Annotated in this window: 105 protein-coding genes, 1 tRNA gene and 2 pseudogenes (1 of these 108 cut by a window edge); 56 read left to right on the top strand and 52 right to left on the bottom strand. The window is 65.5% G+C overall.

Annotated features, from left to right (window positions below; all coding sequences use genetic code 11):
• Positions 1-480, bottom strand: the 5' portion of a protein-coding gene (locus tag KZO25_RS12555; RefSeq protein ID WP_144439593.1) for a DUF305 domain-containing protein. 66 nt of this gene lie to the left of the window's left edge; the window shows 480 of its 546 coding nt (coding positions 1-480); the start codon lies at positions 478-480; its stop codon lies beyond the left edge, outside the window.
• A gap of 107 nt (positions 481-587) precedes the next feature.
• Here KZO25_RS12555 and KZO25_RS12550 point away from each other — a divergent pair, with 107 nt between their 5' ends.
• The 5 genes from KZO25_RS12550 (at position 588) to ugpC (ending at position 8,126) form a co-directional block, all read left to right on the top strand.
• On the top strand, positions 588-1,049 hold the full coding sequence (locus KZO25_RS12550; RefSeq protein WP_223137216.1) for an NfeD family protein: 462 nt from the start codon (positions 588-590) through the stop codon (positions 1,047-1,049).
• 113 nt (positions 1,050-1,162) lie between these two features.
• A complete protein-coding gene (locus KZO25_RS12545) occupies positions 1,163-2,212 on the top strand; it encodes an SPFH domain-containing protein (RefSeq protein WP_066444090.1) in 1,050 nt (349 codons plus the stop codon).
• A 289-nt stretch (positions 2,213-2,501) separates the two neighbouring features.
• Entirely contained in the window at positions 2,502-5,207 is a 2,706-nt protein-coding gene (gene malT, locus KZO25_RS12540) for an HTH-type transcriptional regulator MalT (protein WP_223137215.1), read from the top strand.
• 154 nt (positions 5,208-5,361) lie between these two features.
• A complete protein-coding gene (locus KZO25_RS12535; protein WP_223137214.1) occupies positions 5,362-7,023 on the top strand; it encodes an alpha-glucosidase in 1,662 nt (553 codons plus the stop codon).
• Entirely contained in the window at positions 7,011-8,126 is a 1,116-nt protein-coding gene (gene ugpC / locus KZO25_RS12530) for a sn-glycerol-3-phosphate ABC transporter ATP-binding protein UgpC (RefSeq protein WP_223137213.1), read from the top strand. Before KZO25_RS12535 ends, ugpC begins: the two co-directional genes overlap by 13 nt.
• A 146-nt stretch (positions 8,127-8,272) precedes the next feature.
• Here the strand turns inward: ugpC and malG are convergent, their stop codons facing one another.
• The 10 genes from malG to KZO25_RS12480 all read right to left on the bottom strand — a co-directional run bounded on the left by malG (position 8,273) and on the right by KZO25_RS12480 (position 19,598).
• Positions 8,273-9,163, bottom strand: a complete 891-nt coding sequence (gene malG, locus KZO25_RS12525) for a maltose ABC transporter permease MalG (protein ID WP_156889365.1) — start codon at positions 9,161-9,163, stop codon at positions 8,273-8,275.
• Between the two features lie 15 nt (positions 9,164-9,178).
• A complete protein-coding gene (gene malF, locus KZO25_RS12520) occupies positions 9,179-10,792 on the bottom strand; it encodes a maltose ABC transporter permease MalF (protein WP_223137212.1) in 1,614 nt (537 codons plus the stop codon).
• Between the two features lie 63 nt (positions 10,793-10,855).
• Entirely contained in the window at positions 10,856-12,046 is a 1,191-nt protein-coding gene (malE, locus tag KZO25_RS12515) for a maltose/maltodextrin ABC transporter substrate-binding protein MalE (protein ID WP_223137211.1), read from the bottom strand.
• A 189-nt stretch (positions 12,047-12,235) separates the two neighbouring features.
• Entirely contained in the window at positions 12,236-12,697 is a 462-nt protein-coding gene (locus KZO25_RS12510) for a DUF305 domain-containing protein (RefSeq protein ID WP_235588915.1), read from the bottom strand.
• Between the two features lie 165 nt (positions 12,698-12,862).
• A complete protein-coding gene (locus tag KZO25_RS12505) occupies positions 12,863-13,336 on the bottom strand; it encodes a GNAT family N-acetyltransferase (protein ID WP_223137210.1) in 474 nt (157 codons plus the stop codon).
• A gap of 53 nt (positions 13,337-13,389) precedes the next feature.
• The gene (astB, locus tag KZO25_RS12500) at positions 13,390-14,754 is read right to left on the bottom strand and encodes an N-succinylarginine dihydrolase (RefSeq protein ID WP_066444083.1); all 1,365 of its coding nucleotides are present in this window, start codon (positions 14,752-14,754) and stop codon (positions 13,390-13,392) included.
• The gene (astD, locus tag KZO25_RS12495; RefSeq protein WP_223137209.1) at positions 14,751-16,220 is read right to left on the bottom strand and encodes a succinylglutamate-semialdehyde dehydrogenase; all 1,470 of its coding nucleotides are present in this window, start codon (positions 16,218-16,220) and stop codon (positions 14,751-14,753) included. Before astD ends, astB begins: the two co-directional genes overlap by 4 nt.
• A complete protein-coding gene (gene astA / locus KZO25_RS12490; RefSeq protein ID WP_223137208.1) occupies positions 16,217-17,263 on the bottom strand; it encodes an arginine N-succinyltransferase in 1,047 nt (348 codons plus the stop codon). The genes astD and astA overlap by 4 nt, the downstream gene beginning before the upstream one ends.
• On the bottom strand, positions 17,263-18,333 hold the full coding sequence (locus KZO25_RS12485) for an arginine N-succinyltransferase (protein WP_223137207.1): 1,071 nt from the start codon (positions 18,331-18,333) through the stop codon (positions 17,263-17,265). The genes astA and KZO25_RS12485 overlap by 1 nt, the downstream gene beginning before the upstream one ends.
• 50 nt (positions 18,334-18,383) lie before the next feature.
• The gene (locus KZO25_RS12480) at positions 18,384-19,598 is read right to left on the bottom strand and encodes an aspartate aminotransferase family protein (protein ID WP_223137206.1); all 1,215 of its coding nucleotides are present in this window, start codon (positions 19,596-19,598) and stop codon (positions 18,384-18,386) included.
• 188 nt (positions 19,599-19,786) lie between these two features.
• On the opposite strand from KZO25_RS12480, the gene KZO25_RS12475 reads away from it, so the two are divergent.
• Positions 19,787-20,443 (top strand): class I SAM-dependent methyltransferase, encoded by a 657-nt coding sequence (locus KZO25_RS12475; RefSeq protein ID WP_066444071.1) that lies wholly within the window; start codon positions 19,787-19,789, stop codon positions 20,441-20,443.
• Between the two features lie 12 nt (positions 20,444-20,455).
• Here the strand turns inward: KZO25_RS12475 and KZO25_RS12470 are convergent, their stop codons facing one another.
• The 3 genes from KZO25_RS12470 to fabV all read right to left on the bottom strand — a co-directional run bounded on the left by KZO25_RS12470 (position 20,456) and on the right by fabV (position 23,120).
• Positions 20,456-21,433, bottom strand: a complete 978-nt coding sequence (locus tag KZO25_RS12470) for a GlxA family transcriptional regulator (RefSeq protein WP_223137205.1) — start codon at positions 21,431-21,433, stop codon at positions 20,456-20,458.
• A 187-nt stretch (positions 21,434-21,620) separates the two neighbouring features.
• Positions 21,621-21,830, bottom strand: coding sequence for a hypothetical protein (locus tag KZO25_RS12465; protein WP_066444069.1), 210 nt, complete (start codon positions 21,828-21,830; stop codon positions 21,621-21,623).
• Positions 21,831-21,908: 78 nt separating this feature from the next.
• Positions 21,909-23,120 carry an enoyl-ACP reductase FabV gene (gene fabV, locus KZO25_RS12460; protein WP_223137204.1) on the bottom strand — a complete coding sequence of 404 codons (1,212 nt, stop codon included), beginning with the start codon at positions 23,118-23,120 and terminating at the stop codon, positions 21,909-21,911.
• A gap of 166 nt (positions 23,121-23,286) precedes the next feature.
• Between fabV and KZO25_RS12455 the strand changes: the two genes are divergently transcribed.
• Complete coding sequence (locus tag KZO25_RS12455; protein ID WP_066444064.1) at positions 23,287-23,676, top strand: hypothetical protein; 390 nt, start codon at positions 23,287-23,289, stop codon at positions 23,674-23,676.
• A 2-nt stretch (positions 23,677-23,678) separates the two neighbouring features.
• Here the strand turns inward: KZO25_RS12455 and KZO25_RS12450 are convergent, their stop codons facing one another.
• The 5 genes from KZO25_RS12450 to KZO25_RS12430 are packed head-to-tail and all read right to left on the bottom strand — an operon-like array spanning position 23,679 to position 28,834.
• Positions 23,679-24,164 carry a glutathione peroxidase gene (locus KZO25_RS12450; protein WP_066444061.1) on the bottom strand — a complete coding sequence of 162 codons (486 nt, stop codon included), beginning with the start codon at positions 24,162-24,164 and terminating at the stop codon, positions 23,679-23,681.
• Between the two features lie 26 nt (positions 24,165-24,190).
• Positions 24,191-26,359, bottom strand: coding sequence for a DUF3488 and DUF4129 domain-containing transglutaminase family protein (locus KZO25_RS12445; RefSeq protein ID WP_223137203.1), 2,169 nt, complete (start codon positions 26,357-26,359; stop codon positions 24,191-24,193).
• Positions 26,356-27,360: a DUF58 domain-containing protein gene (locus KZO25_RS12440; RefSeq protein WP_223137202.1), complete on the bottom strand. Its 1,005-nt coding sequence runs from the start codon at positions 27,358-27,360 to the stop codon at positions 26,356-26,358. Before KZO25_RS12440 ends, KZO25_RS12445 begins: the two co-directional genes overlap by 4 nt.
• Before the next feature lie 2 nt (positions 27,361-27,362).
• On the bottom strand, positions 27,363-28,289 hold the full coding sequence (locus KZO25_RS12435; RefSeq protein ID WP_066444053.1) for an AAA family ATPase: 927 nt from the start codon (positions 28,287-28,289) through the stop codon (positions 27,363-27,365).
• A complete protein-coding gene (locus KZO25_RS12430; protein WP_316935700.1) occupies positions 28,286-28,834 on the bottom strand; it encodes an NUDIX hydrolase in 549 nt (182 codons plus the stop codon). Before KZO25_RS12430 ends, KZO25_RS12435 begins: the two co-directional genes overlap by 4 nt.
• 139 nt (positions 28,835-28,973) lie before the next feature.
• On the opposite strand from KZO25_RS12430, the gene KZO25_RS12425 reads away from it, so the two are divergent.
• Positions 28,974-30,626 (top strand): isovaleryl-CoA dehydrogenase, encoded by a 1,653-nt coding sequence (locus tag KZO25_RS12425; protein ID WP_223137200.1) that lies wholly within the window; start codon positions 28,974-28,976, stop codon positions 30,624-30,626.
• On the opposite strand, the gene KZO25_RS12420 is transcribed toward KZO25_RS12425, so the two are convergent.
• The 6 genes from KZO25_RS12420 to KZO25_RS12395 form a co-directional block, all read right to left on the bottom strand.
• Positions 30,566-31,801, bottom strand: coding sequence for an EAL domain-containing protein (locus tag KZO25_RS12420; protein ID WP_223137199.1), 1,236 nt, complete (start codon positions 31,799-31,801; stop codon positions 30,566-30,568). The two genes, KZO25_RS12425 and KZO25_RS12420, sit on opposite strands and share 61 nt — an antisense overlap.
• A gap of 74 nt (positions 31,802-31,875) precedes the next feature.
• The gene (locus KZO25_RS12415; RefSeq protein WP_144439592.1) at positions 31,876-32,493 is read right to left on the bottom strand and encodes a LysE family translocator; all 618 of its coding nucleotides are present in this window, start codon (positions 32,491-32,493) and stop codon (positions 31,876-31,878) included.
• A gap of 55 nt (positions 32,494-32,548) precedes the next feature.
• Complete coding sequence (rnk, locus tag KZO25_RS12410) at positions 32,549-32,962, bottom strand: nucleoside diphosphate kinase regulator (RefSeq protein WP_066444021.1); 414 nt, start codon at positions 32,960-32,962, stop codon at positions 32,549-32,551.
• A 138-nt stretch (positions 32,963-33,100) separates the two neighbouring features.
• Entirely contained in the window at positions 33,101-33,256 is a 156-nt protein-coding gene (locus KZO25_RS12405; RefSeq protein WP_158509917.1) for a hypothetical protein, read from the bottom strand.
• A 76-nt stretch (positions 33,257-33,332) separates the two neighbouring features.
• Positions 33,333-33,653: a hypothetical protein gene (locus KZO25_RS12400; protein WP_066444017.1), complete on the bottom strand. Its 321-nt coding sequence runs from the start codon at positions 33,651-33,653 to the stop codon at positions 33,333-33,335.
• Positions 33,654-33,793: 140 nt separating this feature from the next.
• Positions 33,794-33,880, bottom strand: a tRNA-Leu gene (locus KZO25_RS12395).
• Positions 33,881-34,019: 139 nt separating this feature from the next.
• Between KZO25_RS12395 and queA the strand changes: the two genes are divergently transcribed.
• The 5 genes from queA (at position 34,020) to secF (ending at position 39,768) form a co-directional block, all read left to right on the top strand.
• The gene (queA, locus tag KZO25_RS12390; RefSeq protein WP_223137198.1) at positions 34,020-35,060 is read left to right on the top strand and encodes a tRNA preQ1(34) S-adenosylmethionine ribosyltransferase-isomerase QueA; all 1,041 of its coding nucleotides are present in this window, start codon (positions 34,020-34,022) and stop codon (positions 35,058-35,060) included.
• Positions 35,061-35,224: 164 nt separating this feature from the next.
• Positions 35,225-36,343 carry a tRNA guanosine(34) transglycosylase Tgt gene (tgt, locus tag KZO25_RS12385; protein WP_201025381.1) on the top strand — a complete coding sequence of 373 codons (1,119 nt, stop codon included), beginning with the start codon at positions 35,225-35,227 and terminating at the stop codon, positions 36,341-36,343.
• Positions 36,344-36,442: 99 nt separating this feature from the next.
• Positions 36,443-36,772, top strand: a complete 330-nt coding sequence (gene yajC, locus KZO25_RS12380; protein WP_066443967.1) for a preprotein translocase subunit YajC — start codon at positions 36,443-36,445, stop codon at positions 36,770-36,772.
• A gap of 206 nt (positions 36,773-36,978) precedes the next feature.
• Positions 36,979-38,829 (top strand): protein translocase subunit SecD, encoded by a 1,851-nt coding sequence (gene secD / locus KZO25_RS12375; RefSeq protein WP_066443964.1) that lies wholly within the window; start codon positions 36,979-36,981, stop codon positions 38,827-38,829.
• Between the two features lie 9 nt (positions 38,830-38,838).
• Entirely contained in the window at positions 38,839-39,768 is a 930-nt protein-coding gene (gene secF, locus KZO25_RS12370; protein ID WP_066443961.1) for a protein translocase subunit SecF, read from the top strand.
• Positions 39,769-39,846: 78 nt separating this feature from the next.
• Here the strand turns inward: secF and KZO25_RS12365 are convergent, their stop codons facing one another.
• Positions 39,847-40,641, bottom strand: a complete 795-nt coding sequence (locus KZO25_RS12365) for an inositol monophosphatase family protein (protein ID WP_066443959.1) — start codon at positions 40,639-40,641, stop codon at positions 39,847-39,849.
• Between the two features lie 174 nt (positions 40,642-40,815).
• Here KZO25_RS12365 and trmJ point away from each other — a divergent pair, with 174 nt between their 5' ends.
• The 15 genes from trmJ to KZO25_RS12290 all read left to right on the top strand — a co-directional run bounded on the left by trmJ (position 40,816) and on the right by KZO25_RS12290 (position 55,024).
• On the top strand, positions 40,816-41,607 hold the full coding sequence (gene trmJ / locus KZO25_RS12360; RefSeq protein ID WP_066443950.1) for a tRNA (cytosine(32)/uridine(32)-2'-O)-methyltransferase TrmJ: 792 nt from the start codon (positions 40,816-40,818) through the stop codon (positions 41,605-41,607).
• 87 nt (positions 41,608-41,694) lie between these two features.
• The gene (gene cysE / locus KZO25_RS12355; RefSeq protein ID WP_223137197.1) at positions 41,695-42,558 is read left to right on the top strand and encodes a serine O-acetyltransferase; all 864 of its coding nucleotides are present in this window, start codon (positions 41,695-41,697) and stop codon (positions 42,556-42,558) included.
• 104 nt (positions 42,559-42,662) lie between these two features.
• Entirely contained in the window at positions 42,663-43,133 is a 471-nt protein-coding gene (gene iscR / locus KZO25_RS12350) for a Fe-S cluster assembly transcriptional regulator IscR (RefSeq protein ID WP_066443939.1), read from the top strand.
• A gap of 49 nt (positions 43,134-43,182) precedes the next feature.
• Entirely contained in the window at positions 43,183-44,331 is a 1,149-nt protein-coding gene (locus tag KZO25_RS12345) for an aminotransferase class V-fold PLP-dependent enzyme (protein ID WP_223137196.1), read from the top strand.
• Positions 44,332-44,367: 36 nt separating this feature from the next.
• The gene (locus tag KZO25_RS12340; protein ID WP_223137195.1) at positions 44,368-44,694 is read left to right on the top strand and encodes a HesB/IscA family protein; all 327 of its coding nucleotides are present in this window, start codon (positions 44,368-44,370) and stop codon (positions 44,692-44,694) included.
• A gap of 249 nt (positions 44,695-44,943) precedes the next feature.
• Positions 44,944-45,369, top strand: a complete 426-nt coding sequence (gene ndk / locus KZO25_RS12335) for a nucleoside-diphosphate kinase (protein WP_223137194.1) — start codon at positions 44,944-44,946, stop codon at positions 45,367-45,369.
• Positions 45,370-45,438: 69 nt separating this feature from the next.
• Positions 45,439-46,563, top strand: a complete 1,125-nt coding sequence (gene rlmN, locus KZO25_RS12330) for a 23S rRNA (adenine(2503)-C(2))-methyltransferase RlmN (RefSeq protein WP_223137193.1) — start codon at positions 45,439-45,441, stop codon at positions 46,561-46,563.
• A gap of 96 nt (positions 46,564-46,659) precedes the next feature.
• On the top strand, positions 46,660-47,394 hold the full coding sequence (gene pilW / locus KZO25_RS12325; RefSeq protein WP_066443928.1) for a type IV pilus biogenesis/stability protein PilW: 735 nt from the start codon (positions 46,660-46,662) through the stop codon (positions 47,392-47,394).
• 30 nt (positions 47,395-47,424) lie between these two features.
• A complete protein-coding gene (locus KZO25_RS12320; protein ID WP_066443926.1) occupies positions 47,425-48,441 on the top strand; it encodes a RodZ domain-containing protein in 1,017 nt (338 codons plus the stop codon).
• A gap of 10 nt (positions 48,442-48,451) precedes the next feature.
• A complete protein-coding gene (gene ispG, locus KZO25_RS12315; RefSeq protein WP_066443924.1) occupies positions 48,452-49,567 on the top strand; it encodes a flavodoxin-dependent (E)-4-hydroxy-3-methylbut-2-enyl-diphosphate synthase in 1,116 nt (371 codons plus the stop codon).
• Between the two features lie 25 nt (positions 49,568-49,592).
• Positions 49,593-50,933, top strand: coding sequence for a histidine--tRNA ligase (gene hisS / locus KZO25_RS12310; protein WP_262488985.1), 1,341 nt, complete (start codon positions 49,593-49,595; stop codon positions 50,931-50,933).
• A 33-nt stretch (positions 50,934-50,966) separates the two neighbouring features.
• Entirely contained in the window at positions 50,967-51,626 is a 660-nt protein-coding gene (locus KZO25_RS12305) for a YfgM family protein (RefSeq protein WP_223137192.1), read from the top strand.
• Positions 51,623-52,789 (top strand): outer membrane protein assembly factor BamB, encoded by a 1,167-nt coding sequence (gene bamB / locus KZO25_RS12300; RefSeq protein WP_066443921.1) that lies wholly within the window; start codon positions 51,623-51,625, stop codon positions 52,787-52,789. The genes KZO25_RS12305 and bamB overlap by 4 nt, the downstream gene beginning before the upstream one ends.
• Positions 52,786-54,189: a ribosome biogenesis GTPase Der gene (gene der / locus KZO25_RS12295; RefSeq protein WP_066443918.1), complete on the top strand. Its 1,404-nt coding sequence runs from the start codon at positions 52,786-52,788 to the stop codon at positions 54,187-54,189. Before bamB ends, der begins: the two co-directional genes overlap by 4 nt.
• Before the next feature lie 193 nt (positions 54,190-54,382).
• A complete protein-coding gene (locus KZO25_RS12290) occupies positions 54,383-55,024 on the top strand; it encodes a hypothetical protein (RefSeq protein WP_262488984.1) in 642 nt (213 codons plus the stop codon).
• A 158-nt stretch (positions 55,025-55,182) separates the two neighbouring features.
• Here the strand turns inward: KZO25_RS12290 and KZO25_RS12285 are convergent, their stop codons facing one another.
• The gene (locus KZO25_RS12285; protein WP_223137191.1) at positions 55,183-56,049 is read right to left on the bottom strand and encodes an ATP-binding protein; all 867 of its coding nucleotides are present in this window, start codon (positions 56,047-56,049) and stop codon (positions 55,183-55,185) included.
• A 127-nt stretch (positions 56,050-56,176) separates the two neighbouring features.
• Between KZO25_RS12285 and KZO25_RS12280 the strand changes: the two genes are divergently transcribed.
• Both KZO25_RS12280 and KZO25_RS12275 read left to right on the top strand, forming a co-directional pair.
• Positions 56,177-56,977, top strand: a complete 801-nt coding sequence (locus KZO25_RS12280) for a M48 family metallopeptidase (protein ID WP_066443907.1) — start codon at positions 56,177-56,179, stop codon at positions 56,975-56,977.
• Between the two features lie 18 nt (positions 56,978-56,995).
• On the top strand, positions 56,996-57,256 hold the full coding sequence (locus KZO25_RS12275; RefSeq protein ID WP_066443904.1) for a hypothetical protein: 261 nt from the start codon (positions 56,996-56,998) through the stop codon (positions 57,254-57,256).
• 53 nt (positions 57,257-57,309) lie between these two features.
• Here the strand turns inward: KZO25_RS12275 and KZO25_RS12270 are convergent, their stop codons facing one another.
• The 10 genes from KZO25_RS12270 to KZO25_RS12225 form a co-directional block, all read right to left on the bottom strand.
• The gene (locus KZO25_RS12270) at positions 57,310-57,642 is read right to left on the bottom strand and encodes a hypothetical protein (protein ID WP_223137190.1); all 333 of its coding nucleotides are present in this window, start codon (positions 57,640-57,642) and stop codon (positions 57,310-57,312) included.
• A 106-nt stretch (positions 57,643-57,748) separates the two neighbouring features.
• Positions 57,749-60,067, bottom strand: coding sequence for an ABC transporter ATP-binding protein (locus KZO25_RS12265; protein WP_223137189.1), 2,319 nt, complete (start codon positions 60,065-60,067; stop codon positions 57,749-57,751).
• Positions 60,064-61,806: an ABC transporter permease subunit gene (locus tag KZO25_RS12260; RefSeq protein ID WP_223137188.1), complete on the bottom strand. Its 1,743-nt coding sequence runs from the start codon at positions 61,804-61,806 to the stop codon at positions 60,064-60,066. The genes KZO25_RS12265 and KZO25_RS12260 overlap by 4 nt, the downstream gene beginning before the upstream one ends.
• Positions 61,803-62,783, bottom strand: coding sequence for an ABC transporter permease (locus KZO25_RS12255; RefSeq protein WP_223137187.1), 981 nt, complete (start codon positions 62,781-62,783; stop codon positions 61,803-61,805). The genes KZO25_RS12260 and KZO25_RS12255 overlap by 4 nt, the downstream gene beginning before the upstream one ends.
• A 91-nt stretch (positions 62,784-62,874) precedes the next feature.
• Positions 62,875-64,494, bottom strand: a complete 1,620-nt coding sequence (locus KZO25_RS12250; protein ID WP_316935699.1) for an ABC transporter substrate-binding protein — start codon at positions 64,492-64,494, stop codon at positions 62,875-62,877.
• A 112-nt stretch (positions 64,495-64,606) separates the two neighbouring features.
• Positions 64,607-65,431: a shikimate dehydrogenase gene (gene aroE / locus KZO25_RS12245; RefSeq protein WP_223137186.1), complete on the bottom strand. Its 825-nt coding sequence runs from the start codon at positions 65,429-65,431 to the stop codon at positions 64,607-64,609.
• A 161-nt stretch (positions 65,432-65,592) separates the two neighbouring features.
• Entirely contained in the window at positions 65,593-66,516 is a 924-nt protein-coding gene (hemF, locus tag KZO25_RS12240) for an oxygen-dependent coproporphyrinogen oxidase (RefSeq protein WP_223137185.1), read from the bottom strand.
• A 42-nt stretch (positions 66,517-66,558) separates the two neighbouring features.
• Positions 66,559-67,116 carry an L-threonylcarbamoyladenylate synthase gene (locus KZO25_RS12235; protein WP_223137184.1) on the bottom strand — a complete coding sequence of 186 codons (558 nt, stop codon included), beginning with the start codon at positions 67,114-67,116 and terminating at the stop codon, positions 66,559-66,561.
• Positions 67,117-67,206: 90 nt separating this feature from the next.
• Entirely contained in the window at positions 67,207-68,295 is a 1,089-nt protein-coding gene (dprA, locus tag KZO25_RS12230; protein ID WP_223137239.1) for a DNA-processing protein DprA, read from the bottom strand.
• 38 nt (positions 68,296-68,333) lie between these two features.
• Positions 68,334-69,359, bottom strand: a complete 1,026-nt coding sequence (locus KZO25_RS12225) for a LysM peptidoglycan-binding domain-containing protein (RefSeq protein WP_066443888.1) — start codon at positions 69,357-69,359, stop codon at positions 68,334-68,336.
• A gap of 265 nt (positions 69,360-69,624) precedes the next feature.
• Here KZO25_RS12225 and def point away from each other — a divergent pair, with 265 nt between their 5' ends.
• The 7 genes and pseudogenes from def (at position 69,625) to KZO25_RS12190 (ending at position 77,252) form a co-directional block, all read left to right on the top strand.
• Positions 69,625-70,137 carry a peptide deformylase gene (def, locus tag KZO25_RS12220; protein WP_066443886.1) on the top strand — a complete coding sequence of 171 codons (513 nt, stop codon included), beginning with the start codon at positions 69,625-69,627 and terminating at the stop codon, positions 70,135-70,137.
• Positions 70,138-70,243: 106 nt separating this feature from the next.
• On the top strand, positions 70,244-71,230 hold the full coding sequence (fmt, locus tag KZO25_RS12215) for a methionyl-tRNA formyltransferase (RefSeq protein ID WP_223137183.1): 987 nt from the start codon (positions 70,244-70,246) through the stop codon (positions 71,228-71,230).
• A complete protein-coding gene (rsmB, locus tag KZO25_RS12210) occupies positions 71,230-72,579 on the top strand; it encodes a 16S rRNA (cytosine(967)-C(5))-methyltransferase RsmB (RefSeq protein WP_066443883.1) in 1,350 nt (449 codons plus the stop codon). The genes fmt and rsmB overlap by 1 nt, the downstream gene beginning before the upstream one ends.
• A gap of 42 nt (positions 72,580-72,621) precedes the next feature.
• Positions 72,622-72,828, top strand: a complete 207-nt coding sequence (locus KZO25_RS12205) for a dodecin (RefSeq protein WP_066443873.1) — start codon at positions 72,622-72,624, stop codon at positions 72,826-72,828.
• 109 nt (positions 72,829-72,937) lie between these two features.
• Positions 72,938-74,314: pseudogene (trkA, locus tag KZO25_RS12200) on the top strand (Trk system potassium transporter TrkA); the annotation flags it as partial.
• 79 nt (positions 74,315-74,393) lie between these two features.
• A complete protein-coding gene (locus KZO25_RS12195; RefSeq protein ID WP_066452025.1) occupies positions 74,394-75,842 on the top strand; it encodes a TrkH family potassium uptake protein in 1,449 nt (482 codons plus the stop codon).
• Positions 75,843-76,013: 171 nt separating this feature from the next.
• Complete coding sequence (locus KZO25_RS12190; protein WP_066452026.1) at positions 76,014-77,252, top strand: TraB/GumN family protein; 1,239 nt, start codon at positions 76,014-76,016, stop codon at positions 77,250-77,252.
• 9 nt (positions 77,253-77,261) lie between these two features.
• On the opposite strand, the gene KZO25_RS12185 is transcribed toward KZO25_RS12190, so the two are convergent.
• Positions 77,262-77,690 carry a DNA-binding protein gene (locus KZO25_RS12185; RefSeq protein WP_066452027.1) on the bottom strand — a complete coding sequence of 143 codons (429 nt, stop codon included), beginning with the start codon at positions 77,688-77,690 and terminating at the stop codon, positions 77,262-77,264.
• A gap of 159 nt (positions 77,691-77,849) precedes the next feature.
• Here KZO25_RS12185 and KZO25_RS12180 point away from each other — a divergent pair, with 159 nt between their 5' ends.
• Entirely contained in the window at positions 77,850-79,829 is a 1,980-nt protein-coding gene (locus KZO25_RS12180) for a sensor domain-containing diguanylate cyclase (protein WP_223137182.1), read from the top strand.
• A 4-nt stretch (positions 79,830-79,833) separates the two neighbouring features.
• Here the strand turns inward: KZO25_RS12180 and KZO25_RS12175 are convergent, their stop codons facing one another.
• The 3 genes from KZO25_RS12175 to aceK form a co-directional block, all read right to left on the bottom strand.
• Positions 79,834-80,583 (bottom strand): tRNA-uridine aminocarboxypropyltransferase, encoded by a 750-nt coding sequence (locus KZO25_RS12175; protein WP_223137238.1) that lies wholly within the window; start codon positions 80,581-80,583, stop codon positions 79,834-79,836.
• A 79-nt stretch (positions 80,584-80,662) separates the two neighbouring features.
• A complete protein-coding gene (locus KZO25_RS12170) occupies positions 80,663-81,412 on the bottom strand; it encodes an SIR2 family NAD-dependent protein deacylase (RefSeq protein ID WP_262488983.1) in 750 nt (249 codons plus the stop codon).
• Positions 81,413-81,463: 51 nt separating this feature from the next.
• On the bottom strand, positions 81,464-83,209 hold the full coding sequence (gene aceK, locus KZO25_RS12165) for a bifunctional isocitrate dehydrogenase kinase/phosphatase (RefSeq protein ID WP_223137181.1): 1,746 nt from the start codon (positions 83,207-83,209) through the stop codon (positions 81,464-81,466).
• A gap of 360 nt (positions 83,210-83,569) precedes the next feature.
• Between aceK and KZO25_RS12160 the strand changes: the two genes are divergently transcribed.
• The 6 genes and pseudogenes from KZO25_RS12160 to phnE (KZO25_RS12135) all read left to right on the top strand — a co-directional run bounded on the left by KZO25_RS12160 (position 83,570) and on the right by phnE (KZO25_RS12135) (position 88,784).
• Entirely contained in the window at positions 83,570-84,736 is a 1,167-nt protein-coding gene (locus KZO25_RS12160; protein ID WP_223137180.1) for a glycosyltransferase family 4 protein, read from the top strand.
• Positions 84,708-84,967: pseudogene (locus tag KZO25_RS12155) on the top strand (phosphatase PAP2 family protein). The gene KZO25_RS12160 and the pseudogene KZO25_RS12155 overlap by 29 nt, the downstream one beginning before the upstream one ends.
• Before the next feature lie 110 nt (positions 84,968-85,077).
• Positions 85,078-86,073 (top strand): phosphate/phosphite/phosphonate ABC transporter substrate-binding protein, encoded by a 996-nt coding sequence (gene phnD, locus KZO25_RS12150; protein ID WP_223137179.1) that lies wholly within the window; start codon positions 85,078-85,080, stop codon positions 86,071-86,073.
• Positions 86,074-86,146: 73 nt separating this feature from the next.
• On the top strand, positions 86,147-87,019 hold the full coding sequence (gene phnC / locus KZO25_RS12145; protein ID WP_223137178.1) for a phosphonate ABC transporter ATP-binding protein: 873 nt from the start codon (positions 86,147-86,149) through the stop codon (positions 87,017-87,019).
• Positions 87,016-87,825 (top strand): phosphonate ABC transporter, permease protein PhnE, encoded by an 810-nt coding sequence (phnE, locus tag KZO25_RS12140; RefSeq protein WP_223137177.1) that lies wholly within the window; start codon positions 87,016-87,018, stop codon positions 87,823-87,825. Before phnC ends, phnE (KZO25_RS12140) begins: the two co-directional genes overlap by 4 nt.
• 143 nt (positions 87,826-87,968) lie before the next feature.
• Positions 87,969-88,784 carry a phosphonate ABC transporter, permease protein PhnE gene (phnE, locus tag KZO25_RS12135; RefSeq protein ID WP_223137176.1) on the top strand — a complete coding sequence of 272 codons (816 nt, stop codon included), beginning with the start codon at positions 87,969-87,971 and terminating at the stop codon, positions 88,782-88,784.
• Positions 88,785-88,849: 65 nt separating this feature from the next.
• Here phnE (KZO25_RS12135) and KZO25_RS12130 read toward each other — a convergent pair whose 3' ends face one another.
• The 3 genes from KZO25_RS12130 to KZO25_RS12120 all read right to left on the bottom strand — a co-directional run bounded on the left by KZO25_RS12130 (position 88,850) and on the right by KZO25_RS12120 (position 91,402).
• A complete protein-coding gene (locus tag KZO25_RS12130) occupies positions 88,850-89,269 on the bottom strand; it encodes an STAS/SEC14 domain-containing protein (protein WP_066452033.1) in 420 nt (139 codons plus the stop codon).
• Positions 89,270-89,405: 136 nt separating this feature from the next.
• On the bottom strand, positions 89,406-90,638 hold the full coding sequence (locus tag KZO25_RS12125; protein WP_223137175.1) for an MFS transporter: 1,233 nt from the start codon (positions 90,636-90,638) through the stop codon (positions 89,406-89,408).
• Between the two features lie 98 nt (positions 90,639-90,736).
• Entirely contained in the window at positions 90,737-91,402 is a 666-nt protein-coding gene (locus tag KZO25_RS12120) for an SDR family oxidoreductase (protein ID WP_223137174.1), read from the bottom strand.
• Positions 91,403-91,670: 268 nt separating this feature from the next.
• On the opposite strand from KZO25_RS12120, the gene KZO25_RS12115 reads away from it, so the two are divergent.
• The 6 genes from KZO25_RS12115 to KZO25_RS12090 all read left to right on the top strand — a co-directional run bounded on the left by KZO25_RS12115 (position 91,671) and on the right by KZO25_RS12090 (position 96,548).
• Positions 91,671-93,101, top strand: a complete 1,431-nt coding sequence (locus KZO25_RS12115) for a hypothetical protein (RefSeq protein ID WP_223137173.1) — start codon at positions 91,671-91,673, stop codon at positions 93,099-93,101.
• A gap of 103 nt (positions 93,102-93,204) precedes the next feature.
• Entirely contained in the window at positions 93,205-94,503 is a 1,299-nt protein-coding gene (locus KZO25_RS12110; protein WP_223137172.1) for a Glu/Leu/Phe/Val family dehydrogenase, read from the top strand.
• Between the two features lie 4 nt (positions 94,504-94,507).
• Positions 94,508-94,663, top strand: a complete 156-nt coding sequence (locus tag KZO25_RS12105; RefSeq protein ID WP_223137171.1) for a hypothetical protein — start codon at positions 94,508-94,510, stop codon at positions 94,661-94,663.
• 1 nt (position 94,664) lies between these two features.
• On the top strand, positions 94,665-95,432 hold the full coding sequence (locus tag KZO25_RS12100; RefSeq protein ID WP_223137236.1) for a pseudouridine synthase: 768 nt from the start codon (positions 94,665-94,667) through the stop codon (positions 95,430-95,432).
• A 22-nt stretch (positions 95,433-95,454) separates the two neighbouring features.
• Positions 95,455-96,288, top strand: a complete 834-nt coding sequence (gene tcdA, locus KZO25_RS12095; protein WP_066450825.1) for a tRNA cyclic N6-threonylcarbamoyladenosine(37) synthase TcdA — start codon at positions 95,455-95,457, stop codon at positions 96,286-96,288.
• Positions 96,289-96,323: 35 nt separating this feature from the next.
• A complete protein-coding gene (locus KZO25_RS12090; RefSeq protein WP_223137170.1) occupies positions 96,324-96,548 on the top strand; it encodes a DUF1653 domain-containing protein in 225 nt (74 codons plus the stop codon).
• Here KZO25_RS12090 and KZO25_RS12085 read toward each other — a convergent pair.
• The 8 genes from KZO25_RS12085 to lptF form a co-directional block, all read right to left on the bottom strand.
• A complete protein-coding gene (locus KZO25_RS12085; protein ID WP_223137169.1) occupies positions 96,545-97,312 on the bottom strand; it encodes an ABC transporter permease in 768 nt (255 codons plus the stop codon). The two genes, KZO25_RS12090 and KZO25_RS12085, sit on opposite strands and share 4 nt — an antisense overlap.
• Before the next feature lie 13 nt (positions 97,313-97,325).
• Complete coding sequence (locus KZO25_RS12080) at positions 97,326-98,135, bottom strand: ABC transporter ATP-binding protein (protein ID WP_066450819.1); 810 nt, start codon at positions 98,133-98,135, stop codon at positions 97,326-97,328.
• A 4-nt stretch (positions 98,136-98,139) separates the two neighbouring features.
• The gene (locus tag KZO25_RS12075) at positions 98,140-99,189 is read right to left on the bottom strand and encodes an ABC transporter substrate-binding protein (RefSeq protein ID WP_223137168.1); all 1,050 of its coding nucleotides are present in this window, start codon (positions 99,187-99,189) and stop codon (positions 98,140-98,142) included.
• 277 nt (positions 99,190-99,466) lie between these two features.
• The gene (bfr, locus tag KZO25_RS12070; protein ID WP_066450816.1) at positions 99,467-99,949 is read right to left on the bottom strand and encodes a bacterioferritin; all 483 of its coding nucleotides are present in this window, start codon (positions 99,947-99,949) and stop codon (positions 99,467-99,469) included.
• 170 nt (positions 99,950-100,119) lie between these two features.
• Positions 100,120-100,326: a (2Fe-2S)-binding protein gene (locus KZO25_RS12065; RefSeq protein WP_066450813.1), complete on the bottom strand. Its 207-nt coding sequence runs from the start codon at positions 100,324-100,326 to the stop codon at positions 100,120-100,122.
• Between the two features lie 118 nt (positions 100,327-100,444).
• Positions 100,445-100,921: an RDD family protein gene (locus KZO25_RS12060; protein WP_066450804.1), complete on the bottom strand. Its 477-nt coding sequence runs from the start codon at positions 100,919-100,921 to the stop codon at positions 100,445-100,447.
• A 6-nt stretch (positions 100,922-100,927) separates the two neighbouring features.
• Positions 100,928-101,992 (bottom strand): LPS export ABC transporter permease LptG, encoded by a 1,065-nt coding sequence (gene lptG / locus KZO25_RS12055; protein WP_223137167.1) that lies wholly within the window; start codon positions 101,990-101,992, stop codon positions 100,928-100,930.
• Positions 101,992-103,071, bottom strand: a complete 1,080-nt coding sequence (gene lptF, locus KZO25_RS12050; RefSeq protein ID WP_223137166.1) for an LPS export ABC transporter permease LptF — start codon at positions 103,069-103,071, stop codon at positions 101,992-101,994. The genes lptG and lptF overlap by 1 nt, the downstream gene beginning before the upstream one ends.
• Positions 103,072-103,188: 117 nt before the next feature.
• On the opposite strand from lptF, the gene KZO25_RS12045 reads away from it, so the two are divergent.
• The 6 genes from KZO25_RS12045 to KZO25_RS12020 all read left to right on the top strand — a co-directional run bounded on the left by KZO25_RS12045 (position 103,189) and on the right by KZO25_RS12020 (position 112,899).
• Positions 103,189-104,709, top strand: a complete 1,521-nt coding sequence (locus KZO25_RS12045) for a leucyl aminopeptidase (RefSeq protein ID WP_223137165.1) — start codon at positions 103,189-103,191, stop codon at positions 104,707-104,709.
• A gap of 179 nt (positions 104,710-104,888) precedes the next feature.
• The gene (locus tag KZO25_RS12040) at positions 104,889-105,989 is read left to right on the top strand and encodes a branched-chain amino acid aminotransferase (protein ID WP_316935698.1); all 1,101 of its coding nucleotides are present in this window, start codon (positions 104,889-104,891) and stop codon (positions 105,987-105,989) included.
• Between the two features lie 223 nt (positions 105,990-106,212).
• Complete coding sequence (locus KZO25_RS12035) at positions 106,213-106,668, top strand: DNA polymerase III subunit chi (RefSeq protein WP_223137163.1); 456 nt, start codon at positions 106,213-106,215, stop codon at positions 106,666-106,668.
• A gap of 356 nt (positions 106,669-107,024) precedes the next feature.
• Positions 107,025-109,886 carry a valine--tRNA ligase gene (locus tag KZO25_RS12030; protein WP_223137162.1) on the top strand — a complete coding sequence of 954 codons (2,862 nt, stop codon included), beginning with the start codon at positions 107,025-107,027 and terminating at the stop codon, positions 109,884-109,886.
• A gap of 141 nt (positions 109,887-110,027) precedes the next feature.
• Entirely contained in the window at positions 110,028-111,485 is a 1,458-nt protein-coding gene (locus KZO25_RS12025; RefSeq protein WP_223137161.1) for a sigma-54 interaction domain-containing protein, read from the top strand.
• Between the two features lie 301 nt (positions 111,486-111,786).
• A complete protein-coding gene (locus KZO25_RS12020) occupies positions 111,787-112,899 on the top strand; it encodes a TRAP transporter substrate-binding protein (RefSeq protein WP_223137160.1) in 1,113 nt (370 codons plus the stop codon).
• Positions 112,900-113,140: the final 241 nt, after the last annotated feature.

Below are 113,140 nucleotides of genomic sequence, written 5' to 3'. Positions count from 1 at the left end.
CTCGATGATCTCACGGGCCAGGTCGCGGATCGCGTCGTCCTCACCATGCACTAACACCACGTTGGCCATATCGATGGCGCCTTGGTGGTGGGGTATCATGCCACGGGCGAAATCGGCATCGGCATCGCCGGTGAAGTCGATCGACATGTCTTCATGCATGCGCCGATTGACCTCGCGATAGGCCTGCACGGCCTCATTGTCGGCATGCTCGTCCTCATCATGCATTGCATGCTCATGATCGTGGCCGTTATCGTTGCCGTGGTGCGCCGGCTGTTCGTCACTCTCGAGCACATCATCGTCGGAGGCCTCGACCTCGCCATCATCCCCTTGCGCTTCGGCCTCCCCGGACTCGACCTGCTGGATCCGCTCCTGAGCCTGAGCCTCCTCTTCCCCGGCCATGACGGGTGCCGCCAGCAAGGCGCTCCCGGCCAGAATGACAACAAGCGCCGAAAGGGGGCGTACTACCAGGGTGTGTGACATGGTGCTCTCCTATAACATGGGCAACACGGATATCGTAAAGCCTTGGGCGGCGCACAGGTCAAATCCCTGTCGCCCCTTGGCCCATCAAACACGACACAGAGACTATCATGGACTGGAATCCTGCCCTGATCTGGATTGCCATCGCCCTGCTGCTGGGCCTGGCTGAGCTCTCTTCCGGGGGCCTTGTGCTATTGGCGCTGGCAGTGGCAGCCGTGTTGACGTCGGCACTGGCCGCCCTGGGGCTATCGCTTCCCTGGCAGTTGCTGGGAATGGGCGTATTCTCGGGGCTGCTCGTACCCCTGGCCGTCATGGTCATTCGCCCCTGGTTCTCGCCTCGCGGCGTTGCCTACGGCACCACCGGTACCGGCGTGGAGAAGGGCCATACCTACACGACGCTCACGCGTGATTTCGATGGCGCCAGCGGGGTCAAGGTCAACGGCGACTTCTACCGCCTGCGCGTCGATGAAACCGGCGAGACCGACCTGCCCGAAGGTACCCTGGTCATCTTCAAGCAGTTCGACGGCACCACGGCCATCGTCAGCCACTGCCAGAGGCACCAGATGGAGTAGGATGCAACGCTTCATTCACACCACGCCCACCAAGAAGCAATCCCCTCGACAACCTTTCAACGCGTCATCACCAACACGCACTCGCCAAAGACAAGGAGCAGTACATCGTGAACATGGATCTTCCCATCAGCCCCGGGCTGTTACTCGCACTGATCATCGTCGTCATCGGCATCCTGATCATCGCCAAGGGGCTGGTCATCGTGCGCCAGTCCGAGGTGATGGTCATCGAGCGACTGGGGTCGTTCAATCGGCTGCTCGAAAGCGGCATCAACATCATCATCCCCTTCATCGAACAGCCCCGCGCCATCACCATGATTCGCTACCGCAAGATGGGCGAGGACTACCACCCGGTGACCAGCAGCGAAGTCCGTATCGATCGCCGTGAGACGGTGATGGATTTCCCGGGCCAGCCGGTGGTGACCACCGACAACGTCACGGTGAACATCAACGGCGCGCTCTACTACCAGATCATCGATCCCAAGCGCGCTGTCTATGAAGTGGAGAACATGAGCCAGGCGGTGGAGGTGCTGGCCAAGACCACGCTGCGCTCGGTGGTCGGCAAGATGGAGCTCGACAAGCTGTTCGAGTCCCGTGCCGAGGTCAACAACGAGATCCAGGCCGCCATGGAAGAAGCCGCCTCCAAGTGGGGGGTGAAGATCTCGCGGGTCGAGGTCCAGGACATCGCCATGCCCGAAGAGGTGGAGTCCGCCATGCGCCTGCAGATGGCCGCCGAGCGCAAGCGCCGTGCCACCGTTACCGAAGCCGAGGGGGAGAAGTCCGCCGCCATCGCCATGGCCCAGGGCCAGCGCGAGTCGGCGATCCTCAACGCCCAGGGCGACAAGGAATCCGCCATCCTGCGCGCCCAGGGCGAACAGGAGTCGATCAAGCTGGTACTCAGCGCCATCGGCGACAGCGACGAGCATAAGCGCACCGTCGTGGGCTACCTGCTCGGCCAGAGCTACATCAAGGGGCTGCCCAACATGGCCAAGAACGGCGAGCGGGTCTTCGTGCCCTACGAGTCCTCCGCCCTGCTCGGCTCCATGGGCATGTTCCGCGAGATGGCCGGTTCACCGGAAGACGCCGTCTCCCGGCATCTTCGGTCCAGCGACAACCAGAGTGGCCTGCGCGGCGGCATCGTCGGCGGAGGTGGCAGCGCCTCCTGATCGAAGCGACACGCAGCACAGGGAGCGAGCCCACTGGCTGACGCCAGTCAGCCAAGCCGGCTCTCGCTGCGCCAGGCGCGATGCAGCACTCGTGCAGGGCATCCGGTGCCAGCCCCTGGCACCGGTTATCCGAGCTTCTCCATCACATCCCTGTGATGTCTCCCGTCTCGCCATGGCGTGCCACCACAGCGGCCACTACGACCTTGGTCTCACTCTCCCCCACCCAGTGGCTCAGCTAGGCATACTGGCAGACCTGAAACGTTAAAGACTCCTCTGCTTCTGAGACGCCATGCCGCTGCTCCAGGAAAAGCTCGCCCCGCCTCCGCCGCCGCCCTGCGTGGTGGCGAGGCCGCGCCTCAACGACCGTTTCACGCTCGACGAGCGGGTGCGCCTGCTGGTGGTGCAGGCGCCGCCGGGGTATGGCAAGAGCACCCTGGTGGCCGAGCGGCTGCCGGCCCTGGAGCAGCACGCCGCCTGGCTGCGCCTGGAGCGGCGCGACGACACCCCGGGGCGCTTTGCCGCCTATTTCCATGCCGCGCTGGAAAGGCTGCTGGACGATGCCGTCTCCCTGCCGGCCCTCGACGCGGCAGCCCCCCTCGCCCAGCAGTGCGAGGCGTGGCTGGCGGCGCTGCCCGAGGCGCTGACACCGCGGCGACTGGTGCTCGACGAGGCCGAGCATCTGCGCGACCCCGAGATCCTCGACGCCCTGCAGCTGTGGCTGCGCCACCAGCCGCGCTGGCTTACCCTGACGCTGATCGCACGCACCCGCCCGGCCCTGGGCCTGGCGGCACTGCGTCTGCGCGGCGAGCTGGAGGAAATCGGCCTCGCCGAGCTGGCCTTCGACGTCGAGGAGGCACAGACCCTGTGCGCCGAGCAACTCAGCTTTCCCCCCACCCGGGTCAGCCTGGAGCGGGCCCTGCGCCGCAGCGGCGGCTGGGTGATGGCGCTCACCTGGCTGGTCGAGCGCACCACCACCCGGGCCGGCTTCGACGCCCTGGTCGACCGCCTGAATGGCGCCCACCCCGACTTCGTGGCCTGGTTCGACGACCTGCTCGATGCCGAGCTCGACGACGAGGACCGCCGCCTGCTGCTGCAGCTCGGCGTGCTCGAGCGCTTCTCGCCGGCGCTGGTGGCGCGGCTGCTGGAAGGCGAGCGCCTGACCCAGCGCCTCGCTGCCCTGGAACAGGCCGGGCTGTTCATCGAGGCGCTCGACCCGCATCAGCAGTGGTACCGCTTTCAGCGGCTGTTCGCCGGCTACCTGCGTCATCGCCGCCATGAGCTGAGCCTCGACAGCCAGCGCCAACTGCACCGCCGCGCCAGCCAGGCGTGGTTGGCGCTCGGCGACCCGGCGGCGGCGCTCGATCAGGCGATCCAGGCCGAGGCCCCGGAGGACCTCGTCGCGCTGCTCGTCGCCCATGGCCCGACGCTGCTGGCCAACGGTCATGTCGCCCGTCTCGCCGAGGCCCTGGCACGGCTCGGCGAGACGCGCATCGTCGCCGCCCCCGAGCTGACCCTGCTCTACGGCTGGGTGACCCACGCCCAGTTTCAGTTCGACCTCACCGCCCGCGCCATCGGCTGGATCGAGGCCCAGCTGGATGCCCCCGAGTGGCAGGCGCTGGGCGCCGAATTCGCCACTCTGCGCGCCCAGCTGGCGATCAATCAGGGCGACGCCGAGCGCGCCGCACCGCTGGCCGAGCAGGCCCTGACCCTGCCCGCCCGCTATCTGGCCTCGACGCCGGTGGCCGCCGCGGCGATCCTCACCGAGGCGCGTTTCGTGCTCGGCCACCTCGACGAGTCGCTGACGCGGATTCGCGAGGTGGAACGCGAGGCGGCTCGCCTCGGCGACGCCCAGCTGCGGCTGTGGTCGCTGTGCCATCAGTCCGAGACCCTGGTCGCCCAGGGCCGCCTGCAGGCCGCCTACGACATCCAGGAGCGCGCCTTCGCCCACCTCGAGCAGAGTGGCCAGACGCAGCTGCCGGTAGCGGAATTTCTCTACCGCATCCGCAGCCAGCTGCTGTGGGAGTGGCACCGCCTCGACGACGCCGAGCAGGCGGCGCTGGCCGGCATCGCGGTGCTCGACGGCCAGGGCGAACGCTGGACCCTGCAGTGCCATATCAGCCTCGCCAAGGTGGCCCAGAGCCGCGGCGACCAGGCCCAGTGCGCCGACCATATCCGCCGCCTGCGCAAGATTCTCGCCGAGGGTGACTACCATATCGACTGGGTGGCCAACGCCCACTCCACCCTGCTCGCCTGGTGGCAAGCGACCCACGACCTCGACGCCGTAGCGCGCTGGCTGCAGGAGGCGCCCCGCGCCGAGCCGGAACGGGCCAGCAATCACTTCGCTCAGTGCAACGTGCGCAACCACGCCCGCGCCCTGACCCTGCTCGGCCGCTGCGACGAGGCCGAGGCGCTGCTCGAGCGGCTCGAGGCCCATACCGCCCGGCTCGGCCTGGTCACCGACGCCAACCGCAACCAGCTGTGTCTGACCGCCTTGGCCTGGCAGCGCGGCGACCGCAGCGCCGCCCTTGCGCACCTCCACCAGGCGCTGACGCTCGCCTCGCGCACCGCCCTGATCGGCAGCTTCCTGCGCCTCGGCCCACCGCTGTCCGAGCTGCTGCAGGCGCTGCTCGATGGCGGCGAACTCGACGAGCTGGTCCGCCAACGCGCCACGCGGCTGATCGAGCTGACCGGGCGCCAGCGTGAGTTCGGCAACGCCGTGAGGCTGATGCTCGACGAGGCGGTCATCGCCGATATCGTCGCCCGCCCCGACGTACCCGAGCTGATTCGCACCTCGCCGCTGACCCGTCGTGAATGGCAGATCCTTGGCCTGATCCACGCCGGGCTCTCCAACGAGCAGATCGCCGAGCAGCTCTCGGTGGCGCCGACCACCGTCAAGACGCATATCCGCAGCCTCTACCAGAAGCAGAACATCCGCCGCCGCGATGAGGCCATCGCCCTGGCTGGCGAGCTGCTGGCACACATCCAGGGCGACTAGCCGCGCCTCCTCCCCCCCTCTACGCCGCCTCCTACGCCGCCGGGAGGATTTCACCCGTGCCGGTGCCGCGCACCATGGCCATTACGCCTAGTCTCGCGGCAGCACTGCTGTGCGCCGCGGGTTATCGATCAACCACAACAAGGAACATGCGCACATGGCACAGGCTTCTCGCTACGTAGGCCCCCAGGGGGCCGACTGGTGGCGCGGCGCGGTGATCTACCAGATCTACCCGCGCAGCTTCATGGACAGCCGCGGCGACGGCATCGGTGACCTGCAGGGGGTGATCGACCAGCTCGACTACATCGCCTCCCTCAACGTCGACGCCATCTGGCTGTCACCCTTCTTCACCTCGCCGATGAAGGACTTCGGCTACGACATCAGCGACTACCGCGACGTGGACCCGATGTTCGGCAGCCTCGACGACTTCGACCGCCTGGTGGAAGCGGCCCACGCCCGCGGTCTCAGGGTCACCATCGACCAGGTGCTGTCGCACAGCTCCGACCAGCACGCCTGGTTCAGCGAGAGCCGAAGCAGCCGCGACAATCCCAAGGCGGACTGGTACGTGTGGGCCGATGCCCGCGCCGACGGCTCGCCGCCCACCAACTGGCAGTCGGTGTTCGGCGGCTCGAGCTGGCAGTGGGACACGCGTCGCTGCCAGTACTACCTGCACAACTTCCTGGCCAGCCAGCCGGATCTCAACTTCCACAACCCGGCGGTGGTCGAGGCGATCCTCGGCGAGGTGCGCTTCTGGCTGGAGCGAGGCGTGGACGGCTTCCGCCTCGACGCGGTCAACTTCTGCACCCACGGCAAGCTCGAGGACAACCCGCCCCGCGAGGACCTGGCAGAGGGCTTTCTCGGCGTGCGCCCCGACAACCCCTACGGCTTCCAGCGCCACCTTCACGACAAGACTCAGCCGGACAACCTGGCCTTCCTCGAGAAGCTGCGCGCACTGCTCGACGAGTACCCCGGCACCACCAGCGTCGGCGAGGTCGGCGACGACGACTCGCTGCGGGTGATGGCCGAGTACACCCAGGGCGGCAAGCGGCTGCACATGGCCTACTCCTTCGACCTGCTCGGCGAGCGCCACGACCCGGCCTTCCTGCAGCACACCCTCACCGAAATGGAGCGGCGCATCGCTGACGGCTGGCCGTGCTGGGCGCTGGGCAACCACGACGTGGTGCGACTCGCCACCCGCTGGCAGGCCGCCGACAATCCTGCCGCGCTGCGCCTCTACATGGCCTTCCTGCTCACCCAGCGCGGCAGCGTCTGCCTCTACCAGGGCGAGGAACTGGGGCTGCCCGAGGCCCAGTTGAGTTTCGAACAGCTGGTCGACCCCGCCGGCATCACCTTCTGGCCGGCCTACAATGGCCGCGACGGCTGCCGCACGCCTCACCCCTGGGTCGCCGATGCCCGGCACGCCGGCTTCAGCAGCGCCACACCCTGGCTGCCGGTGCCCGTCGAGCATGCCAACCTGGCGGTTGACCGGCAGGATGACAACCCGGCCTCGCTGCTCAACGCCTACCGCGCCTTCCTGGCCTTCCGCTGCGGGCTGCCCGCGCTGGTCAAGGGCGACGTGCGCTACCATTCGCTGCAGGGCGAGGTGATGCGCTTCGAACGACGCTATCAGGGCGAACGCCTGCTGGTGGCACTCAACTTCGCCGCCACGCCCTGCGAGGTCGCCGCCCCGGCCAGCGCCGAGCCACTGGCGGATGCTCCGCCGCTGGTCAACGGCCGCTGGCAGAACGGCACCCTGACGCTACCCGCTTACGGCATTGCCATCGCGCGCTGCTCGGAGGACAACCCATGGGACGCCTGACACTGGAAGGGATCGGCAAGGCCTTCGGCGAGGTGGAGATCTCTCGCGATATCGACCTGACCATCAAGGACGGCGAGTTCGTGGTCTTCGTCGGCCCTTCGGGCTGCGGCAAGTCGACCCTGCTGCGCATGATCGCCGGGTTGGAGGACATCACCCAGGGCGAGATGTGCCTGGACGGCGAGCGCATCAACGAGATCCCGCCCCAGGAGCGCGACATCGGCATGGTGTTCCAGTCCTACGCGCTCTATCCGCACATGAGCGTGGCCGAGAACATGGCCTTCGGCCTCAAGCTGGCGCGCACCGACAAGGCCGAGATCCGCCGGCGCGTGCAGCACGCCGCCGAGATGCTGCACCTCAGCGAACTGCTCGAACGCCGCCCCAAGGACCTCTCCGGCGGCCAGCGCCAGCGGGTCGCCATCGGCCGCACCCTGGTCAAGGAGCCGGCGGTGTTCCTGTTCGACGAGCCGCTCTCCAACCTGGATGCGGCGCTGCGGGTCGACATGCGGGTGCAGATCGCCGAGCTGCACAAGCGCCTGCAGGCGACCATGATCTACGTCACCCACGACCAGGTCGAGGCGATGACCCTGGCCGACCGCATTGTGCTGCTCTCCGGCGGCCGCATCGCCCAGGTCGGCGCGCCGCTGTCGCTCTACCACTTCCCCAGGACCCTGGAGGTCGCCGAATTCATCGGCTCACCGCGCATCAACACCCTGAGCGTCGAAGTGCTCGACCCCGGTCGCCTGCATACGGCGGTGCGCCTGCCCGGCGGCGCCACCCTCCAGGTGGCTGTCGACGGTGCCCGGCTCAAGGCCGGCGATCGCGCCACCCTGGGCGTGCGCGCCGAGGACTTCGTCGCCCCGGACCAGGCCGAGGCGACGCTCCAGGCGCGCCTGATGGTCGCCGAGAAGCTCGGCTACGAGACCCTCGCCCACCTGCAGGTGGAAGGTGTCGAGGCGACGCTGACCCAGCGCCTCGACGGCCTCGCCCATCTCGACGACCACCAGGCCGTCACCCTCGGCCTTGACGGCAAGCACTGCCACCTGTTCGGCGCCGACGGCAGCGCCTGTCCTCGCCAGGTGGAGATCCCCGGCGTCACCCACTGAGCGCCGATCGACCGCCACCCTGCGCCCCGGTGCTTATCCAGCCCGGGGCGATTTATTGCCTGCCTCAACGTCTACCCAAAAGAACCCCGATCATATGATCGGGGTCGAGCAAGGCTCTGCTCAGGGCGAGGAAACGAGGCGGAACGCTAGCCCTTGACGCCGCCGGCGGTCAGCCCGCCGATGATCCAGCGCTGACAGATCAGGAAAGCAACGGTGATGGGCAGGCCGGAGAGCACCGCGGCGGCGGCGAAGTTACCCCAGCGCTGGTTGTGGTCGGCCAGGTACTGCTGGGCACCCACAGCGAGCGTCAGCTTGTGCTCGTCGACCAGCAGCACCGAGGCCATGGGGTACTCCATGATGCTCATCACGAAGGCGAGGATGAACACCACCATCAGGATCGGCACCGACAGCGGCAGCAGAATGTAGCGGAACGCCTGCCAGGTGCTGGCGCCGTCGACCATGGCGGCCTCCTCCAGCGAGCCGTCGATGGACTCGAAGTAGCCCTTGATGGTCCAGATATGCAGCGCCACGGCGCCCAGCGAGGCGACGATCAGCGCCCCGTGGGTGTTGATGCCAAGCCACGGCACCAGCTGGCCGAGGCGGTCGAACAGCGCGTAGAGCGCCACCAGCGAGAGCACCGCCGGAAACATCTGGAAGATCAGCATGCCCTTGAGGAGCGGCGCCTTGCCCTTGAAGCGCATGCGCGCGAAGGCGTAGGCGCTGGTGGTGGCGAGCATCAGGATCAGCAGCGACGACACCACCGCCACCTTGATCGAGTTCCACAGCCACAGCAGTACCGGGAACGGCGGCTGGACCACGCTGCCGTCGGCACGCTCCCAGGGGATGCCCAGCGCCAGCGACCAGTGCTCCAGCGAGAAGCGTTCGGGGATCAGGCTGCCGGTGGCGAAGTTGCCCTCGCGAAACGAGATCGAGATCACCAGCAGCAGCGGAAAGACGATCAGCGAGACGAAGCCGATCAGGGCGAGATGCGCGCCCAGACGGCGGGCGCGGATCGAGCGGGGTTGAACCATGGCCATGACGGTATCTCCTTATCAGACCTTGACCTTGGACAGGCGCAGATTGAGCAGCGACATGCCCGCCACCAGCAGGAAGATCAGGGTGGCGATGGCCGCCGCCAGCCCGAAGTCCTGGCCGGCATCCTGGAAGGCGATGCGGTAGGTGTAGCTGACCAGCAGGTCGGTGGTGCCCGCCGGGGTGCTGGCGCCGAGGATATCGGGGTTGCCGCCGGTGAGCAGGGCGATCAACACGAAGTTGTTGAAGTTGAAGGCGAAAGCGGCGATCAACAGCGGCGTCAGCGGCTTGAGGATCAGCGGCAGGGTGATGGTCAGCATGTTGGTGAGCGGACCGCCGCCGTCCACCGCCGAGGCCTCATAGAGATCGCGGGGGATCGACTGGATCAGGCCCATGCACAGCAGCAGCATGTAGGGGTAGCCGAGCCAGGTATTGACGATCAGCAGCATGCTGCGCGCCAGCCACGGGTCGGTGAACCACTCGGGGCGGATGCCGAACACCCCGTCGAGGATCATGTTCACCTCGCCGAAGTGCTGGTTGAACATGCCCTTGAAGATCAGGATCGAGATGAACGCCGGCACCGCGTAGGGCAGGATCAGCAGCGTGCGGTAGATCGCTTTGCCGCGCAGCTGGTCCCACTGCAGCAGCGAGGCGAGGGTGAAGCCGACGACCAGGGTGAACAGCACGGTGAGGCCGGCGAAGGCGAAGGTCCAGACGAAGATCTGCATGAAGGGGCCGCGGATATCCGGGTCGGCGAAGATCCGCGTGTAGTTGTCCAGGCCCACCGCCACCGGCCAGCCCGGGGTGATGCGCTGGCCATCGTCGCCGACGAAGAAGCCGGTGTCGCGGTCCGGCGTCAGCACCCGGTCGTCGCGGCGATCATACAGCGAGCCGTCGTCGCGGGCCTCATAGCGGTCGAGCATGGGCGCAAAGTGGCGCAGCCCCGCCATGCGCAGCTCCAGGCCTTCTGGGGTCACCAGGCGCAGCGCCTGCAGGGCGTCGCGGGCGGCGATCACCTCGCGCATCTCGAGCGGCTCGGCGTCGAGGGCCTGATGCAGCGGCTCGATCTCGATGCGCCGGCTGACGTCGTCACCGAGGTCGAGCGGGGCGCTAATTAAGCGAGAGGCACCTTCCAGCGCGGCCTCCATCTCCGCATCGGCCTCGCCCTCCAGCGCTATCTCGCCGTCGCTTTCCAGTGCCAGGCGCACCTCCTCGCCCTCGCGCAAGACCTGGAAGGTGAAGGAAGCGCCCTCCTCCTGGTAGGTCCGCGCCAAGAGTTGGGCGCGCACTCGGTCTTCGCTGAGCAGGTTGCTGGAGCTGTAGTTGCTGAAGCTGATGCCGATGGTATAGAGCAGCGGGAAGATCACGAACACCCCGAGCCCCGCCACTGCCGGAAAGATGTAGCGGTGGCTCATCAGGGTGCGCTTGGTGAACACCACCGCCAACGAGGCGCCGAGCACCAGGAACAGCAGCGCGAACATCCACTGGCCGTTGAGATGAAAGGCCAGCACCAGCCACATCAGGGTCAGCACCAGGGCCGCTATCAGGCCGCGCATGGCCCAGCGGGTATAGCGCTCGGCGACATGCCGCGAACGGTGTCGCGGCAGGCCTCGGGAAGCGTTGGTCGTGTACATGTCGATATCCTGCGGGAGCGGGCCGGCGGCAGGGCTGCCGCCGGCCATGGGCGTCGGGTAGGCTTACTGGCGCATGCGGCGCGCCGCGGCGTCGAGGGCTTCCCGGGGCGACTGGCGGCCGCTGCCGATGTTCTGCAGCGCCGGCTCCATGGCGGCCCAGAAGGCGCCCATCTCGGGAATATTGGGCATCGGCATGCCGATCTCGGCGTTGGCCAGGGTCGCGGCAATATTGGCGTCGCTTTCCAACTCTTCCTGATAGGCGATATGCGCCACCGCCCCCAGCGAGCCGTCGCTGTTGAAGGTGCGCATGCCGGCCTCGCTGAGCAGGTAGCTTTCGAGGAATTCCACCGCCAGGAAGTCGTTGGGCGAGGCGGCATTGATCATCGCCGTCATCACTCCGTACATGGCCCGGGCGCGCTCGTCGCCGACCTTGGGCAGCAGCGCCACGCCGTAGTCGATGCCGCTGCGCTCCAGGTTTGGCCAGGCCCAGGGGCCGCTGATCATGGTCGCCACCTCGCCACGGTTGAAGCGGGTGTCGGCAATGCTGTAATCGGTGCCGCGGGGCAGCACGCCGCTGTCGATCAGCTCAGCGATGAGTTCGGCGCCCTGCACGGCCCCCTCATTGTTGACGCCGATATCACTGACGTCGAAGCCCTCCTCGGTCTGCTTGAAGGGATAGCCGCCGTTGGCGGCGAGCAGCGGCCAGCCGTAGTAGGGCTCGCTGTAGTCGAACAGGATCGCCTTCTTGCCCTGCTCGGCAAGCTCGGCGTCCAGCGCCGAGAGCTCGGCGAAGCTCTGCGGCGCCTCGTCGACCAGCGCCCTGTTGTAGATCAGCCCCAGCGACTCCACCGAGACCGGGTAGCCGTAGGTGTCGCCGTTCCACAGCGTGGCATCCCAGGTGAAGTCGAAGTAGTCGGCGCGGAAACCGTCACTCGGAGAGATCGGCGCAAGCAGGCCGCTTTGGGCCCATTCGCCGAGACGGTCGTGGGCCCAGATCACGATATCGGGCCCCTGGCCGCTGCCGGCGGCCTGCTGGAAGCGGTCGGTGAGGTTATCGGGAAAAACCACCTCGACCTCGATGCCGGTCTCGTCGGTGAACTGGGCCGCCACCTCGCGAATGCCGTCCTGGCCCTTGTTGTCGCCCATCCAGATGGTCAGGCGGTCGTCGTCGAAGGCCAGTGCCGGCGCGGCAGCGGCGCCCAGCAGGGTGGCGGCGAGCAGCGGCGTGAGGCGGCGATTGAGAACGGTGTGCATAGGTCATGCCCCATTGTTGTTATCGAGAAAGTATCGTTGACCCGACTAGCCTCGCCAATCGACGCGTGGGATGGCTCCTCCTCGGGGGGCGTAGGGGTGGCGTAAGCGTGGGGCGTAGATGGCCCAGCCGCAAACGACGACGCCCGCAGCAGCGGGCGTCCTATCAGTCGGCAAAGCGTGGCGAATGCGTCAGTGGCCGTGCTCCTCGAGCCAGGCTTCGAGGAAGGCGATCTCCTCCTCCTGGGCGTCGATGATCTCACGGGCCAGCTGCTGCAGCGCCTCGTCCTCACCGTATTCAAGAACGATATTGGCCATATCGATGGCGCCCTGGTGGTGGGGGATCATGCCGCGGGCGAAGTCGACGTCGGCATCGCCGGTAAAGCCTCCCATCATTCCCTCGTGCATGCGCTCATTGGCTTCGCGGTAGGCCTGCACTGCGGGATCGTCGGCGTGCTCCTGGTCATCCATCTGATGATCGCCGTGGGCGTGCTCATCGCCATGATCGTGCTCGTGGCTGCCGGCCTCGGCCAGCGGACTCAGCGCCAGCAACGCGGCCACCCCCAGGCTGCCCAGCAGCAGGGCCAACGGCCCGCGGGAGGAATCGGCGTCATATGCAGCGGTACGGGGTTTGGTCTGGGTAGATCGCATCATGAAAACTCCTTGTTACTGAAATGCATCGCGTCAGGCCATCAATGTAAAAGCTATGGGCTGCCCACAGGTCAAGCAGGCCATTGGGGCACCGACAAGGCAGAGCCCTGCCAGAAGCGCCGAAACGGGCCACCGCTTGCCGGTACAAGGCCGGGGGTGAGGCGGTCGTCACGCTTCGAGCCGGCGCAGCATGATGGTGACCTCCTCGCCCCGGTAGTTCAGTATTTCATGGTCGCACCAGCCGAGGCGCCGGTATAGTCCCTGCTGATCGTGGGTGTACAGATAGAACTGATCGATACCACAGGCGGCGGCCTCCTCTTCGACGCGCCGGATCAGCCTGGCGGCAATGCCCTGCCCACGCCATTCCGGCAGCACGAACACCGAGGCCAGCCAGGGCGTGAGGTCGCGCCGGCTGGCCATATCCTCCGCCATCAGCGCCGCCGTTCCCACCGGACGGTCGCCCTGCATGGCCACGAATACTGAGGGCACCCCGCCATCGCCGCACTCCTGGCGAAAGGCTTCTCGCCAGGTTTCAGCCGTGTATGCGGGATTCAGATGCCCCCATTCGGCGTAGGTCCAGCTCGCCACCGTGGCCACATGGTCGGAGTCGGTATTCAGCCGCACGATAGTGATATCTCGCATGATGTCCCTATCCTGTTTGGGTCTCGGTGGAAAGTGACGTCTCGGGGGAAAGCCTAACCCAACTGGAACGGGTAGACCGAGCCGATCTGCAGGATACGGGTCAGCTCGTCCAGCGCCGTCAGGGTCTCGTCGGCCAGCTGCGGGTCGGCCAGGTCGTCGGGCGCCAGGCGATCGCGATAGTGGCGCTCGACCCAGGCGGTCAGTTCCTCATGGAGCCCGTCGTTTAGCAGCACGCGACCGGTCAATGCCGATCGCTCCACCTGCGACAGTGCCACCCGCAAACGCAGGCAGGCCGGGCCGCCACCGTTGCGCATGCTCTGCTTGACGTCCTTGACGATCACTTCCCCGATAGGATTGTTGCCCGCCAGCAGGTGATCCTGGATGGTGCGCCACACCGCCTCGCGCTCCTGGCACTCGCCGGGAACCACCAGGGTCATGCTGCCATCGGCATTGGTCAGCAGCTGGGAGTTGAACAGGTAGGAGGCCACGGCGTCCTCGAGGCTCACCGCCTCCAGCGGCACCCGCACCGGGATCAGGGGCGTCGCCATCTTGCGGCGCAGCTCGTCGAGGGTCGTCCCCTCGTCGAGGAAAGCCATCTCGTGGTAGAGCAGCACCGGGCCGTTGCCCACCGCGATCACGTCGTTGTGGAACACGCCGGCATCGATGGCATCGGGATGCTGCTGGGCGAACACCGCCTGGTCGTCGCTCAAGCCGTGCTGACGGGCCACCGCCTGGCTCGCCTCCAGGGTCTGGCGGGCCGGGAACTTCTGCGGTTCGATGCGCCCGCCGAAGGCCTGGCGGCCATAGACGAAGAGGTGCACACCGGGCTCGCCGTGCTCACCACAGAGCCGGGTATGGTTGGCCGCCCCCTCGTCGGAGAAGGCCGGGGTCGCCGGCAGCACCGAATGGTGGGCGAAGTGGCGCTCATCATGGAAGATCGCCGCCAACACGCGCCCGGTGGTCTCCGGCTCCAGGTAGCGGTGAAAGCTCGACTGCAGGTTGGCCGGGGTGAAATGCACCCGCCCATCCGGCGCATCGCGGCTCGGCGTCACCGTACCGGCGTTGGCTGTCCACATGCTCGACGCCGAACACACCGCCCGCAGCACCTGGGGCGCCTCACTGGCGGCACGGGCCAGCACCTCGGAATTGCTGCCAGTGAAGCCCAGCGCCCGCAGCGCGCCCAGGTCCGGCCGCTGCTGGGGCGGCAGTACGCCCTGGGCATAGCCGGCGTCCATCAGCGCCTTCATCTTGCCAAGCCCCTGCAGCGCAGCTTCACGCGGGTTGGAGACCAGGCCGCCATGGCTCATGGAAGCGACGTTGCCGTGGGCCAGCCCCGAGTAGTTGTGGGTCGGCCCCACCAGGCCGTCGAAATTGACTTCCCGGTAGCTCTCGTCGCGCAGCGTCACAGCGTCGCTCATAGCACCACTCCCGGCGGCAGTTGGTCAGGCAGATGCAGCTCGTCGCTCTCCATGGAGGCCACCGGATAGGCGCAGTAGTCGGCGGCATAGTAGGCACTGGGACGGTGGTTGCCACTGTCGCCGACGCCACCGAAGGGGGCATCGCCCGAGGCACCCGTGGTCTGGCGGTTCCAGTTGACGATGCCGGCACGAATGCGCAGCAGGAAGTCGTCCCAGTCGGCACGCTCGCCGCCGATCAGACCGGCGGAGAGGCCATAGCGGGTGTCATTGGCGATAGTGACCGCTTCACTCCAATCTTTATAACGGTATACTTTCAGCAATGGGCCGAAGTGCTCTTCGTCTGGCACCGTAAGACCGGTGACGTCGATCAGCGCGGGGCTGAGCAGGCTGGTGCCCTCCTTCAGGCACGCCATGCGCGACAACACCACTCCGCCCAGGGCTTCCAGCTCGTCCTGGGCCTTGAGCAGCCCCTGGGCCGCCGCCGGGCTGACCAGGCCACCGTAGAAAGGCGCCGGCTCCTCGAACTGGCCTGCCACGTGCAATCGACCAATGGCATCCACCAGGGCGTCGAGCAGGTGGTCGCCGACCTGGCCCTCGGGCACGATCAGCCGCCGCGAGCAGGTACAGCGCTGGCCGCCGGAGAGAAAGGCCGACTGCAGGATGGTCAGCACCACGGCGTCCTGGTCGTGCACGTCCTTGACCACCAGCGGATTGTTGCCCCCCAGCTCCAGGGCGAGAATCTTGTCGAATCGGTCGGCGAATTGCCGGTTGAGCAGCCCACCCACCTTGGCGCTGCCGGTGAACAGCAGGCCGTCGATACCCGGGTGGGCCGAGAGCGCCTGCCCCACGGGAGCGCCCCCCTGAACCAGGTTGATAACGCCGGCTGGCAGCCCCGCTTCCTGCCAGCACTGCAGGGTGAGGTCGGCGGTCAGCGGTGTCTGCTCGCTGGGTTTGAACACCACCGTGTTGCCGGCCAGCAGCGCAGGCACCATGTGGCCATTGGGAAGGTGACCCGGGAAATTGTAGGGACCGAACACCGCCATCACCCCATGGGGCCGATGACGCAGCACCGCCCGGGTGTCGCCCACATCGCGGCTGCGCTCGCCGGTGCGCTCATGGTAGGCGCGCACCGATATCGCCACCTTGCCGATCATCGCCCCCACTTCGGTGCGGGCCTCCCAGAGCGGCTTGCCGGTTTCCGAGGCGATGGTGCGGGCCAGATACTCGCGATGCGCCTCCAGCACTTCGCGAAAGCGCTCCACCACCGCCAGCCGCTCCTCGAAGGCACGCCGTGCCCATGAGGCAAAGGCGCCGCGGGCGGCGGCCACTGCCGCCGCCACCTGGGAATCGCCGGCACCGTTGCCCTGCCACAGGGTGTCGCCGGAGACCGGGTCCTGCTTGGTGAAGCGGGTAGCGTCTCCCGCCTGCCAGGTGCCATCGATCAACAGCTGCTGCTTGGCTTTCATGGTGTCTCCTCGGTATCCAGTACGCGCAGGGCGTCGCCGGCGACGACGCCGAGCCGCTGCGCTTCCTGCTCGCTCAGGGTGATGGTGTCGTCCTCGTTGGGCCCGCCGGCTACCCAGGCGGCGCGGAACGCCGCCATGTCGGTACTCGCCGCCAGCCAGCGCGGGCGCGCGGCGGGGGGTTCGCTGCCGGTGTGAACTTCCACCCGGCAGCGGCGTGACTTGCGCACGCCGCGTACGTCGTCGATATAGGCTTCCACGGTGGGGCCACCGTCAAAGATGTCGATGAAGCCCTCCCAGCGCAGCCCCTCCTTCTTGAGCATGGCCAGCGCCGGGCGGGTATGGCGGTGCACCTGGCCGATACAGGCACGGGCCTCGTCGGAGAGAAACGGCGTGTAGATGGGGAACTTGGGCATCAGCTCGCCGATGAAGCTCTTCTGTCCCAGCCCCGTCAGGCGGTCCGCCTCGTCGAAGTCCAGCGGGAAGAAGTGGCTTCCCAGGCACTCCCAGAAGGGACTCTTGCCACGCTCGTCGAAGACGCCGCGCATCTCCGCCAGTACCTTGTCGGGGAACTGGTCGCGGAACTCGGCGATGAACAGCCAGCGCATCATCGACAGCAGCGCGCCGTTGCGCTGATGACGATGTCCTTCGCCACGGTACTGGGGTCGCAGGAACAGCGACGCCACTTCGGCATCGCCGGTGTGATCGGAGCTGAGAAAGAGAGTGTCGATGGTGCGGTGCAGGTCGAGCTGCACCGAGGAGTGGGCCAGGGTGCCGAGGCGATAGTGATAGAACGGCACCTCGCGACCCACCTGCCCTTCGATGGCACAGCAGCCGGCCAGCTCGCCGCTGTCCTCGTCCTCCAGCACGAAGAAGTAGTTGCGCCGGTCCGCCGGGGAGCGCTGCTCGAAGGCGGTAACGGCCAGTTCGATCTTCTCGGCGAGAAACTCTCGGTTGTCGGGCAGCGAAGTGAAGCCGACCCCGGTCTCGCGCGCCAGGGCCTGCAGCTCGTCCAGGTCGGATTCGGCAATTGCTCGAATGCGCATCACAGCTCCCCCTCGTCGTAGCCCAGCTCGGCATCTTCCGCCGCCAGGGCCAGCGGTGCCACCAGCACGGCACGCCCCTCCTCCACGCCCAGCAGCTCGGCGTGCTCGGTCGAGAGCATCAGCTGGCCGGTGGGCGACAGCGCGTAGCGGGCCACCACGCAGCGGAAGTCACCCAGCCGCTGGTTGGCGATCATGGCCGGCTCCGCATCCGGCAACAGGTGGGCCGGGCGCACCCGCACCGGATGCCAGGCGGCACGCCGAAAGCTTGCCAGGCGATCGCGCTCTCCCTTGATCACCGGGCCGGCATCAAAGATGTCCACATGGCGCGAGCGCAGGAACCCTTCGGCCAGCATCTCGGCCATGGCGGCTTCATGGTCCGGATGCTCCCGCCCGATCGCCGCGCGCGCCTGTGGCGTCAGCAGCGCCAGGTAGAGCGGGAATTGCGGCATCACTTCGGCGATGAAGCTCTTGGAGCGCACCCCCGCCAGGTAGTTGATGTCGTGGTAGTCACGCACGAAGAAGTGGCGCCCCACGCTGTTCCAGAACGGCGATTCGCCCTGCTCGTCCAGGTAGCCGGGAAAGGCCATGGCCAGCACCTCGGCGAAGCGCTCGGGGTACTGGGCGATGAACATCAGCCTGGCCCGGCGCAGCAGGCTTTCCGCGCTGGTGCCACGGTAGCGCGGCTCGATGGACAGCGCGCAGAGCTGGGTGGTCTCGGAGACCTCATGGGAGAGCGCCAGGGTCTGCACCTCGCGGCGCACGTTGAGCTGCTGCGAGGCGTGGATCAGGGTCTCCTGGCGATAGGTGTAGTAGGCCTCCCGGGACCCGGCCTCGGCGCGAATGGTGGCGGTGCCCACCACCTCGCCGCGCTCCAGGTCCTCGAGGACGAAGGTGTAGAGCTCATCGCCGGGGAAGTCCACTTCGCGGCTGAAGGAGTGCCGCGAGCGGGCGATGCGCTCCTCCAGCCGGTCGCGGTGGGCCGGCAGGTTTGTCAGGCTCGGCGTGGCGGTGCCTGCCAGCCGCTCCAGGGCCGGCAGGTCGGCCGGCCGAACGGGGCGTACGACCATCATGGCAGGGTCTCCGGGTCGGTTGGCGGCATCTTGCATGGGCTGGCCGGCCTTCACTTGGCCGCCACCAGTCGCGCCACGGCCCGATCGAGGCGCGCCATGCCCTCGCTGATATCGGCCTCGGGAATCACCAGCGACGGCGCCATGCGCAGCACGTTGGGCCCGGCGATCAGGGCCATGAGCCCCTCTTCGATGGCCAGCGGCAGGATGTCCTTGGCCCGGCCTTCGTAGTCGGGGGCCATCTCGGCGCCGACCAGCAGCCCCATGCCGCGGATCTCCTTGAACACGCCATGCTTGCGGTTGATTGCCTCAAGGTGCTCGCGGAACAGGTCATGGCGCTGTTTCACGCCATCGAGGACCACTGGCGTGGCGATGTATTCGACCGCGGCCAGGGCCACGGCGGAGGCCAGCGCATTGCCGCCATAGGTGGAGCCATGGGTGCCGATGGCCAGCGCCGGAGCGACGCGGTCGGTGGTCAGCATCGCCCCCACCGGGAAGCCGCCGCCCAGGCCCTTGGCACTGGTGAGGATGTCCGGCAGCACGCCGTACTCCATGTAGGCGTAGAGGGCGCCGGTGCGGCCGACGCCGGTCTGCACCTCGTCGAAGATCAGCAGGGCATCGTGGGCGTCGCACAGATCCCGCAGCCCCTGCAGGAACTCCTGGGTGGCCGGCACGATCCCGCCCTCGCCCTGCATCGGCTCGACCATCACCGCACAGGTATCGTCGTCGATCAGGTCGCGCACGCTATCCAGGTTGTTGAACTCGCCGTGGACGATGCCGCCCGGCACCGGGCCGAAGCCCTGGGAGTACTTGGGCTGGCCCCCGACGCTGACAGTGAAGAAGGTGCGTCCGTGGAAGGACTGCGAGAACGAGACGATGCGTGTCTTGTGCTCGCTGACGTTGTCATGGGCCCAGCGCCGCGCCAGCTTCAGCGCCGCCTCGTTGGCTTCGCCGCCGGAGGAACAGAGATAGACCTTGTCGGCGAAGGTACGCTCCACCAGCGACCGGGCCAGCGCCAGGGCCGGCTCATTGGTGTAGACGTTGGAAAGGTGCCAGAGCTTGTTGGCCTGCTCGGTGAGCGCCTCGACCAGCACCGGATGGCAATGGCCGAGGGAGTTGACCGCGATGCCCCCGGCGAAGTCGATGTACTCGCGCCCGTCCTGATCCCAAAGCCGGCTGCCCTCGCCGCGCACCGGAATGACCTTCTGGGGAGAGTAGTTGGGCACCATGTACTGATCGAAGTCGGCGCGGGTCGGGGTGTGGCTCATGTCGGTCTCCATTCCAGCGTAAAGGGGAAGCGAAGCGCTACTGTCATTCGAGTATACGGAGGCCATCCCATCCAGGCTTTCAGCTATGGGACTCCCTCTTGTGAAAATGGCTGTCGGTATTGCGCAATAACAGGGTCTGGTTGGCCGACGGCCTGCTAAGCTCAATATCCATCCTCCGGAGCATGTCGATGTTCAACACCACGGCCTGGAATCGAATTCGCTATGGGCTCTATGCCCCGGTCTACGATATGGTCGCCGACCGCAGTTTTCGCCGTCCCCGCCAGCTATCGCTGGACGCCGTAGACTGGCAAGCGGGTATGCGGGTTCTACTGGTGGGAGCCGGTACCGGACTGGACCTTCCCTTTCTGCCCCGGGATGTGGAAGTACACGCCACCGACCTCTCACCCGCCATGGTCAAGCGCATGCAGCAGCGCGCAGAGCGGCTGGGCATGGACGTGGAGTGTCGTGTGATGGACGCAGAGGCGCTCGACTACCCTGACGGTCACTTCGATGCGGTCATCATGCATCTGATCCTGGCCGTGATGCCGAACCCCCGACAAGGCTTGGCCGAAGCGCACCGGGTACTCAACCGGGATGGTCAACTCTGCGTGATGGACAAGTTCCAGTCCGATGAGCATGCCGCCGGCCTGGCAAGGCGCGCGCTCAATGCCTTCACCGCCACCGTGGCCACCGACATCACCCGCCAGGCCCGCCCACTGCTGGAGAGTGCCGGCTTCGAAATCGAGCTCGACCGGCCGGTAATGCTGGGGTCGCTGTTTCGGGCACTGGTTGCCCACAAGGCAGCGCAGGCAGGCGGTGCTGTCGGGGTGGGCAGCAAGGCCTAGCCCACCACTCACCTAGTGCAGTCGCTCCTCGCGGGGCGTTACACCGAAATGGTTGCGATAGGCCGTGGAAAAGTGCGCCGGGGAAGAGAAGCCAGTCTTCATGGCGATCTCGCCGGCGGGCAGGTCGCTGTCGCGCAGCAGCCGCCGGGCTTCCTGCAGGCGCAGATCGAGGTAGTATCGGCCAGGCACCGCTTGTAGATACTTCTTGAACAGCCGCTCCAGCTGGCGCCGGGAAATACCCAGGTGTTCCGCCAGTTCATGGGTGGTCAGCGGCTCCTCGATATTGGCTTCCATCAGCATCACTGCATCCACCAGTGGCGCCGGCGCATGGCCCAGGCGGGCACGCAGCGGCACCTGCTGGGGCTCGTCTGCCATGCGGATTCGCTCCAGCACAAAGTGTTCGGAGACGCTTTCGGCCAGCTCACTACCATGGTGCGAGGCAATCAGCGTCATCATCATGTCCATGGCCGCCGTACCGCCGCCGCAGGTGAGGCGGTCACGGTCGATCTCGAACAGCTGCTGGGAGAGCCGCACCCGGGGAAAGTCGCGGGTAAAGGCGGCGAAGCGCTGCCAGGGCAGCGTGGCGCGGTAGCCGTCCAGCACACCGGCACGGGCCAGCAGCTCGGTGCCGCCGCCCACGCCGACCAGCGTAACGCCGTTTCTGCCCAGCACGCGCAGGCGGTGAACGATGGCGTCATCGGCATGCGCCGACAGGGGCGCCGGGGCGCAGACGACAAGCATGTCCAACTCGGCCGCCACGTCAGAGAAAGGCTTGGCCGCGGCCAGGCTGAGTTCGGCCAGACTGGGGGTCTCACCTCCACCTGAGCTATAGGCCTGCACGCGATAGAGACACCGGCCGGCCAGCTGATTGGCCATTATCAGCGGCTCAAGGGCACAGGCCTGGGCCAGCAGGGAAAAGCCCGGCAGCGACAGCACCCCGACCCGGCGGATTGCAGACATAGAGAAGTTGGCGGTGGGGGTGTCGGGCATGGAGCGCTAAGCCGTGAGCCGGTCGGGAGTGTGATCTTACTCGATCGGGAGCGTTGGCGACGAATGCGCTGTGTAAGTCGAAGCGCCCCGCGTTACTGGATAGCGAGGCGTCGTCGAGCGGGCGGCGGGCTAACCGCCGTTTATGCGTGAGAGCCTTACCGCCCGCGCCGTGACGATGGCTGCGCGATTAGACCCAGAGCGCCGACAGCAGGCGGTAGGCCAGGAAGCCGCCTGCCAATACTGCCGTGGCCAGCAGCAACCAGTGCCAGCCTTTGGCGGGCCTCCTGGCCTCCGGCTGAGAGGCGTCAGGTTCTGGATGCTCGAAGTCCTCGGGCATCCTCACCTCTTTGATGTGCTCGTACTCTTCTTGCGCTGTCTTGCTCTCCCGGGTATCCATCGCGTACCTCCATGCTCGGGAACTTTCATGCTGCGAACCTCACGGAATGCCGCAATTCGCAGAATTTTTACGCAGACCCTACAAACTCACGACATCGAAGGTCACGTCCGGGTTCACATCGGCATCGTAGTCCACGTCATCGCGCTCAAACCCGAACAGCTTCAGGAAATCATGCTTGTATCCAGCATAGTCGGTAATTTCGAACAGGTTCTCGGTGGTCACCTTGGGCCATAGCTCCTTGCACGCCTGCTGTACATCGTCGCGCAGCTCCCAGTCGTCGAGGCGCAGGCGACCGGCATCATCAGTATCAAATTGCCCGCCCTGCCCTTGGGCTGAGTAGAGCCGATCACCAAACAGCCGGTTGAGCTGGTCGATGGTGCCCTCATGCAGGCCCTTCTCTTTCATGATCTTGTAGACCATGGCGATATAGAGCGGCATGACCGGTATCGCAGCGCTGGCCTGGGTCACCACTGACTTCAGCACCGCCACGTTCGCGCCTCCTCCCGCAGCCTTGAGCTTGCTGTCGATCTCGCCGGCGGCACGATCCAGGTCTTCCTTGGCCTTGCCCAGGGCGCCGTGCCAGTAGATCGGCCAGGTGATCTCGGTGCCGATATAGCTGAACGCCACGCTGCGTGCGCCAGGTGCCAGCACGCCGGCGCGGTCCAGGGCATCCATCCACAGCTCCCAGTCCTCACCGCCCATCACCGCCTTGGTGTCCTCGATCTCCTGCTCGGTGGCAGGCTCGACCTCGGCCTCGATGATCACATCCTTGTTGGTATCGATGGCGGTGGCACGGTAGGTCTCGCCAATGGGCTTGAGGCTGGAGCGCTTGAGTTCGCCGCTATCGGGCAGCTTGCGCACCGGCGATGCCAGCGAGTAGACCACCAGGTCGACCTGTCCCATGTCCTGCTGGATCAGCTCAATGGCCTTATCGCGAGCCTCATGGGAGAAGGCGTCACCGTTGATCGACTTGCTGTAGAGACCTTCCGCCTTGGCGAACCGGTCGAAGGCGGCGGAGTTGTACCAGCCGGCAGTACCGGGCTTCTTCTCGCTACCCGCCTTCTCGAAGAACACGCCCAGGGTGTCGGCGCCATAGCCGAAGGCGGCGGTAATCCGTGCTGCCAGGCCGTAGCCACTGGAGGCACCGATCACCAGCACCTTTTTCGGACCCACGGACGGGTCCAGTCCTCGAGCACGGGTCGCCTCGATCTGCTCGAGTACGTTCTTCTCGCAGCCGACGGGGTGGGTGGTGGTGCAGATGAAACCGCGAACCTTGGGTTTGATGATCACGTCTAACCTCATTGTCGATTGCCCGCCACCGGCACGGCGATATCGGGCAGATTGAGTGGGCAGTGGTGGCATTCTAGCGGTCGTTATCTCTCCTGTCCGCTCTTGAGCCCGGCCCTCGAGTGGGGCAGGATGCATTTCCCGGGTAACGCGCAGTCAGGAGAGAACAATGGATGCACAGACGCTGGTAGATGAACGCGGCGAGCTGTGGCTGGCACTGGCGCCACTATGGCTGGACCGCGAACCCGGTGAACGCGACTATGCACACATGGTGGAAGTGATACAGCGCCACGACCTGACGCTGCATGAGCTGGAGTGGATATTTCGCCTGGAGCTGGCACCGGTGCTGGCGCGCACTCAGATGTCGGTCGCCAGTGAATGGCGGAAGTTCGATGACCTCCAGCTCATGAAGCGCCTGGTAGCCCACAACATGCGGCTGACGGGCTGGCGACGCAAGAGCTGGGCGCTATTCTCCGGCTTGACCACCATGATGACCCGTCACCGCTGGAATGAGCTGATAATGCGCGTGATGCTCGAGCGCGGTGAGGCACCCCGTTAGGCTCAGGTCTCATCCAGAGCCTCCTCCAGGGCGAGCGCCAGCACATCACGGCCCTCACCTGGGGCGAAGCGTCGTATTACCCGGCCATCCCGGCCCACCAGAAACTTGGTGAAATTCCATTTGATGAGCGTGGTGCCGAGCACCCCCGGCGCATGCTGCTTGAGCTCCTTGAAGAGCGGATGCGCCTGTGAGCCGTTGACCTTGACCTTCTGCATGATGGGAAAGGTGACACCGTATTGGGAAGAACTCATGGCACAGAAGTCCAGCGCTGACTCCGGGGCCTGCCGGGCAAACTGATTGCAGGGAAAGGCCAGCACGGTGAAGCCACGATCGCGGTAGCGGCCATAAAGCCGCTCCAGTTCACGTAGCTGAGGCGTGTAGCCACACCGGCTCGCCACGTTGACGATCAACAGCACCTGCCCCTTGAGGGCCTGCAAGTTGAAGGGTTCGCCGCGATGAGTGCGACAGTCGTGCTCGTGAATGGCCATGGGTCGTCTGCTTTGCTGACACCTGATTACGATGCCACGTCCTCCCTCGCGGCACCACCCCGGCGAATTCGATATCGCGCCTTGGGCAAGCGCCGCCGGACCTTCTGGACCGCCTGTCGTAGTCGTCTCAGGCCGGCACGCCGATCCGCTTCATTCAGCGGTGCATAGGCAAGACGTTCGTACTCCTCGACCACCGCCTCAAGGGCACCACTGGCAGGGCCGCACGTCGAGGCGACACGCCGCAGGTGGCCGGCAGGGGTCTCGCCGGAGACAGGCCCCAGGCCAAGACGAGCCAGCCGCTCCTGAAGATATTCCAGCATGGCGCTTTCATTACGCCAGCGGCGCTGGCGCAAGCCCAATCGCAGCAGCCATGCCATCCCCACCAGCGCAAGCACCGCGCCACTCAGCCAGGCAACGACCACCCAGGGTGCCGAGCGCAGGTGCGCCATGAGCCAGCCGTACCCCACCTCCAGCCGCTCGCCGAGGCGCTGCATGAACGACCTGGCCGCCTCTCGCTGGTAACCGATGACGCCTCGCTGCCACTGGTACTCGAGATTTTCCCAACGCAGCCGCAGGCGATTGGCCCAGTCCAGCTCACGCAGTCGCAGCGAGGAGAAGGGCGAGTCGGCCAGGAAGGTCTCGGCACTTCCCTCGACGGCCTGGGGCCCCAGCTCGATACGCTCGGGGGCAATGGCGGCCGTAGGGTCAAGGCGTTGCCAGCCGCCGTCGAGCCACACCTCGACCCAGGCGTGGGCATCGTAGTCGCGAATGGTGAAATAGCCATCCGGATGGCGTTCACCGCCCAGAAAACCGACTACCAGGCGCGACGGAATCCCCGCCGCACGAATAAGGGTCGCGGCGGCCGAAGCATAGTGGGTGCAGTAGCCGGCACGGCTCTCGAACAGGAATTCGTCGACCCGATGACGGGAGTTCAGGCGCGGCGGCATGAGGGTATAGCGGAAGGGGGACTCGCCGAACTGGGCCATGACTGCCGCCAGGAAGGCATGCTTGTCACCACCGCTCTCCTGCCACAGCCGCTCGCCCAGCGCCCGGGTACGGGGGTTGGCCCGGTTCGGCAGCATGGTGTTCCAGGCGTCGCCGGCGGGGTCGGCATTGGCCGGAGCCGCCCCGCTACTCTCCAGGCGCAGCAGGCTGCGCGAACCCTCCGCAGCAAGCCGCTCCAGTGTGCCATCGGCCAGATAGCGCTGTTCGCTGTCAGTGGCCAGCGGCGTGCCCAGCGAGGGGAGCCAGGGGCGGCTGTCGGGTTCCAGCAGCAGCTCGGCGCGAAAGCGCCCCTCACCGGCCGCCTCGTCCACCCAGGGCGAGCGTCGCCCCTGGCGAGCGAAGCTGGCTTCGGTTAGCCCCAGGGTCGCGGCCAGCTCGTCGGGGGGCGCCCGGAACCAGCGCCGACCGTCGGTGCCGGAGAGCGTATAGACCCGCCAGTAGCGCTCGTGAGTCGCCGGTTCCTCGCCGTCGAACGCCGCGCGGAAGACACGGGCATCGCTGCGCGAGAGCTGAGCGATATCCCCCGGCGATACCTCATCGGAAAGTCCGGTGGAGGCACGATCCATCTGTGGCATGCTCCATAGCGGTCCCAGCCGAGGAAATACAAGAAACAGCACCACCATCAGCGGCGCCGAATAGAGCAGCAGCCATGCGGTTTCGCCCCAGGCGCGGCGAGCGTCCGGCGCGCCGGCCAGCCAGTTCAGCGACTGCAGCAGCCAGCCCAGCGCCACCAGGGCACCCAGTGCCATCGGTATCCCCTGATCGTGCAGGAAGGCCACCCCGGTCGCGATGATGCCGATCACCACCACCACCCGGGCGCCGCGCCGATCATGGGTCTCGAGCAGCTTGAGCAGGTAGACGCCCAGCAGCAGCCCGATCAGCCCTTCCATTTGAGACATGACGCCATAGTGCAGCCAGAGGGCGCCCAACAGCGCGACAACTCCGCCCAGGCGCAATACACGCCCGGCCGGGGGCAACCGTTGACGCAGCTCCAGAAAACGCCAGGCCGCCACGCCGAGTGCCAGCGCCACCAGCCAGATCGGCATCCAGGCAAGGTGCAGCGCCAGCACCAGGCACTGGCCAATGACCAGGCGCCGAAGCATCGCGGCACCAAGCTCGCGACCGTCGGCCAGCACCGCCGCCTCCGGGCGGGGCCGTTGGCGACGTGCCAGCCAGCCTCTTGCGATCACTGGTCCAGCCCTCCTGTCGAACCGGCCTGAAACAGGCCGAGCGCCTCCAGCGCTGCGCGCCGCTGACGCTCGCCCTCCGCCAAGGGCAGCTCCAGCCCCGGCAGCCGCAGGCCGTAATGGTCGCCGGCTCTGTGATGCGCCAGCACTCGGGCACAGAGCAGTGACAGACGCCGCTCGGGGCTGCCCCGACAGTTGGCGTAATCCAGCCACAGCTGCTGGCGAGGCGGCACGCTGAAAACCTTGGTGGTGAGGATGCCGCTGCGGCTCCACTGCTTCCAGGCCACTCGCGTGGCGCTATCGCCGCGCTCGAAGCGCCTCAGCCCGGCAAAATCGGTGGCGTCCAGCCCTGCGCCGAGCTGACGATGCTCCGCCCCCGCCGCCTCGAGCGGTGCGGGGTAGACGAGCAGCCCGTCGGTGGGCTGCACCCAGGCCACTGCCCGCACCAGCCCCAGCGGCCAGCAGGACTCCAGGCGCAGGGTGGGCGGCAGCTGCCAACCACGCTGCCCGGGCCGCCAGGGAAGTCTTGCCGAGGCCTCGTTCTCCAGGCCCGGCAGCGTGGTCTCATGGGCGTCCAGCACAAGGCCGATGGCAGTTCGTGGGCGGGCGGCCCTGAGTATCACCTGCAGACGTGCCTCGTGTCCGGCAAAGGCCTCCCGGGGCAACTGCAGCTCCACGGTGACGCCCAGCAAATTGCGCCAGGCTCGCACCAACACAACCATTGCCAGCCCCGCCAGCCAGAAGGCCAGGGCGTAGGCCAGACTGTTCTGGTAGTTGACGCCGAACAGCAGCAGCACCGCCACCAGGGCGATCCAGCCCAGGCCGAAGCGGGTGGGAATCAGAAACAGCCGACGCTGCGGCAGGGCCTCACCGGGAGCGATTGTCAGGCGTCGACCGAGCCAGTCGCGCAGGCGCTTTTTCTTTCCAGCATTCGGTTTGCCGGCTCCCGGCTTGCCGACGCCCCGTGTGGCTGCCTCCGAGGCTGCGGTGTGGGCCGTGGTCATGTTCAGGCCGCTACCGGCACGCGTCCGAGCAGGTGCGCCGCCAGTGCTTCGCCCTCCTCCCGGTGGCCGCTGCTCAAGCGGTGGCCGGCCACCGGCACCCAGACGGCCTGGACGTCTTCGGGCAGCACATGATCCCGCCCCGCCAGCAGCGCCCAGCCACGTGCTGCCTGTACCAGCGCCAGCAACCCCCGGGTGGAAAGCCCCCAGGCCAGCTCCGGATGCTCGCGACTGGCACGTCCCAGGGACTGCACATAGTCGAGTACCCGGTCGGAGACATGAATCGTCGCAACCTTCGCCTGCCAGTGGCGCAGGCTCTCGCCATCCAACAGCACAGAGAGATCATCGAGCCGGGTGCGCCCCGCCAGGCCGCGCAGGATGTCGCGCTCGGCGCGAAAGTCGGGATAGCCCAGCGATAGCCGCATCAGGAAGCGATCCAACTGCGATTCCGGCAGCGCGAAGGTGCCGGCCTGATCCTGGGGATTCTGGGTGGCGATGACGAAAAAGGGGTCGGGCAGCGCGCGGGTCTCCCCCTCCACGGTGACCTGTCCCTCCTCCATCGCCTCGAGCAGTGCGCTCTGGGTCTTGGGGGTGGCGCGATTGATCTCGTCGGCCAGCACCAGGCCGTGGAAAATCGGCCCCGGGTGGAAGCGAAAGCTCGCCTCCCGCGGGTCGAAGACCGACACCCCCAGCACGTCGGCGGGCAGCAGGTCGCTGGTGAACTGCAGCCGCTGCATGTCGAGCCCCGTGACACGAGCCAGTGCCTGGGCCAGGGTGGTCTTGCCCAGTCCCGGCAGATCCTCGATCAGCAGATGGCCGCGGCAGAGCAGGCAGCAGAGGGCCAGGCGCACCTCACGGGACTTGCCCAGCACCACCCGATCCAGGGTGGCGGCAATGGCCTCCAGGCTCTGCGCCGCCGCCAGCGCGTTCATCGCCCCGCCTCCAGCCAGCCGGACGCAATCAACGCCTCCACGGCCTGGCGGGTGTCCGGCGTGACCCCGTCCAGCGCCAGCGCCTCCTCGAGTGAACACCAGAAGGCGTCGGCAACCTCTTCCACCTGCAGGGTAAGAGGGCCGCTGTACTCGACCAGGTAAAGACTGCCGAAGATATGGTTGCCGCCCCGGTCATGACAAAACTCCCCGGCATGACGCAGGGGCACGCCGCGAATGCCCAACTCCTCGGCCAGCTCACGGCACGCCGCCACATGCACGGCCTCACCGGCACCGACGACGCCGCCCGCAGCCAGGTCGAGTCCGCCGGGGAACACCTCCTTGGCCAGGGTTCGGCGCTGCACGCAGATCTCGCCGTGGCGATTGAGAACGACCACGTAGGTGGCCCGGTGCCAGAACTGGAAGCGACGCATCAGCGCCCGGGGCGCACTGCCACAGGGCCGGTTGCGGGCGTCCACCAACTGGATGGCTTCATCGGCCACACGGGGCGCCGGCAGTGTCGGGTCGAGAGGGGGCTTGGCCGTCACGGTCATCTCCGCAGGATCGAGTCACAAGCCTACCCAGTGGTGCCGCCGTCGTCACGCCCGACGTCACGTTGACCCGGTCCGATGCACTGACCATGCTTCGGAACAGTTCCCCAAAATACCGACCGCAAGGAGCACCGTCATGGACAGTCCGTTCCCCCGAACCCGCATGGCGACCCACGAGGTGCTCAACCAGCCCGCCCCCCGGGGCGACCGGGACCTGCTCGCCGCGGACCTGCCGCTGCGCGAGGCACTGGCCAGGGAAGCCCCGCCGTGGGTCGCCGAGCGCCTCGCCCCCCTGGGCCGCGACACCGGCAGCACCCGAGTCGCCGCCCTGGGCGAGGAAGCCAACCGCCACCCACCGGAGCTGCGACTCTTCGATCGCCACGGCCGACGCCTGGACGAGGTGCGCTATCACCCCGCCTACCACGAGCTGATGACGATGGCGATGGCGGGCGGCTGGCATGCGGTGGCCTGGCAGGAGGAGGGCCGCGGCGGCCACCAGGCCCATGTCGCCGCCCTCTACCTGCTGACCCAGGCCGAACCGGGCTTCTGCTGTCCGGTGACCATGACCCATGCCGCCATGCCGGTGCTGCGCCACAGCTCGACAGTGGCGGCCGCCTGGGCACCCGGGCTGCTGGCCAGTGCCTATGATCCCCGCCCCCTGCCGGCCGCGGAAAAACAGGGCCTGACCTTCGGCATGGCCATGACCGAGAAGCAGGGGGGCAGCGATGTGCGCAGCAACACCACCCGCGCCGAGCGCGACGGCGAGGGCTGGCGGCTCACCGGTCACAAGTGGTTCTGCAGCGCGCCGATGTCCGACGCCTTTTTCACCCTGGCACAGACCGAGGCCGGCCTCTCCTGCTTCCTGGTGCCGCGTTTCACGCCGGACGGTGAGCGCAACGCCATCGAGCTGCAGCGGCTCAAGGAGAAGTGCGGCAACCGCGCCAATGCCTCCGCCGAGATCGAGTATCGCGGCGCCTGGGCGACGCCGGTGGGCGAGCCCGGACGCGGCGTGGCCACCATCATCGGCATGGTGCAGCAGACCCGCCTGGACGCGGCCACCGCGCCGGTGGGCATGATGCGCCAGGCCCTGGCGGAAGCCTGGCACCATACGCGGCAGCGACACGCCTTCGGCAAGGCACTGGCCGAGCAGCCGCTGATGCGCAGCGTCCTCGCCGACCTGGCGCTGGAGGTGGAGGCCGGCGTCGCCCTCGCCATGCGCACCGCTCGCGCCTTCGACGGGGGCGCCCAGGGCGACGAGCATGAAACCGCCCTGGCCAGGCTGCTGCCATCGCTGGCCAAGTACTGGCACAACAAGCGCGGACCCGGGTTCATGGCCGAGGCCATGGAGTGCCTGGGAGGCATCGGTTACGTGGAGGAGTCGCCGCTGGCGCGGCTCTATCGGGAGGCGCCGGTGAATTCGATCTGGGAGGGGTCGGGCAACGTGATGTGCCTCGACGTGCTGCGGGTACTGGCCCGGCATCCGGAGTCGATCGAGGCGCTGCGGGCCGAGCTGGCCGCGGCTCGGGGACAGCAACCGGACTTCGACCTGGCGCTGGCCGGGCTGGAGCGTGAGCTGGCGCTGCCCTCCGATGCCCTGGAGGCCAGGGCACGCTGGCTGACCCAGCGCCTGGCACAGTGCCTGCAGGCCTCACTGCTGCTGCGCCATGCCCCCGACGAGGTGGCCGAGACCTTCTGCCGCTCGCGCCTCGGTGTGGAGGCCAGCCCGGCCTACGGCGTGTTGCCGGCCAACGCCCCGCTGGCCGCGATCCTGGCACGGATCGGCGACTGATCCGAGGCCAGCTCGGGAATCATGTCGGCGGGCACAGGCCGCGACAGGCCGAAGCCCTGCACATGGGTACAGCCGAAGCGGGCCAGGGTCGGCAGGCAGTCGAGCTCCTCGACCCCTTCGGCCACCACCCGGATACCCAGGCGACGCCCCAGCAGGGCGACCGCCTCGACGATTGCCGCATCCTGGGAGTCCTGCTGCAGGTTGCGCACGAAGCTGCGGTCGATCTTGAGCTCGCTGATCGGCAGCATCTGCAGCCGCGACAGCGACGAGAAGCCCACGCCGAAGTCGTCCACCGACACTTCCATCCCGTTGAGATGCAGCCGGGCGGCGATTTCCGAGCCCAGCAGCTCGTCGTCCATGGCCGCGGTTTCGGTGATCTCGAGCACCACCAGCGGCGGCTCGCCCGGCCGGCGGTGGCGCGTCAGCGAAAGCAGCTGCGACTCCATCAGGTCATCGGCGGTAACATTGACCGACAGCGACAGCACCACGCCCATGCCTGCCCACTGCTCGGCATCGGCCAGCGCCTGCTCGAGTACGTGACAGGTGAGCCGCCGGCTCTGGCCAGCGGTGAGCATGGGCAGGAAGCTGGCCGGCCCGATCAGGCCGATCTCGGGATGCGACCAGCGCACCAGCGCCTCGACGCCGCTCAACCGGCCCGTGGCAAGCTCGAACTGCGGCTGGTAGTGAAGGGTGAGTTCGTGCCGTTCCAGGGCTCGGTCGAGCTCCGCGGCGGAGAAGAAGGGGTCGTCCTCGGGCGCGATGGCCGGCTTGCGCCCCAGGTGCAGCCGGTCCAGCCGCTGGCGCAGCTCGGTCATCCGCATCGGCTTGTCCAGCGAGCCGAGCATCTGCAGGCCCAGGGTGTGTCCCACCCGCTCGGCAATTCGCGAGATCTTGCGCTCGACGCCACCCAGCAGCAGCACCCAGCCGGCATAGCGTCGTTCGGCCAGCAGGCGCAACAGGGCAATCCCGTCAGGATCGCCGAATTCCAGCCCCATGATGACCAGTTGAGGCTCGCACTCGTCGATCTCTTCCAGCAGGACATCGGCCCGACGATAGCAGCGGCTCTCCATGCCCAGCACATGTAGCTGGAGCGACAGGACAGCCACCACATCGGGGTCCTCGTCCAGGACCACGGCAAGGGCGCGGTCCTCCTCTTCTATCGACAAAACGTCCATGGGGGCTTCCGCTTTCGAATAGCCTTGAGGCTACCATTATCCCCCGCGCGCGGCCGGGACGGCTGTCAACGCTGTCAGCCAAGCGGGCCGACCACCACCCGCAGGGCAAGGGCCAGCAGCATCACGCCGGTGATGCGATGAATCCAGTGGGCGCGGCTCTGAAGCCAGGGAAGCACCCGGGAGTGGGTCAGCGACACCGCCACCAGCACATACCAGCCGCCGTCGATGATCATGGCGGTGAGCACGATGATCGCCTTGGCCGCCAGGCTCATGTCCGGGGTGACGAACTGGCTGAGCAAGGCAATGAAGAACAGGATCAGCTTCGGATTGCCCAGCGCCACCAGCATGCCTTCCCGCGCCGCCTGGCTCCGGGTCGTGGCCATGCCCGTCGCTTCCAGGGCCCCGGCCCGCCCGGCGCGCAGTGCCTTGATGCCAAGCCAGGCGAGGTAAGCCGCGCCCGCCCAGGTGATCGCCTGGAACAGGGTCGGGTAGCGCACGATCAGCGCACCCAGACCCCACACCGTCAGCAGGGCATAGAAGCCCACTCCCAGCGCATGGAAAAGCGCTGCCACTACCCCCGGCGCGCGACCTCCACCCAGGGTATGGCGCAGCACCAGTGCCAGGCTGGGTCCGGGGGACATGGCCCCCATGGCGCAGACCGCCACCAGCGACATCCATAGCGAAAACGGCATCCTTAACCTCTCCTCGATACACTCGACGCTGCCTTGGCAGCGCCGCTCATCCATCTCAACGGTGGAACTGCCCTTCCCGTTCCGGCTGCCACAGGATGGCATCGATGCGCAGCTTGGTCTCGCCACCGCCGGGCAGCGGCCAGTCGATGACGTCACCGATACGCAGGCCGATCAGCCCTGCGCCGATGGGTGCCATGACCGAGATGCCGTCTTCGGTCTTGGCCAGGGCGTGGGGGTAGACCAGGGTGCGGATGATCTGCCGGTTACGGTTCAGGTCGGTGAACTGCACTTGGCTGTTCATGCTGACCACATCCTCGGGAATCTCTTCCGGGTCGACCACCTGGCCCCGCTCGAGCTCCTCTTCAAGGCAGTCGGCGACAAAGCGGTCCTTGTCGTCTGCCTGGTCGATCAGGCGCTGCAAGCGATCGGCATCCAGACGGTTGATGAGAATGGGTGGACGGGGTGACATGTTGACCTCCTTATTGGTCGATCAGCGCAGATGAACGCGCTGGCAACCCTACAACTAAAACAGCCCTTCGCCCGCATTGGGGAGAAGGACTGTAACGATAGCGACATGATAAGCCCGACGGCGGGCCTTGTCAGGCACTTACGATCGTTTTCGGCGGCTCGTCAGGATCACCACGACGCCCAGCACGGCCAGCGTCAGTCCGACGAACAGCGCCGGATTCTGGGTCTGAAAGCCGAACAGGGTCAAACCTACCCCCAGCACGATCAATGCTGCGGCGAACCACTTCACACCCATGACGCACTCCTCGTAATTCAGTATAGCCGCCAGCATGACGTCGATACTGAGGCACATCAAGGAAATAGCGGAAGGATCACATCACGCCGAGGGTCTCCAGCGCCCTGCGGGTCACCTCGAAGGGCACGTAGAGCGCCTCCGGACTGAGGTTGAGCACCACCATCAGCAGGGCGAAGGTCACCGCGCAGCCGATGAGAAAACTGACCACATGGAAGCCCCGCCGCTCGGCTTTTCCCACCGCGCGGCTCCTCCCTTGATGCGCCCGGGGTGGAAAGCCCGCCTCATCCGCGAACTCCTCGTCGGCGCCTGCGCGGCCACGCCTCAACCACCCCGGCGGCGGCCGGCCCTCACGCCGATCCCCCTCCTTCCAGCTCTCCTCCCGATCTTCCATCCCCATGCTCGCACCCCCGCCGATATCGCCACTGCATCACATTATCATAGCGATGGAGGTGGTTTGGGATTTTGGACCAGCAAAAAAGTCGAGAAAGCAGAGGATCAGAAACGCAAACAGTCGCTCGTAAGCGACTGTTTTTCAAGTGGTACCGGCGGTCGGACTCGAACCGACAAGGGCTTGCACCCGGCGGATTTTGAATCCGCTGCGTCTACCAATTCCGCCACGCCGGCAGCGCGGTGCATTATACGTGGCCTTCACCGCAGGTCAATCGGGATGCCTGACGACGCGGCCATTTTTCGGTATCCTTGCGGGCTTGTCCGGCTGCCCGCCAGCCGCTTCTGCCGACCTTTCCTGCGGAACCGAACCTGCATGCAGCGCGCCGATTTCCATTACGAGCTTCCCGAGGATCTGATCGCTCGCTACCCCTCCGAACAGCGCAGCGACTGCCGCCTGCTGTGCGTGGATGGCGCCAGCGGCGAGCTGGCCCACCGGCGCTTCGTCGACCTGCTCGAGCTACTCGAGCCCGGCGACCTGCTGGTGTTCAACGACACCCGGGTGATTCCCGCGCGACTCCACGGCCACAAGGCCAGCGGCGGCAAGGTGGAGATGCTGCTGGAGCGTCCGCTGGACGCCCACCGCGGCCTGGCCCACCTGCGCAGCAGCAAGTCGCCCAAGCCCGGCACAGAGCTGGTCTTCGAGGGCGACATCCATGCCGTAGTCGAGGGCCGCCGCGATGCGCTGTTCGAGCTGCGCTTCCTCGGCGAGACGCCATTGATCGCGCTGCTGGAGCGTCATGGCCATATGCCGCTGCCGCCCTACATCACCCGCGAGGACGAGCTGGCCGACCGCGAGCGCTACCAGACAGTCTATGCGCGCTGCGACGGCGCCGTGGCAGCCCCCACCGCCGGGCTGCACTTCGACGAACCGCTGCTGCAACGCCTGGCAGAGAAAGGCATCGACAGTGCCTTCGTCACCCTGCACGTGGGCGCCGGCACCTTCCAGCCGGTGCGCGCCGACGACATCCGCGAACACCAGATGCACAGCGAGTGGATCGACGTGGGCGAGGACGCCTGCGAGAAGGTGCGAGCCGCCCGCGCCGCCGGTCGCCGCGTGGTAGCAGTGGGAACCACCAGCGTGCGCTGCCTGGAGAGCGCCTGCGCCAACAGCAGCGACGGCGAGATCGCCCCCTACAGCGGCGAGACCGATATCTTCATCTACCCGGGCTACGAGTGGCGCTGCGTGGATGCCCTGATCACCAACTTTCACCTGCCCGAGTCGACGCTGCTGATGCTTGTGTCTTCCTTTGCCGGGTACGAGTCGACCATGGCGGCCTATCGCGAAGCCGTGGCCGAGCGCTACGCCTTCTTCAGCTATGGCGATGCGATGTTTTTAACCCGAAAGAGCTCCTGAACCGCAAGACACACTGAGGGCGATCATGCTGAATTCAACGCCGACTCGTTCACACCCGGCTTCATGCTCGGCCAGCGCCGTGAGTTCGCCAGCGCTTGCCTTGCCCGGCCCTGCTCGGCACCTCCAGTTTCCCTATCGAGATATCCATGCGTAACGAATCCTTCATGTCCTTCGAGCGGCTGGCCAGCGACGGGCGGGCCCGCCGCGGCAGACTCACGTTCCCCCGCGGCACGGTGGAAACACCCGCCTTCATGCCGGTGGGCACCTACGGCACGGTCAAGGGCATGACCCCCGCCTCGGTGGAGGAGATCGGCGCCGAGATCATCCTCGGCAACACCTTCCACCTGTGGCTGCGCCCGGGCACCGAGGTAATCGAGGGCCATGGCGACCTGCACGACTTCTCGCAATGGCACAAGCCGATCCTCACCGACTCCGGCGGCTTCCAGGTCTTCTCCCTGGGCAAGATGCGCAAGATCACCGAAGAAGGCGTGCAGTTCCGCTCGCCAGTCGATGGCGCCAAGGTGTTCATGGGGCCCGAGGAATCCATTGCGGTGCAGCGTTCGCTGGGCTCCGACGTGGTGATGATCTTCGACGAGTGTACCCCCTACCCGGCCACCGAGCAGGAAGCCGAACTCTCCATGGAGCGCTCGCTGCGCTGGGCGAAACGCTCCCGCGAGGCCCATGGCGACTCGCCTTCGGCGCTGTTCGGCATCATCCAGGGCGGCATGTACCCCGAGCTGCGACGCCGCTCCCTCGACGGCCTGCTCGAAATCGGCTTCGACGGCCTGGCCATCGGCGGCCTCTCCGTGGGCGAGCCCAAGGAGGAGATGATCGGGGTGCTGAACTATCTGCCCGAATGGATGCCAGAGGAATACCCGCGCTACCTGATGGGCGTGGGCAAGCCGGAAGACCTGGTGGAAGGCGTGCGCCGCGGCGTCGACATGTTCGACTGCGTGATGCCCACCCGCAACGCCCGCAACGGCCACCTCTTCACCGCCGAAGGCACCGTCAAGATCCGCAATGCCAAGCACCGCCACGACACGCGACCCCTGGAAGAGGGCTGTGACTGCTATACCTGCCAGAACTTCTCCCGCGGTTACCTGCACCACCTGGACCGCTGCGGCGAAATGCTCGGCTCGATGCTCAATACGATCCATAACCTGCGCCACTATCAGCGCCTAATGGCCGGTTTGCGCGGTGCCATCGAAGCGGGTACATTGGCGGACTTCGTGGAAGGCTACTATGAGCAGCGGGGGCTGCCGGTACCTCCCGCACCGAATTGATTGTCGATCGACTGCCGTGGCCCACCCGCCCCGCAGCTTCGCTCGATGAACGTTTCTCGCACGCAACCTTAACTTACCCTCTCAGGAGACACGCCTCTCATGCTGGACTTCTTCATCTCTCCGGCCATGGCCCAGGACGCCGGCGGCGCCGGTGGCGGCATGGCACAGATCATCATGCTGGTCGGTTTCGTACTGATCTTCTACTTCCTGCTGTGGCGTCCTCAGGCCAAGCGTGCCAAGCAGCACCGCGAGCTGGTCGGCGGCCTCTCCAAGGGCGACGAGGTGGTGATCGGCGGCGGCCTGCTGGGCCGGATCACCAAGGTTGGCGATGATTTCATTACCCTGGAAATCGCAGACAATACCGAGGTCAATGTACAGAAGAGCGCTGTGGCGAACGTGCTGCCCAAGGGCACCATCAAGTCCATCTGACTTCGACGCTCCTCGTCCTTGCCGATCGACCCTCCCCGGTCGGGTAACGGCGAGGGTCGCAATCCGGCCGATGCCCAGGGCACCCTTCGCGCCCCCGGCATGCGGCCGTATTGCCGTCTTGTTGGCCACAGTATCAGCCACTTCTTTTCATTTTCTGCAACCTGTTTTCAGCAACCCGTTTTCAGCAACCAAAGGGCAGGGCTCGCATGCTCAACCGTTACCCCCTGTGGAAGTATCTGCTGATAGGCATTGTGCTGCTCGTAGGCCTGGTCTACTCGCTGCCCAACCTCTATCCGGAAGACCCGTCGGTACAGATCAGTAGCGTCCGCGGCGATGCCACCATCGATGCCGACCAGCTCGACAGCATTCGCCAGTCGCTGCTCGACGCCGGGATCGACATCAAGGGCGTGGAAAGCGAGGACACCCGGGTCCTGATCCGCCTGGACGACCCAGACGACCAACTGCGCTCCCGGGACATGATCGCCGGCATGCTCGGCGACGATTACGTCGTGGCGCTCAACCTGGCCGAAGCGACCCCCCAATGGCTGCAGGCGCTCTCCGCCTCCCCCATGACCCTGGGGCTCGACCTGCGCGGTGGCGTACACTTCCTGCTGGAGGTGGACATGGACGCGGCGCTCGAGCAGCGCCTCGAAGTGAATGCCAGCGCCATGCGCGAGCAGCTGCGCAGCGAGCGCATTCGCTACCGCGGCACCGAGATCGAAGGGCGCACCCTGACCTTCACCTTCGCCAACGAAGAGGATCGCGACAGCGCGCGCCGGCTGATAGCCCGCGAATTTCGCGACTTCGACTACGATAGCGCCGGCGATGGGCGTGGCGCCCAGTTGGTCATGACCATGACCGAGCAGGCGGTCAACGATCTCCAGGACTACGCCGTCAACCAGAACCTCACGACCCTGCGCAACCGGGTCGACGAGCTGGGCGTGGCCGAACCCATGGTACAGCGCCAGGGTCCTGACCGGATCGTGGTCGAACTGCCTGGCGTTCAAGACACCGTGGCCGCCAAGCGGGTGGTGGGCGCGACCGCCAACCTGGAGTTCCGCCTGGAAGCGCGCCCCGACACCCCGGATATCGAGACTCAGAGCTTCAGCTTCCGCAATGATCCCTCACGCACCGCCGACCTGATGCGCGACGTGATCATTACCGGCGACAGCGTCTCCAGCGCCAGCCGCAGCTTCGACGAAAACGGCCGCCCCCAGGTCAACATCAACCTGGACGGCACCGGTGGCACTCTGATGAACCGCGCCACGCGCACCAATATCGGTCGCAACATGGCAGTGCTCTTCATCGAACACCGGACCCGCGACACCACGGTGATCGAGGACGGTGAAGAAATCACCGTACGCGAGCCCTATACCGAGCGCGGCCTGATCAGCCTGGCCACCATCCAGAGCGCACTGGGCAACAGCTTCCGCATCACCGGGCTCGACTCACCCACCGAAGCGGCTGAACTGGCCCTGCTGCTGCGCTCAGGCTCCCTGGCGGCACCGATCTACTTCGTGCAGGAGCGCACCATCGGCCCGAGCCTGGGTGCGGAAAACATTCAGCGCGGCGTCATGTCGGTGCAGATCGGCCTGGTGCTGGTGGTGCTGTTCATGCTGATCCGCTACAAGGTGTTCGGCATCTTTGCCAACGTGGCCCTGGCGCTCAACCTGACCCTGCTGATTGCCGCCATGTCGATGCTGGGTGCGACTCTCACCCTGCCCGGCATCGCCGGCATCGTGCTGACACTGGGCATGGCGGTAGACGCCAACGTCTTGATATTCGAGCGAATACGCGAGGAGCTACGCAGCGGTCTGTCGATACAGCAGGCGATACATGCCGGCTACGAGCGTGCCTTCACCTCGATTGTCGATGCCAACATCACCACCCTGCTGGTGGCGGTAATTCTGTTCTCGATCGGCACCGGACCGGTCAAGGGCTTCGCCGTGACCCTGTCGCTGGGGATCATCACATCGCTGTTCACCGCTCTGCTGGTGACCCGCTCGATGGTGAACCTCACCTACGGTGGTAAACCAGTCAAGAAGCTCTGGATATAAGAGGTGGTAATGAAAACCCTCATCAATCGACAATTCGACTTCATGGGCAAGCGCCGCATCGCCTTCATGATGTCGGCGGCACTGATCCTGGCGTCGATCGTCTCGCTGCTGTTCCAGCAGCTCAATCTGGGGCTGGACTTCACCGGCGGCACTCTGGTGGAGGTGCGCTATGGCGTGGCGCCTTCGCTGGAGGCTATCCGTCTGATCCTGGAGGACGCCGGCTTCCGTGACGTCTCGGTGCAGACCTTCGGCGCCTCAACCGAGGTGCTGATTCGCCTGCAGCAGGCCTTCGACCCTGAAGTGGGTGACCGTGTCGTCAGCCTGCTGCGCGCCGAAGGCGACACCGTCGAGCTGATCCGTGCCGAGTTCGTCGGCGCCCAGGTGGGCGAGCAATTGCGCGACCGAAGCGGCCTGGGGCTGATGGTGGCGCTGGGCGTGGTGATGCTCTACGTCGCCTTCCGCTTCCAGTACAAGTTCGCCATCGGCGCCCTGCTGGCACTGATGCACGACGTGATCATCGTGGTCGGGATCTTCTCGCTGTTCCAGCTCGACTTCGATCTCACCGTGCTGGCCGCGCTGCTGGCGGTGATCGGCTACTCGCTCAACGACACCATCGTGGTCTACGACCGCATCCGGGAGACGATACGCAAGTCGCGAATCGACGACATGCCGGCGATATTCAACGAAGCCATCAACCTCACCCTGTCCCGCACGCTGGCGACGTCTGGTACCACCTTGCTGGTACTGATGGCGCTGTTGCTGCTGGGTGGCGACATGATCCACTACTTCTCCATCGCCCTGATCATCGGCGTGGTGGTGGGTACCTTCTCCTCCATCTACGTCGCCGCGGCCCTGCTGCTCGCAGTGAAGCTGGAGCGCAAGGACCTGATCCCGCCGAAGAAGGAGGATCTGGAAGAAGGCGAGGAGGAGCTGCCGTAAGGCGTTTTCCCTGGCTAGAACCAAAACCGCCCCCGCAGCGACGCTGCGGGGGCGGTTTCGTCTGCGCACCATCTCACATCAGAAGTGCGGCTTGAGCTGCTGCACCAAGGCCTTGTAGAGGCGCGGACCGGCAGCCATGAGGCGGCCATCGTCCTCCACCGAGGGCTGCCCGTCAGGGGTGCCCATCAGCGCACCCGCTTCCTTGAGCATCAGGCTGCCAACCAGGCGGTCCTGCTCTTCCAGGCCCAGCACGAAGGCGGCATCCACGCGACCCGCAGCGAGTTCGGCCATGTCGAGCAGGCCGCTGCCGGTGGCCAACTGGAGCTGCACCAAAGGGCCGAGTTGCTGGACCAGGGTCAGGTAGGCGGGCAGGTGGCGGCTGCGCTGGTCGAACTCGGGCAGACTCATGGCCAGGCTGGCACCGCTGATGGCGGTGGTCTTGGGCACGCGAATGCGCTTGCCGTTGTGCTGGGCACCGCGGCCACGGCTGGCCAGGTATTCGTCGTCACTGAAGGGGCATATCACCACCGCATGCTCCGGGCGCCCCTTCACCAGACAGACCAGCGACAGGGCGAAGCCCTTGCCGGCCACGCTGAGGCTGGAATAGCCATGGAAGGGCTCGATCCGCCATTCGACGTCCTGCCCTTCGCCCTCGCCGGAACGGTGGGGGGTGAAGCGGCCGGAAATACCGTGCTGCGGATAACCGCGGCTGAGCTGATGCGCGATCAGCGTCTCGGCATTGCGGGCGGTGTCTTCGAGCAGGCGCTCGAGACTGTGTTCCTCGTGAGAGTTCTCGATGCGCTCGCGAATGCGCAGGAACTGTTCGGCGGCACTGCGCGTGGCGCGCAACGCAAATTGGACCATCGGATGCATGATCGGGCCTTGGAGCGTCGGTGGTGTTAAAGAACAGGCTAGTTCGAACGAAAGGTGCGGGTCGAACGTGTCGGCGCGAATCCTAGCAGAGTCGGCCCGACTGTGCCATCGCCGCAAACGGACATGGTAGACTCTGCGCCCTCCTTTCCCCGTGACGCGACAGGCAGGACTCTCATGCTCGACCGCATCCGCATCGTTCTGATCGGCACCAGCCACCCTGGCAATATCGGCGGCACCGCCCGCGCCATGCACAATATGGGGCTTGCCGACCTGGCCCTGGTGGCGCCGCGCTGCGAGCCGCTGACCAGCGACACCATTTCCCGTGCCTCCGGTGCCGATCATATCGTGCATGGCGCCCGCCGGGTCGAGACCCTGGAGCAGGCCGTTGCCGACTGCACTCTGGTAGTGGGCGCCAGCGCCCGCTCACGTACCCTGCCCTGGCCGATGATCACGCCCCGGGCGCTGGGCAGCCGGCTGTCCGACGAGCTGTCCGGCGCCGAATCGCGGGTAGCGCTGGTGTTCGGCCGCGAAGACAGCGGTCTCTCCAATGCCGAGCTGCAGCGCTGCCATGCCCATGTGCATATCCCGACCAACCCGGACTTCAGCTCGCTCAACCTGGCCGCGGCGGTGCAGGTACTGGCCTACGAGTGCCGACTGGCCTGGCTGGCTCAGCAGGACGAGGAGGAAGGGGCCGAGGCCGAGCCACACCAGCCGCTGGCAAGCCACGAGGAGCTGGAGCACTACTTCGCTCACCTGGAACGCACCCTGATCACCATTGGCTTCCATGACCCGTCCCTGCCCCGGCAGCTGATGGCACGACTGCGTCGCTTCACCCTGAAAGCCCGCCCCGAGCGCATGGAGCTCAACATCCTGCGGGGCATTCTCACCGCCACGGAGAAGCAGGCAGTTCGAACACAGGTGGAACAGCGGTACGACGCCGACGACAGTGATACCCCGACGCCTTGAAGCCCGCGCCTTGCGCCCCCAATATGGAAAGTCACCCCGACAGATGCCGCTACCGGCTCCGCCCTACCGCCACCCAAGGACCGCCGCATGTTTCAACGTCTGCGCGAGGACATCAACAGCGTATTCGCCCGCGACCCGGCGGCACGCAACTTCCTTGAAGTGCTGACCAACTATCCGGGCCTGCATGCCCTGCTGCTCCATCGCATGGCGCACTGGCTGTGGAAGAAGCATCTCAAGTGGCTGGCGCGCACCCTGTCTACCTTCTCGCGCTGGCTGACCGGCATAGAGATACATCCCGGGGCAAAGATCGGCCGGCGCTTCTTCATCGATCACGGCATGGGCGTCGTAATCGGAGAAACCGCCGAGGTTGGCGATGACGTCACGCTCTACCAGGGCGTCACCCTGGGCGGCACCAGCTGGCACAAGGGCAAGCGCCACCCCACCCTGGAACAGGGCGTGATCGTCGGCGCTGGTGCCAAGATCCTCGGCCCGTTCACGGTGGGTGCCGGGGCCAAGGTGGGCTCCAATGCGGTGGTGACCAAGGAGGTGCCTGCCGGAGCCACGGTGGTCGGCATTCCGGGCAAGATCGTCAAGCGCGAGGAGCCCGACGCGGCCGCGGTACTCGATATCGATCCGGCACGGCGCGAGGCGATCTGCCAGAAATTCGGCTTCGACGCCTACGGGGTCAGCGAGGATATGCCCGACCCGGTAGCACGCTCGATCCAGGCCATGCTCGACCACATGCATGCCGTGGATGAACGTATCGAGCGCATGTGCGGCACACTGCGCAAGCTCGATGCCAGCTATCGCGAGGGCAAGCTGCCTGAGCTGCGCGACGAGGATTTCGCCGATATCCTCGACGACGTCGATGCCTGCTGCGGCCCCCCAAAGCCAAACCGGCAAACAACGCGGAAAGACGAAAAGGGCGATGTCCACCAGGGCAATGGTTGACCGGAACACTCGGGCTTTACCATAATGGACCTCCTGATTCCCGTGGCCAGCCGGCCTCGCCACCTGAGCGCCAGCCCTGAACGATGGCGCAGAGGTACGCTCCCATGCGTTTGACAACCAAGGGGCGCTACGCCGTCACCGCCATGCTCGACCTGGCCCTGAACAGCGACAAGGGCCCCACCTGCCTGGCTGACATCTCGCGCCGCCAGGAAATCTCGCTGCCCTACCTGGAGCAGCTTTTCGCGCGCCTGCGTCGAGCCGCTCTGGTCAAGAGCGTTCGCGGCCCTGGCGGCGGCTACCTGCTGGCGCTGCCGGCCGAGGAAATCTCGGTAGCGAAGGTGATCGACGCAGTGGACGAGTCGGTGGATGCCACCCGCTGCCAGGGGTTGTCGGACTGCCAGCAGGGCGATACCTGCCTGACCCACCACCTGTGGTGTGACCTTTCCGAGCAGATCCATGGCTTCCTCGACGGCATCACCCTCGGGCAGCTGGTGGAAAATAGCGATGTTCGACGTATCGCCAAGCGCCAGCGCGGTCGCCTGGATGCAAACACCATCCTGACCTCCGCGCCCTGAACGCCGACAGTCGCCACACAAGATCCCGCATGGAGACGCCTGCGAGCCCATGAGTGACCTCGTCTATCTCGACTATGCCGCGACCACGCCGGTCGATCCTCGGGTCGCCGACGTGATGCAGCGCCATCTCACCCAGGACGGCATCTTCGCCAATCCCGCCTCGCGCAGCCATATGCTCGGCTGGCAGGCGGAACAGGCGGTGGAGAGCGCCCGCCGCCAGGTCGCCGACCTGATCGGTGCCGATCCGCGTGAGATCGTCTGGACCAGCGGTGCCACCGAGGCCGACAACCTGGCACTGATCGGCTACATGCGCGCCAACCGCAGCCGGGGAGGGCACCTGATCACCTCGACCATCGAGCACAAGGCGGTGGTGGACACCGCCCTGGCACTGGAGGCGGAAGGGTTCGAGGTCACCTGGCTGACCCCGGGGCGGGACGGGCGCGTCACCCCCGAACAGCTGCGCGATGCCATGCGCACCGATACGGTCCTGGTCTCGCTGATGGCGGTCAACAATGAGCTGGGCTGCATCCATGACCTGGCGGGGCTGGCGGAAGTCGCCCACGCCGGCGGCGCGCTGTTTCATGTCGATGCCGCCCAGGCGGTGGGGCGCATCCCCCTCGATGTCGCCGCACTCGGCATCGACCTGATGTCGCTTTCCGGCCACAAGGTCTACGGCCCCAAGGGCGTGGGCGTTCTCTACGTCAAGCGCAGCCCGGATATTCGCCTGGCACCGCTGATTCATGGCGGCGGGCATGAGCGCGGCATGCGCTCCGGCACCCTGCCCACACACCAGATCGCCGGCATGGGGGAGGCCTTCGCCCTGGCCGCCCGGGAGGGCGAAGCCGACCAGGCCCGCATCCTGGCACTGCGCGACCGGCTGCTCGACGGCCTCTCGAACCTGGGTGGCATCCACCGCAACACGGCTGTCGATGTCTCGGTTCCCAATATTCTCAACCTCGCCTTCGAGGGTGTCGACGGCGAGTCGCTGCTGATGGCGCTGCGAAATATCGCCCTTTCGACCGGATCGGCCTGCAACTCGGCGAGCGTTGAGCCATCCTATGTATTGAAGGGTATCGGCGTGCCGCGTCCTCTGGCGCTGGCATCGCTTCGCTTCAGCTTCGGCCGCTTCACCACCGAAGCCGATATCGACAGGGCACTGGACGCCCTGCAACATGCTCTTCCGGGCCTGCGCCGCTAGGCGGCCACGCCCACCCACACAAGCAGGAGAATGACGATGGCGCATCTTTCGATCACCACCGCCGCCGCCGAGCAGATCCAACGGGTGCTCGAGGAGCGCGGCCAAGGGCTGGGCCTACGGGTCTCGGTCAAGCCCAGCGGCTGCTCGGGCTACAGCTATGTGCTCGACTTCGCCGACGAAGCGGCCAATGACGACATCGCCTTCGAGGACCACGGCGTAACTGTCTTCGTCGCCCCCGATGCGCTGGAGATGCTCGACGGCAGCGAGGTCGACTATGTCTCGGAGGGGCTCAACCGCTTCTTCCGCTTCAACAATCCCAACGTCAAGGACCAGTGCGGCTGCGGGGAAAGCTTCACGGTGTGACGCGTTCACCCGGGCCTTCCACCTTGGCAACCGGGCGATTGTTCCGCCCCCGGAGACTGGACGATTGTTCAACGCCCGCCGGGAGCGTTATACTCTGCGCCCACTGTTTATGCGCTGAATCGTCGTGCTGCCCTGGCGTGCGACGTCGAACGCACCTTTATTCGTAGCGCCGCGCCGCGCCGGTTTTCCTTCGAACCCGGCATAGCGTGGCGCTATCCCCATACGTACTACCTACGGAGACATGCCCCCATGGCTACCGAACGCACTCTGTCCATCATCAAGCCCGACGCTGTCGCCAAGAACGCCATCGGCGAGATCATTGCACGCTTCGAGAAGGCCGGCCTCCAGGTCGTGGCTGCCAAGATGCTGCACCTCTCCGAAGAGAAGGCCGGTGGTTTTTACGCCGAGCACAAGGAGCGTCCCTTCTTCAAGGATCTGGTCGGCTTCATGACCTCGGGTCCGGTCGTCGTGCAGGTGCTGGAAGGCAACGATGCCATCGCCAAGAACCGTGACCTGATGGGCGCCACCAACCCCAAGGAAGCGGCCCCGGGCACCATCCGCGCCGACTTCGCCGAGACCATCGATGCCAATGCCGTGCATGGCTCCGACTCTTCTGCCTCCGCCGAGCGTGAAATTGCCTATTTCTTTAGTGCTGACGAAATCTGCCCGCGCTGAGCCACACCAGGCCTGCCTATGCGGGGGCATTTTTGCCCCCGCCCCTGTCCCTCCGATGTCCGTGATGCCATGACCGCCACCGCTTCCCAACGCACCAACCTGCTCGGCATGACTCGCGAGGAGATGGAAGAGTTTTTCCTCTCCATCGGCGAGAAGAAGTTTCGTGCCGCCCAGGTGATGAAATGGATTCACCACGAAGGCTGTGACGACTTCGCGGCCATGACCAACCTGTCCAAGGCGCTGCGCACGCGCCTGGCCGAGGTAGCAGAGATTCGTGGACCAGCGGTGGTTTATGAGGGCACTTCCAGCGACGGCACCCGCAAGTGGGTGCTGGAAGTGGAGGACGGCACCTATGTGGAGACCGTGCTGATCCCGGCAGAGAACGGCAAGCGGCGCACTCTGTGCGTCTCCTCCCAGGTCGGCTGCTCGCTGGACTGCAGCTTCTGCTCCACCGGCAAGCAGGGCTTCCAGCGCAACCTCTCCAGCGCCGAGATCATCGGCCAGGTCTGGGTGGCAAGCAACAGCTTCGGTCCACGCCGCGACACCGCCAACCGGCCGGTCACCAATGTGGTGATGATGGGCATGGGCGAGCCGCTGATGAACTACGACAACGTCGTACCGGCGATGAAACTCATGCTGGACGACAATGGCTACGGCCTCTCCAAGCGCCGGGTCACACTGTCGACCTCCGGCGTGGTCCCCATGCTCGACAAGCTGGGCGACGAGCTCGACGTGAGCCTGGCCATTTCGCTGCATGCCGCCACCGACGAGCTGCGCAGCGAGCTGGTGCCGCTGAACCGCAAGTACAACATTCGCGCCCTGCTGGACGCCTGCCAGCGCTACCTTGCCAAGTGCGGCGATACGCGGATGGTGACCATCGAATACACACTGATCAAAGACGTCAACGATCAGCAGGAGCACGCCGAGCAGCTCGCCGAACTTCTGCGCGAGCTGCCGTGCAAGATCAACCTGATTCCCTTCAACCCCTTTCCCCACTCGGGCTACGAGACGCCGTCGCGCAACCAGACGATGCGTTTCCAGCAGTGGCTCTACGAACTGGGTTACACGGCACCGGTTCGCAGTACGCGCGGCGACGATATCGATGCCGCCTGCGGCCAACTGGTGGGACGGGTGAAGGATCGCACCAAACGGAATGAGCGCTATATCCGCTCGATACAGATCGACGCCGACTGAAGCGGGTGGCTGCCTTGACTTCAACACCTCACGGCGCTTTGATGGACTGGCTTTTTCCCGCCACCACTGCCGACGAGTTCTTTGTATGAGGATGCCATGACGCGCTGCCCCTCCCTGACCTCCCGACTCAGGCCACTCTCGCTGGTGGCGATGCTCGCCGGGTCGCTATGGCTGACCGGCTGTGCCAGCCAGGCCGAACGGAGTGACGGCAGCAGCCCCGCCGAGGCATTCACCGAGCTGGGCATGGCCTACCTGGAGCAGGACAACCTCCCACGTGCCATCGCGGCGCTCAACCGCGCCCTGGAGAACGATGCGAGAAATCCCCAGGCACTTCAGGCCATGGCCATTGTCTATCAACGGCAAGGTGAGGACGAGCTGGCCGACGAGACCTTCCAGCAGGCTCTCAAGGCCGATCCCGATTACAGCCGGGCGCGCAACAACTACGCTGCCTTTCTCTATGACAAGGGCCGTACCGCCGAGGCCTGCGAACAGCTCGAGCTGGCATCCCGCGATACCCAGTACGCCAACCGTGCGCAGCTCTTTGCCAACCTGGGGCAGTGCTACTGGGAGCTGGGGGACCTGGCCAAGGCTCGCAGCGGCTTCGAGCGCGCCCAGAGCCTTGAGCCACGTAGCCCGAGGAGTTATTTCGCACTGGCAGAACTGGAATTGATGCTGGGAAACCCGGAACATGCACGCCAGCAACTGGATGCCTATATCCGGTTGGCGGGCATGACACCGAATGCCCAGGCACTGGCCAATGACATCGCCGTGGCCCGAAGCGGGAACACGGCGGTCACCCCTGACTCGGACACCGTACGTGACGCCCCTTGATCAACGATTCATGACGAAGGATGCTCAGCCATGAGCGACAATCACAATATCGATACCGTCGACTTCGGGTCCCAGGCCTCTCCCGGCGAACTGCTCCGCCGTGAGCGCGAGTCCCAGGGTCTCTCCCGAGAAGAGGTGGCCACGGCACTCAACCTGCGGCCAGCCGTCGTCGTCGGGCTGGAAGAGGATAACTACGACCAGGTCCCGGTTGCCGCCTATCGCCGCGGCTATCTGCGCGCCTATGCCCGCCTGCTGGGCATGGATGATCGGCCCGTCCTCGAGTCCTATAGCAGTCGTTTCAGCAGCCAGGAAGTGGAGCAGCGGGTGACCCCGGTAAACGTCTCCCGCCCCCCTTCCCGAATCGGCGCCTGGCTGTTCAAGCTGGTAACCCTGCTGGTCATTGCCGGGCTGATCGGCCTGACCCTCGTTTGGTGGCAGAGCCGGGGCGGCAACGACCTGCTCGACTTCGGCGACAGCAGCCCTGTCTCGGTGGACAACCTCGATGGCACCACCACCGAGGTGCAAGAGTCGCCGCGACCCGAAGTGGAAGAGACGCTGCCGCCGCTGCCCGAAGAGGGCGTTGACCCGGTCGGCACCCAGGCGCCCGCCGCCCCCTCCCCGCAGGTCGACCCTACTGGCGCTGAACGGCTAGCGGCCGCTGGCGACATCGATGCGCCGATTCCTACCGACATCGATGCGCCGATTCCCACCGACGTCGAGCCAGCAGCCGAAGAGGTCGCCGAGACCCCCGATATCGTCGCCGAAGAGGAGCCCGAAGCCGTCGAGGCACCCGCCGCCGGCGACGTTCGCCAGCTGCAGCTGACCTTCAATGAACAGTCCTGGACCGAGATCTTCGATGCCAACAACCAGCGCATCTTCGTCGGCCTCCAGGAGCCCGGCACCACCGCCAACGTGGAGGGCGAACCGCCCTTCCGCATGACCATCGGCAATGCCACCGGCGTCGAGCTGATCTGGCGCGGCGAAGCGGTCGATCTCGCGGCCCGCGCCGGCGCCAACAACGTTGCTCGCTTCACTCTGGGAGAATGATTCCGTCACCATGCACGCTCAATCGCCCATTATTCGACGCAAGTCCCGCCAGATCCATGTCGGCAAGGTTCCGGTAGGGGGCGGCGCCCCCATTTCCGTGCAGAGCATGACCAACACCGACACCCTGGACGTGGCCGCCACCGTGGCCCAGATACGGCAGCTGGAAGCCGCCGGGGCCGATATCGTGAGAGTCTCGGTGCCGACCATGGAGGCCGCCGAGACCTTCGGCCGCATCAAGCGCGAGGTCGAGGTGCCGCTGGTGGCCGATATCCATTTCGACTACAAGATCGCCCTGCGCGTCGCCGAACTCGGCGTCGACTGCCTGCGCATCAACCCAGGCAACATCGGCAAGGAGGAGCGGGTTCGCGCCGTGGTCAGCGCCGCCCGGGACAACGGCATTCCCATCCGCATCGGCGTCAATGCCGGTTCGCTGGAGAAAGACCTGCAGCGCAAGTATGGCGAACCGACACCGGAAGCTCTGGTGGAGTCGGCCATGCGCCATATCGACCACCTCGATCGCCTCGACTTCCAGGAGTACAAGGTCAGCGTCAAGGCCTCGGACGTGTTCATGGCGGTGGCCGCCTACCGCCAGCTTGCCACGCTGATCGAGCAGCCGCTCCACCTGGGTATCACCGAGGCGGGCGGCCTGCGTTCGGGTACGGTGAAGTCATCCATTGGCCTGGGCATGCTGCTGATGGACGGCATCGGCGACACGATTCGCGTCTCGCTTGCCGCCGACCCGGTCGAGGAGATCAAGGTCGGCTTCGACATGCTCAAGAGCCTGCGCCTGCGTGCCAAGGGCATCAACTTCATCGCCTGTCCCAGCTGTTCGCGCCAGAACTTCGATGTCATCGGCACCATGAACGCCCTCGAGGAACGGTTGGAGGACATCATGACGCCGCTGGACGTTTCCGTGATCGGCTGCGTGGTCAATGGCCCCGGCGAGGCCAAGGAGGTCGATGTCGGCCTCACCGGCGGTTCGCCCGCCAACCTCGTCTATATCGACGGCAAGCCGGCCTCAAAGCTGAGCAACGAGCACCTTGTCGATGACCTAGAGCGCCTGATACGCGAGCGGGTACACCAGAAAGAGCAGGCAGAACAGGACGTGATCGCCCGCGACCAGTGAACCGGGCGGCAACAAGGAGTCAGCATTGAGCAAGTCCCCAGTCAGCAATAAAGAGCCGAGCAAGAAGAAGATTCAGGCCATTCGCGGCATGAACGACCTGCTGCCGGAGCATTCATCGCTCTGGCAGTACTTCGAGGGCACCGTGCAGTCGCTGATGCAGCGCTACGGCTATGCCGAGATCCGCACGCCCATCGTCGAGCAGACCGCCCTGTTCGCCCGCTCAATCGGCGAAGTCACCGACATCGTCGAAAAGGAGATGTACACCTTCGAGGACCGCAACGGCGACAGCCTGACCCTGCGCCCCGAGGGCACGGCGAGCTGCGTGCGCGCCGCCATGGAGCACGGCCTGCTGCACAACCAGACCCAGCGGCTGTGGTACCAGGGTCCGATGTTTCGCCACGAGCGCCCGCAGAAGGGGCGATATCGGCAGTTTCATCAGGTCGGCCTGGAAGCCTTCGGCCTGGACGGCCCCGACATCGACGCCGAGGTGATCCTGCTCTCGGCACGGCTGTGGAAGGAGCTGGGCCTGCTCGATCATGTGACCCTGGAGCTGAACTCGCTGGGCTCCAACGAGGCCCGGGCCGCCTATCGCGACAAGCTGGTGGCCTATTTCGAGGCGCACCGCGACCAGCTCGACGAGGACTCCCTGCGCCGCCTGACCAGCAACCCGCTGCGCATCCTGGATTCGAAGAACCCGGACATGGCACCGATGCTGGCCGATGCGCCCAGGCTAATGGACCACCTGGACGACGAATCCCGCGAACACTTCGAGCAGCTCACCAAGATGCTCGAGGCCGCCGGCATCGACTACACGATCAACCCGCGCCTGGTGCGTGGGCTGGACTACTACTGCCGCACCGTCTTCGAGTGGACCACCACCGCGCTTGGCAGCCAGGGCACGGTATGTGCCGGCGGGCGCTACGATGGCCTGGTCGAGCAGCTCGGCGGCAAGCCGACACCGGCCGTCGGCTTCGCCATGGGCATCGAGCGGCTGGTCCTCTTGCTTCAGACACTGGAGCTGGTACCACAGGACGCCCTGGACGAGCTGGACGTCTACCTGTTGCCCATGGATGATGACGCCACCGGAAGCGCCATGCTGCTGGCCGAACAGCTGCGCACCGCGCTGCCCGAGCTACGGCTGCAGCTGCACTGTGGCGGCGGCAGCTTCAAGAGTCGCATCAAGAAAGCCGACAAGAGCGGCGCCCGCCTTGCCCTCCTGCTGGGCGAGGATGAATTGGCCAATGATCGAGTGACCCTGAAGTTCCTGCGTGAAGCGCGCGATCAGCAGAGCCTGAGCAGGAACTCGCTGGGCACCGAACTCGCCACCTTGTTGTCAGGCAAGGTTGTCGGAAGCACGACCGCCTGACCCGAATCGGACATGCCGTAAAGGAGACCGCCCGTGGCGGAGCTGAGAACTGAAGAAGAGCAGCTGGATGCCATCAAGCGCTGGTGGAAAGAGAACGGCACCTCGCTGATCGCCGGCGTGGCCCTCGCCGCCGCTGGCATATTTGGCTGGAATGCCTGGCAGAACTATCAGGAAAACCAGGCCGAGGCGGCCTCGCTGCGCTACCAGCAGCTGGTCAACCTGGCTGACGCCGAGGCGCTGGACGATGAAGGCCTCGCCCAGGCCCGTGCCCTGGCCGACGAGATCGTCGACAACCACGGCCGCACGCTCTATGCCGACATGGCACGGCTTATCGACGCCCGCCTGGCGGTCGCGCAGGACGACCATGATGCCGCCGTGGCCGCCCTCAGGTCGGTGATCGATGCGAGCAAGCGCGACTACATCCAGGGCCTGGCGCGACTGCGCCTGGCCCGGCTGCAGGTGGCCCAGGGCGATGCCGAAGCCGCACTCGAGACCCTCGGCAGCGGCATCCCCGACGCACTTGCCGCCCAGCGAGCCGATATCCGCGGCGACGCCCAGCTCGCGCTGGGCCGTGAAGACCAGGCGCGGGAAGCCTGGCGTGAAGCGCTGGCCCACGCCGAACAGCGTGACCAGCCGATCTACGGTGTCCAGCTCAAGCTGGAAGACCTTGGCGTTGAAGAGGCGATACTATGATTTCCATCATGCGGCGCAAGGCATCTCTGGCCATTGTCGCCACCCTCACCATCGGCCTGCTGGCCGGCTGCGCCAGCAAGTCCGAGCCGCGCTACTCGCCCAAGGAGCTCACCCGCTTCGATGCCACCGCCGAGTTGGACAGCGACTGGCGCCAGCGGGTCGGCCAGGGTCTCGGGCGTGCCCAGTACCCCATCGCGCCGTCGCTTGACAACGGCACCCTCTATGCCGCCGACGAGCGCGGCCGGGTGATGGCCTTCGAGGCCGACAGCGGCAGTCGGCTATGGCAGAAGGATCTTGATGTCGGCGTTTCCAGCGCCCTGACCGCCGTGGCCGGCGAAATCTACTTGGCCACGCGCAATGGCGAAGTGCTGGCGCTAAGCCAGGACGACGGCGAGGTGCTGTGGCGCTCACGGGTACCCAGTGAAGTGCTGGCCGCCCCCCAGCCGACCCAGCAGCTGCTGGTGGTGCAGAGCGTCGATGGCAGCGTCACCGCCCTGGATCGCAGCAACGGTCAGGAACTTTGGTCACACAGCACCACCGAGCCCGCCCTTACCCTGCGCGGCACCGGCACTCCCTCGGTGATCGACCCAGTCACCTTCGCCGGCTTCGCCAACGGTCGCCTGGTCACCCTGGACAACCGCAGTGGACAGCCGCTGTGGGAGCGACGCATTGCCGTACCTCAGGGCCGTAGCGAGATTGATCGCATGGTCGACCTCGGCGGTCAGCCGGTGCTGACGCCGGATGGGCGCCTGTTCGTTACCAGTTACAACGGCCGCCTGGTGGCCCTGCAGGCCAACACCGGCGAGGTGCTGTGGGAGCGTGAACACTCCAGCCATCTGACGCCGGTGCTGGTGGGCGACCGGCTCTTCACCGTCAACGAAGCCAGTCACCTGGTCGCCTTTGATGCCCGCAACGGCGAGGAAGTGTGGCGCAACCGTGACCTTGAGGGTCGCTGGCTCACCGCACCCGCCTTCGCCGGCGGCAATCTGGTGGTGGGCGACTTCGAAGGCTACCTGCATCTGATCGACACCCAGAGCGGACGCTTCACTGCCCGCACCCGGATCGACAGTTCGGGCATCAGTGTGCGCCCCGTGACCGATGCGCGGCGCATCTATGTGCTGAGCAATAACGGTCGCCTGGAAGCCCTGGACATCCGCCGATGACACCAGTAATTGCCCTGGTCGGCCGCCCCAACGTGGGCAAGTCGACCCTGTTCAACCGCCTGACCCGCTCGCGGGACGCCCTGGTGGCTGACTTCCCGGGCCTGACCCGTGACCGCAAGTACGGTAACGGCCTGCTCGGTGACAAGAGCTATACGGTCATCGACACCGGCGGCATCAGCGGCGACGAGGAGGGTATCGACGCCGCCATGGCCGAACAGTCCCTGGCGGCCATCGACGAGGCCGACATCGTGCTGTTCATGGTCGATGCCCGGGCCGGCCTCAACGTGGCCGACGAGGCCATCGCCAACCACCTTCGGGTCAACCAGAAGAAGACCTGGCTGGTGGTCAACAAGACCGACGGCCTGGAAGAACACTCGGCCATGGCCGACTTCTGGGCGCTGGGGCTTGGCGACCCCTTCCCCATCGCCGCGGCCCACGGTCGCAACGTCACCACCCTGATAGAGACGGTACTCGAACCCTTCCCCGAGCGCGACGAGAGCATTCCCGCCGATACCGGCACCAAGGGGATTCGCATCGGTGTGATCGGCCGCCCCAACGTGGGCAAGTCGACCCTGGTCAACCGGCTGCTGGGCGAGGAACGTGTCGTGGTCTTCGACGAGGCCGGCACCACCCGGGACGCCATCGAGATCCCCTTCGAGCGTCGCGGCAAGCCCTATGTGCTGATCGATACCGCCGGTGTCCGCCGACGCAAGAACGTGCACGAAAGCTTCGAGAAGTTCTCGATCATCAAGACCCTGGAAGCGATCAAGGAGTGCCACGTCGCCATCATGGTGCTGGACGCTCGCAGTGGCCTGGTGGAGCAGGACCTGCACCTGCTCGACTACGTGCTGACCACCGGACGCGCCCTGGTGCTGGCGGTGAACAAGTGGGACGGACTGGAGAGCGAAGCCAAGGAGAAGATGCGCGCCGAGATCAAGCGCCGCTTGGGCTTTGCCGACTACGCCGAGCTGCACTTCATCTCGGCCCTGCACGGCACGGCGGTGGGCGACCTCTACCCCTCCATCGAGCGCGCCTTCGCTTCCGCCAACAGTCACTGGTCGACCAACCGCCTGACCACCCTGCTTCAGGATGCGGTCAGTCAGCATTCGCCGCCCCTGGTACATGGCCGCCGCATCAAGCTGCGCATGGCGCATCAGGGCGGCAGCAATCCGCCCATCATCGTGGTTCATGGCAATCAGACCGAGGCGCTGCCCGAAGCCTACAAGCGCTACCTGATCAATACCTTCCGCAAGGTACTCAAGGTTCGCGGCACCCCCATCCGCTTCGAATTCCGCTCCGGCAGCAACCCCTTCGACCCCATGGCCGACGCCAGCGATCGCGAGAAGGCCAAGAAGCGCGAACTGGGGCGCACCAAGGAGGCTCGCAAGAGCCGTCGCTGAACCCGCCGACTACTCATCACCGCTACTCAGGCATCGCCGGCTCCCGGCCGGCAGTACCGCTTCCCTCGTGCTGTCCTGGCGCTTGCCGGTTACCGTTCCGTTGCGGAAATTATCTTGACAGCAAGGTCCGTCGAACCTGAAATACGCCCGTTTGCCAATCGCTGCTGCCCTTCCAGGGCAGGGAGTCCCTTGCATGATCCTGACCCGCTTACTGCCGAAACCTTCCCACCATCGTCGGCGCTGGCGCCTGCTCGCCCCGTTTTGCCTGGCGGGGCTGCTGACCGGCTGCCTGGCCCTGCCCCAGACCGGCCTTTTTGCCTTCCGCCTGGCAGTTACCTCCCTGGGAGTCGAGGAGGTGCGTATCGGTCCATATGCCGTGGATGCCCGCCTCGACACCAGCGATATCATGTCACTGGCGCTGTCGAGCCTCGGGGCAGGCAGCCTGCCGGTTCAAGCCACGCTGGCCATGGGTCTGGGACTACCCACCGGGATGCCACCGGTGCAGATGTCGGGCTTTCGCTGGACGCTGGACATGCCGGGCGTCGAGCCGGTCAGTGGCAACTATCAGCAGGACGTGACCCTGACTTCAGGTGAGGATGCCAACTTGCGCCTGCCGGTGGCCTTCGACCTGCTCGACGGCGGCCGCGAGCGACTGGCCCCCATGGTGGAGCTGGCCAGCCAGTTGGCAAGCCAGGGCGAACTGCCCGCCGGCAGCGAGCTGGCCATCACCCCCGGTGACCTGCGCGGCCTGGGCATGACCCTGCCCGCTGGCCTGCTCACCCCCACCATCCGCCTGGGCGTGGGAGAGGACGGCTCGCTGATTCCAAGGAGGTAACGTCGTCGCCAAAGCCAAACGGGGCGCCGGGGACAGGTCGTAGAGGGGGTCCTACGCCAGGGATGGCGTCGGTAGCGCCCAGGGATGGGTTCACAGCGCCCCCTCATAGACCTGTCGACGGATCAGCCCCGCTGCCGGTATTCCGCTGACGACTTCTGCTACTCCCCATGCAGGCGACGACGCCCCACCCAGTGGCTGGCGAACTGCCAGGCCCCGCGGCCGCTTCGGCCGCCGCGCAGGGTGGCGAAGCGAACCGCCTCGGCACGGGCCTCGGCACCCCAGTCACTGGCGCTGCCCAGTTGGGTGACCCAGTGGCAGCAGGCCTCTAGGTAGGTGTCCTGATTGAAGGGATAAAAGCCGAGCCACAGCCCGAAGCGGTCCGATAGCGAGATCTTCTCCTCCACGGCATCACCATGATGCAGCTCGTCGCCAACCAGTTGGGACGCCTCGTTGTCGGACAGCGATTCGGGCAGCAGGTGGCGGCGGTTGGAGGTGGCATAAAGCAGCACGTTCTCCGGCGGACCCGTCAGGGCACCGTCGAGCACGCTCTTGAGCGCCTTGTAGGCATCGTCGTGGCCCTCGAAGGAGAGGTCGTCGCAGTAGACGACAAAGCGCTGTGGCTGGTGCCGCAGCTGCTCCACCAGGGTCGGCAATCCGGACAGGTCGTGCCGGTCGACCTGTACCAGCCGCAGCCCTTCCGGTGCCAGGCTGTTGAGCAGGGCGCGGATCAGCGACGACTTGCCGCTGCCCCGCGAGCCCCACAGCAGGGCGTGGTTGGCCGGCAGCTTTTGCAGGAAGGCGCGTGTATTGTCGATCAGCGCCAGCTTCTGTCGCTCGATGCCCAGCAGGTCGTCCAGCGTCAGGGCGTCGCGGGGCGGTACCGGCAGCAGCCGCCCGCCCAGGGCGTGACGCTGCCACAGGGCAGCCACATCGCGCTCCCAGTCGACCTCCTCGGGCACCGGAGGCAGCCAATGCTCCACATGATCCAGCAGTCGAGACAGGCGTCGGGTGAGTTCGGCATCCATTGGCGGCGGCTCCTCATCGGTGACTAAGTGCGATCACGGTTGACCTGATCGTGGTACGGGGTATCTTGTGGCGAACCGCCATCCCCGTCCAGGGTCTCAATAGTCCCGGACACAGGAGATATTCGCTATGCGCTGGATTCGCACCCTTGCCGTGACCGCTCTGGTCCTGACCCTCGCCGCCTGTGAAACCTCTCCCACCGGGAGGCAACAGCTCACCCTGATGTCCGACGCCCAGCTCAACGAAATGGGACGAGAGGCTTTCGAGAAGTACCAGCAGGACCTGCCATCGGCCGGCCAGGCCCAGCAACGCTATGCCCAGTGCATCGCCGACGCCCTGGTTGCCGTACTGCCGGAGCGTGAGCGCAACAAGGACTGGCAGATCCGCGTCTTCGAATCGGAGCAGGCCAACGCCTTCGCCCTCCCGGGCGGCTACATGGGGGTCAACACCGGCATGCTCGATATCGCCAAGACCCAGGATCAGCTCGCCGCGGTGGTGGGCCACGAAATCGGTCATGTGATCGCCAACCACGCCAACGAGCGCGTCTCGACCCACACCTCGACCCAGCTTGCGCTCTCGGTACTGGGCTCCGCGGCGGGCATGCAGGGACAGGGCGGCCAGCAGCTGATGGGCGCATTGGGTCTCGGCGCCCAGTACGGTATCCTGCTGCCCTTCTCGCGCCGCCACGAGAGCGAGGCCGACACCATCGGCGTACGCCTGATGGCCGATGCCGGCTTCGATCCGCGTGCCAGCCTCGCCCTGTGGGAGAACATGAGTGCCCAGGGCGGCGCCCGTCCCCCGGAGTGGATGTCCACCCACCCCAGCCATGGCCAGCGTATGCAGGGCCTGCAGGCGGAGATGGGCAGCGCCATGGCGCGCTACGAGCAGGCACGACAGGCGGGGCGAACGCCCAACTGCCCCCGTCCCTAAACCACTTCTGGAAAGCGAATGCTGAAAATCGGACTACTGCTGTTGATCGTCCCGCCGCTGATGCTGATGGGTCTCTACTTCTGGGAGCTCAGCGACGTACGCGAATGCACCCTCATGCAGGGCGGCTACTGGGACTATCTGGACGGCGTCTGCCGCGATACCTCCCAGCCCTTCGTGCCCTGGGTGGAGCGTCAGCCATTGCTGGTCAACGGCGGCATGCTGCTCTCCGTGGTGGGACTGGTCGTCTGCATGGCCGGGCTCTACGTCAAGCGTCGCTGATGAGATGGCTGCCGCTGAAGGCCCCCCTTGGAACAACACCAGGGAGCCTCTGGTCAGGCCAGGCGACCCGCCAGCGTCAGCAACAAGGCCATCAGTATGATGAACACCGCCGTGGCGGTGCCCAACAGCCCGAACAGCCGGCCCTCTCCTGGCCGGCGCAGCGAAGCAACCCCCATGCCGGCGGCGATCAGCTGCAGGCCAATGAGGAACAGCAGTTCCACACCGACCAGACTGATGCCCGCCGAGTGGCCCCCGGTGTCACCCGGCGCACTGTCCGCGATAATCGAGGCCACGACGACCAACCCAGCCAGGAACACGGCGCCGAACAGCGCCATGAGCAGGGACACAATACCCAGGCTGGAGCGACGGGGCGGTGGTGATGCCATTCCGATACCTCTCGTCTAGCTCAAACTCCGGGAGTGGGCTCGTACATCGAGCCCGCAGGCCGGGAGCGACACCGCTCCCTCCTTGCGTGGACGTTATCGACGCCTCCTAACTGCCAGCCGCTTCTTCCTCGTAAAGATAGCACGCCACCGAATGCTCTCGAGCGATCAGCCGGCGCCGGGGAGACGCCTGGGAGGTGAAATGCACCGCCAGGGCCACGGAGCCATCGGGCGATACCGCCGCGGCGTCGGCCAGTGAGGGGTGCTTCGCCCTCAGAATCGCGGTGAGCTCCTGCCTGGCGGCGTCGATGCCTCCCCCGCGCACCGGCAGATAGACATCCAGCCCGGCCAGCTCCGGCGCCCCCAGGTGCTCGACCTCCTTGCCCGCGATGCGCCATTCGCTCATGGCCGTGACCACATCGCGTCCCTCCCAGCCGCAGTGGCTCATGGCCATGGGGCAGCGGGTATGGAAGTGGCAGCCGTTGGGCGGATCCACGGCGCTGGGAATTTCCCCGGCACTCTCCAACGGCGGCTTGACCACCGTCGGGTCCGGCTCGGGGCTGGCATCGAGCAGCAGCTGGGTATAGGGATGCTTGCGCTCGTGGATCACCTGCTCGGTGGGCCCCACCTCGACGATCTCACCCAGGTACATGATCGCCACCCGGTCTGCCACGTAGCGGATCGTCGGCAGGTCGTGGCTGACATAGACGAAGGAGATGCCCAGCTCGTTGCGGAAGCGGTGCATCAGGTTGAGTACCCCGGCGCGGATCGATACATCAAGCATGGAAACCGGCTCGTCGGCGACGATGAGACGCGGCTCCAGCACGATGGCCCGGGCGATGGCCACCCGCTGTCGCTGCCCACCGGACAGCTCGTGGGGAAAGCGGTCGCGATAGATCTCGGCCGGCTTGAGTCCGGCACGCTCCAGCGACTCGACAACCTTGCGCTCCAGGGCCTCGCCCTCCGCCAACCGGTGGATGACCAGCGGTTCGCCGACGATATCGAAGATGGTGAAGCGCGGGTTCAGGGTCTGGTAGGGGTCCTGGAAGATCATCTGGGCGCTGCGGCGAAAAGCCTTGAGCTCGCGCCCGGCAAACCGGGTGATGTCGACGCCATCGAAGCGTATCTCGCCGGCGGTGATGTCCTGCAGGCGCACCAGCATCTCGCCGGTGGTGGTCTTGCCCGAACCCGATTCGCCGGCCAGCCCCAGGATCTCGCCCTGGCGCAGGTCGAAGGAGATGTCATCGACGGCATGTACCTTGCGGTCCTTGTGCCTGCCCCGCAGGCCGTCCAGGAACCCCTGCTCCACCGGGAAATGCTTGCGCAGCCCCTCCACCTCCAGCAGCAGCGGCGAATCGGCGGCCACCGGCTCGATGGTACCCGCCCCCTGCACCGGTTCGTTCAGGCGCTCGCCGACCACCGCCCAGGTGTCGTTCCTGGCCGCCTTCTCGCGAAAGGCCTCGACCTGCTCCGGGTAGTGGCAGGCGGAGCGACGGTCCTCGCCCACGCTGACCAGCCCCGGGGTTTCGCTGGTACAGCGCTCGGTGGCGAAGGGACAGCGCTCGGCGAAACGGCAGCCGGGCGGGGGATTGAGCAGGTCTGGTGGGCTTCCGGGAATCGAGATCAGCTCGCGCTGGGCGCCTTCCAGTGTCGGGAAGGCGTTGGTCAGCCCCATGGTGTAGGGATGGAACGGCGTGCCGAACACCTCTCTCACCGGCCCGGTCTCCATGATCTGACCGCCGTACATTACCGCGACCCGGTCGCAGGTCTGCACTACCACCGAGATGTCGTGGGTAATGAAGAGCAGTCCCATGCCTCGCTCGCGGCGCAGTTTGGAGAGTCGTGCCAGGATCTGTGCCTGGGTCACCACGTCCAGCGCGGTGGTCGGCTCGTCGGCGATGATCAGCTTGGGGTCCAGCGCCAGTGCCATGGCGATCACCGCGCGCTGCTTCATGCCGCCGCTCATCTCGTGGGGATAGGCCGAGAGCCGCGCGGGATCGATGCCCACCGCACGGAACAAGTCCTCCGCATGGGCCCAGGCCTCATCCCGCTTGATCTTCACATGGGCGTTCATCGCCTCGAGGATCTGGTCGCCAACGGTATACACCGGGTCCAGGGCGTTCATCGCCGCCTGGGAGATCCAGGCGATTTCCTTCCAGCGCACCTTGCGCATCGCCTCAGGATCCAGCTCAACCAGGTTGCGCCCGTCGAAGTCGATGCGCCCGCGGGGCACCTCGCCGTTGGGCGGCAGCAGGCGCAGCATGGCCTTGGCGGCGGTGGTCTTGCCACAGCCGGACTCGCCCACCAGACCCAGGGCCTCGCCCGGTCGCAGGTCGAAGTCGATGCCATCCACGGCCTGCACCGGGCCGGCCCCGGTGCGGTAGTGAATGGCCAGGTCGCTGACGGTCAGTAGTCGTTGTTCGGTCATCGGCGTGCCCTCAGTCGCGGATTGGCAACCAGCTCCAGCGAGCGGGAGATGAAGAACACGGAGAGCACCGTGATCATGATGAACAGGCCAGGGGGCAGGTTCCACCACCAGGCGTCGCGCCAGGCGCCGGAGAGCCGGGCGTTGTGGAGAATACCCCCCCAGGAGATCGACTGGGGCGGCCCCAGGCCGAGGAAGGAGAGCGTCGCCTCGGCGATGATCGATACCCCGACGATGATGGCCAGCTCCAGGAACACCAGCGGCATGACGTTGGGAAAGATGTGCAGGTACATGATGCGCAGGTCCGAGGCACCGGCGACCCGGGCGGCTTTGACGAAGGGCCGCTCGCGCAGCGACAGCACCTGGGAGCGAATCAGGCGCGCCACGGTGCGCCAGGTGAGCAGCGAGACCGCCAGTATCACGATGAACAGGCTGGGCTCGAACAGCAGCACCAGGATCAGCGCGAACGGCTCGAAGGGGATGCCGTACATCACATCCACGGTACGCATCAGCACCGTCTCGGTGCGGCCACGGAAGTAGCCGGCGATCAGACCGACGTTGGCACCGATCAGCACCACCAGGGAAGCACCGATGAAACCCACCAGCAGGGCGATCCGCGAGCCGTAGACGTTCTGGCTGTAGAGATCGCGGCCCAGATGGTCGGTGCCGAACCAGTGCTCGCCGGACGGCGGGGCCAGGCGGTTGACGAAGCGGTCCGAGCCCAGGGCATAGAAGGCGTCCTCCGTCACCATCAGGGTGCGCAGGTGGCGCTCCTCGTCGCTGGGCATCAGCCGCCAGGTATCGCCGTCGCGCTCGAAGATGATGCTGCTGCGGCCGACGGCGAAGGCCTGACCCTCCTCGGTGACCCAGCCAGCGCGCATGGCGCGGGAGTCGGGGGCGTCCTGGCTCTGCCACTGCTCGCCGGGAGCGCTGCGCGCGAGCAGGGTACCCCGCTCACCGACAATCAGCCCCTGGCCGTTCTCGGCCATATGGATATGGTTCAGGTCGCGGTTGGTGGGCATCCGCTCCAGGGTCAGGCTGTCGTCCTCCGGCTCCAGCCGCAGGGTCAAGCCGCGCTCGCCGACGATCCAGGCGCTGCCGTCCACGTCGGTGGCCACGGAGTTCAGCGTCATGCCGCGTCCCAGGGGACTCTCGAGCGCCTCGAAGCTGCCCGAGGCAACGTCGAGGCGCCAGATGGTCTCGTTTGCCCCCACCATCAGCGCCGTGCTCTCGTCACGCCAGGCGACGCCGCTCAGGTGCGTCGTTTCGGGCGCCTCGAAGCGCTGCCAGTCGCTGTCCTGAGCGGCATCGGCGAGCAGCGCCACGGCACCACCCTGCCCTACTGCCAGCGCCGATCCCGCCGGGCTGATGGCGACGTCGTTCAGGGTGGCGTCCAGCGGTGTCTCGAGCTCCTGCCACTCGCCGTCGGCGAAGCGCCATACCGCGCCGTCGCGCCCTACCGCCATGCCGATACCGTCGCGGTAGTCAGCCGCATTCAGGGTGCGGCCACCCAGGGCAGCCTCCTGCACCCAGCGCACCTGACCGTCCTCCACCGTGCGCGTCAACAGCGAGCCTTCTTCCCGCTCGTTGACCGAGAGTGGCTCATGGGTGGAAAGAAATGGCGCAAACAGCGCCATCGCGATGATCGACAGCAGAACCACCAGGCCGATCATGGCCAGTCGGTCGCCGATAATGGCGCGCAGCGGTTCCTGCGCGCTCTTGAGGAATCTGGATCGCATCATTTGAAGCTCACCCTCGGGTCAAGCATGGTGTAGAGGATGTCCACCAGCAGGTTGAGGGTGACCACGAAGGCCGCCATCACCAGAAAGCTGGCCTGGGCGAGGGGGAAGTCCGAGGTACGTACCGAGTTGAGTATCTCGCGGCCTAGTCCAGGCCAGGAGAACACCACCTCGACCACCACCTGGCCACCGGCGGCAAGCCCGATGGTCACCGCCAGCTGTGTCACCACCGGCAACAGGGCATTTCGGGCCGCATGGGCGTAGAGAATGCGCCGCTCCGGCAGCCCCTTGGCGCGGGCCATCTCGATGAAATCCTCGCCGTATACCTCGAGCATGGTGTTGCGCATGATCAGCAGCGGCGAGCCCAGGTAGTAGAGCGCCACCACCAGCGCCGGCAGAATCAGGTGATGCAGGAAATCCAGCGTGAATATCTTGTCGAGGAAGCTAGAGGCCTCGTAGGGCAGTGTGCGCATGCCACTGGTGGGCAGCCAGCCCAGTCCGATCCCGAAAAACAGGATGGCGATCATGCCGGTCCAGAACATGGGCGCCGAGCGGAACATCAGCCCGACGAAGATGCCGGAAGTATCGATGCGGCTACCGCGCCGCCAGGAGAGCCAGGCGCCAAGGGGGGCACCGATGCCATAAGCCAGGATGATGGCGGGCAGCATCAGGATCATGGTATTGCCGAGCCGCTCCCAGATGATGTCGGCCACCGGGGCGCGATAGTGAAAGGAGTAGCCGAAATCACCCTGGACAATATTGGCCAGGTAGATGAAATACTGTTCCCAGATAGGCCGATCGAGCCCGAAGCTGGCGCGAATCTGCTCGCGCTCCGCGGGATTCAGCCCTTCGGTGATCAGGGCAGCAGTCGGGTCGGGAAGTCCAAGGCGGAAGAGAAAGAACAGTACCGTGGCGATGATGAACAACGCCATGAAGCCGTGTAGCACACGGCGTATCAGATAACTTCTGCGTGACGACATGGCATGCTCGCTGTTGACGACTGTACGCTCCCCACCGCCTGGTAGGCGGTGGGGAGTGGCGACGTACGCGGGTTAGGATTGGAAGAGTGGGTTACTTGAGCAGACGACCTTCGTCGTCCCAGGAATAACCCGCCTCTTCCAGCTCCGCACGGGCGGCATCCATGTCAAAGTCGAAGCGCTCGACGAAGGGCTCGTTCCAGAAGGTGTTGACCGGGGCGATCACACTGGAACCCACCTCGCCGCGTCCATCGAGCAGCACGTTGACCATCCGCTCACGATCGGAAGCCATGGTCATGGCCCGGCGCATGGCACGATCGCTCATCGGCTCGCGGCGCAGGTTGTAGGTCATGTGGAAATAGCCGAAGTCCGGCACGTTGACCACGGTGAGGTGCTCCTCGCCCTCCGCCAGGCCGATCTGGCCGGGCTCCATGCGCCAGGCGGTAACGTCGATCTGGCCGGTCTGCAGGCCGGTGTAGACGCCCTCCATGTCCGCATAGATGATGAATTCGACGCCATCCACGGCGATCTCGTCGGCGTGGAAGTGATCCTCGAACTTGCTCAACGCCATGAATTCGCCCCGATCGAAACGCTCATGCACGAACGGACCGGAGCCGACGGTGGGCGTATCGGAGGGCGACAGGGTGGACGCATCCTCGATGCCTTCCCAGATGTGCTTGGGCAGGATCGGGATCTGCGACAGCGAGATGCTGGCAAACGAGGCCGAGGGCTCGCTCAGGTGGAAATGCACGGTGAGATCGTCGATCTGCTCGGCGTTGTCCAGGGCGGCCAGGTAGGAGTTGAAGTAGCTGTAGTCCTGGTCCAGATAGTAGTTCCAGGTGAAGGCCACGTCCTCGGCGGTGACCGGCTCGCCGTCATGGAAGGTCATCCCGTCGCGCAGGGTCACGGCGATGGTGGTCTCATCCACCTGATCCACCGACTCTGCGGCCCAGGGTAGCGGCTCCACGTCGGCGGAGAGGCGGACCAGGCGATCGTAGTAGAGGCGCATCCATTTCCAGCCCCAGACCGAGGTGGAGGCCAGCGGGTTGAGGTTGTCCGGCTCCTGGGGTCCGCCGATACGCAGCGTGCTGCGATCCCCGACCGGCGTCGCCTCCATGGGGCCCCACTCGCTATAAAGGCCCTCACCTGCCATGGGGTTGATGCCCTCGAAGGCGTCGTGATTGAAGGCCACCACCTCATCGCGGTGGAAGAGCACCGCCACCGGCATGTCCGGCTTGTAGAGCGCCTGCATCTCCTGCACCAGGCGCTGGCGCTCGTCCATGTCGAAGGACTGGGACTGCTGGTCGAACAGCTCATCGAACTCGGGATTTTCATAGCCCCCCGGATTGTTGCCGCCCGGGTGCGCCTGGCGGGAATCCAGGGTGCTCAGGAAGAACTGGGGATCGAGCCTGTCGGTGCGACCGCTCCAGCCGAGAATGGTGACGTCGAAGTCCTGCTGGTCGTAGAAGCGCTCCAGGGCGGTGCTGAACTCGGTGGGCTGGACATTGACCTCGAGCCCCAGTTCACGCCAGCGCTCGGCGATGATGAAGGCCGCCTCATAGCGAATCGGGTCATAGGACTCGGTGGTGGTCATCAGGTTGATCGGGGGGACCGGCTCCTGAGCCGTGGCCGAGAAGGCCAGGGTAGTCAGCCCAAGCCCTACCGCACCAGCCAAGAGCTTTCTCGCGAAAATATTGTTGTTGATGGTTTTCACTACTGCCACCTCGGGTTGAAATAGGTTTTCATGCCATGGTTATGCATTGCATGAATATCACGCACCAACCGTAGGAAGCAGCGTTGAAGGTGTCAAACCTCGGATTAAACGCTTACTTCGTTTGCAAATCGAGCCGCAGTCCATATTTCACCGACTCGGTCAGCGGACGCTTGCCGCGCCAAAGCAGAAATGATTCCGCGGCCTGCTCCACCAGCATGCCCAGCCCGTCGACCGGCATGGCCCCAAGCCCACTGGCCCAGCGCAAGAACACCGTGGGCTCGGCGCCATACATCATGTCGTAGGCCGTCGCACCCGGCGCAAAGAGCGTCTCCGGCAGTGGCGGCAGCTCGCCCGCCAGGCTCGCGCTGGTACCGTTGACCACCAGGTCGAACTGGCCTGTCGCCGCCTCGAATCCTCCCCCCTGGATCGTGCCCAGGTCCTGAAAGTCCGCTGCAAGGGCAGCGGCCTTGGCCGCGGTACGGTTGACCACCAGTACGCTGGCCGGCCCGGCCGCCAACAGCGGCTCCAGCACGCCGCGCACTGCACCGCCCGCACCCAGCACCAGGATGCGGCGCCCCTTGAGGACAACGTCGTGATGGAACAGGTCGCGTACCAGGCCGACCCCGTCGGTGGTATCACCGTGGGTGCTGTCTTGATCAGCGCCAACTATCAGTGTATTAACCGCGCCGGCCCGCAGGGCCCGATCGCTCAGCGTGTCGCAAAGCGCGAACGCCTGCTCCTTGAACGGCACTGTGACGTTGGCACCCCGCCCCCCTTCAGCCATGAAGCGGTGCCAGGCACCGGCGAAATCGTCCAGCGGCGCCTCGATGGCGGAGTAGTCGATAGCCTCACCGGTCTGCTCGGCAAAGGCGGCATGGATCACCGGTGACTTCGAATGCGAAATGGGGTTGCCGAAGACGCAGTAGCGGTCTGTCATGGGATCTCCTCAAATACGGGAAGCGCCTGAATAGCCAACGAGCGACATGAAGCGCAAGGCGCCCGGAGCGCAGCAACCGGAGCCTATGGGTTATAGGTGAGGATTCCGACCGGGCTGGCGCACCAGCACCGCGTAACGCAGCGATTCGGTCGCGCAGATGCTCATTCAGCGCTTTCCCCCAGCCAGTCGCGAGGTCGCAAATAATCTCGATAGAGCCGCTCCTCGGCGCTGCCGGGCTCGGGCTGCCAGTCGTACTCCCAGCGGGCCAGGGGCGGCATCGACATCAGGATCGACTCGGTGCGTCCACCGCTCTGCAACCCGAACAGGGTGCCGCGGTCCCACACCAGGTTGAACTCCACGTAGCGGCCGCGACGGTAGAGCTGAAAATCACGCTCGCGCGCGTTCCAGGACATGTCACGCCGGCGCTGCACGATGGGCAGGTAGGCGTCGAGGAAGGCGTCGCCGACGGCGCGCTGGAAGGCAAAGCTGCGGTCGAAGCCCCACTCGTTGAAATCGTCGAAGAAGAGGCCACCGACGCCGCGGGTCTCCTCGCGGTGCTTGAGATAGAAGTAGTCGTCACACCACGCCTTGAAGCGAGGATAGACGTCATCCCCAAAGGGCGCACAGGCGTCCCGCGCCACCCGATGCCAGTGCAGCACGTCCTCGTGAACCGGGTAGAAGGGCGTTAAATCGAAGCCGCCCCCGAACCACCAGACCGGCGTCTCCCCTTCCTTCTCGGCGATGAAGAAACGGACGTTGCCATGGCTGGTCGGCACATGCGGATTCTCGGGATGCATTACCCAGGAGACGCCCACGGCCTGGAAGCCGCGCCCGGCCAGCTCGGGGCGGGCGGCGGTGGCCGAGGGAGGCAACAGGTCGCCGTACACATGGGAGAAATTGACCCCGCCCTTCTCGAAGATCCGCCCATGCTCGAGCACCCGGGAGCGGCCACCGCCCCCGGCTTCTCGCTGCCAGCTGTCTTCATGGAACAACGCCCCGCCGTCCTCCGCAGCCAGCGTCCGGCAAAGGCGTTCCTGGAGGTCGAGCAGGTAAGTCTTGACGTCTTCGAGGTTGGCACCTGCCATGAGAGGCTCCTTGCTCCAGTCCTTCGATTCGCCAGGCACGCCTCAGGCGCGCAGCACCCGTCCGCTGACCAGGTCGCGAATGGTGCTGGGGCGGTCAAGCCCGCCCAGCGCACCCTCGACGATGGCGTCGAGCTCGTCGCCGAAGGCCTCCTGGACCTCTTCGGCGCTCAGTGCAGTGGCTTCGCCGGCACGATTGGCCGAGGTCGACACCAGGGGGCCACCGAAGGCCTCGCAGATCGCCACCACCCCGGGATGGTCACTGACCCGCAGGGCCACACAGTCATGCGCGCCACGCACCAGCGCATGGGTGCGCCCGTTGTCCGGCACCAGCCAGGTATGGGGCCCAGGCCAGGTGGAGACCAGCGGCGCATGGAGCTCCAGGGGCAGACCCTCGAGCCAGGGCGTGAACTGTTCGATGCTTGCTGCGATCAGGATCAACCCCTTGGCCGGGTCGCGCTGCTTGAGCCTTAGCAGATGCGCCACGGCTGCGTCGTTGTCGGGGTCGCAGCCCAACCCCCAGACGCCTTCGGTGGGATAAGCGATCACGCCGCCGGCACGCAGTGCGGCCACGGCGTTGGAAACTGACGTTACCTGAGGCATACCGGGTTGGCCCTCGACGTTACGAACACAGACATTACGGCTCCCTACATCCGGCCGGCAAGACACGGATATCGGCCGGCCAATATGCTATCACGCCTGGGCAGCGCCCGGCAGGCGCACCCAGCCGCCCGGTGCCTGCGCCACCTGGCCTTCAAGCTCGAGTTCCAGCAGGCGACGCTGGCAGTCGGGCACGGCCAGGCCTGTCAGCGCGACGAGTGCATCCAGCGGTGACGGGGAGTCGCTGAGCCAGCGCAGCAGCGGGTCGCCGCCGGTATCGAGCGGCCCCGGGGCAGCAGACGACTGGGCGGGGGTGGAAAGCGAGGTGAAGGAAGGCGCCGCCCAGTGGGTCAGCTCCTCGAGAATATCCTCCAGCCGGCGCACCAGCACCGCACCCTGGCGTATCAGTTGCAGGCAGCCCCTGGCCTGGGGATTGTGGATCGAACCAGGCAGCGCGAAGACCTCGCGGCCCTGTTCAGTGGCCAGCCGCGCACTCACCAGGGAGCCGCTCTTCTCGGCGGCCTCCACCACCAGCACGCCGAGAGAGAGGCCGGTGACGATGCGGTTGCGGCGGGGAAAGAAGCCCGGCCGCGCCCGGGTACCGGGGGGGTGTTCCGACAGTACCAGGCCGCCGCGATCGAGCAGCTGGTGGTAGAGCCCGGCATGACGGGGCGGATAGATCACATCGACACCGCAGCCCAGCACCGCCACGCTGCGCCCGCCGGCCTCCAGAGCAGCATGCTGCGCAGCCCCGTCGATGCCCAGCGCCAGGCCGCTGTTCACGCACCAGTCCCGGGCGGCCAGCTCGCGGGCGAAGGCCGCCGCATTCGTCAGGCCTTCACGGGTCGGTCGGCGTGAGCCGACGATCGCCAACCCGGGGGGCAGGAGTGCGTCGAGATCGCCCAGGGCCCAGAGCACCGGCGGAGGGTCGGCGATCTGGCCGAGCAGCGTCGGCCAGGCCGGATGACCGGGGAAGAGCAGATGCCGGGCCGGGTCGGCATCGAGCCAGGCCAGGTCGGCATTGACCAGGGCATCGAGGGGGCTACGGGAAGGGTGATCGAGCCATAGCCGCAGCGCCGTTGCGGCCTGCCGTGGCAGTCGCGCCAGCCACCCATCGGGCCAGGTCGGCTCCGTCGCTATCAGTTCGGCCAGGCGTGTCGCGCCCATGCCCGGCAGCCGCATCACCGCCAGCCAATCCCGCCTGTCCGATGACGCCGCTCTCACCGCTGCGCCACCCCCCGCCCATGGCGGGGATTATGCACCCGGTCGCCGACTTCCAGCGTGCGAGATGCCCGCATGACCAGGCCATAGCTCATCTTCTCGTAGGGGCGGAAAACCATGATCAGGCCCGCCTCGTTACCCGGCAGCCGCAGGATCTCGCCGCTGCGCGGGTCGTTGACCCGCTCACCCTGCTGCTCGACCTGTAGCACGTGGCCGGCTTCCAGGCCGTCGCGGCGGCCGCGGTCCAGCGCCACCACCTGCAGCCTCCCGATGAAGCGCACGCCGCCGGGTGCCGCCAGAATGCGGCCATCGACCGCGCCATCCGGGGCCCGGGGCACGAACTCGCGGACGAGCTCACGGCTCTCCAGCGGCAGGATGATGTCGTTGTTGCGCACCTCCTGGGTGGCCGAGAGCACCTCGAGGACGACGATATCCTCCTCGGCGCGCTGGACCCGCGCCTGGCCGACGCCCTCCAGCTCCAGGCCCAGCAGCTCGCCGGTGGTCGCGTCGCTGTAGCGCTCGCCAATGCGATAGATACCGTATCGTGGTCCGCGCTCGATCTCGCCACGCGCATAGATACGATCTCCCGCCCCGCTGATGATGCGCCGATCGTCGCCGGCAACCACATAGGCCAGCTCGTCCAGGGCCTCTGGGTCGTCGACGATTCGATGATCGCGCAGGAAGTGGCGTATCACTTCCAGGGGAATCGGCTCGATGGCCTCGCGGGTGGGAATTCGCCGCACCTCGGGCGAAAGCCGAACGGTACCCTGCCCCCGCTCGAGGCCAAGGCAGGGCCGCCCGTTGCAGTCATAGAGGTAGACCACATCGCCGGGATAGATCAGGTGCGGATTGCGGATCTGGGGGTTGACCTGCCATACCTCCGGCCACTGCCAGGGATGCTGCAGGAAACGGCCGGAGATACCCCAGAGAGTATCGCCTCGCACCACGGTATAGCGCTCGGGCGCGTCTCCGCGCAGCCCCTCCTGCCAGGTGAGGGCCTGAGCCAACGCCGAGCCAAGCAGCATCGCAACACAGACACCGCTTATCAAGGCGACTCTGAAATAAGCAGCCAGCCAGCCGTATCTTGCCCTATCGTTGTATTCCGCCATCCCCAACTCCCCCTGCTCTCGCCCCATCCCGGAAGCCCTGAGGCCATCCCGCAGGGAACCTGAGCGACATGTCATAGTCTGATTTTATCGAAATAATAGGTGATCGGGCGGTTTCACCCCGAGCCGCAGCCCCCTAGAATAAGGGAATCCCTGATGACAGCATAACGGTGGTTCCAACGCCATGGCCAAATTACCTATCCTCGAATTCCCCGACGAGCGACTGCGCACCAAGGCGGCGCCGGTCGAAGCGGTTGATGACGAGGTGCGCCAGCTGGTCGACGACATGCTCGAGACCATGTATGAAGCCAGCGGTATCGGGCTTGCTGCCACCCAGGTGGACGTACATCGCCGCGTCATCGTGATGGACGTCAGCGACAGCCGCGCCAGTCCTCTGGTGCTGATCAACCCGGAATACACGCCGATCGGCGATGAGCGCGACCTGATGTCCGAAGGCTGTCTCTCGATTCCGGAGTATTACGCCGAGGTGCCCCGCGCCCTGAAGGTTCATCTCAAAGCGCTGGACCGGGACGGCAATCCTTATGAGCTCGATGCCGAGGGCCTGCTGGCCCACTGTATTCAGCACGAATACGATCACCTGGAAGGCGTGCTGTTCGTCGACTATCTCTCCGCACTCAAGCGCGACCGGGTACTGAAGAAAATGCAGAAGCGCCATAAGCAGATGCAGGGCGCCTGAAGCTCGTACTTTCTGCTGAAGGCCGGTGTAATAACGCCGGCCTTCGTCGTTTCCGCCTGCCTCCGTTATGATGGGAAACATCGCCCACTGGCAAGGCTTCGAAATCATGTCCCCACCCCTGCGCGTCGTTTTCGCCGGCACCCCCGACTTCGCCGCTTCCAGCCTGGCTGCGCTGCTCCAGAGCCGCCACGCCGTTATCGCCGCCTACACCCAACCGGACCGACCCGCCGGCCGGGGTCGTAAACTCGCCGCCAGCCCGGTCAAGCGGCTGGCGCTGGAGCACGGCCTGCCGGTGCTGCAACCGGAGAGCCTGAAGGCGGCGGAAGTCCAGGACGAACTGGCCGTGCTGAAGGCGGACATCATGGTGGTCGTGGCCTATGGCCTCATCCTGCCCCAGGCGGTACTGGACATTCCCCCAAGGGGCTGTCTCAACGTACACGCCTCGTTGCTGCCGCGCTGGCGCGGGGCCGCCCCCATCCAGCGGGCCATCGAGGCCGGTGACAATGAGAGCGGCGTGACCATCATGCAGATGGATGCCGGGCTGGATACCGGCGATATGCTGCTGGTGAAGCGCACTCCGATCACCGCCACCACCACCGGTGGCGAGCTGCATGACACCTTGGCAACGCTCGGCGGCAAGGCCATCGTCGAAGTGCTGGACGCCCTGGCGAGCGGTGCGATGACGGCAACGCCGCAGCCTGCCGAAGGCGTTACCTACGCCGCCAAGCTCACCAAGGCCGAGGCCGAACTGGATTTCCAGCAGCCGGCCGGGACGCTGGCGGCCAAGGTGCGCGCCTTCAATCCCTGGCCGGTAGCCTGGTGCGCACATGGCAAGGAGCGCCTGCGCCTGTTGATGGCGACGGCCTCGTCCCTCCGTGATGGCGAATCGCCCCAGCCTCCTGGCACCCTGCTCGAGCATGCCCCCGATGCCCTGCGAATCGCCTGCGGCGCGCAGGGTACCGAGGTGTTGCAGGTGACGCGCGCCCAGCTGCCGGGCGGCAAACCGCTGGCTGTTCGTGACCTGCTCAACGCCCGCAGCGAGGCCCTGGTTCCAGGCCTGCTTTTAGGACATGCCTTCGAGGAGACTTCCTGATGCATCGATCGACGCCCTCCTCCCGCGCAGGCAAGGCCGTTCAGGACGGCGGCCAGGCAGTGCGGGTCAGCGCCGCACGCGCACTGGTACCGGTCATCACCGGCAAGGGGTCCCTGGCCGACCTGGACGACCACCAGGTGGTCTCCCGGGACCGCGCCCTATTCAAGGCGATGTGCTACGGCGTCTGCCGCACGCTGCCGCGGTTGGAGGCGCTCGCCGCTCAACTGCTCAAGACCCCCTTCAAGGCTCGCGATGCCGATGTTCAGGCACTGCTGCTGCTGGGTATACACCAGTTGCTCTACATGCGCATTCCGGCCCATGCCGCCGTGGGCGAAACCGCCGGCGCAGCGCGTCTGCTGGGCAAGGAGTGGGCAACCAAGGTGCTAAATGGCTGCCTGCGCCGTTTGCAGCGGGAATCCTCAGCGCTTGAGGCCGAAGTCGACAAGGACCCCGGCGTGGCCCTGCTGCATCCACGCTGGCTGCTCAAGGCGCTGCGCCAGGCCTGGCCCGATGACTGGCTCACCATCGCCGCCGCCAACAATGAGCCGGGGCCGATGACGCTGCGCATCAACCGTCGCCGCGGCGACCGGGAAGCGTACCTGGCAAGGCTGATCGACTCCGGCCACGAGGCCAGGCTCTGTGCGCACTCACCCGATGGCCTGGTCCTGGAAACGCCCTGCGACGTCCAGGCACTGCCCGGCTTTGCCGAAGGCGATGTGAGCGTCCAGGATGAGGCCGCCCAGCTCGCCGCCGAACTGCTGGGGCCAGTGCTGGCACCACGCCCCGGCGGGCGAGTGCTCGACGCCTGCTGCGCCCCCGGCGGCAAGGCCGCCCACTTGCTGGAGCTGTTCGACGTCGACCTCCTGGCGCTGGACAGCGACGACACGCGTCTGGCCCGAGTGGAGGATACCCTGGCCCGCCTTAGCCTCTCGGCGACTCTGTTGCACGCCGACGCCACCCAGCGGGACTGGTGGAACGGCACGCCCTTCGACGCCATCCTTCTCGACGCTCCCTGCTCCGGCAGTGGCGTGATACGACGTCATCCGGACATCAAGCGTCTACGAAGGTCGTCGGATATCCCCAAACTGGTCGAACTGCAGTCACGCCTGCTCGACAACCTCTGGCCGCTGCTACGCCCGGGTGGCTCCATGGTCTACGCCACCTGCTCGGTGCTTCGCGAGGAGAACGATGAGCAGATCGAGGCGTTCCTGGCCCGCACGGCCGATGCCATCGCCACCACGCCCCAGGAAGTGAGCTGGGGCCGGCCGGCCGGCGCTGGTCGCCAGCTGCTGCCGGAAGCGGAGAGTCACGATGGCTTCTTTTATGCCAGACTGAAGCGGCAGGGTTGATCATGCCCTGCCTTCCCGACCACCAAGGAGCAAGGAGCCCACATGAGCGATCATGTCTACAAGCACATCGAGCTGACCGGTTCTTCGGAGAAGGGCATCGAGGATGCCATCAACCGCGCGCTCGCCAAGGCCTCGCAGTCCCTGCACGGCATGCGCTGGTTCGAGGTAACGGACACGCGGGGCCACATCGAGAACGGCAAGGTCGGCCACTGGCAGGTGACGATCAAGGTGGGGTTCACCCTGGACTGAGGATGTCTCCCGCAAGGCCCGGTCTGTTACCCGGTGAACGGCTGGTTTATGCTAGCCACCATGCTGCGGCGCCAAATCGGCGTCGCAGAGTCGTTTCACGGACCCGACAGCAATGAAGATCATCATTCTTGGCGCCGGCCAGGTCGGCGGTACGCTGGCCGAGCATCTGGCCCGCGAGGAAAACGACATCACCGTGGTGGACACCGACGGCGAGCGGCTGCGCGAGCTGCATACCCGGCTCGACATCCGCACCGTGGTGGGCCCCGGCTCCTACCCCGTGGTGCTGCGCCAGGCCGGCTGCGAGGACGCCGACATGCTGATCGCGGTGACCAGCCAGGACGAGGTCAACATGATCGCCTGTCAGGTCGCCCACACCCTGTTTCGCACCCCCACCAAGATCGCCCGGGTCCGGGCCACCGCCTATCTCACCCGCAAGGGGCTGTTCGCCCACGAGGCGGTGCCCATCGACGTGCTGATCAGCCCCGAGCAGGTGGTCACCGACCACATCCGGCGCTTGATCGAGCACCCCGGCGCGCTGCAGGTGCTGGAGTTCGCCGGCGGGCTGGTGCAGCTGGTGGCGGTCAAGGCGTTCTACGGCGGCCCGCTGGTGGGCCAGGACCTGGGCTTCCTGCGCCGCCACATGCCCAGCGTCGATACCCGGGTGGCGGCCATCTACCGCCGCAACCGGCCGATCATTCCCCGCGGCGACACCGTGATCGAGGCCGACGACGAGGTCTTCTTCATCGCCGCCCGCCGCGACATCCGCGCGGTGATGAGCGAGCTGCGCCGAGTCGACCGCGACTTCCGCCGGGTGATGATCGCCGGCGGCGGCAACATCGGCGAGCGGCTGGCCGAACACCTCGAGCACAGCCACCAGGTCAAGATCATCGAGCACGGCATCGAGCGCTGCACGGTGCTCGCCGAGCGTCTCGATCGCACCGTGGTGCTGCACGGCAGCGCCACCAACAAGCGGCTGCTGGAAGAGGAGAACATCGAGGACTGCGACATCTTCTGCGCGCTGACCAACGACGACGAGGTCAACATCATGTCGTCGATGCTGGCCAAGCGCATGGGGGCCAAGAAGGTGCTGACGCTGATCAACAACGCCGCCTACGTCGACCTGGTCCAGGGCGGCGAGATCGACATCGCCATCTCGCCGCAGCAGGCCACCATCGGCAGCCTGCTGACCCACGTGCGCCGCGGCGACATCGTCAACGTACACTCGCTGCGCCGCGGTGCCGCCGAGGCCATCGAGGCCATCGCCCACGGCGACATGCAATCCTCCAAGGTGGTGGGCCGCGCCATCGGCGATATCGACCTGCCCAGCGGCACCACCATCGGTGCGCTGGTACGCGGCAAGGAGGTGCTGATCGCCCACGACGACGTGGTGGTGGAGTCGGGCGATCACCTGATCCTGTTCGTGATCGACAAGCGCCGCATTCGCGAGGTGGAACGCCTCTTCCAGGTCGGCCTGACCTTCTTCTGATGCCAACGGGGCGCCTCTTGATGTCACGCTGCTGCTTCGCGCCTATGGTTCGCACGCCTGTCGCCAGGAGATTCTTCCCATGAGCCTGCGCATCATCCTGCGCATCCTGGGAATGCTGCTGATGATGTTCAGCCTGACCCTGGTGCCGCCCATCCTTATCTCGCTGCTGTTCGGCGACGGCCAGTGGGATGCCTTTGCCATCGCGATCATGATCACCGCAGCCACCGGGATGGTGATGTACCTGCCCAACCGGCTCGCACGGAAGGAACTTCGCACCCGCGACGGCTTCCTGATCGCCGCGCTGTTCTGGAGCGTTCTCGGGCTGTTCGGCTCGCTGCCACTGATGTTGACCGGCGATGCCGCCCTCTCGCTCACCGATGCCGTATTCGAGTCCTTCTCGGGGCTGACCACCACCGGTGCCACGGTGATCACCGGCATCGACTTCCTGCCGGAGTCGATCCTCTATTATCGCCAGCAGCTGCAGTGGCTGGGCGGGATGGGGATCGTGGTACTGGCTGTGGCGATCCTGCCGACCCTGGGGGTCGGGGGCATGGCCCTCTACCGTACCGAGATTCCCGGACCGCTGAAGGACTCCAAGCTCACTCCGCGCATTACCGAGACGGCCAAGGCCCTGTGGTACATCTACGCCGCCCTGACCATCACCTGTTTTCTGGCCTACATGGCCGCCGGCATGAACTGGTTCGATGCCCTGGGCCACAGTTTCTCCACCGTGGCCATCGGCGGATTCTCCACCTATGACGCCAGCATCGGCCACTTCGACAGCGCCGCCATCGAGCTTATCTGCGTGTTCTTCCTGATCGTCTCGGCAATGAGCTTCAGCCTGCATTTCCTGGCCTGGCGTGGACGACGAATTCGTCACTACTTTCAGGATCCGGAAGCCCGTTTCCTGCTGATGTTCCTGGCCGGCCTGACAGCGATCACGGTGGTCTCCCTGTGGCTCACCGGTACCTATGAAACCGAGCGGGGCCTGCGGCACGGTCTCTTCCAGGTGGTATCGGTAGCCACCACCGCCGGTTTCGGCGTGACGGACTTCTCGGCCTGGCCGGGCGCACTGCCCTTCCTGCTGTTCGTGGCAGCCTTTGTCGGCGGCTGCTCCGGCTCCACCGGCGGCGGCATGAAGGTGATTCGCATCATCCTGATCTTGAAGCAAGGCATGCGAGAGATCATGCGCCTGATCCACCCCAACGCCGTGATCGCGGTCAAGATCGGCAAGGTGAGCGTGCCAGACGGCATCGCCCAGGCGGTGTGGGGCTTCTTCTCGGTCTACGTGATGCTGTTCTTCCTGATGCTGGTAGGGGTCATGGCCACTGGCGTCGACCAGGTAACCGCCTGGTCGACGGTGGCCTCGGCGCTCAACAACCTGGGGCCGGCCCTCGGCGAAGCCTCGGGTAACTATGGCGATATGCCGACACTCAGCAAATGGATCCTGGTAGTTGCCATGCTGCTGGGCCGCCTGGAGATCTTCACGGTGCTGGTGCTGTTCACCCCGGCCTTCTGGCGCCGTTAGGACTGTACAAGTGCCTACTCGAGCGAATCGCTGCGTTGCGCCTCACCTCGTCGGCTATTTGTACAGCGCCTCCCTGGATAAGTCTGATGCGACTTCTGACGGACCGGGTTTGGAGCGCGGGCCGGCTTCGTGGATAATCGGGCATTCATCCCCTTTCGATCCCGAGCGTTCATGACCCACTCCCAGGACACTGTGACCGACCCCAGCCAGGACGGCGACTTCAGCGGCCCGCGCCAAGTCATCGAAGTGGGCGGGACCCGCTATACCCTGCTGGGCACCGCCCATGTCTCGGCAAAGAGCGCCGATGACGTGCGCCGCCTGATCGGTTCCGGTGAGTTCGATGCCGTGGCAATCGAGCTTTGCGACTCTCGCCACCAGAACCTCAGCGACCCGGACGCCCTGGCCAAGCAGGACCTGTTCGAGATCTTTCGCCAGGGAAAGGCCGGCATGGTGGCTGCCAGCCTGGCGCTGGGCGCCTTTCAACAGCGAGTTGCCGAGCAGTCCGGCATCGAGCCAGGCGCCGAGATGCGTGCCGCCCTTGAGGAGGCCCGACGACACGAGCTCCCCCTACTGCTTATCGATCGTGACGTGGGCATCACCCTCAAACGCATCTACCATAACGTCCCCTGGTGGCAGCGCATGTCGCTGTTCACCGGGCTGCTTGGCAGTGTGCTGTCACGTCAGGAGGTCAAGCCCGAAGAAATCGAGCGACTCAAGGAGGGTGACGTGCTGGAGTCCACCTTCAGCGAGTTCGCCGCCGAGTCCGAGTCACTCTACATTCCGCTGATTACCGAACGCGACCGCTACATGGTGATGCGCCTGGCCGAGCAGGCCCCTCCCGGACGCTATCGCAATGTGCTGGTGGTGATAGGCGCCGGGCACATGAAGGGCATGGCCGAGCGCTTCAGCGAACCCCTACCCGTCTCGCCCCGGGAAGAGCGTGAGAAGCTGGAAGTCACGCCGCCGCCGTCAAAGCTGTGGCGCTCACTCCCCTGGCTGATCACGGCGCTGGTGCTGACAGGCTTCGCCATCGGCTTCTCGCGCAATACCGAACTGGGCTGGCAGCTGGTCGGCGAGTGGTTCCTGATCAATGGCATTCTCTCGGGCCTCGCCACGCTGATCGCCCTGGCGCACCCGGTCACGGTCTTGGCCACCATGGTCGCGGCCCCGCTCACCTCGCTGAACCCGACCATCGGCGCCGGCTTCGTCGCCGCCGGTGTAGAGCTGTGGATGCGCAAGCCCAAGGTGCAGGACTTCTCGACCCTGCGCCACGATGTCACCGAACTGAAAGGATGGTGGCGTAACCGGGTCTCACGAACCCTGCTGGTGTTCCTGTTCGCCACGCTGGGTTCGGCGGCTGGCACCTGGGTCGCCGGCTTCCGCATCGCCGGCGCGCTGCTCGGCAGTTGACGAAGCGCGTTACCGCTCTTTCGCGCCGTCCCCGCCCTCATCCGGGTGCTTGCTACAGGCCTTCGAGAACGCTTCGATGACCTGAGCCACCACCTTGCGCTGCGCAACCGGCAGCGCAAGGTAGCGCTGCAACACCTGGCGCTCCTCGCCACTGATCGATGCCTCCCAGCGGCCCCGGGCCTCGCGTATCTGCAGCCCGGCGGCCTCCCCATAGCGCAAGGACTGAGGCTCGACCCCCAGCCACTCCGCCAGTACCTGGAGCTTCTCCTGCTTGGGAAGGGTCTCGCCACAAAGCCAGCGACGCACCCCCTGCAGGGTGACAGGCTTGCCCCAGTAGCGCAGATTGAATTCACGCTCGAGTACAGCGGGCCGAGGCTCATACCCGGCTGCACGCATCGCGGTGGCCAGGCGCTCGGCGAAGGCGGTTTTTTCGTTCATGCGGCGAATGTGCCGCGCGGGTTGCACTCGCAGTTAAACTGGAGTTGATATAATATAGCAACCAATGGTTAACTCCCATCGTGTTAGTTGATCATCGATGCCAGTCCCGATAGCCGCGGCAAGGCCCGGCCATCGGCACCAAACACAACAGGACCCCCCATGCCTGACTCGCTTCAAAGGGATCTCGATGCGAGCTACGATCAGAGGGTACTGGCGAGAACCGCCGGCGCCATCCAGCCCCATGGCTGCCTGATCGTCGTCGATCAGCGGTGGCGCAACGTTATGCTCACCAGCACCAATCTGGATCAGTTTCTCGGCCAAGCACCGGTCGAGGCACTCGGCCGCTCTCCATCGGCCGTACTGGGCTCGGTGCCCATCGGCCTGCTCGCCTCCCGGTTCGGCAAAGGCGAGGAGGGCCGCGCCAGTACCGCCACCTGCCGGCTCGAAACCACCCCACAGCCACTACATGTCACCGCACACGGTGTGGCGACCAGCATCGTCCTGGAGCTGGAGCCATGCGGAATCCTGACCGACAACCTGACGGAACGGCTGGCTGGCTGGGGTTCACGCATCGCTGGCGCCGACTGCCCAGGCAGGGTGCTCTCGCTGCTACTGGCCGCCCTGCGCGAGCTGACCGGGCTCGAGACCGCCGAGGCCTATCGCATCGACGATGACGGCCACCTGCAGCGACTGGTGGTGGACGATGCCACCGACCCGGTCCACAAGGCATGCGGCGCCTTTCCAGTCGGCCTTTCGCGCCCGACGGGGAGCCTCTTTTCCGGCAGCACACCGCTGCGGCTGATCGCCGACACCACGGCAAGCCCCATCCCGCTGACGGGTCCGGGGGCGGACGCCCTGGACCTCTCCCAGGCCGTGCTACGCTCGATTCCTGTGCGCGACCGGAACTGGCTGCGGCAGTTGCAGGCGCATACCGCCCTTGTCATCAACCTTTACGATGGGCAGCGCCGCTGGGGGCTGATCGCCTGCCACGGGCGTCAGGCCCGCTACCTGGCACCCAGGCTTAGACAGCTGCTGCAGCTGTTGACCCATACGGCATTCCAGCGCCATGCCCTGCTGCAGGAGCGGGAAGAATCCCTGCGCCGACGCCAGTTGCTGGCAACGGTCGGCCAGATCGGCGTTCGCCGACCGCGACGACCCTCCAACGCCGCACTGCTGGCAGCCGCCAAGGCCTGCAAGCACTACTTCCAGGCCTGTGGTGTCGCCCTAGTATATCAAGGTAAGGCCCTGGGGCTTGGCAAGCGCCCGCATGCCCAAACCCTACAGCAGCTTGCCGCTCATCTCGACCGTTGTTCACCCGATGCCCTGTGGCACAGTCACCGGCTGGCCAATACCGCGCTCGGCAAGGTCTTGCCGCCACAAGGAGACTTCAGCGGCCTGCTGGCGGCCCCCCTGGCCAGCGAGGCACAGCCAGCCGGGTGGCTAATGCTGTTTCGGCAGCCGACAGGACGACGCACCGGCGCACAGCAGAGTGATGACCTCCAGACGCCCCACGACGGCACCGTCTGGTCCACCGCCGACCAGCATGCCGCTGTCGAGCTGGCCAGGATGCTATCCAATGACATCACCATCTGGCGGGCCAGGCATCGCTGCAGGCGCCTGCATGAGCGCAATGCCAGGCTCAGGCACCTGGCCCGCACCGATCCGGTCGCAGGCATTGCCAACCGTCACCGGATCGAGGAACTGCTCAAGGCGGAACTCGCCATAGCCGAGCATGGTGGCAAACCCTGCTCGCTGCTGATGTTCGATATCGACCATTTCAAGCGAATCAATGACAGCCATGGGCATGACGCAGGCGACAGCGTGCTGCGACAGGTGGCCCGGACCGTTCAGACGCGCCTGCGAACCTCGGATCACCTGGGCCGCTGGGGGGGCGAGGAATTTCTGATCATCGCCCCGGACTGCACCCTGCGCCAGGCCACCGAGCTGGCGGCTCGCCTCTGCCAGGACCGGCTAGAGACACCCTTCCCTGCAGTCGGCCCGGTCTCGATCAGCATCGGCGTCACGGCCTGGCAGCCGGGTGACACACCGAGCCAACTTGTGCATCGGGCCGACATGGCCATGTATCAGGCCAAGGAGGCGGGGCGCGCCTGCGTTCGAGTCGCCGAGGCAGCAGACTGAAGGCTTACCGGGTGCGCCGGTTCTGCAGCCGCTTCATGGCGGGCGTCGGCGCCAGCAGCTTCTCGAAGCGCCGGCTGGCGGCATAGCTGTCGTTGAAGGCGTCGAAGTAGTCATCCAGTACGTCGCCGGCCAGGGTGTCCCCCGATTGACGCAGCAGTTCGGCGGCCACCTCGGCCGTGCAGAGATGTGCCGCCGACGCCGGCTTGCGCAGCCGATAGCGGGTCAGTCGCTCGGTGGCCAGCGGCAGCACCGGCAGGTTCTTCAGGTAGGGGCTCTTGCGGAAGATCCGCCGTGCCTGGCGCCAGGTGCCGTCGAGCAGGATAAAGACCGGCGTCTTCCCGGCGCTCTTGACGCTCGCGACGGCGTCCAGGCTCACCACGCGGTCGGCGTAGTCGGGCTGATCATCGGGAAAGATCACGAAGGGGGCGAAGCGGCTATCCTCGAGCAGTGCCAGCAATCGCTCGTCCGGGGTCGTACGGTACCAGGTAAACACCTCGGTGGTGGGCAGCACGTCCCGGATCAGTCGCCCGGTATTGGTCGGCTTGTGGTGCTCCAGGGGGTGCGTCAACAGCCAGACACGAGCCGTACTCTCCACCGTGAACCGATAGGGGCAAAGGCAGTTGAGGCGCGGCAGGTTGCAACCGGGACAGCGCTCGACGAAGCTCCCGCGCCCCTTGAACTCTCGCCGTGGCGGCCGAGGATGACCCGTTGCGGGGTCACGATCGCTGAAATCGCTGGGCGTATTGTCCGACATGAGGGCCTTTGGCGGTGCTGAGAGGGGCGGCATTCTATCATGGCTCCCCGCTTCGGGAGAGGCCGCTTGCCGAGTGGCATTAGCCCAGCAGGGTCTCCGGCATCCACAGCCGCCCCTCCCGCTGCCAGTGGCGTACGAGTTCTGGCACCCCCCTGCCGGCGGGCTGGCTGACGCGGGTCACGCCCGGCGGCGCCAGCGTCTCGGCCTCGGGGTCCACCAGCACGCAGGGGGCCTCCAGGGGAGCATGATCCAGCAATGAAGCGGCGGGCATCACGGCAAGCGAGGTGCCGACCACCAGCAGCAGGTCGGCCTCGCCGACGATCTCACAGGCCTCGGCAAAGTGCGGCACGCTCTCGCCGAACCACACCACGTCCGGGCGCAGCTGGCTCCCCTTGTCGCAGATATCGCCCAACTCGATGCCTCCTCGGGGCAGGCGATACTGCATTCGGGCATCCACCGTGGAGCGCGCCTTGAGGATTTCGCCATGCAGGTGCAGCACGTTGCGGGAACCGGCGCGCTCGTGCAGGTCATCGATGTTCTGGGTGATGATACTGACCCGAAACCCCCGCTTCTCCAGCTCCGCCAGGGCCTTGTGGGCGGCATTGGGCCGGGCCCGGCGAACCTGGGCCCGGCGCGTATTGTAGAATTCCAGCACACGCCGAGGGTCGCGGCGCCAGGCTTCGGGGGTGGCCACAGCCTCGATGGGGTGGTCAGCCCACAGCCCATCGCTGGCCCGGAAGGTCTGGATACCGCTCTCGGCGCTGATGCCCGAGCCGGTAAAGACCACCAGATGGGAGCGCCTCTCCTCCGCCATACCTTGCCTCGTCATTGCCGCTGCCTGCCGGACGCACTGAAGTGGCGGGCCTGGAAGCGGTTCGCTTCAATAAACCAGGCCATTCTCCTCGCTACTGGCGAAGCGCTGCTTGTTGCGGTAGGGATAGACGTCGATGACGCGCCCATCCAGGATGGCCTGCTGCAACCCCTTCCAGTAATCCGCATCGAGCAACTCCGGGTGCAGTTCATAGAACAGCTTGCGCAGCCGAATATCGGCAAACAGGAAGGGGCCGAACTCCTCCGGAAAAATATCATTTGGTCCCACCGAGTACCAGGGTTCATCGGAGAGTTCCTGCTCGGGATACATCGGCTCCGGAATATGGCGGAAATTGCACTCGGTGAGATAGCAGACCTCGTCATAGTCGTAGAAGATCACCCGTCCATGGCGGGTGACGCCGAAGTTCTTCAGCAGCATGTCACCGGGGAAGATATTGGCTGCTGCCATCTGCTTGATGGCATTGCCATAATCCTTGAGTACGGCCCGTGTCTCGGCTTCATCGCACTCCTCCAGGTAGATGTTGAGCGGTGTCATCATCCGCTCCGTATAGCAGTGCTTGATGGTGACCTTGTCACCCTTGAGCTGGACGTTGGAGGGGGCCACCGCGAGCAACTCCTCCAGGCACTCCGGCGCGAAGTGATCCTTGCGGGCGATGAAGTTGGAGAACTCCTGGGTATCCGCCATGCGACCGACCCTGTCGTGACGCTTGACCAGGCTGTACTTCTCACGGACGTTATCCCGGCTCATCCGCTTGGAAGGGTCGAAGCGATCCTTGATGATCTTGAAGACCGTGCGGAACGACGGCAGCACGAATACCGTCATGACCATGCCACGCACCCCTGGCGCGATGATGAACTTGTCCTCCCGCTTGGCCACCTGCCGGTTGAGTGCGCGAAAGAACTCCGTCTTGCCATGCTTGAAGAAACCGATCGAGGCGTACAGCTCCCCTTCGGGCTTGTCGGGCATCAACTCCTGCAGGTAATCAACGAACTCGCCGGGCACCTGCACCTCCACCTGAAAGTAGGCGCGGGTGAAGGAGAAGATGATCGACACCTCGTCAGACTCGATGAGCACCGTATCCAGGTGCAAACCTTGCCCCTCGTCGTGCAGCACCGGCAGCACCAGCGGGATCTGCTCGCCGCCGCCCCGTATGCGACCCACCAGGTAGGCGCCCTTGTTCCGGTAGAAGACGCTCTTGAGCAGTTCGACCTCGGTATCCGGCGCCTCGAGAATGGCGGCCGGCAGGTGGCCGCGCAGAAATTCGGCGGCCAGCCGCGTATCGCGTTGCAGGTTGTCGAAGGAGGTCTCGAAGGGCGCTTCCGTCAGTGCCCAGTGGATGGCCTCCTCCCATTTCCCCTCCACCGGCAGGCGACGACACCGCTCGATTCCCGAGTGGTGCGCCGCCGCATCCCGGGAGCTGTAGACGAACATCCAGTCGTTGCGGATATGGCGATGATGGAAGATCGAGCAGAACATCGAGTTGAAATAGGTTTCGGCCAGCTCGTAGTCGAGACGCTGGCTGATCAGCTCCGCGTAGTGATTCCTGGCCTCTCGCCAACATTCGCAGTGGGTCAGATCCTCGTCCGCGAATGATCGCTTGAGCCTGTCGAGAGTCTCCTCGACCTTTTCGTCGTAGAGGTCGATTCGTTCCGCAGAGGCCTGCTGAGCCTCCCGCCATGCGGCATCGCGAAAGCGCCGGCTGGCATCGGCGGTGATCTCCTTGAAGCGCGAACGGTACTCGTCGAAACCGTGCAGGATCGTGGCGGCAAGACGATAGGCGGGGGAATGCTTCATGGCGGACTCCGGGCAGCTTGAGGGTCAAGCTTCGTGGATTTGGCCACGTTTCGCGAGCCGACAATGGTGGACCAGGGTGTAATGGGGCGACACGAGCGTCATACCTTCATCACGGCACTGTCGCCTGACCGTCATCCCTCGGTGTCAGCCTTGTCGCCAGGAGCCCTAAGGAGCCTGTCGGATTTGACCGATCGTCACGAGAGATTTGGATTTCGAGACAAGTTTATCGATCTGATGAGGCGAATAGCCCGCTATTTAACGAATCAGATCGAATGAAATTGACCGAAAGGCCGGATCTCGTAGTAGATCAGCGTTAAGTCCGACAGGCTCCCCACCGGGCCGGCGAATGACGAGGAGCCCATGCGTATCTGTCTGGTCAGCGAAACCTGGTCGCCCGATATCAACGGCGTGGCCAACACGCTTCATCAGTTGAGCCGGGAACTTCTGGCAAGGGATGTGGCCCTGCAGCTCATTCGCCCCGAGCCGTATGCACCCGGCAGGCGAAAGGGGCGCACGCCCGGCATGCAGGCCGAGCTCAAGGTCCGTGGTATCCCGCTGCCCGGCTACCGGGACGTTCGTGCCGGCATGCCCGCCACCCGTCGCCTGCTGCAGCTTTGGCAGAAGCAGCGCCCCGATGTCGTCTACCTCGCGACCCAAGGGCCGCTGGGCTGGTCGGCCAGGCGTGCTGCCCGGCGGCTTTCCATTCCGGTGGTAGCCGGTTGGCATACCAACTTCGACCACTACTGTCGCGACTATGGTGTGCCGTGGCTGGCGCCGGTCCTGCTCGGGGCCTTGCGTCGCTTTCACAACGGCTGCACCGCCACCCTGGTTCCCACGCACCGCCAGGCCGAGGCGCTGGCAGAACGAGGCTTTCTCAACCTGAACGTGATGGGAAGAGGTGTCGATGGCGAACGCTTCTCGCCCATCCACCGCGACGCCGAACTGAGACGCGCCTGGGGTAGCGACGATCACGTACCGGTCGCTCTCCATGTCGGCCGGCTCGCCTCGGAGAAGAATCTCGACCTGCTGCAAGAGACCTTTCACACCATGCGTCTGGCCCGACCGGATATGGGGCTGGTCATCGTGGGTGATGGACCCGCCCGTCGCTCCCTGGAAAAGGCGCTTCCCGAGGCCCACTTCACCGGATTCCTGCCAGAGCATGAGCTGGCTCGCCACTATGCCAGCGCCGATCTGTTCATCTTTCCCTCTCTGTCGGAAACCTGGGGCAACGTGGTGTCCGAGGCCATGGCCAGCGGCCTGGCCGTGCTGGCCTATGACCATGCAGCCGCTGCCGAACTGATCGACGACGGCATCAACGGCGTCGTCATCGCACCCCATGACGGCAAGCGCTTCTGCGAGGCCGCCGCCGCACTCTGCCAGCAGCCCGCCCGCTATGCGCGACTGGGCCGGGCAGCTCGCCAGCGCGCCCTGAGCTGCCACTGGCCTGCTATTGCCGATACCTTCCTGTCACTCCTCGAACAGGCACGGGAGACCACCCATGCGCCCACGCGCTCCTGCACTATTTGACCGCCTCGATCTGCTTGAGTGGCAGCTTGTCGACGCATTGCGCGCCTCAGCCTCCACCGACCCTGGCTTGCCACACTGCGGCTTGCCAGCAAGCTGGGAGACTGGCCGGTCTGGGTCGCACTGATCGCCCTGTCACGGGTCGGTCTCGGTCTGCATTACATCAGCGACGTGGTGGCCGGGGCGGCCATCGGATGGGCATTCGCCTTGGCGAGCCTTCACCTGGCCGGCTAGAAGAAGCGTCATCCCTTCTTCATCCCATCGACACGCCCCTGACCCGACACCGTCACAACCGGCCGCCAAGATGACGCCTGTCATTCATTCCCGTTCAGCAGGTGAGACCGATGCGACCCAAGACGACCGCACTCCAGAACCGGCCCCTGGCCACCCTACCCCGCACCCTGATCGGCACCGCCCTTGCCGGCGCCCTTGCCTTCACCGCCTTCCAGGCCAGTGCCGATCTGTCGTCACGCTTCATCGATGAGGACGGCGACATGGTTGCGGACAGCCCCACCGACGAGTCCCAGTGGGTCGACCCCGATACGCTGGTCTTCGCCTACACCCCGGTGGAGGACCCCGCGGTCTATGCCGAAGTATGGGCCGGCTTCCTGGAGCATATGGAAGAGACGACCGGCAAGCGGGTGCAGTTCTTCCCGGTCCAGTCCAACTCCGCCCAGCTGGAGGCCATGCGCGCCGGTCGCCTGCATGTGGCCGGCTTCAATACCGGCGGCGTGCCGGTAGCGGTCAACTGCTCCGGTTTCGTGCCCTTCACCATGATGGCCGCCGAGGATGGCTCCTTCGGCTACGAGATGGAGATCATCACCTATCCCGGCAGCGGCATCGCGTCCGTCGAGGACCTGGAGGGACGCAACCTGGCATTCACTTCAGAGACCTCGAACTCGGGATATCGCGCCCCTTCGGCACTGCTGCGCTCCGAATACGGCCTGGTGACTGGCGAGCACTTCGAGGCGGCCTTCTCCGGCAGCCACGACAACTCGATCCTCGGCGTGGTGAACAAGGACTACGATGCCGCTGCCATCGCCAACTCTGTCGCCCGACGCATGATCTCACGCGGCGTGGTGGACGAGGGTGACTACGACATCATTTACACCTCCGACACCTTCCCCACGACAGCATACGGCCATGCCTACAACCTTCATCCGGAACTGGTCGAGAAGGTCCAGGACGCCTTCTTCAGCTACGACTGGGAAGGCAGCGCACTGCAGGCCGAGTTCGCCAACTCCGGCGAAGCGCAGTTCATTCCCATCACCTATCGGGAGAACTGGGAGGTCATCCGTACCATCGCCGAGGCGAACGGGGTCACCTACGACTGCGATTGAGCCCGGAACGGATGATCTGCACCGGCCGGGAAGCTCCTTCCCGGCCTTCGTTCATCGATAACGGAGAAGGCTCATGTTGACACTATCCAGTGTTTGCAAGCGTTACCCCACCGGGGACCGTGCGCTGACCAATATCGACCTGGCCCTGCCCCGCGGCCAGGTGCTCGCCCTGATCGGCCCCTCGGGTGCCGGCAAGAGCACCCTGATTCGCTGCGTCAATCGCCTGGTGGAGCCCAGCGAGGGCAGTATCCGGCTGGGCGATACCGAACTGACCCTGCTATCCGGGCAGCAATTGCGCAAGGCCCGTCGCGCCATGGCGATGATCTTCCAGGAGTACGCCCTGGTGGACCGCCTGACGGTCATGGAAAACGTGCTCTCCGGGCGGCTCGGTTACGTGGGCTTCTGGCGCAGCTTCCTGCGTCGTTACCCCCGGGAGATCGTGGCCGAGGCGTTCCGCCTGCTCGAGCGGGTCGGCCTGGCACACGCGCTGGACAAGCGTGCCGATGCGCTCTCCGGCGGCCAGCGACAGCGGGTCGGCATCGCCCGTGCCCTGCTGCAGAGTCCCCAGTTGCTGCTGGTCGACGAGCCCACCGCGAGCCTCGATCCCAAGACCTCGCGCCAGATCATGCGGCTGATCCGCGAGCTATGCGCCGAGCGCGAGCTGGCCGCGATCATCAACATCCACGATGTGGCGCTGGCGCGCCAGTTCGCCGACCGCATCGTCGGGCTGCGGGCCGGCGAAATCGTCTTCGATGGCAAACCCACCGAGCTGAACGCCGAGATCCTCACTACCATCTATGGCGAAGAGGACTGGGACACACAGGCCGCGGAGGAGGAGGAGCACCCTTCGGCTATCGCACACCAGCCTTCGGCGAAGCCGTCCTCGCTGACCCCGAGCCTGGCCCCTGACCGGGTCCCCAATCTAGCCACGGGAGGCGCCCGATGAGTCGCCAAGCACTCGCCAGCCAGGGCCGGTGGCGGCGACTGCCCTTCATCGCCGAGTCCAAGCTGCGCTGGGGGCTCGCCATCGGAGCGGTCGTCTATCTGATGCTGGCGCTCTCTACCGTGGACGTCAATTGGGCGCGCGTCGCCGAGGGTGCCAGCCGCGGGCTCAACTTCCTCTCGGCCTTCGCCCAGCCGGATTTCGTCAGCCGGCGCACCGATATCGTCAATGGTCTGCTGGAAAGCCTGACCATGACGCTGACCTCCACGGTGATCGGGGTGGCAGTGGCCATCCCCGTGGGGCTGGGTGCGGCCCGCAATATCGCCCCCTGGCCGGTCTACCTGCTGTGCCGAGGCATCATCACGGTGTCGCGCACCTTCCAGGAAATCATCATCGCAATCCTCTTCGTGGTGATGTTCGGCTTCGGCCCGCTCGCCGGCATGATCACCCTGGCCTTCGCCACCATCGGTTTCATGGCCAAGCTGCTGGCCGAGGACATCGAGGATCTGGACTGGCGCCAGGTGGAGGCAGTCCGCGCCACCGGGGCGAGCTGGTGGCAGACCATGAATCACGCCGTGCAGCCTCAGGTCATGCCGCGCCTGATCGGTCTCTCCATGTATCGCCTGGATATCAACTTCCGCGAGTCGGCGGTGATCGGCATCGTCGGTGCCGGTGGCATCGGCGCCACGCTCAACACCTCGATCAGCCGCTACGAGTACGACACCTCGGCGGCCATCCTGCTGATCATCATCGGCATTGTGCTGCTGTGTGAGTACAGCTCCAGTCACGTGCGCCGCTGGACTCAGTGATGCAATGGCTGCGCGCACGAATCGCTGTGTTGCTCGAATGCTCAGATGCCTCACATATACCCCATATGCTCCGGCTCTTGCGCTTCGAGCGCCTTGCGCTTCATTCCGCTCGCTCATTGCATCTTCTTGAAAAGGAGTGACCCATGCCCGTTTCGACGACACCCCAGGGCACGCCCACCTGGCGTCTACGCACCACACGAGCCCAGTGGCTGGGCTACCTGGCCTGGCTGGCCGGCGCCTCGCTGTTCCTGCTGTGCTGGAAGATGATCTCGGACAACACCATGTGGGTGTTCGTCGAGGATGCCGGCCGCCAGGGCAGCGACCTGCTCAGCCGCATGCTGCCGCCGCAGTGGAGCTATGCCCACCGGCTGTGGAAACCGATGTGGGATACCATCAACATCGCGACACTGGGCACCCTGCTGGGTATCGCCATGGCCTTCCCGGTCGCCTTCCTGGCGGCGCGCAACACCTCCCCGCATCCGCTGGTACGCAGTCTTGCCCTGGTGATCATCGTCTCGTCACGCTCCATCAACTCATTGATCTGGGCGATGCTGCTGGTGACCATCCTCGGCCCGGGCGTACTTGCCGGGATCATCGCCATCGCGCTGCGCTCGATCGGCTTCATCGGCAAGCTGCTCTATGAAGCCATCGAGGAGATCCACCCCACCCCCGTCGAGGCGATCAGCGCCACGGGGGCCGGACGGATGCAGGTAATGAGCTACGGCGTGCTGCCCCAGGTGATGCCCGCCTTTGCCGGCATCAGCGTCTACCGCTGGGACATCAATATCCGGGAATCCACCGTGCTGGGGCTGGTGGGTGCCGGCGGCATCGGCCTTCAGCTCAACTCCGCGATCAACAGCCTGGCCTGGAACCAGGTGAGCGTGATCTTCCTGATGATCTTCGTCACCGTGCTGGCCTCGGAGTGGGTCTCCGCCCGGGTACGCCACGCCATTATCTGAGGAGCGGAAAAGAGCGTAGGTACGCCCGACACCAGCCACCGGTCAAAGGCAATTATTGGACAGGATCAGGCCCCGTGGTAGCCATCCTCTTCGGGGTCCTCATGGGCGCCCCTGGGCAGTTCGCTGACCCAGGCCATCGCAGCCGCGCGTTCGCGGCGAGAGAATGTGCGGATCTCCACCGCCTTGAACAGCCGCTCTTCCAGGTGGGCGATATGCTCGATCCACGCCTGGTCTGTGACCACGGCAGCGCGGTGGTAGTGATCGAGATCACCGAGCTGAGTCAGGCCATAGCCGATGTCCTTGAGCAGGGCAGTCAGCGTCATCAAGCGCAAGTTTTCGATCTCGATCACCAGGCTGATCACGGGATGATCCCGCTTGGCGGCCTCGATGGCATCAATGGCGTGCTGCAGCTCGCTGCCCGTCACGATGCCGCCGGCCTTCATCGCCACGACATGGTCTGCCGGGTGAGGGATCAGATCCAACATGAGCGTTCTCCTTGAGATCTGGCACTAAACGAAGACTATCGGCCACTTTCAGCATAGCGCGCCATGGCGGTCTGGCGGAAAGCATGACACACCCACCTTGGCGAGACAGGCCAGGTAGATCGGCGGCCAGTACGGCTCATGCGGCGCGCGGTGCGGCATCGCTGCTCACGCACTTCGACAGGCAGAAGACCGCCAGCGCACCGGTCAGCGTGGGCAGCAGGAATCCCACCGAATAGCTACCGGTGAGCCACACGATAAGGCTGAACAGCGCCGGCCCCACCAGCACCCCCATGTAGGTGAGCACCAGCACGGCGGCGGTGGCCTCACCCACCTCACCAGGATGGCAGCGCCGTGCCACCTCCCCAAGATAGACGCCGTTCCATCCCACCGCCGTGGCGCCGGCAACCACCATCAGGGTGATCGTCAGCCAGGTTGGCACCGTGGTGCCGAGCAGCGCCAGCAGGAAGAAGATCACGGCGATGACGCCAGCCAGGCCGAACAGCACCGGCACGCTGCCACCCAGGCGGTCAGCCAGCGCCCCCCAGGCCAGGCGCCCCGAGACCCCGGCCATATGGACCAGCGACACCACGGCCCCCGCCATCACCAGACTCAGCAACAGCTCCTCGACCATATAGGCCACCGCGAAGCTGAGCAGCGAGAGCTGAGCCGCGGAGAGGCAGAAGCCGGTGGCGCCCAGCCAGCGCATGGCACGGTAGCGGCGCAGCACGCCCAGGCTGCCGGCGCGCTGCATGCGCACACTGGCATCCCGGCTGGCATCCCAGCGGGAGCGCCGCGGCTGCAGCACCAGCAGCGTTGCCAGACAGGCCGCTCCCACCGCAAGAAAAGCCGCTTGCCAGTTCCACAGGGCGGCCAGCGGCGGCGCCAGCAGGCCGGCCAACACGCCGCCCAGGGGAACGCCGGTCTGCTTGATCGAGTAGACGAGATTGCGGCGTTCGGGCGGCGTGAAACGGGAGAGCAGCTCCGCCGCCGCGGGGCTGGTAATGCCGTAGGCGAGGCCTAGCAGTAGCGTAGTGGCGAACAGCGCCAGAGGGGTACCGATCAGGGCCAGCGCGCAGCCCCCCATCACCAGCGCCATGGCCAGCTGGCTGGCCCGACAGCCACCCAGCCGCCGCGCCAGCACCGCCGACTGCAGCGAGGCGAGCATCGCCACCCCGTAGAGCAGGCTGACCTGCAGGCCGACCCAGCCGGTCGGCACGCCGAAGGCCGCCGCCACCTGGGGTGCCAGGGTCGGCACCAGCAGCATGCCGCCGCTGCACAGCACCTGCACCCAGGTGGTGGCTGCCAGCACCAGGAAGCCCTCGCCTCTTTCAGGAGCAGCAGCGGGCTGGTCGGGCAACGATGAAGGCATGGACATGCTTCCTGGCGAAGGAAACCGTTAGCCTACACACAATCTGCCGCTTCCCGCCAATGGTTACGCCGGAACGAGCCGCTACGGCGCCTCCCGCCTTACCAGGGCAGCGGCTCGCCGTTGCTGTGCCAGAAGGTGCCGGTGCTTTCTAGGGTCAGCGCCGCGATGCGCGACGCGATGCCTGCTGCGGCTTCCTCCGGTGAAATCAGGCCGCCGAAATTGACCATGCGGGTCTTCACGAAACCGGGATGAAGCTGGATGACCGAAATCCCGCGCGGCGCCAGGTCCATGGCAAGCGACTTGCCGAAGGCATTGAGAGCGGCCTTGGAGGCGCGATAGCCGTAGCGGCCACCGGAATCGTTGTCGGCGATAGATCCCATGCGACTGGTGATGTTGGCGATCTTGCTGCCTTCCCCCAGGTTGTCGAGCAGCGCCTCCACCACGGCGAGCGGCGCGTAGGCATTGATCTCCATCTGCTCCCGGATGGTGTCGAAGTTAAGCTCGCCCAGGGACTCGTCGCGCAGCAGGCCGGCGTTGTTTATCAGCACGTCAAGCCGCTGACCCTTCACCTCCTCGGCGAGTCGGGCGATATCGGCGGCGCGGGTCACATCGATACCTTCCACCACCCGGCTGGCTACTTGATTCAGCTCGGTGGATGTCTGGCGGCAGACCCCGATTACCTGCCATCCCTCGCCATGGTAGTGCCGGGCCAGTGCCAGGCCGACGCCACGGTTGGCGCCAGTAATCAAGACTGTTGGGGACATGAATGACTCCTTTTGTTTGGAAGAACGGTCGGCTGAGCGTTGGCAGGTCGGTTTTCCTGGCTTGCTCAGGGAGAGGTTGGGGATCGCGGGGCTCACTTCAAGCAGCGGATACTCTTGACGCCTTTCAATCACTCTCCACTACCTCCCAATCACTCTCTACTGCCTCTCAACGATAGAAGCGCCGTATAATGGTTACGCAATGTAAACACTGCCCGAATTACTTGGGCTCCCCTACACCCGATGCTCGCCATCGAACAAGGATGCTTCCATGGCCAACCGTGCCACTCCCCTTTTCCTGGTCGCCCTGGGCGGCGCAGCCGTCGGCTTGATCGTCGGCTGGCAGCTGCCGGCGGTAGCCACCTCTAGTGCAGCCGCCCCCGAAGTCACAGCGAATGACGGTAGCGTCACGAGCGCCTATGAACTCATCCAGTTGGGCGAACGCCACCGTGGCGAAATCACCTCGCAGAGCGAGCTCAACGGCAAGGATGGCAGCCGTTTCACCCGCTTCACCCTGCCGCTCGAAGAGGGAGCGCTGGTCGAAATCGAGCTCGGCGGCCCTCTCCAGGGCGCCCTGTCGCTATATGACGATGAAGAGCAGCTGCTGGCCTCCACCTACGCCCCCGCTGCCTACCTCGACCCGGCCCAGACACCGGCGCTGCGCCGCCGCATCGATGAGAGCGGTGATTACACCCTGATCGTGAGCGGCAACGACCTGCACAGCTATGGGCCCTTCAGCGTCACCAGCCGTAGCATGGAACTCACCACCAGCGACACCCTGAGCGTACCCTCACGGGCCGACGGCTGGCTGCAGAACGGGCCGGATCAATATACCCTGACGGTGGAGGAGAGCGGACTCTACCTGATCGAGATGCGCTCCAGCGATGTGGATGCCTACCTGGTTCTGGAAGGCCCCCACGGATATCACCGCGAGGATGACGACAGCGCAGGCAATCTGGACGCCCGGATCGCCGACTTCCTCGAACCCGGCGAATACCAGCTCACCGCCCGCACCGCCTATGGGCAGGAGAGCGGCCTCTACACCCTTACCGTTGAGCCTCATGAGCTCGCCGACGGCGCTTCCCTGCGCAACAGTGGTGAACTGGCCATCGACGAGCCGCTTCAAGGCTGGCTCAGTGGCGAAGCGCTGGAATACCAGTTGATCCTCGAAGCCCCTGTCTTCGTCACCATCGACATGCTTTCCGACGACTTCGATGCCTTTCTCGAACTGCACGGCGAGGGGGTCTCCACCAGCGACGACGACGGCGGCGAAGGGCTCAATGCGCGCATCCGCTACAACCTGGGACCGGGCAGCTACACCGTTATCGCCCGCGGCCACGCCTTCAGCGGCAGTGGACTGTTCGAGCTCAAGGCCACCGCAGTGGAACTCGACGAGCTCCCTGATGACGGCCAACTGCCCATCGGCCAGCCCATCGAAGCCTGGCTGGAAGCGGGAGCCCGAGACGCATACACCTTTCGACTGGATGAAGCCGGCATCTACCGCCTGGACATGATGTCCAGCGACCTGGATGCTTTCCTGGAGCTGGAGGGGGAAGGGCTTTTCCTGAGCGACGACGACGGAGGCAACAACCTTGATGCCCGTATCGAGGCCCACCTGGAGCCCGGCGAGTACCGCGCCATTGCACGCGGCTTCAACAACCGCGACAGCGGCGCTTATGTACTGAGCCTGAGCGCCGAATAGCCCCCCGGCTGCATGATGACTGCCTCATCCTCCCTGCCGGGGCGAGTGGCTGCTACGCTTTGCTGTATCAGCCACTATCCAGACGCACCAATGGAGGATGACGATGTCACGGCAAATGGATCATGCCAATCTCTTCGACGATGCCCGCTCGCGCCTGGAGGACGTCTTCCAGGCGCTGGATGTCCATGACGACGTCATCGAGCGCCTGATGCAACCCAGTCTTGCACTACAGGTGAGCGTGTCAGTGCGCATGGATGACGGCCGGCTGCGCGTCTTTCCCGGCTGGCGTGTCCAATATGACACCACGCTGGGCCCGGCCAAGGGTGGCATTCGCTTCCACCCCGACGTCAATCAATTGGAGGTAACCACGCTGAGCTTCTGGATGGCGGTGAAATGTGCCGTCGTCGACCTGCCCTATGGTGGCGGCAAGGGCGGGGTCAAGGTCGACCCCAAGCAGCTCTCTCGTCTCGAGCTGGAACGGCTGGCGCGGGGCTATATTCGTGCCATTGCCGATGTAATGGGCCCCCGCCGTGACATCCCCGCACCGGACGTCAACACCAACGCCACGGTGATGGGCTGGATGGCCGACGAGTACGACCACCTCGTGCGCGGCAAGGAGCCGGCCGCGATTACCGGCAAGCCACCGGCGCTGGGCGGCTCCCTCGGACGGGTGGCGGCCACCGGGCGCGGCGCCCTGCATGTGCTGGACCAGTGGGCCAAGCGTGACCAGCGCAAGCCCGAAGACACCACGCTAGCCATTCAGGGCTTCGGCAATGCCGCCTACCACTTCGCCAGGCTGGCCCATGAGCGCGGCTATCGCATCGTGGCCCTTTCCGACTCGGGAGGCGCCATCTACAGCGAGGAAGGGCTGGACCCTGAACCGATCATGCAGCAGAAGACCAAGAACCAACGTCTGCATGACCTCGTCTATTGCGATGAATCGGTCTGCATCGCCGAAGATGTCGAGCACCTCGACCGAGACGACCTGTTGGCACTGGATGTCGACGTGCTGGTGCTCGCAGCACTCGAGGATCAGATTCACGAGGACAATGTGGACCAGGTGAAGGCCAAGGCTTTGCTCGAGATCGCCAATGGCCCCGTGACCAGCAAGGGCGAGGCGGCTCTCGCCGAGCGTGACATTCCGGTCCTGCCGGACGTACTCGCCAATACCGGCGGCGTCATCGTCAGCTACTACGAGTGGGTGCAGAATCGTACCGGCGAACGCTGGTCAGAGGAAACCGTCAACGAGCGCCTGGCCGAGCGGCTCGAAACTCAGGGGCGGCTGGTGCTGGAGCGGGCCGAGAAGGAGGGAATTTCCTACCGGCAGGCTGCCTATCGCCAGGGTATTGAACGCATCGCCCATGGCATCCTTCAACGGGGCAACTGTCAGGACAGCGAATGATGACATGCACGGCCGCCCTGGCACCGAGGTGAAAAGCATCGAGGTGAAAAGCATCGAGGTGAAAAGCATCGAGGTGAAAAGCATCGAGGTGAAAAGCATCGAGGTGACAACGCTTCTCGGGACGGCGACAATGGCGACCCCGTTTCATGAGCCAGACTGACATGTCGGAAGCGCTGACGATTCTCCATCAGGACGAGCACCTGGTCGCCGTGCACAAGCCGGCAGGCCTGCTGGTGCATCGCTCTGCCCTGGCCCGAGGTGAGCGTGAATTCCTGCTGCAGCGACTGCGCGACCAGCTCGGCCAGCGGGTCTATCCGGTACACCGCCTTGACCGCCCCACCTCGGGGGCGATGGTCTTCGCCCTGTCAAAGACGGCGGCAGCCCGGCTCGCGGACGCCTTTACCGAGCGCCGGGTCACCAAGCACTACCTGGCGGTGGTTCGCGGCGTCGGCCCCGAGCACGATTGGCTCGACTACCCCCTGCGCGAGGAGGATGGCACCCGCCCCAAGGCGGAAATGCCGGCCATGGAGGCGCTAACCGAAGTCAGGCGGCTCGACAGCGTCGAGCTGCCGGTGCAGGTGGACCGCTACCCCCATAGCCGCTATTCGCTGATGCAGGCGTGCCCCGTGACCGGCCGCCGCCACCAGATACGCCGCCACCTGTCACAGCGGGGCTACCCCATCATCGGCGACGCCAAGCACGGCAAGGGCAACCACAACCACTTCTTCAAGGAGCGGCTGGCGTGTCCGCGGCTGCTGCTGGCCGCCGTGGGCCTCGCCTTCGATCATCCGTTCGAAGCGTATCGCCTGACCTTGAGCTGCGCTCTGGACGCCCCCATGTCGGCCCTGTTCGAGCGCTTCGGCTGGGGCGGCCACCTGCCGGTGAACGACGCCAGCCTCAGCGCCCCCAACCCCGAACCCGCCGTCTGACAAAGAGTCCGAACCATCGATCATGACAGCCCCTTTATCGAGCCACGCCGACCCCGCCAGCCAGCATGACCACGACCTCCGTTTCGGCGGCATCCGCCGGCTTTACGGCTCCCGTGCCGCCGAGCGCTTTCGTACTGCCCATGTGGTGGTGGTGGGCGTCGGCGGCGTAGGTAGTTGGGCGGTGGAGGCACTGGCACGCTCGGGCATCGGCAAGCTCACGCTGATCGACCTGGACGATGTCTGCATCTCCAATGTCAATCGCCAGCTCCACGCCCTGGACGGCACCATCGGGCGCCCCAAGGTAGAGGTCCTGGCCGAGCGCTGCCGGGCGATCCAGCCGGGTATCCAGGTGGTGGCGGATACCGCCTTCGTCACCCCGACCAACCTGGCCGAGCGCATTCCCCAGGACGCCGACCATGTGGTGGATGCCATCGACAGCGTGCTGGCCAAGGCCGCCCTGATCGCCTGGTGCAAGCGGCGCAAGCTGCCGATCACAGTGACCGGTGCCGCAGGCGGCCAGACCGACCCGACACGCATCCGCATAGCGGACCTCAGCCGCACGGAGCACGACCCGCTGCTGGCCAAGGTTCGCGCACGCCTGCGGCGCGACTTCGGTTTCTCGCGCAACCCCAAGCGCCGCTTCTCGGTGGAGTGCGTCTATTCCGACGAGCAGCTGGTCTATCCGGACAGCGATGGCGAGGTGTGCTTCCAGAAGCCGGGCACCGGCGAATCGACGCGACTCGACTGCGCCTCGGGCTTTGGCGCCGCCACCTTCGTCACCGGCAGCTTCGGTTTCACGGCCGTCTCGCGGGTGTTGGCCAGGCTGGCCCGGCTATCCGCCACACCCGGCGAGTGACCCTCCCTACCCCACCTCATTGCATGGAGACTCCAATGACAAGCCCCCACCCCGTTCCCGGCATCTACAGCCACTACAAGGGCAACCGCTACGAGGTGCTGGGTGTCGCCCATCACAGCGAAACCGAGGAGCTCCTGGTGGTCTATCGCGCCCTCTACGGCGAGTACGGCCTGTGGGTGCGGCCGCTCGCCATGTTCACCGAGACCGTCGAGGTCCAGGGCGAACCGGTGCCGCGTTTCGACCTGGAGAAGGCGTTCTAGCGCTGCCCCCGATGTGCCCACCCCGTCATCCGCTTCTCCAGCACGGCAAACAGCTCATACATCACCATCGCCATGGCGCTGATCACGATCAGCCCGGCGAACACCAGCGCCATGCGCATCTGCGAGCCGGCGCTCATCATCAGGTAGCCGATACCCTGGTTGGAGGCCACCGTCTCGGACACTACGGTGCCGACGAAGGCCAGGGTGATGGCCACCTTGAGCGAGGCAAAGAAGTAGGGCAGCGAGCGCGGCAGCCCTACCTTGAGCAGCACGTCGAGACGCTTCGCCCCCAGCACCCGCAGCACGTCCTCCATTTCCGGCTCCAGGGTGGCAAGCCCGGTGGCCACGTTGACCACGATGGGAAAGAAGCAGATCAGGAAGGCGGTGAGGATCGCCGGCACCGAGCCGATGCCGAACCACACCACCAGGATCGGCACGAAGGCGACCTTGGGAATGGCGTTGAAGCCCACCAGCAGCGGGTAGCAGGCGTGGTAGAGAAACTTCGACGAACCGATGATGAAGCCCAGCAAGAGGCCCACCGCCACGCCGATGCCAAAGCCCACCATGGTGGTCCAGAAGGTCTGCCAGGAGTGCATGCCGATGGGGCCGGCGTAGGTCACCAGGGCCTGAGCCGTGGCCCAGGCACCGGGGAAAATGAACTCCGGCACGTCAAGCAGACGCACTGTGACTTCCCAGATCACCACCAGGATCGCCACCGCCGCCCAGGGTGCGATCCGCTGACGGCTCTTTTCACTCAGTTGCATGTCACGTCCTCGATCAGGTGGCGCGGATCTCGCCGATCTGCTTGCGCAGGCTCTGCACCATGCCGGTGAACGGCTCTTCGTAGGTGATTGCCAGTTCACGCGGGCGCGGCAGGTCGATGGTGCGCCGCTCGATGATGCGTCCCGGACGTCGACTCATCACGTAGACAGTGTCGGCCAGGAAGGCCGCCTCGCGCAGGTCATGGGTTACCAGCACCACCGTGAAGCGCTGGGCTTCCCACAGGTCGCGCAGTACGCACCACAGCTCCTCGCGGGTGAAGGCGTCCAGGGCAGCGAAGGGTTCATCGAGCATCAGCAGCCGCGGGCGGTGGATCAGCGCCCGGCAGATCGACGCCCGCTGCTGCATGCCGCCGGAGAGCTGCCAGGGAAACTGGTCCTCGTAGCCCTCCAGGCCCACGGTGCGCAAGAGGTCCCGGGCCCAGCCGACGAACTCGGCCCGGCGCTTGCGGAACTGCGAGCGGTAGGGCTTGACGATCTCCAGCGGCAGCAGGACGTTGTCCAGGGTGGTACGCCAGGGCAGCAGGTTGGCATTCTGGAAGGCCATGCCCGAGATCTTCAGCGGACCGCCCACCGGCGTGCCATCGACCCTTACCTGACCGGCCGTGGGGCCATGCAGCCCGGTACACAGTTTCATGAAGGTCGACTTGCCACAGCCGCTGGGGCCGACGAAGGCGACGAACTCCCCCTCCTCGATGGTCAGCGAAATGTCCTCGATGGCGTTGCCCGAATCGTCATAGGCCAGGCTCACCTGATCGAAAGCGACAAAAGGTACGTCGGCGGGTTGCTTCAGGGATGCTTCCGGCATACCGCTACTCCGCCCGATCGGCAAAGATCATCCGTTCATCCTGGGGCGGCAGGAAGCGTGAGGTAAAGACCCGCTCGGTTTCCGGTACCGACGGCAGCTCATAGGCGTCGGCCACCAATTGAATGGCGTTGCGCAGTCGCTCCTCGTCCACCGCCCCGGCGCCGTTGGCACGGGCATCCTCGGTATCGATCACGCTGTCGATGGCAAGCCTGAGGCGCCGGGTCTCCATCTCCCTGTCGATCAGAGAGTCACGATTGTAGACATAGTCAATGGCGCCATCCGGGTCGGCCAGGGTCTCCTCCAAGGCGCGGTTGAAGGCGCGCAGGAAGCCCTCGACGGCTTCCGGGTTCTCCTCGGAGAAGGCCTCGCTGGCAATGATGGCATTGCCATAGAGCGGCACGCCATAGTCGGGGAACGGCATGATGGTGAGTTCCTCTTCACTCATTCCACGCCCTTCCAGGTTGAGCAGGCTGGTGAAGTAGAAGCCCGTGATCGCATCCACATCACCGCGTACCAGCAGGGTCTCGCGGAGGGTCGGATCGACGTTCTGCCACTCGACATCGTCGGCATCGAGATCGTTGGCCGCGGCGAAGATGCCCCAGGCCCGGTAGCCGGTATCGAAGGCCGGCGCGGCGATGGCCTTTCCGGCGAGGTCCGCGGGGGATTCGATATCGCGGTCCTTGCGCGCGAATACCGAGGCCGGACTGCCGTCATACACCACGTAGACGCCCTGGATGCCTGGCCCATCAGGATTCTCGGCGAGAAACTCCACCAGAGCGTTGAGGTCCCCGAAGCCCATCTCGTAGGCGCCGGAGGCAACCCGGTTGATGGCACCGGCGGAACCGCTGCCGGAATCGACTTCGACCCTCAGCCCCTCCTCGGCAAAGTAGCCGCGCTCCACGGCCATCAGGAAGGGAGCCGAAGGGCCCTCGAAGCGCCAGTCGAGTTGGAAACGGATGCGGGTCTCATCGGCCTGGGCCAGCGATGCGCCGACCAAGGACAGACCAAGTGCGCCGACCAGCAGGCCGGTGGAGCGGGACAGGGAAGGGTTCATCAAGGCTGCCTCTCAGGTTATGGTTATGATTGTTATATGCAGTTTTCCTGCCAATATTCTTCATACTGGCAGATACCCCTGCAATGAGCCTTCTCACAGGCAGGAGCGGTCTGCAAGAGCAACATACTGGTGCAGTATGTAACGATTTGCACACCCACATGCACCAGCGTAGATCATTGACGAAGGTTGCCAAGTGCCGTTATCAAGTGACGTGGGGAGGCCATGAAACGCCACCGGCGCCTCATGGGCGCCGGTGTGGGTCTCTCTTGCAGGCAGGTTACTCGTCGCCGGCTTCCTGCATCTGCTTGAGCAGGTAGTTCTCGATGCCGACCTTGTCGATCAGGCCGAGTTCGGTCTCGATGTGATCGATGTGGTCCTCTTCGTCGGCGAGGATTTGACGGAAAAGGTCACGGCTCACGTAGTCCTTGACCTGCTCGCAATAGGCGATGGCGTCGATGTAGTCCTGACGCCCCTCGTGCTCGATCTTCAGGTCGCTCTCGAGCATCTCACGCACGTTCTCGCCGATATGCAGCTTGCCAAGATCCTGCAGGTTGGGCAGGCCCTCGAGAAACAGGATTCGCTCGATCAACTTGTCAGCGTGTTGCATCTCTTCGATGGACTCGTCGTACTCCCACTTGGCCAGCGCCTTGAAACCCCAGTCCTTGTACATCTTTGCATGCAGGAAATACTGATTGATGGCCACCAGCTCGTTGCCGAGGGCCTTGTTGAGGTATTCGATAACCTTGGCGTCGCCTTTCATGGCATCTCTCCATTGTCGTCAGGATTCGGGGGACTAGTCAGTATTGGACACACAGACGAAAAAGTCCAATAGCGACAGGGAGTTGGAGAAAGGACAACAATAATGATAGCGATTGGCATCAGGCCCGGAGGCGACGAAAAAAGATCCTTCCACCAGCGCAAGACCGAAGGCTACACGGCATAGGCCAAGTCGGCTGCCGAAGCCGACATTTCTGAGCGGATGGCATCGCGGGTGATGGCCTTGGCCACAGAAGCGCACTTGCCGCACTGGGTTGCACAGCCGGTCTCGCACTGTACCTCGCGCCAGCTGCGGGCACCGTCTTCAACGGTCGCGCGGATCTTGTGGTCGGATACGCCCTTGCAGAGACATACGTACATTTGCCATCACCTCTTCATAGCCTACAGAGTTAATGTAAATGATTCGCATAGCCTATCGCAAGTGGAAATCGCGTATTTTTTGACCGACATCATGTCTACCGCCTGCAGGACGGTGGTGCTAACCGGCGGCCTTGGGCACCACCACCACACGGGTTCCGGAGGCAATATCCGACCAGCTGCGCTTCTGCTCGTCGAAGAGAATCCACCAGTAGCCAAGACCAAAAGCCGCCAGCGACACCCAGGCCACCAGATAGCGCACCAGGCTCTGGGTCCAGGTGATAGAGAGTCCGGTGTCGGTCTGCACGCGCAGACGCCAGGCCTGCATCCCGAGGGTCATCCCGCCACGGGTCCAGGAGAAGGCGAAGAAGGCGTAGGCGCTGAGCGCCAGGGCAAGGCGTAGCGAGAGCACCTGAGCTAGGTCATCCCCTACCGTTTCAGGCGGCTGCTCCAGTACCAATCTGACCCAGGCTACGTGGGCGGTAGTGATGCCGATCCAGATGGCCAGCACCAGCAGCCCGTCATACACCATGGCACCCAGTCGCTTGGCCAGGCCGGCCGGCCATACCTCGTCAAGCTTGTCGAAACGTCGTCGCATAGACTCCTAGCCTGTTCGTCGCAGGAAATAGAACCCCAGGGCCGCACTGATCAGGGTTGGCGCCAGCACCGCCCATATCGGCGAAAAACCGAATACCGTAGATGCCGGCGCCAGAAGATCCTGCAGGTACTTGAAACACAGCCCGGTCACCACCCCGTAGAAGACCCGCGTCCCGGCCGCCACGGTGCGCAGGGGACCGAAGACAAAGGAAGCTGCCACCAACACCAGCGATGCCATGGTCAGCGGCATCAGCATTTTCTGCCAGAAATAAAGCAGCGGCTGCGTGGCCTGGAGACCCTGATCGTTCAGGAAACGGGCATAGGCCCAGAGTTCGCTGGGTGCCTGGCTGTTGATGGGGCGCAGCAAACGGTTGAGCTGGGCCGGCGTCAAGCTGGTTTCCCACTCCTGCTCGGCCAGGTGCTCGGCCTCGGTACGCCCTTCCTCGAAGCGCGTCATGGCCACATCCTCGAGCACCCAGGCGCCGTCACGCCAGACGGCACGCTCGGCCACGGTCGCTTCGCGAAGTTGGCGGCCCTCGAAGCGGTATCGGGTCAGGTCGACCACGGTATCGTCGGCACGGATGGCGCCGAAGCGATAGACGCTGTCACCCTCGCGCTGCCAGCCGCCGCGCTGCATCACCACCGCGCCTTCACCCTGCATCTGTTCCAGCCGCCAGGCACTGGCAAACTGCTCGGTACGCGGGCTGACGTACTCGGCCACGATCAACACTACCGCCACCACCAGGATGATCGGCTTCATGACGCCCCAGAGAATCCGGGTCAGTGAACGTCCCGCGGCACGCATCACCGTCAGTTCATTACTCGATGCCATGCTGCCCAGGCCGATCAGGGCGCCGATCAGCACCCCCACCGGGGCGTATTGATAGAAGCGCCAGGGCAGCCGCATGATCAGGTACAGCAGCACCTGGAAGGCACCGTAATCGCCTTCCACATCGTCCAGGTCATTGATGTAGGAAATCACCAGGTCGAGACCCAGCAGCACCACCTGGACGACGAGGATGGCACCCAGCACATTGCGCGCGATATAGCGGTCGAGGCGATCCGTTACCATCAGCGCATACCCTTCTTCTGGGCACGCACCATCATGCCCAGGCCGAGCGCCAGAAAGGCGGCATGAATGGGCCACATGCCGATCGCAGCCGGCAACGAGCCACGCCCGATGGCATCCAGCGCTGCCAGCAGCAGGCTCAAGTAGCAGACATGCAGGAAGATGGCAGGCAGCAGCTTGGCGAAGCGCCCCTGGCGCGGATTGACCCGGGACAGCGGCATCGCCATCAAGGTCAGGATGAAGACCATGATCGGCAGCGAGAGCCGCCACTGCAGCTGTGCCCTCGCCTGGCTGGAGTCATCGCTCACCAGCTCCCTCGTGGTGGCATAATCGGCCGATTCCAGATCACGCCGGTCCCCCCCCAGCGCAAGCCTTACGGCATAGGTGGCAAACTGGAGCCGTTCGGCCTCGAATCGCCCCGGATCGACGCTATACCGCTCGCCGTCGGCCAGCACCAGGAACCGGCTGCCGGTCTCCTCGTCCACGGTCTGGTAACCGCTTGCCGCCCGTGTAACGGCTCGCTCGGGGGCGCCGTCCCGCCTGCGCTGGTTTTCGCTGATAAAGACCTCCTGCATGCGGCTGCCATCGTCACTGAACGACTCAGTGTAGGCGGTACGTCCGCCACCGAAGTCCTGGAAACGCCCCGGCGCCAGGGCAGTAAAGTCGAGTCTGCTGCGCTGGTCTTCCAGCATCACGGCATTGTGCAGCGCTCCGGCGGGGGTCAGCCACAGGCTGCACAATCCTACCAGGACCGCGACCAGAGTGGCCGGTACCAGGCTGACCTGCAGTAGCCGCGCCGGGCTGGTACCGCAGGCGACCAGCACGGTGATCTCGCTGTTCAGGTAGAGCTGCCCATAGGCGAGCAGGATCCCGAGAAAGAACGCCAGTGGCAGAATCAGCTCGAGAAAGCCCGGCAGGTGGAACAGCATCAAGTTGCCGAGAATGCTCGCAGGGATGTCCCCCTCCGCCGCATCGGCAAAATAGCGGATGAAGCGGCTACCCATGATGACCAGCAGAAGAACGCCGGCAACGGCGGCCATCGTCAGGAGAATCTCGCGGGTCAGGTAACGAAAAATGATCATGCAGCCGTCTTCCATGCAATGGCGCCATGCCTTGAGTACACTGGGGTGACTCGGCAATGGCCTGGAGCCGTGCCGGCATTATCCAGAATCCCCCTTCGCTTGTCTTGTGGAGTCACAATGGAATTCCCAGTTCAGACGGCTAATCCCGCCAAGGCCGAAACGGCCTGCCTCGTGGTACCGGTTTTCAAGGACGGCGACCTGCTGCCCACCGCCGCCAAGCTCGACGATGCCAGCGAGCGGCTGATCGGACAGCTTATCGAGCGCGGCGACTTCGATGCCAAGGCGGGCAGCGTACAGCTGGTGCCGTTTGCCCCCGGCCTGGGTGCTGACCGACTGATGCTGGTGGGCCTTGGCGAACAGGCCAAGTGCCACGAGCGCGCCTTCATCAAGGCGCTGGATGCTGCCTTCACCGCCTTGTCCGCGCTGCCGGTGGAAGATGTCGCGGTGGCCTTCACCGACGTCCCGGTACCCGATCGTGCCTGCGACTGGAAGGCGCGCATGGTGGCAGAATCCGCTCACCGTGCCGTTTACCGCTTCAACGAGTTCAAGTCAGAGCCGGCACCGGTACCCAGGCTGGCCCGTATCACGCTGCTGGTCAGCGAAGGTGGCAACGCCGCAGCGGCCCGGGAAGGCGCCCGTATCGGTGACGCCGTCGGCCAGGGCGTTGCCCTGACCCGCACCCTGGGCAACCTGCCGGGCAACGTCTGCACACCGAGCTACCTGGCCAAGCAGGCGGAGTCCATGGGCAAGGAGTCGTCCGGCGCCCTTGCGGTCGAGATTCTCGACGAAGCGGCGCTGGAAGCACTGGGCGCCGGCTCGCTGTTGTCGGTCGGCCGGGGCAGCGAGGAGCCCACGCGGCTGATCGTGATGAAATACCAGGGTGCCGAGAACCCCGAGGAAGCCCCCCATGTGCTGGTGGGCAAGGGGATTACCTTCGATACCGGCGGTATCTCGCTCAAGCCCGGCGAGTCCATGGACGAGATGAAGTTCGACATGTGTGGCGCTGCCAGCGTGTTCGGCACCGCCAAGGCGGTTCTGGCGATCAAGCCCAAGCTCAACCTGGTCTTCATCGTCGCCGCCGCCGAGAACATGCCCGATGGCCGTGCCACCAAGCCCGGCGATATCATCAAGACCCTCAAGGGGCTGACGGTAGAGGTGCTCAACACCGACGCCGAGGGCCGCCTGGTGCTGTGCGATGCCCTGACCTACGCCGAGCGCTTCGAACCTGCGAGCGTGGTCGACATCGCCACCCTCACCGGGGCGGCCATCATCGCCCTGGGCCACCACGCCACGGGGCTGCTCTCCAACGACGACGACCTGGCGCTGGACCTGCTGGACGCCGGCGAAGCCGCCTGGGACCGCGCCTGGCACATGCCGCTGTGGGAGGAGTACCTGGAGCAGCTCGACTCCAACTTCGCCGACCTGGCCAATATCGGCGGCCGCCCGGCCGGCACCATCACTGCCGCCTGCTTCCTCTCGCGCTTCGCCGACAAGTTCCCCTGGGCGCACCTGGACATCGCCGGCACCGCCTGGACCTCGGGCAAGCAGAAGGGGGCCAGCGGTCGCCCGGTAGGCCTGCTGACCCAGTACCTGCTGGACCGGGAGGCTGATACCAGCGTCGAGATCGGCGACAATTGAGCCAAGCAGATGGCGCACTGGCACGCCATCTGCATCAAGAGGGTTGCCATCGTGCTCGGCAACCTTTACATGTGAACCATTGACAACGCATCGAGTCGGCTCACGCCGGCTCGATGTTCCTGTATCGCCCCCTTGAGAACGGCCGGTGGCCGTTCCAGGGACTGCGGAGACTCTTTGCCGTGCCCACTGCAAGCTTTGACCTACACCCCAACGCCACCCCCACGGCGACGCCGATCCGTGAGGATATCCTCAAGAATCCCGGCTTCGGTCGCTACTTCACCGATCACATGGCGCATGTGCGCTGGACGCTGGACACCGGCTGGCACGGCCGCGAGGTGCGTCCCTACGGCCCGCTGACGCTGGACCCCGCGGCTGCCGTGCTGCACTACGCCCAGGAGATCTTCGAAGGCATCAAGGCGTACCGTCACGCCGACGGCTCGGTGTGGACCTTCCGCCCCGAGAAGAACGCCGAGCGCTTCCGCCGCAGCGCCCGTCGCCTGGCACTGCCGGAACTCTCCGACGAGGACTTCATCGGCTCACTCAAGGCGCTTCTGGCCCAGGACCACACCTGGGTGCCTACCCCGAAGAGCGCGGCTGACGAGTGCAGCCTCTATTTGCGCCCCTTCATGATCGCCAGCGAGAAGTTCCTCGGCGTGCGTCCGGCCCACGAGGTCGACTACTACGTCATCGCCTCGCCGGCGGCTGCCTACTTCAAGGGTGGCGTGGAGCCGGTCTCCATCTGGCTCTCCAGCCACTACAATCGCGCCGCCCCCGGCGGCACCGGCTTCGCCAAGTGCGGCGGCAACTATGCCGCCTCCCTGGCCGCCCAGAAGGAGGCGAGCGCCCACGACTGCGGCCAGGTGGCCTTCCTCGACGCCCGCGAAAACAAGTGGATCGAGGAGCTGGGCGGCATGAACCTGTTCTTCGTCTTCAAGGACGGTCGCATCGCCACCCCGCGCCTCACCGATACCATCCTCGAGGGCGTGACCCGCGACTCGGTGCTGACCCTGGCCCGGGACGAAGGGCTCTCTCCCGAGGAGCGGCCGATCAGCATCGACGAGTGGCGCGAGGGCGCCGCCTCCGGTGAAATCACCGAGGTCTTCGCCTGCGGCACCGCCGCGGTGATCACCCCGGTGGGCGAACTGGTCACCGAAGAGGACCGTATCCGGCTGGCTGCCGGCAGCGACAACCCCATCGCCAAGCGCCTGCGCACCAAGCTGCTCGACCTGCAGTACGGTCGTGCGGAAGACACGCATGGTTGGTTGACCAAGCTGGTCTGAAAAAAGCAGATTCTCGCTACGCCAGGAGCCGGCCAACGCCTCGCGAGGCGGCCGGGAGCAGGTCGAAGAGGAGGTCTTTTGCCATGGATGGCAAAAGTAGCGCCCAGGGATGGGTTCACAGCGCCTCCTCGTAGGCCTGCTTGCGGCATAGCCTCGAGCCACAGCGCCTCCTCGTAACCCTGTCGACGACAGAGCCCCTCCGCCCCCAGGTCAGCGAGTTCCCATGACCCAGGTAGACTTTTACATCCTTCCCGATACCACCCTCGAGGCACGCCTCGACTTCGCCTGCCGCCTGGCCGAGACCATCGCCGGCAAGGGCTTCCGGCTGCACCTGCACGCCGAGGACGAGGCCATGGCCCGCGACCTCGACGACAGGCTGTGGACCTTCCGCCCCGACGCCTACCTGCCCCATGCCCTTGTGGACAGCACCCTTCTCGGCAGCGACGTGGCTGACAGCGTGGCGGTCACCATCGGCTGGGAGCATCCCCCCGAGCCGGTTCCCGATACACCCATGGCGATGCTCAACCTCGACCCCGGCATCCCCGAGTGGTTCTCGCGCTTCGATCGGGTCGCCGAGATCATCAACCAGCACCAGCAGGTGCTCACCTCCAAGCGCGAGTGCTGGCAGACCTACAAGCAGCGCGGCTATCCGGTAAAGGCGCATCAGCTTCGCGGCTGACCGACTCACTCAAGGCCCTGGCGCGGGGCTAACCCAGGGACAGGCCTACGAGGAGGCGCTGTAAACCCATCCCTGGGCGCTACTTTTGCCATCCATGGCAAAAGACCTCCTCTTCGGCCTGTCCCTGGCGCCCCCTTGACCCGCCGCCGGATCAACTTCGAATTAGGCTGCCGCCGGATCAGCCCCGTTGACGAAGCTTCCCCGCCCCCCTCTGAAGTTCTATCGTGCCGCTCTTGGCTGACGCCAAGTGCCTCATCGCGCTATAATCGCATCCATTTTTCGAACACTCTTCTTACGACTTCCTGCCGCCCGGCGCCACGACCGGCGGCGATCATTTCTGGACCCGGAACGCCCCCATGGACAAGACCTACCAACCCGAGCAGATCGAAACCCGCTGGTACGAGCGCTGGGAGGCCGACGGCCGCTTCGCCCCCTCGGGCGAGGGCGAGCCCTACTCCATCATGATCCCGCCGCCCAACGTCACCGGCAGCCTGCACATGGGCCACGCGTTCCAGGACACCATCATGGACACCCTGATCCGCTGGCGGCGCATGCAGGGCAACAACACCCTGTGGCAGGTGGGTACCGACCACGCCGGCATCGCCACCCAGATGCTGGTTGAGCGCAAGGTCGCCGCCGAAGAGGGCAAGACGCGCCATGACCTCGGCCGTGACGCCTTCATCGACAAGGTGTGGGAGTGGAAGCACGAGTCCGGTGGCCACATCACCCGCCAGCTGCGCCGCATGGGCGCCAGCGTCGACTGGAGCCGCGAGCGCTTCACCATGGATGACGGCTTCTACAAGGCGGTGCAGGAAGTCTTCGTGCGCCTTTACGAAGAGGACCTGATCTACCGCGGCAAGCGCCTGGTCAACTGGGACCCGACCCTGCACACCGCCATCTCCGACCTCGAGGTGGAGAACCGCGACCAGCAGGGCAGCTTCTGGCACTTCCGCTACCCGCTGGCCGACGGCGTCACCACCGACGCGGGCCTCGATTATCTGGTCGTCGCCACCACCCGTCCCGAGACCCTGCTCGGCGACACCGGCGTGGCGGTCAACCCGGAAGACCCGCGCTACGCCTCGCTGGTCGGCAAGTACGTCGAGCTGCCGCTGGTCGGCCGCCGCATCCCCATTGTCGCCGACGAACACGCTGACATGGAGAAGGGCTCGGGCTGCGTGAAGATCACCCCGGCCCACGACTTCAACGACTACGAAGTGGGCCGCCGCCAACATCTTCCGCTGATCAACGTCTTCACCCAGGACGCGGCGATCCTTGCCCAGGCCGAAGCCTTCGATATCCAGGGCCGGCCGCTGCCCGAGATCGACCCCAGCTTGCCCCAGGCCTACGCCGGGCTGGATCGTTTCGAGGCGCGCAAGCAGATCGTCGCCGACATGGAGGCCGCCGGCCTGCTCGAGCAGGTCGAGGCGGTCAACAACACCCTGCCCTACGGCGACCGCAGTGGCGACGTCATCGAGCCGCTGCTCACGGACCAGTGGTTCGTCGCCGTGGAGAGCCTGGCCAAGCCCGCCATCGAGGCGGTGGAGAACGGCGACATCCAGTTCGTACCGAAGAACTACGAGAACATGTACTTCTCGTGGATGCGCGACCTGCAGGACTGGTGCATCTCGCGCCAGCTGTGGTGGGGGCACCGCATTCCCGCCTGGTACGACAGCGAGGGCAACGTCTATGTCGCCCGCACCGAGGCCGAGGCCCGCGAGAAGCATGGCCTGCCCGCCGACCTCGTCCTGACCCAGGACGAGGACGTGCTCGACACCTGGTTCAGCTCGGGCCTGTGGACCTTCGGCACCCTGGGCTGGCCGGAGAAGACCCCGGAGCTCGAAACCTTCCACCCCTCCAGCGTGCTGGTCACCGGCTTCGACATCATCTTCTTCTGGGTCGCGCGAATGATCATGCTGACCCTGAAGTTCACCGGCGAGGTGCCCTTCAAGCAGGTCTACGTCCACGGCCTGGTGCGCGACGGCCAGGGCCAGAAGATGTCCAAGTCCAAGGGCAACGTGCTCGACCCCATCGACCTGATCGACGGCATCCAGCTGGACGAGCTACTGGAGAAGCGCACCGGCAGCCTGATGCAGCCGCAGAAGGCCAAGGCGATCGCCAAGGCCACCCGCGACGAGTTCCCCGAGGGCATCGAACCCCACGGCACCGACGCGCTGCGCTTCACCTTCCTCTCCCAGGCCACCACCGGACGCGACATCAAGTTCGACATGGGCCGCCTGGACGGCTACCGCAACTTCTGCAACAAGCTGTGGAACGCCTCCCGCTACGTGCTGATGAACGCCGAGGGCGAGGATTGCGGCGCCTCTATCGAAGGTCAGGGTGGCGACGTCGAGCTGTCGCTGGCCGACCGCTGGATCGTCTCGCGCCTGCAGCAGACCGAGGCCCAGGTGACCAAGGCGATGGAGGAGTTCCGCTTCGACCACGCCTCCCAGGCGCTCTACGAGTTCGTCTGGAACGAATACTGCGACTGGTACCTGGAACTCTCCAAGCCGGTGCTGTGGGACGACAACGCCAGCCCCGCCGCCAAGCGCGGCACAAGGCGCACCCTGGTGCGCGTACTGGAAGCGATCCTGCGCCTGGCCCATCCGATGATGCCCTACATCAGCGAGGAGATCTGGCAGCGGGTGGCACCGCTGGCAGGCAAGGCCACCGGCGACGGGGCGGAGTCGATCATGAATCAGCCCTGGCCGCTACCCGAAGAGGGCAAGATCGATGAGGCCGCCACCCGCGATATCGAGTGGCTGAAGGGCGTGATCGTGGCGGTACGCAATATCCGCGCCGAGATGAACATTGCCCCGGGCAAGCCGCTGGAGGTCCTGCTCACCAAGGGCGGCCCGGACGACCCGGCACGCCTGGAGGCCAACCGCCGGTTCCTGCCCAAGCTGGCCAAGCTGGCGAGCGTCGACTGGCTGTACGATCCCCAACAGGCCCCCCTGTCTGCCACCCAGTTGGTAGGCGAAATGGAAGTGCTGGTACCCATGGCCGACCTGATCGACAAGGATGCCGAACTGGCGCGCCTGGCCCGTGAGATCGAAAAGCAGGACAAGCTGATCGGTGGCATCGAGAAAAAGCTCGGCAACGAGAGCTTCATCGCCAAGGCACCTGATGCCGTGGTGGAGAAGGAACGCACCAAGCTGGCCGATTTTCAGGCCGCCCGTCGCCTGCTGGTGGAGCAGCACGACAAGATCGCCGCGCTTTGATCAGCGGCCCGAAACCGCCGCGCTCTGATTTAGCGGCCCGAAACCGGCGCGCTCTGATTTAGCGGCCCGAAACCGCCGCGTTCTGATTTAGCGGCCCGAAACCGCCGCCAATGAATGGCGGCCATGTTGGAGGCAGCGGATATGCGTCGGGACAGCCGAAGTAGTAGCGACGTCAAGAGGCTCTTGCCCGGTTCGCTGGGAGAGGGCTTGACGCTGGAGGCTATCCGCCCGCTCTTTCCTCTCTTCGAGCATGCCAGCACCGGGGCCATCTCGGTGGACGCCGAGGCGCGGCTCACCTGGATCAACGACAGCTACTGCCGGCTGCTGGGCATCGAGGATCCTGCCAGCGCCATCGGCCGACCGGTCGCCGAGGTCGTCCCCCATACGCGGATGCCCGAGGTGGTACGTAGCGGTCGCCCTATCCTGCTCGACATCATGGAGTTCGAAGAGCACCAGCTGGTGGTAATGCGCCTGCCGCTGCACGACAGGGAGAGCGGTGCCGTCAGCGGTGCCGTGGCCTTTATCGTCTTCGATGACCTGGAGCCCCTCACTCCGCTGATCGGCAAGTATCGGCGCCTGCAACAAGACCTGGCAGTGGCTCGGCGCGCCCTGGCCAAGCGCGGCGCCCGCTACGACATGGGCGACTTCATCGGCGCCAGCCCGTCCGTGCTGGAGGTCAAGCGTCGTGCCCGGCTGGCCGCCGCCCGCGCCACGCCGGTCCTGCTCCTGGGCGAGACGGGCACCGGCAAGGAGGTCCTGGCCCAGGCCATCCATGGCGCCTCGCCACGTGGCGACCTCCCGTTCGTTGCCGTCAATGTGGCCGCCGTGCCCGAGAACCTGCTGGAAGCGGAGTTCTTCGGTGTCGTTCCGGGAGCCTTTACCGGCGCAGACCGCCGTCCACGCCAGGGAAAATTCCAGCTTGCCGATGGCGGCACTCTGTTCCTCGATGAAGTGGGGGACATGCCGCAGGCCGTACAGGCCAAGCTGCTGCGGGCCCTGCAGGAGGGCGAGGTGGAGCCCCTGGGCTCCAACGAGGTCAAGCGGGTGGATGTCCGCGTGATTGCCGCCACCAGCTGTGACCTGGAGGCCATGGTGGCAGAAGGCCGCTTCCGCTCCGACCTCTACTATCGGCTCAACGTGCTGCGCATTCGCGTGCCTCCGCTACGCGAGCGACTGGCGGATCTGGGCATCTTGTGTGAAACCATCCTCGGCAAACTGGCCCAGGAGAGCGGCGAGTCCCGTGCCGAGATCACCAATGAAGCCGTGATGTTGCTGCACCAGCATGACTGGCCGGGAAATATCCGCGAGTTGCGCAACACCCTGGAGCAGACGCTGGCACTCAATGAAGCGTGCCGCGTGATAGATGTGCCGGAACTCCTGGCCGCCCTTCCCTACCAACCCCGTGACGCTCAGCCATATAACGCGGCTGCCCCCATTCGGGCCCTGGCCGAGGTGGTGGCCGAAGCCGAGCGTACCGCACTGCAGAACGCCCTGGCTGCGTGCCGTGGCAACAAGTCCCGCGCGGCCCGCCTGTTGGGCATCCCGCGCTCGGTGCTCTACGAGAAACTCGCCAGACTGTCCGCAAAATCGGACACCTGACTGGAAAGCAGACAGAATACGCTGCGACGAAGGTCGATTATTGTCCGAATATCCGGACAACCTCTCTTTCTTGCGTGATCAAAACGCCCATCAAGTGATTGTTTTCCAACGCATTTTAATATCTGGCATGAACCGTGCAAACAAATGGGGCAAGCGTCACCTGGCGTGGCGCCACCAAAGCCGCATGCCTGCGGCGACGACAAGAAACCAATGCAGATCAACAACGTCGTTCCAGCAGGTGTTGCATTCACCACAGCTGTACCGACAAAGCTGCACTGAAAATAACGTACAAGGAGCCTTCATGCCGTTCATTCCGACTCTTGCCACACGCATCCGCCCCGTCACCCTCGGCGTCGCTGCCGCCGCACTGCTGGCAGGCACCGCCGGTGTCAGTTCCGCCGAGGCCCAGGAGCGGGTTCGCTGGCAGGTGCCCATCGCCTTCCCCTCTCACCTGGTCGGCCTGAGCACCCCAGTACGCTATCTCAGCGAGACGCTGGACGAGGTGTCCGGCGGCAATATCAACCTGCGCTACTACGAGCCGGGCGAGCTGATTCCGCCCTTCGAGATCCTCGATGCCGTCTCCGAAGGACGCTACGACGCCGGCTTTACTTGGGTCGGCTACGATCAGGGGAGCATTCCCTCGCTGCCGCTGTTCGCCGGCGCCCCCTTCGGCATGGAGCCGCCCGCCTATCTGGCCTGGCACTATTTCGGCGGCGGTGCCGAGCTGCTCGAGGAGATCTACGAGCCGTACAACGTCAAGCCGCTGCTGTGCAGCATGATCGGCCCCGAAGCCGCCGGCTGGTTCGCGGAACCGCTCGAGGATCTGGAGCAGATCGACGGCCTGCGCATTCGCTTCGCCGGTATCGGTGGACGCGTCATGGAGCGCTTGGGCGCCTCGGTGACCATGATTCCTGGTGGCGAGCTCTACCAGGCCATGGAGCGTGGCACCATCGACGCCATGGAGTTCTCCGCCCCTGCCGTGGATCGTATCCTGGGCATGCAGGAGATCGTCAACAACTATGTACTGCCGGGCTGGCACCAGACCTTCACCACCGCCCACCTGCTGATCAACCAGGAGAGCTGGGACGCGCTGGAACCACAGACCCGCGCTACCATCGACATGGGCTGCCGTGCCGCCACCCTGTTCGGCTACTCCGAAAGCGAGATGGAAAACCCCAAGGCCCTGCGTGACTTCGAAGAGGAAGGCGTCAACGCCCAGGTGCTGTCCGACGAGATTCTCGGTGAGCTGCGCCGTGTGACCAACGAAGTCCAGGCCGAGATTGCCGCCGAGGACGAGATGTTCGGTCGCGTCCTGGAGAGCCAGCAGGAATTCATGAAGGTCCACGGCAACTGGCACGTGAAGGGCCACCTGCCACGCTCCTACTACGCGCCGGAGGAGATCGGCCAGCAGTAAGCGGACCGGCACTTTCCAGCGGTTTGCCGGCCGCCGCCACCGGGCGGCGGCCGGCCTCCGTGCTCTGCCTTTCTTGGTCTAGATTTCTTGGTCTAGATTTCTTTGCCTAGCTTTTTACCTAGCCACGGAGCCATCCATGAGCACTCACGATTCCGCGCCTGGCGCACCGGAACGGGGAGGCACCCCTGCTCCGGCTCTGCCCACCAACCGGCTGAGCCATACGCTCGACACCGCCATCGCG

Origin of the sequence: Halomonas sp. ANAO-440 (genome assembly GCF_019915905.1) — a bacterium.
In the GTDB taxonomy this organism is placed as follows: Bacteria; Pseudomonadota; Gammaproteobacteria; order Pseudomonadales; family Halomonadaceae; genus Halomonas; species Halomonas chromatireducens.
Note: the sequence above shows the minus strand (reverse complement) of the source record. Positions and strands in the feature narration are given on the sequence as shown.

Bases quoted from the DNA above. Each gene is read 5' to 3' on its own strand.
- KZO25_RS12550 (WP_223137216.1), top strand. From the start codon at position 588: ATGGACTGGAATCCTGCCCTGATCTGGATTGCCATCGCCCTGCTGCTG.
- KZO25_RS12545 (WP_066444090.1), top strand. From the start codon at position 1,163: ATGGATCTTCCCATCAGCCCCGGGCTGTTACTCGCACTGATCATCGTC.
- malT (WP_223137215.1), top strand. From the start codon at position 2,502: ATGCCGCTGCTCCAGGAAAAGCTCGCCCCGCCTCCGCCGCCGCCCTGC.
- KZO25_RS12535 (WP_223137214.1), top strand. From the start codon at position 5,362: ATGGCACAGGCTTCTCGCTACGTAGGCCCCCAGGGGGCCGACTGGTGG.
- ugpC (WP_223137213.1), top strand. From the start codon at position 7,011: ATGGGACGCCTGACACTGGAAGGGATCGGCAAGGCCTTCGGCGAGGTG.
- malG (WP_156889365.1), bottom strand. From the start codon at position 9,163: ATGGCCATGGTTCAACCCCGCTCGATCCGCGCCCGCCGTCTGGGCGCG.
- malF (WP_223137212.1), bottom strand. From the start codon at position 10,792: ATGTACACGACCAACGCTTCCCGAGGCCTGCCGCGACACCGTTCGCGG.
- malE (WP_223137211.1), bottom strand. From the start codon at position 12,046: ATGCACACCGTTCTCAATCGCCGCCTCACGCCGCTGCTCGCCGCCACC.
- KZO25_RS12510 (WP_235588915.1), bottom strand. From the start codon at position 12,697: ATGATGCGATCTACCCAGACCAAACCCCGTACCGCTGCATATGACGCC.
- KZO25_RS12505 (WP_223137210.1), bottom strand. From the start codon at position 13,336: ATGCGAGATATCACTATCGTGCGGCTGAATACCGACTCCGACCATGTG.
- astB (WP_066444083.1), bottom strand. From the start codon at position 14,754: ATGAGCGACGCTGTGACGCTGCGCGACGAGAGCTACCGGGAAGTCAAT.
- astD (WP_223137209.1), bottom strand. From the start codon at position 16,220: ATGAAAGCCAAGCAGCAGCTGTTGATCGATGGCACCTGGCAGGCGGGA.
- astA (WP_223137208.1), bottom strand. From the start codon at position 17,263: ATGCGCATTCGAGCAATTGCCGAATCCGACCTGGACGAGCTGCAGGCC.
- KZO25_RS12485 (WP_223137207.1), bottom strand. From the start codon at position 18,333: ATGATGGTCGTACGCCCCGTTCGGCCGGCCGACCTGCCGGCCCTGGAG.
- KZO25_RS12480 (WP_223137206.1), bottom strand. From the start codon at position 19,598: ATGAGCCACACCCCGACCCGCGCCGACTTCGATCAGTACATGGTGCCC.
- KZO25_RS12475 (WP_066444071.1), top strand. From the start codon at position 19,787: ATGTTCAACACCACGGCCTGGAATCGAATTCGCTATGGGCTCTATGCC.
- KZO25_RS12470 (WP_223137205.1), bottom strand. From the start codon at position 21,433: ATGCCCGACACCCCCACCGCCAACTTCTCTATGTCTGCAATCCGCCGG.
- KZO25_RS12465 (WP_066444069.1), bottom strand. From the start codon at position 21,830: ATGGATACCCGGGAGAGCAAGACAGCGCAAGAAGAGTACGAGCACATC.
- KZO25_RS12455 (WP_066444064.1), top strand. From the start codon at position 23,287: ATGGATGCACAGACGCTGGTAGATGAACGCGGCGAGCTGTGGCTGGCA.
- KZO25_RS12450 (WP_066444061.1), bottom strand. From the start codon at position 24,164: ATGGCCATTCACGAGCACGACTGTCGCACTCATCGCGGCGAACCCTTC.
- KZO25_RS12440 (WP_223137202.1), bottom strand. From the start codon at position 27,360: ATGACCACGGCCCACACCGCAGCCTCGGAGGCAGCCACACGGGGCGTC.
- KZO25_RS12435 (WP_066444053.1), bottom strand. From the start codon at position 28,289: ATGAACGCGCTGGCGGCGGCGCAGAGCCTGGAGGCCATTGCCGCCACC.
- KZO25_RS12425 (WP_223137200.1), top strand. From the start codon at position 28,974: ATGGACAGTCCGTTCCCCCGAACCCGCATGGCGACCCACGAGGTGCTC.
- KZO25_RS12420 (WP_223137199.1), bottom strand. From the start codon at position 31,801: ATGGACGTTTTGTCGATAGAAGAGGAGGACCGCGCCCTTGCCGTGGTC.
- KZO25_RS12415 (WP_144439592.1), bottom strand. From the start codon at position 32,493: ATGCCGTTTTCGCTATGGATGTCGCTGGTGGCGGTCTGCGCCATGGGG.
- rnk (WP_066444021.1), bottom strand. From the start codon at position 32,962: ATGTCACCCCGTCCACCCATTCTCATCAACCGTCTGGATGCCGATCGC.
- KZO25_RS12405 (WP_158509917.1), bottom strand. From the start codon at position 33,256: ATGGGTGTGAAGTGGTTCGCCGCAGCATTGATCGTGCTGGGGGTAGGT.
- KZO25_RS12400 (WP_066444017.1), bottom strand. From the start codon at position 33,653: ATGGGGATGGAAGATCGGGAGGAGAGCTGGAAGGAGGGGGATCGGCGT.
- queA (WP_223137198.1), top strand. From the start codon at position 34,020: ATGCAGCGCGCCGATTTCCATTACGAGCTTCCCGAGGATCTGATCGCT.
- tgt (WP_201025381.1), top strand. From the start codon at position 35,225: ATGTCCTTCGAGCGGCTGGCCAGCGACGGGCGGGCCCGCCGCGGCAGA.
- yajC (WP_066443967.1), top strand. From the start codon at position 36,443: ATGCTGGACTTCTTCATCTCTCCGGCCATGGCCCAGGACGCCGGCGGC.
- secD (WP_066443964.1), top strand. From the start codon at position 36,979: ATGCTCAACCGTTACCCCCTGTGGAAGTATCTGCTGATAGGCATTGTG.
- secF (WP_066443961.1), top strand. From the start codon at position 38,839: ATGAAAACCCTCATCAATCGACAATTCGACTTCATGGGCAAGCGCCGC.
- KZO25_RS12365 (WP_066443959.1), bottom strand. From the start codon at position 40,641: ATGCATCCGATGGTCCAATTTGCGTTGCGCGCCACGCGCAGTGCCGCC.
- trmJ (WP_066443950.1), top strand. From the start codon at position 40,816: ATGCTCGACCGCATCCGCATCGTTCTGATCGGCACCAGCCACCCTGGC.
- cysE (WP_223137197.1), top strand. From the start codon at position 41,695: ATGTTTCAACGTCTGCGCGAGGACATCAACAGCGTATTCGCCCGCGAC.
- iscR (WP_066443939.1), top strand. From the start codon at position 42,663: ATGCGTTTGACAACCAAGGGGCGCTACGCCGTCACCGCCATGCTCGAC.
- KZO25_RS12345 (WP_223137196.1), top strand. From the start codon at position 43,183: ATGAGTGACCTCGTCTATCTCGACTATGCCGCGACCACGCCGGTCGAT.
- KZO25_RS12340 (WP_223137195.1), top strand. From the start codon at position 44,368: ATGGCGCATCTTTCGATCACCACCGCCGCCGCCGAGCAGATCCAACGG.
- ndk (WP_223137194.1), top strand. From the start codon at position 44,944: ATGGCTACCGAACGCACTCTGTCCATCATCAAGCCCGACGCTGTCGCC.
- rlmN (WP_223137193.1), top strand. From the start codon at position 45,439: ATGACCGCCACCGCTTCCCAACGCACCAACCTGCTCGGCATGACTCGC.
- pilW (WP_066443928.1), top strand. From the start codon at position 46,660: ATGACGCGCTGCCCCTCCCTGACCTCCCGACTCAGGCCACTCTCGCTG.
- KZO25_RS12320 (WP_066443926.1), top strand. From the start codon at position 47,425: ATGAGCGACAATCACAATATCGATACCGTCGACTTCGGGTCCCAGGCC.
- ispG (WP_066443924.1), top strand. From the start codon at position 48,452: ATGCACGCTCAATCGCCCATTATTCGACGCAAGTCCCGCCAGATCCAT.
- bamB (WP_066443921.1), top strand. From the start codon at position 51,623: ATGATTTCCATCATGCGGCGCAAGGCATCTCTGGCCATTGTCGCCACC.
- der (WP_066443918.1), top strand. From the start codon at position 52,786: ATGACACCAGTAATTGCCCTGGTCGGCCGCCCCAACGTGGGCAAGTCG.
- KZO25_RS12290 (WP_262488984.1), top strand. From the start codon at position 54,383: ATGATCCTGACCCGCTTACTGCCGAAACCTTCCCACCATCGTCGGCGC.
- KZO25_RS12285 (WP_223137191.1), bottom strand. From the start codon at position 56,049: ATGGATGCCGAACTCACCCGACGCCTGTCTCGACTGCTGGATCATGTG.
- KZO25_RS12280 (WP_066443907.1), top strand. From the start codon at position 56,177: ATGCGCTGGATTCGCACCCTTGCCGTGACCGCTCTGGTCCTGACCCTC.
- KZO25_RS12275 (WP_066443904.1), top strand. From the start codon at position 56,996: ATGCTGAAAATCGGACTACTGCTGTTGATCGTCCCGCCGCTGATGCTG.
- KZO25_RS12270 (WP_223137190.1), bottom strand. From the start codon at position 57,642: ATGGCATCACCACCGCCCCGTCGCTCCAGCCTGGGTATTGTGTCCCTG.
- KZO25_RS12265 (WP_223137189.1), bottom strand. From the start codon at position 60,067: ATGACCGAACAACGACTACTGACCGTCAGCGACCTGGCCATTCACTAC.
- KZO25_RS12260 (WP_223137188.1), bottom strand. From the start codon at position 61,806: ATGATGCGATCCAGATTCCTCAAGAGCGCGCAGGAACCGCTGCGCGCC.
- KZO25_RS12255 (WP_223137187.1), bottom strand. From the start codon at position 62,783: ATGTCGTCACGCAGAAGTTATCTGATACGCCGTGTGCTACACGGCTTC.
- aroE (WP_223137186.1), bottom strand. From the start codon at position 65,431: ATGACAGACCGCTACTGCGTCTTCGGCAACCCCATTTCGCATTCGAAG.
- hemF (WP_223137185.1), bottom strand. From the start codon at position 66,516: ATGGCAGGTGCCAACCTCGAAGACGTCAAGACTTACCTGCTCGACCTC.
- KZO25_RS12235 (WP_223137184.1), bottom strand. From the start codon at position 67,116: ATGCCTCAGGTAACGTCAGTTTCCAACGCCGTGGCCGCACTGCGTGCC.
- dprA (WP_223137239.1), bottom strand. From the start codon at position 68,295: ATGCGGCTGCCGGGCATGGGCGCGACACGCCTGGCCGAACTGATAGCG.
- KZO25_RS12225 (WP_066443888.1), bottom strand. From the start codon at position 69,359: ATGCTGCTTGGCTCGGCGTTGGCTCAGGCCCTCACCTGGCAGGAGGGG.
- def (WP_066443886.1), top strand. From the start codon at position 69,625: ATGGCCAAATTACCTATCCTCGAATTCCCCGACGAGCGACTGCGCACC.
- fmt (WP_223137183.1), top strand. From the start codon at position 70,244: ATGTCCCCACCCCTGCGCGTCGTTTTCGCCGGCACCCCCGACTTCGCC.
- rsmB (WP_066443883.1), top strand. From the start codon at position 71,230: ATGCATCGATCGACGCCCTCCTCCCGCGCAGGCAAGGCCGTTCAGGAC.
- KZO25_RS12205 (WP_066443873.1), top strand. From the start codon at position 72,622: ATGAGCGATCATGTCTACAAGCACATCGAGCTGACCGGTTCTTCGGAG.
- KZO25_RS12195 (WP_066452025.1), top strand. From the start codon at position 74,394: ATGAGCCTGCGCATCATCCTGCGCATCCTGGGAATGCTGCTGATGATG.
- KZO25_RS12190 (WP_066452026.1), top strand. From the start codon at position 76,014: ATGACCCACTCCCAGGACACTGTGACCGACCCCAGCCAGGACGGCGAC.
- KZO25_RS12185 (WP_066452027.1), bottom strand. From the start codon at position 77,690: ATGAACGAAAAAACCGCCTTCGCCGAGCGCCTGGCCACCGCGATGCGT.
- KZO25_RS12180 (WP_223137182.1), top strand. From the start codon at position 77,850: ATGCCTGACTCGCTTCAAAGGGATCTCGATGCGAGCTACGATCAGAGG.
- KZO25_RS12175 (WP_223137238.1), bottom strand. From the start codon at position 80,583: ATGTCGGACAATACGCCCAGCGATTTCAGCGATCGTGACCCCGCAACG.
- KZO25_RS12170 (WP_262488983.1), bottom strand. From the start codon at position 81,412: ATGACGAGGCAAGGTATGGCGGAGGAGAGGCGCTCCCATCTGGTGGTC.
- aceK (WP_223137181.1), bottom strand. From the start codon at position 83,209: ATGAAGCATTCCCCCGCCTATCGTCTTGCCGCCACGATCCTGCACGGT.
- KZO25_RS12160 (WP_223137180.1), top strand. From the start codon at position 83,570: ATGCGTATCTGTCTGGTCAGCGAAACCTGGTCGCCCGATATCAACGGC.
- phnD (WP_223137179.1), top strand. From the start codon at position 85,078: ATGCGACCCAAGACGACCGCACTCCAGAACCGGCCCCTGGCCACCCTA.
- phnC (WP_223137178.1), top strand. From the start codon at position 86,147: ATGTTGACACTATCCAGTGTTTGCAAGCGTTACCCCACCGGGGACCGT.
- phnE (WP_223137177.1), top strand. From the start codon at position 87,016: ATGAGTCGCCAAGCACTCGCCAGCCAGGGCCGGTGGCGGCGACTGCCC.
- phnE (WP_223137176.1), top strand. From the start codon at position 87,969: ATGCCCGTTTCGACGACACCCCAGGGCACGCCCACCTGGCGTCTACGC.
- KZO25_RS12130 (WP_066452033.1), bottom strand. From the start codon at position 89,269: ATGTTGGATCTGATCCCTCACCCGGCAGACCATGTCGTGGCGATGAAG.
- KZO25_RS12125 (WP_223137175.1), bottom strand. From the start codon at position 90,638: ATGCCTTCATCGTTGCCCGACCAGCCCGCTGCTGCTCCTGAAAGAGGC.
- KZO25_RS12120 (WP_223137174.1), bottom strand. From the start codon at position 91,402: ATGTCCCCAACAGTCTTGATTACTGGCGCCAACCGTGGCGTCGGCCTG.
- KZO25_RS12115 (WP_223137173.1), top strand. From the start codon at position 91,671: ATGGCCAACCGTGCCACTCCCCTTTTCCTGGTCGCCCTGGGCGGCGCA.
- KZO25_RS12110 (WP_223137172.1), top strand. From the start codon at position 93,205: ATGTCACGGCAAATGGATCATGCCAATCTCTTCGACGATGCCCGCTCG.
- KZO25_RS12105 (WP_223137171.1), top strand. From the start codon at position 94,508: ATGCACGGCCGCCCTGGCACCGAGGTGAAAAGCATCGAGGTGAAAAGC.
- KZO25_RS12100 (WP_223137236.1), top strand. From the start codon at position 94,665: ATGTCGGAAGCGCTGACGATTCTCCATCAGGACGAGCACCTGGTCGCC.
- tcdA (WP_066450825.1), top strand. From the start codon at position 95,455: ATGACAGCCCCTTTATCGAGCCACGCCGACCCCGCCAGCCAGCATGAC.
- KZO25_RS12090 (WP_223137170.1), top strand. From the start codon at position 96,324: ATGACAAGCCCCCACCCCGTTCCCGGCATCTACAGCCACTACAAGGGC.
- KZO25_RS12085 (WP_223137169.1), bottom strand. From the start codon at position 97,312: ATGCAACTGAGTGAAAAGAGCCGTCAGCGGATCGCACCCTGGGCGGCG.
- KZO25_RS12080 (WP_066450819.1), bottom strand. From the start codon at position 98,135: ATGCCGGAAGCATCCCTGAAGCAACCCGCCGACGTACCTTTTGTCGCT.
- KZO25_RS12075 (WP_223137168.1), bottom strand. From the start codon at position 99,189: ATGAACCCTTCCCTGTCCCGCTCCACCGGCCTGCTGGTCGGCGCACTT.
- bfr (WP_066450816.1), bottom strand. From the start codon at position 99,949: ATGAAAGGCGACGCCAAGGTTATCGAATACCTCAACAAGGCCCTCGGC.
- KZO25_RS12065 (WP_066450813.1), bottom strand. From the start codon at position 100,326: ATGTACGTATGTCTCTGCAAGGGCGTATCCGACCACAAGATCCGCGCG.
- KZO25_RS12060 (WP_066450804.1), bottom strand. From the start codon at position 100,921: ATGCGACGACGTTTCGACAAGCTTGACGAGGTATGGCCGGCCGGCCTG.
- lptG (WP_223137167.1), bottom strand. From the start codon at position 101,992: ATGGTAACGGATCGCCTCGACCGCTATATCGCGCGCAATGTGCTGGGT.
- lptF (WP_223137166.1), bottom strand. From the start codon at position 103,071: ATGATCATTTTTCGTTACCTGACCCGCGAGATTCTCCTGACGATGGCC.
- KZO25_RS12045 (WP_223137165.1), top strand. From the start codon at position 103,189: ATGGAATTCCCAGTTCAGACGGCTAATCCCGCCAAGGCCGAAACGGCC.
- KZO25_RS12035 (WP_223137163.1), top strand. From the start codon at position 106,213: ATGACCCAGGTAGACTTTTACATCCTTCCCGATACCACCCTCGAGGCA.
- KZO25_RS12030 (WP_223137162.1), top strand. From the start codon at position 107,025: ATGGACAAGACCTACCAACCCGAGCAGATCGAAACCCGCTGGTACGAG.
- KZO25_RS12025 (WP_223137161.1), top strand. From the start codon at position 110,028: ATGCGTCGGGACAGCCGAAGTAGTAGCGACGTCAAGAGGCTCTTGCCC.
- KZO25_RS12020 (WP_223137160.1), top strand. From the start codon at position 111,787: ATGCCGTTCATTCCGACTCTTGCCACACGCATCCGCCCCGTCACCCTC.